The organism is Halomonas sp. MMH1-48 (assembly GCF_022348105.1).
Lineage (GTDB): Bacteria > Pseudomonadota > Gammaproteobacteria > Pseudomonadales > Halomonadaceae > Vreelandella > Vreelandella piezotolerans.
On record NZ_JAKRFL010000002.1, the window covers coordinates 1 to 114,132 of the forward strand.

102 protein-coding genes and 3 tRNA genes (1 of these 105 only partly in view) are annotated in these 114,132 nt (G+C 59.7%); 28 read left to right on the forward strand and 77 right to left on the reverse strand.

All coding sequences use genetic code 11. The features are described 5' to 3' along the window. Positions 1-109: 109 nt before the first annotated feature. From MHM37_RS02105 to guaB, 3 genes are all read right to left on the reverse strand, one after another. Positions 110-1,309 carry a hypothetical protein gene (locus MHM37_RS02105; RefSeq protein ID WP_239295905.1) on the reverse strand — a complete coding sequence of 400 codons (1,200 nt, stop codon included), beginning with the start codon at positions 1,307-1,309 and terminating at the stop codon, positions 110-112. 130 nt (positions 1,310-1,439) lie between these two features. Continuing rightward, entirely contained in the window at positions 1,440-3,017 is a 1,578-nt protein-coding gene (gene guaA, locus MHM37_RS02110; RefSeq protein ID WP_239295904.1) for a glutamine-hydrolyzing GMP synthase, read from the reverse strand. Positions 3,018-3,106: 89 nt separating this feature from the next. Further along, entirely contained in the window at positions 3,107-4,576 is a 1,470-nt protein-coding gene (guaB, locus tag MHM37_RS02115) for an IMP dehydrogenase (protein ID WP_159341276.1), read from the reverse strand. 217 nt (positions 4,577-4,793) lie between these two features. Between guaB and xseA the strand changes: the two genes are divergently transcribed. Further along, positions 4,794-6,149: an exodeoxyribonuclease VII large subunit gene (gene xseA, locus MHM37_RS02120; protein WP_239295903.1), complete on the forward strand. Its 1,356-nt coding sequence runs from the start codon at positions 4,794-4,796 to the stop codon at positions 6,147-6,149. Between the two features lie 32 nt (positions 6,150-6,181). On the opposite strand, the gene MHM37_RS02125 is transcribed toward xseA, so the two are convergent. From MHM37_RS02125 to MHM37_RS17070, 4 genes are all read right to left on the reverse strand, one after another. Further along, positions 6,182-7,207 carry a DUF3618 domain-containing protein gene (locus tag MHM37_RS02125; RefSeq protein ID WP_239295902.1) on the reverse strand — a complete coding sequence of 342 codons (1,026 nt, stop codon included), beginning with the start codon at positions 7,205-7,207 and terminating at the stop codon, positions 6,182-6,184. Then, the gene (locus MHM37_RS02130) at positions 7,204-7,632 is read right to left on the reverse strand and encodes a phage holin family protein (protein ID WP_239295901.1); all 429 of its coding nucleotides are present in this window, start codon (positions 7,630-7,632) and stop codon (positions 7,204-7,206) included. Before MHM37_RS02130 ends, MHM37_RS02125 begins: the two co-directional genes overlap by 4 nt. Before the next feature lie 58 nt (positions 7,633-7,690). Further along, positions 7,691-8,137: a hypothetical protein gene (locus MHM37_RS02135; protein WP_239295900.1), complete on the reverse strand. Its 447-nt coding sequence runs from the start codon at positions 8,135-8,137 to the stop codon at positions 7,691-7,693. A gap of 201 nt (positions 8,138-8,338) precedes the next feature. Next, positions 8,339-8,461, reverse strand: a complete 123-nt coding sequence (locus tag MHM37_RS17070) for a hypothetical protein (RefSeq protein WP_255303816.1) — start codon at positions 8,459-8,461, stop codon at positions 8,339-8,341. A 396-nt stretch (positions 8,462-8,857) separates the two neighbouring features. On the opposite strand from MHM37_RS17070, the gene MHM37_RS02140 reads away from it, so the two are divergent. Next, complete coding sequence (locus MHM37_RS02140; protein ID WP_139525169.1) at positions 8,858-9,712, forward strand: SDR family oxidoreductase; 855 nt, start codon at positions 8,858-8,860, stop codon at positions 9,710-9,712. Between the two features lie 66 nt (positions 9,713-9,778). Here MHM37_RS02140 and argA read toward each other — a convergent pair whose 3' ends face one another. From argA to MHM37_RS02155, 3 genes are all read right to left on the reverse strand, one after another. After that, positions 9,779-11,095: an amino-acid N-acetyltransferase gene (argA, locus tag MHM37_RS02145; RefSeq protein WP_139525168.1), complete on the reverse strand. Its 1,317-nt coding sequence runs from the start codon at positions 11,093-11,095 to the stop codon at positions 9,779-9,781. Positions 11,096-11,254: 159 nt separating this feature from the next. Next, a complete protein-coding gene (locus MHM37_RS02150; RefSeq protein WP_239295899.1) occupies positions 11,255-12,520 on the reverse strand; it encodes an inorganic phosphate transporter in 1,266 nt (421 codons plus the stop codon). Positions 12,521-12,529: 9 nt separating this feature from the next. After that, positions 12,530-13,210: a TIGR00153 family protein gene (locus MHM37_RS02155; RefSeq protein WP_139525166.1), complete on the reverse strand. Its 681-nt coding sequence runs from the start codon at positions 13,208-13,210 to the stop codon at positions 12,530-12,532. A 136-nt stretch (positions 13,211-13,346) separates the two neighbouring features. On the opposite strand from MHM37_RS02155, the gene MHM37_RS02160 reads away from it, so the two are divergent. Both MHM37_RS02160 and MHM37_RS02165 read left to right on the forward strand, forming a co-directional pair. Then, on the forward strand, positions 13,347-14,246 hold the full coding sequence (locus tag MHM37_RS02160) for a CYTH domain-containing protein (RefSeq protein WP_239295898.1): 900 nt from the start codon (positions 13,347-13,349) through the stop codon (positions 14,244-14,246). Between the two features lie 41 nt (positions 14,247-14,287). After that, positions 14,288-15,193, forward strand: a complete 906-nt coding sequence (locus MHM37_RS02165; RefSeq protein ID WP_239295897.1) for an ion transporter — start codon at positions 14,288-14,290, stop codon at positions 15,191-15,193. Between the two features lie 50 nt (positions 15,194-15,243). On the opposite strand, the gene MHM37_RS02170 is transcribed toward MHM37_RS02165, so the two are convergent. Together MHM37_RS02170 and MHM37_RS02175 are read right to left on the reverse strand one after the other, a co-directional pair. After that, positions 15,244-15,873: an L-threonylcarbamoyladenylate synthase gene (locus tag MHM37_RS02170; RefSeq protein WP_219862974.1), complete on the reverse strand. Its 630-nt coding sequence runs from the start codon at positions 15,871-15,873 to the stop codon at positions 15,244-15,246. A gap of 59 nt (positions 15,874-15,932) precedes the next feature. Further along, a complete protein-coding gene (locus MHM37_RS02175) occupies positions 15,933-16,874 on the reverse strand; it encodes a PHP domain-containing protein (protein ID WP_239295896.1) in 942 nt (313 codons plus the stop codon). A 146-nt stretch (positions 16,875-17,020) separates the two neighbouring features. Between MHM37_RS02175 and MHM37_RS02180 the strand changes: the two genes are divergently transcribed. Both MHM37_RS02180 and mnmC read left to right on the forward strand, forming a co-directional pair. Further along, positions 17,021-17,320 (forward strand): YciI family protein, encoded by a 300-nt coding sequence (locus tag MHM37_RS02180; protein WP_139525161.1) that lies wholly within the window; start codon positions 17,021-17,023, stop codon positions 17,318-17,320. A gap of 159 nt (positions 17,321-17,479) precedes the next feature. Further along, positions 17,480-19,513, forward strand: coding sequence for a bifunctional tRNA (5-methylaminomethyl-2-thiouridine)(34)-methyltransferase MnmD/FAD-dependent 5-carboxymethylaminomethyl-2-thiouridine(34) oxidoreductase MnmC (gene mnmC, locus MHM37_RS02185; RefSeq protein WP_239295895.1), 2,034 nt, complete (start codon positions 17,480-17,482; stop codon positions 19,511-19,513). Here mnmC and MHM37_RS02190 read toward each other — a convergent pair. The 13 genes from MHM37_RS02190 to ccmA all read right to left on the reverse strand — a co-directional run bounded on the left by MHM37_RS02190 (position 19,507) and on the right by ccmA (position 34,918). Continuing rightward, positions 19,507-19,779: a YheU family protein gene (locus MHM37_RS02190; RefSeq protein ID WP_139525159.1), complete on the reverse strand. Its 273-nt coding sequence runs from the start codon at positions 19,777-19,779 to the stop codon at positions 19,507-19,509. The genes mnmC and MHM37_RS02190 overlap by 7 nt on opposite strands. Continuing rightward, on the reverse strand, positions 19,776-21,812 hold the full coding sequence (gene ligA / locus MHM37_RS02195; RefSeq protein ID WP_239295894.1) for an NAD-dependent DNA ligase LigA: 2,037 nt from the start codon (positions 21,810-21,812) through the stop codon (positions 19,776-19,778). The genes MHM37_RS02190 and ligA overlap by 4 nt, the downstream gene beginning before the upstream one ends. Positions 21,813-21,900: 88 nt before the next feature. Continuing rightward, a complete protein-coding gene (zipA, locus tag MHM37_RS02200) occupies positions 21,901-23,643 on the reverse strand; it encodes a cell division protein ZipA (RefSeq protein ID WP_239295893.1) in 1,743 nt (580 codons plus the stop codon). A 590-nt stretch (positions 23,644-24,233) separates the two neighbouring features. Next, positions 24,234-27,734 (reverse strand): chromosome segregation protein SMC, encoded by a 3,501-nt coding sequence (smc, locus tag MHM37_RS02205; RefSeq protein ID WP_239295892.1) that lies wholly within the window; start codon positions 27,732-27,734, stop codon positions 24,234-24,236. Positions 27,735-27,767: 33 nt separating this feature from the next. Continuing rightward, a complete protein-coding gene (gene ccmI, locus MHM37_RS02210) occupies positions 27,768-29,009 on the reverse strand; it encodes a c-type cytochrome biogenesis protein CcmI (RefSeq protein ID WP_239295891.1) in 1,242 nt (413 codons plus the stop codon). Continuing rightward, positions 29,006-29,476 carry a cytochrome c-type biogenesis protein gene (locus MHM37_RS02215; RefSeq protein WP_239295890.1) on the reverse strand — a complete coding sequence of 157 codons (471 nt, stop codon included), beginning with the start codon at positions 29,474-29,476 and terminating at the stop codon, positions 29,006-29,008. Before MHM37_RS02215 ends, ccmI begins: the two co-directional genes overlap by 4 nt. Further along, complete coding sequence (locus MHM37_RS02220; RefSeq protein WP_139525153.1) at positions 29,467-29,994, reverse strand: DsbE family thiol:disulfide interchange protein; 528 nt, start codon at positions 29,992-29,994, stop codon at positions 29,467-29,469. The genes MHM37_RS02215 and MHM37_RS02220 overlap by 10 nt, the downstream gene beginning before the upstream one ends. Then, on the reverse strand, positions 29,991-31,997 hold the full coding sequence (locus tag MHM37_RS02225) for a heme lyase CcmF/NrfE family subunit (RefSeq protein WP_239295889.1): 2,007 nt from the start codon (positions 31,995-31,997) through the stop codon (positions 29,991-29,993). The genes MHM37_RS02220 and MHM37_RS02225 overlap by 4 nt, the downstream gene beginning before the upstream one ends. Positions 31,998-32,047: 50 nt before the next feature. Beyond that, positions 32,048-32,557 (reverse strand): cytochrome c maturation protein CcmE, encoded by a 510-nt coding sequence (gene ccmE / locus MHM37_RS02230; protein WP_044629992.1) that lies wholly within the window; start codon positions 32,555-32,557, stop codon positions 32,048-32,050. Then, positions 32,547-32,795 carry a heme exporter protein CcmD gene (ccmD, locus tag MHM37_RS02235; RefSeq protein WP_139525150.1) on the reverse strand — a complete coding sequence of 83 codons (249 nt, stop codon included), beginning with the start codon at positions 32,793-32,795 and terminating at the stop codon, positions 32,547-32,549. The genes ccmE and ccmD overlap by 11 nt, the downstream gene beginning before the upstream one ends. Then, positions 32,795-33,535, reverse strand: coding sequence for a heme ABC transporter permease (locus tag MHM37_RS02240; RefSeq protein ID WP_239295888.1), 741 nt, complete (start codon positions 33,533-33,535; stop codon positions 32,795-32,797). Before MHM37_RS02240 ends, ccmD begins: the two co-directional genes overlap by 1 nt. Before the next feature lie 14 nt (positions 33,536-33,549). Continuing rightward, positions 33,550-34,242: a heme exporter protein CcmB gene (ccmB, locus tag MHM37_RS02245; protein WP_176558205.1), complete on the reverse strand. Its 693-nt coding sequence runs from the start codon at positions 34,240-34,242 to the stop codon at positions 33,550-33,552. Between the two features lie 55 nt (positions 34,243-34,297). After that, a complete protein-coding gene (ccmA, locus tag MHM37_RS02250; protein ID WP_239295887.1) occupies positions 34,298-34,918 on the reverse strand; it encodes a cytochrome c biogenesis heme-transporting ATPase CcmA in 621 nt (206 codons plus the stop codon). A 257-nt stretch (positions 34,919-35,175) separates the two neighbouring features. Between ccmA and MHM37_RS02255 the strand changes: the two genes are divergently transcribed. Together MHM37_RS02255 and MHM37_RS02260 are read left to right on the forward strand one after the other, a co-directional pair. Beyond that, on the forward strand, positions 35,176-35,646 hold the full coding sequence (locus MHM37_RS02255) for a S24 family peptidase (protein ID WP_239295886.1): 471 nt from the start codon (positions 35,176-35,178) through the stop codon (positions 35,644-35,646). 29 nt (positions 35,647-35,675) lie between these two features. Further along, positions 35,676-36,293, forward strand: coding sequence for a YigZ family protein (locus tag MHM37_RS02260; RefSeq protein WP_139525146.1), 618 nt, complete (start codon positions 35,676-35,678; stop codon positions 36,291-36,293). A 68-nt stretch (positions 36,294-36,361) separates the two neighbouring features. Here the strand turns inward: MHM37_RS02260 and MHM37_RS02265 are convergent, their stop codons facing one another. From MHM37_RS02265 to MHM37_RS02275, 3 genes are all read right to left on the reverse strand, one after another. Further along, a complete protein-coding gene (locus MHM37_RS02265) occupies positions 36,362-37,684 on the reverse strand; it encodes a sodium ion-translocating decarboxylase subunit beta (protein ID WP_139525145.1) in 1,323 nt (440 codons plus the stop codon). A 12-nt stretch (positions 37,685-37,696) separates the two neighbouring features. Further along, positions 37,697-39,502 (reverse strand): sodium-extruding oxaloacetate decarboxylase subunit alpha, encoded by a 1,806-nt coding sequence (gene oadA / locus MHM37_RS02270; RefSeq protein ID WP_239295885.1) that lies wholly within the window; start codon positions 39,500-39,502, stop codon positions 37,697-37,699. A 92-nt stretch (positions 39,503-39,594) separates the two neighbouring features. Beyond that, positions 39,595-39,852 carry an OadG family transporter subunit gene (locus MHM37_RS02275; RefSeq protein ID WP_139525143.1) on the reverse strand — a complete coding sequence of 86 codons (258 nt, stop codon included), beginning with the start codon at positions 39,850-39,852 and terminating at the stop codon, positions 39,595-39,597. Between the two features lie 127 nt (positions 39,853-39,979). Here MHM37_RS02275 and MHM37_RS02280 point away from each other — a divergent pair, with 127 nt between their 5' ends. Next, a complete protein-coding gene (locus MHM37_RS02280; protein WP_239295884.1) occupies positions 39,980-40,984 on the forward strand; it encodes a tRNA-dihydrouridine synthase family protein in 1,005 nt (334 codons plus the stop codon). Between the two features lie 189 nt (positions 40,985-41,173). Here the strand turns inward: MHM37_RS02280 and MHM37_RS02285 are convergent. From MHM37_RS02285 to MHM37_RS02325, 9 genes are all read right to left on the reverse strand, one after another. Next, positions 41,174-41,250: transfer RNA gene (locus tag MHM37_RS02285), tRNA-Arg, on the reverse strand. Between the two features lie 68 nt (positions 41,251-41,318). Beyond that, positions 41,319-41,395: transfer RNA gene (locus MHM37_RS02290), tRNA-Arg, on the reverse strand. A gap of 30 nt (positions 41,396-41,425) precedes the next feature. Further along, a tRNA-Ser gene (locus tag MHM37_RS02295) sits at positions 41,426-41,518 on the reverse strand. Positions 41,519-41,642: 124 nt separating this feature from the next. Next, positions 41,643-41,831, reverse strand: coding sequence for a carbon storage regulator CsrA (gene csrA / locus MHM37_RS02300; RefSeq protein WP_039180068.1), 189 nt, complete (start codon positions 41,829-41,831; stop codon positions 41,643-41,645). Positions 41,832-42,023: 192 nt separating this feature from the next. Further along, positions 42,024-43,274: an aspartate kinase gene (locus MHM37_RS02305; RefSeq protein WP_139525142.1), complete on the reverse strand. Its 1,251-nt coding sequence runs from the start codon at positions 43,272-43,274 to the stop codon at positions 42,024-42,026. Positions 43,275-43,380: 106 nt separating this feature from the next. Beyond that, positions 43,381-45,990: an alanine--tRNA ligase gene (gene alaS, locus MHM37_RS02310; RefSeq protein WP_239295883.1), complete on the reverse strand. Its 2,610-nt coding sequence runs from the start codon at positions 45,988-45,990 to the stop codon at positions 43,381-43,383. Positions 45,991-46,138: 148 nt separating this feature from the next. Further along, complete coding sequence (locus MHM37_RS02315; RefSeq protein ID WP_153842154.1) at positions 46,139-46,600, reverse strand: regulatory protein RecX; 462 nt, start codon at positions 46,598-46,600, stop codon at positions 46,139-46,141. 38 nt (positions 46,601-46,638) lie between these two features. Beyond that, complete coding sequence (recA, locus tag MHM37_RS02320) at positions 46,639-47,700, reverse strand: recombinase RecA (RefSeq protein ID WP_139525139.1); 1,062 nt, start codon at positions 47,698-47,700, stop codon at positions 46,639-46,641. A gap of 89 nt (positions 47,701-47,789) precedes the next feature. Continuing rightward, the gene (locus tag MHM37_RS02325; RefSeq protein WP_239295882.1) at positions 47,790-48,314 is read right to left on the reverse strand and encodes a CinA family protein; all 525 of its coding nucleotides are present in this window, start codon (positions 48,312-48,314) and stop codon (positions 47,790-47,792) included. A gap of 121 nt (positions 48,315-48,435) precedes the next feature. Between MHM37_RS02325 and mutS the strand changes: the two genes are divergently transcribed. Next, positions 48,436-51,003 carry a DNA mismatch repair protein MutS gene (gene mutS / locus MHM37_RS02330; RefSeq protein WP_239295881.1) on the forward strand — a complete coding sequence of 856 codons (2,568 nt, stop codon included), beginning with the start codon at positions 48,436-48,438 and terminating at the stop codon, positions 51,001-51,003. A gap of 182 nt (positions 51,004-51,185) precedes the next feature. Then, positions 51,186-51,509 carry a ferredoxin FdxA gene (fdxA, locus tag MHM37_RS02335; RefSeq protein WP_139525136.1) on the forward strand — a complete coding sequence of 108 codons (324 nt, stop codon included), beginning with the start codon at positions 51,186-51,188 and terminating at the stop codon, positions 51,507-51,509. A gap of 498 nt (positions 51,510-52,007) precedes the next feature. Here fdxA and eno read toward each other — a convergent pair whose 3' ends face one another. The 12 genes from eno to pilM all read right to left on the reverse strand — a co-directional run bounded on the left by eno (position 52,008) and on the right by pilM (position 69,080). After that, positions 52,008-53,297 (reverse strand): phosphopyruvate hydratase, encoded by a 1,290-nt coding sequence (eno, locus tag MHM37_RS02340; RefSeq protein ID WP_139525135.1) that lies wholly within the window; start codon positions 53,295-53,297, stop codon positions 52,008-52,010. 68 nt (positions 53,298-53,365) lie between these two features. Further along, positions 53,366-54,229 carry a 3-deoxy-8-phosphooctulonate synthase gene (kdsA, locus tag MHM37_RS02345; protein ID WP_139525134.1) on the reverse strand — a complete coding sequence of 288 codons (864 nt, stop codon included), beginning with the start codon at positions 54,227-54,229 and terminating at the stop codon, positions 53,366-53,368. A 10-nt stretch (positions 54,230-54,239) separates the two neighbouring features. Continuing rightward, positions 54,240-55,895 (reverse strand): CTP synthase, encoded by a 1,656-nt coding sequence (locus tag MHM37_RS02350; protein ID WP_139525133.1) that lies wholly within the window; start codon positions 55,893-55,895, stop codon positions 54,240-54,242. 264 nt (positions 55,896-56,159) lie between these two features. Beyond that, a complete protein-coding gene (locus tag MHM37_RS02355; protein ID WP_139525132.1) occupies positions 56,160-57,578 on the reverse strand; it encodes an FAD-dependent oxidoreductase in 1,419 nt (472 codons plus the stop codon). A 32-nt stretch (positions 57,579-57,610) separates the two neighbouring features. Further along, complete coding sequence (gltB, locus tag MHM37_RS02360) at positions 57,611-62,053, reverse strand: glutamate synthase large subunit (RefSeq protein WP_239295880.1); 4,443 nt, start codon at positions 62,051-62,053, stop codon at positions 57,611-57,613. Positions 62,054-62,508: 455 nt separating this feature from the next. Continuing rightward, complete coding sequence (aroB, locus tag MHM37_RS02365) at positions 62,509-63,612, reverse strand: 3-dehydroquinate synthase (protein WP_239295879.1); 1,104 nt, start codon at positions 63,610-63,612, stop codon at positions 62,509-62,511. Beyond that, a complete protein-coding gene (gene aroK, locus MHM37_RS02370) occupies positions 63,609-64,175 on the reverse strand; it encodes a shikimate kinase AroK (protein ID WP_139525129.1) in 567 nt (188 codons plus the stop codon). The genes aroB and aroK overlap by 4 nt, the downstream gene beginning before the upstream one ends. Beyond that, complete coding sequence (gene pilQ / locus MHM37_RS02375; protein WP_239295878.1) at positions 64,175-66,238, reverse strand: type IV pilus secretin family protein; 2,064 nt, start codon at positions 66,236-66,238, stop codon at positions 64,175-64,177. The genes aroK and pilQ overlap by 1 nt, the downstream gene beginning before the upstream one ends. A 55-nt stretch (positions 66,239-66,293) precedes the next feature. After that, positions 66,294-66,812, reverse strand: coding sequence for a pilus assembly protein PilP (locus MHM37_RS02380; RefSeq protein WP_239295877.1), 519 nt, complete (start codon positions 66,810-66,812; stop codon positions 66,294-66,296). After that, a complete protein-coding gene (locus MHM37_RS02385) occupies positions 66,809-67,456 on the reverse strand; it encodes a type 4a pilus biogenesis protein PilO (RefSeq protein ID WP_239295876.1) in 648 nt (215 codons plus the stop codon). Before MHM37_RS02385 ends, MHM37_RS02380 begins: the two co-directional genes overlap by 4 nt. Further along, positions 67,453-68,022, reverse strand: coding sequence for a PilN domain-containing protein (locus tag MHM37_RS02390; protein ID WP_139525125.1), 570 nt, complete (start codon positions 68,020-68,022; stop codon positions 67,453-67,455). Before MHM37_RS02390 ends, MHM37_RS02385 begins: the two co-directional genes overlap by 4 nt. Next, on the reverse strand, positions 68,019-69,080 hold the full coding sequence (gene pilM / locus MHM37_RS02395; protein ID WP_139525124.1) for a type IV pilus assembly protein PilM: 1,062 nt from the start codon (positions 69,078-69,080) through the stop codon (positions 68,019-68,021). Before pilM ends, MHM37_RS02390 begins: the two co-directional genes overlap by 4 nt. Before the next feature lie 193 nt (positions 69,081-69,273). On the opposite strand from pilM, the gene MHM37_RS02400 reads away from it, so the two are divergent. After that, positions 69,274-71,802 carry a penicillin-binding protein 1A gene (locus MHM37_RS02400; protein ID WP_239295875.1) on the forward strand — a complete coding sequence of 843 codons (2,529 nt, stop codon included), beginning with the start codon at positions 69,274-69,276 and terminating at the stop codon, positions 71,800-71,802. A gap of 81 nt (positions 71,803-71,883) precedes the next feature. Here the strand turns inward: MHM37_RS02400 and MHM37_RS02405 are convergent, their stop codons facing one another. From MHM37_RS02405 to lhgO, 4 genes are all read right to left on the reverse strand, one after another. Then, a complete protein-coding gene (locus tag MHM37_RS02405) occupies positions 71,884-73,896 on the reverse strand; it encodes a TRAP transporter permease (protein ID WP_139525122.1) in 2,013 nt (670 codons plus the stop codon). Between the two features lie 104 nt (positions 73,897-74,000). Further along, positions 74,001-74,495 (reverse strand): DUF1850 domain-containing protein, encoded by a 495-nt coding sequence (locus tag MHM37_RS02410; RefSeq protein WP_139525121.1) that lies wholly within the window; start codon positions 74,493-74,495, stop codon positions 74,001-74,003. Positions 74,496-74,513: 18 nt separating this feature from the next. Next, entirely contained in the window at positions 74,514-75,473 is a 960-nt protein-coding gene (locus tag MHM37_RS02415) for a TAXI family TRAP transporter solute-binding subunit (RefSeq protein ID WP_139525120.1), read from the reverse strand. 155 nt (positions 75,474-75,628) lie between these two features. Next, a complete protein-coding gene (gene lhgO, locus MHM37_RS02420) occupies positions 75,629-76,822 on the reverse strand; it encodes an L-2-hydroxyglutarate oxidase (protein WP_239295874.1) in 1,194 nt (397 codons plus the stop codon). 111 nt (positions 76,823-76,933) lie between these two features. Between lhgO and csiR the strand changes: the two genes are divergently transcribed. The 7 genes from csiR to MHM37_RS02455 all read left to right on the forward strand — a co-directional run bounded on the left by csiR (position 76,934) and on the right by MHM37_RS02455 (position 84,468). After that, positions 76,934-77,623, forward strand: coding sequence for a DNA-binding transcriptional regulator CsiR (gene csiR / locus MHM37_RS02425; protein WP_239295873.1), 690 nt, complete (start codon positions 76,934-76,936; stop codon positions 77,621-77,623). A gap of 84 nt (positions 77,624-77,707) precedes the next feature. Beyond that, positions 77,708-78,886 (forward strand): acyl-CoA dehydrogenase, encoded by a 1,179-nt coding sequence (locus tag MHM37_RS02430; protein WP_239295872.1) that lies wholly within the window; start codon positions 77,708-77,710, stop codon positions 78,884-78,886. Positions 78,887-78,913: 27 nt separating this feature from the next. After that, complete coding sequence (locus MHM37_RS02435) at positions 78,914-80,128, forward strand: CaiB/BaiF CoA-transferase family protein (RefSeq protein WP_139525116.1); 1,215 nt, start codon at positions 78,914-78,916, stop codon at positions 80,126-80,128. 266 nt (positions 80,129-80,394) lie between these two features. After that, positions 80,395-81,189: an EAL domain-containing protein gene (locus MHM37_RS02440; RefSeq protein WP_239295871.1), complete on the forward strand. Its 795-nt coding sequence runs from the start codon at positions 80,395-80,397 to the stop codon at positions 81,187-81,189. Continuing rightward, positions 81,190-82,128: a sensor domain-containing diguanylate cyclase gene (locus tag MHM37_RS02445; protein WP_153842143.1), complete on the forward strand. Its 939-nt coding sequence runs from the start codon at positions 81,190-81,192 to the stop codon at positions 82,126-82,128. 56 nt (positions 82,129-82,184) lie between these two features. Then, positions 82,185-83,459, forward strand: coding sequence for a 4-aminobutyrate--2-oxoglutarate transaminase (gene gabT / locus MHM37_RS02450; protein WP_219862931.1), 1,275 nt, complete (start codon positions 82,185-82,187; stop codon positions 83,457-83,459). Between the two features lie 259 nt (positions 83,460-83,718). Continuing rightward, positions 83,719-84,468: a metal-binding protein ZinT gene (locus MHM37_RS02455; protein ID WP_239295870.1), complete on the forward strand. Its 750-nt coding sequence runs from the start codon at positions 83,719-83,721 to the stop codon at positions 84,466-84,468. Between the two features lie 68 nt (positions 84,469-84,536). On the opposite strand, the gene folE2 is transcribed toward MHM37_RS02455, so the two are convergent. The 6 genes from folE2 to MHM37_RS02485 form a co-directional block, all read right to left on the reverse strand. Beyond that, positions 84,537-85,439, reverse strand: coding sequence for a GTP cyclohydrolase FolE2 (gene folE2 / locus MHM37_RS02460; RefSeq protein WP_239295869.1), 903 nt, complete (start codon positions 85,437-85,439; stop codon positions 84,537-84,539). Next, positions 85,436-86,497: a GTP-binding protein gene (locus MHM37_RS02465; RefSeq protein ID WP_239295868.1), complete on the reverse strand. Its 1,062-nt coding sequence runs from the start codon at positions 86,495-86,497 to the stop codon at positions 85,436-85,438. The genes folE2 and MHM37_RS02465 overlap by 4 nt, the downstream gene beginning before the upstream one ends. 5 nt (positions 86,498-86,502) lie before the next feature. Next, a complete protein-coding gene (dksA, locus tag MHM37_RS02470; protein ID WP_239295867.1) occupies positions 86,503-86,967 on the reverse strand; it encodes an RNA polymerase-binding protein DksA in 465 nt (154 codons plus the stop codon). Positions 86,968-87,080: 113 nt separating this feature from the next. Continuing rightward, complete coding sequence (locus tag MHM37_RS02475; protein WP_343218239.1) at positions 87,081-87,743, reverse strand: DUF1826 domain-containing protein; 663 nt, start codon at positions 87,741-87,743, stop codon at positions 87,081-87,083. 86 nt (positions 87,744-87,829) lie between these two features. Then, positions 87,830-88,666, reverse strand: coding sequence for a metal ABC transporter permease (locus tag MHM37_RS02480; RefSeq protein ID WP_239295866.1), 837 nt, complete (start codon positions 88,664-88,666; stop codon positions 87,830-87,832). After that, the gene (locus MHM37_RS02485) at positions 88,656-89,402 is read right to left on the reverse strand and encodes a metal ABC transporter ATP-binding protein (RefSeq protein ID WP_239295865.1); all 747 of its coding nucleotides are present in this window, start codon (positions 89,400-89,402) and stop codon (positions 88,656-88,658) included. Before MHM37_RS02485 ends, MHM37_RS02480 begins: the two co-directional genes overlap by 11 nt. Before the next feature lie 112 nt (positions 89,403-89,514). Here MHM37_RS02485 and MHM37_RS02490 point away from each other — a divergent pair, with 112 nt between their 5' ends. Beyond that, a complete protein-coding gene (locus tag MHM37_RS02490) occupies positions 89,515-90,552 on the forward strand; it encodes a zinc ABC transporter substrate-binding protein (protein ID WP_239295864.1) in 1,038 nt (345 codons plus the stop codon). Between the two features lie 116 nt (positions 90,553-90,668). Further along, complete coding sequence (locus MHM37_RS02495; RefSeq protein WP_239295863.1) at positions 90,669-91,085, forward strand: hypothetical protein; 417 nt, start codon at positions 90,669-90,671, stop codon at positions 91,083-91,085. Positions 91,086-91,099: 14 nt separating this feature from the next. Here the strand turns inward: MHM37_RS02495 and MHM37_RS02500 are convergent, their stop codons facing one another. The 4 genes from MHM37_RS02500 to MHM37_RS02515 all read right to left on the reverse strand — a co-directional run bounded on the left by MHM37_RS02500 (position 91,100) and on the right by MHM37_RS02515 (position 94,870). Beyond that, positions 91,100-91,348 carry a YkoF family thiamine/hydroxymethylpyrimidine-binding protein gene (locus tag MHM37_RS02500; RefSeq protein ID WP_239295862.1) on the reverse strand — a complete coding sequence of 83 codons (249 nt, stop codon included), beginning with the start codon at positions 91,346-91,348 and terminating at the stop codon, positions 91,100-91,102. A 19-nt stretch (positions 91,349-91,367) separates the two neighbouring features. Beyond that, positions 91,368-92,177, reverse strand: coding sequence for an alpha/beta hydrolase (locus tag MHM37_RS02505; protein ID WP_239295861.1), 810 nt, complete (start codon positions 92,175-92,177; stop codon positions 91,368-91,370). 104 nt (positions 92,178-92,281) lie between these two features. Then, a complete protein-coding gene (dinB, locus tag MHM37_RS02510; RefSeq protein WP_239295860.1) occupies positions 92,282-93,328 on the reverse strand; it encodes a DNA polymerase IV in 1,047 nt (348 codons plus the stop codon). A gap of 63 nt (positions 93,329-93,391) precedes the next feature. Further along, positions 93,392-94,870, reverse strand: coding sequence for a YdiU family protein (locus tag MHM37_RS02515; protein WP_239295859.1), 1,479 nt, complete (start codon positions 94,868-94,870; stop codon positions 93,392-93,394). Between the two features lie 70 nt (positions 94,871-94,940). Here MHM37_RS02515 and MHM37_RS02520 point away from each other — a divergent pair, with 70 nt between their 5' ends. Further along, positions 94,941-95,594, forward strand: coding sequence for a DNA-3-methyladenine glycosylase (locus MHM37_RS02520; RefSeq protein WP_153842130.1), 654 nt, complete (start codon positions 94,941-94,943; stop codon positions 95,592-95,594). On the opposite strand, the gene MHM37_RS02525 is transcribed toward MHM37_RS02520, so the two are convergent. Beyond that, complete coding sequence (locus tag MHM37_RS02525) at positions 95,591-96,445, reverse strand: NAD-dependent protein deacetylase (RefSeq protein ID WP_239295858.1); 855 nt, start codon at positions 96,443-96,445, stop codon at positions 95,591-95,593. The two genes, MHM37_RS02520 and MHM37_RS02525, sit on opposite strands and share 4 nt — an antisense overlap. Before the next feature lie 108 nt (positions 96,446-96,553). On the opposite strand from MHM37_RS02525, the gene MHM37_RS02530 reads away from it, so the two are divergent. Then, complete coding sequence (locus MHM37_RS02530) at positions 96,554-97,726, forward strand: UbiH/UbiF/VisC/COQ6 family ubiquinone biosynthesis hydroxylase (RefSeq protein WP_239295857.1); 1,173 nt, start codon at positions 96,554-96,556, stop codon at positions 97,724-97,726. A gap of 40 nt (positions 97,727-97,766) precedes the next feature. On the opposite strand, the gene MHM37_RS02535 is transcribed toward MHM37_RS02530, so the two are convergent. Both MHM37_RS02535 and MHM37_RS02540 read right to left on the reverse strand, forming a co-directional pair. After that, positions 97,767-98,462 carry an aspartate/glutamate racemase family protein gene (locus tag MHM37_RS02535; RefSeq protein ID WP_239295856.1) on the reverse strand — a complete coding sequence of 232 codons (696 nt, stop codon included), beginning with the start codon at positions 98,460-98,462 and terminating at the stop codon, positions 97,767-97,769. Between the two features lie 80 nt (positions 98,463-98,542). After that, positions 98,543-99,196: a DsbA family oxidoreductase gene (locus tag MHM37_RS02540; RefSeq protein WP_159343704.1), complete on the reverse strand. Its 654-nt coding sequence runs from the start codon at positions 99,194-99,196 to the stop codon at positions 98,543-98,545. Positions 99,197-99,294: 98 nt separating this feature from the next. On the opposite strand from MHM37_RS02540, the gene MHM37_RS02545 reads away from it, so the two are divergent. Continuing rightward, complete coding sequence (locus MHM37_RS02545; protein WP_239295855.1) at positions 99,295-99,711, forward strand: hypothetical protein; 417 nt, start codon at positions 99,295-99,297, stop codon at positions 99,709-99,711. A gap of 41 nt (positions 99,712-99,752) precedes the next feature. Here the strand turns inward: MHM37_RS02545 and MHM37_RS02550 are convergent, their stop codons facing one another. After that, a complete protein-coding gene (locus tag MHM37_RS02550) occupies positions 99,753-100,715 on the reverse strand; it encodes a ribonuclease Z (RefSeq protein ID WP_239295854.1) in 963 nt (320 codons plus the stop codon). Between the two features lie 123 nt (positions 100,716-100,838). Between MHM37_RS02550 and MHM37_RS02555 the strand changes: the two genes are divergently transcribed. Together MHM37_RS02555 and MHM37_RS02560 are read left to right on the forward strand one after the other, a co-directional pair. Continuing rightward, positions 100,839-101,084, forward strand: a complete 246-nt coding sequence (locus tag MHM37_RS02555; RefSeq protein ID WP_239295853.1) for a type II toxin-antitoxin system CcdA family antitoxin — start codon at positions 100,839-100,841, stop codon at positions 101,082-101,084. After that, positions 101,084-101,401: a CcdB family protein gene (locus tag MHM37_RS02560; protein WP_239295852.1), complete on the forward strand. Its 318-nt coding sequence runs from the start codon at positions 101,084-101,086 to the stop codon at positions 101,399-101,401. Before MHM37_RS02555 ends, MHM37_RS02560 begins: the two co-directional genes overlap by 1 nt. 54 nt (positions 101,402-101,455) lie before the next feature. On the opposite strand, the gene MHM37_RS02565 is transcribed toward MHM37_RS02560, so the two are convergent. From MHM37_RS02565 to MHM37_RS02610, 10 genes are all read right to left on the reverse strand, one after another. After that, positions 101,456-101,749 carry a HigA family addiction module antitoxin gene (locus tag MHM37_RS02565; RefSeq protein WP_096922277.1) on the reverse strand — a complete coding sequence of 98 codons (294 nt, stop codon included), beginning with the start codon at positions 101,747-101,749 and terminating at the stop codon, positions 101,456-101,458. Next, entirely contained in the window at positions 101,749-101,862 is a 114-nt protein-coding gene (locus MHM37_RS02570; RefSeq protein ID WP_232710862.1) for a type II toxin-antitoxin system RelE/ParE family toxin, read from the reverse strand. The genes MHM37_RS02565 and MHM37_RS02570 overlap by 1 nt, the downstream gene beginning before the upstream one ends. Positions 101,863-101,970: 108 nt before the next feature. Further along, on the reverse strand, positions 101,971-102,270 hold the full coding sequence (locus MHM37_RS02575; protein ID WP_081136534.1) for a CcdB family protein: 300 nt from the start codon (positions 102,268-102,270) through the stop codon (positions 101,971-101,973). Next, entirely contained in the window at positions 102,270-102,515 is a 246-nt protein-coding gene (locus MHM37_RS02580; RefSeq protein WP_239295851.1) for a type II toxin-antitoxin system CcdA family antitoxin, read from the reverse strand. Before MHM37_RS02580 ends, MHM37_RS02575 begins: the two co-directional genes overlap by 1 nt. 796 nt (positions 102,516-103,311) lie before the next feature. After that, positions 103,312-104,178: a hypothetical protein gene (locus tag MHM37_RS02585; RefSeq protein WP_239295850.1), complete on the reverse strand. Its 867-nt coding sequence runs from the start codon at positions 104,176-104,178 to the stop codon at positions 103,312-103,314. Beyond that, entirely contained in the window at positions 104,175-105,428 is a 1,254-nt protein-coding gene (locus MHM37_RS02590; protein WP_239295909.1) for a hypothetical protein, read from the reverse strand. The genes MHM37_RS02585 and MHM37_RS02590 overlap by 4 nt, the downstream gene beginning before the upstream one ends. A gap of 8 nt (positions 105,429-105,436) precedes the next feature. Continuing rightward, entirely contained in the window at positions 105,437-106,066 is a 630-nt protein-coding gene (locus MHM37_RS02595; RefSeq protein ID WP_081195295.1) for a hypothetical protein, read from the reverse strand. After that, a complete protein-coding gene (locus MHM37_RS02600; RefSeq protein WP_239295849.1) occupies positions 106,063-109,722 on the reverse strand; it encodes an ATP-binding protein in 3,660 nt (1,219 codons plus the stop codon). Before MHM37_RS02600 ends, MHM37_RS02595 begins: the two co-directional genes overlap by 4 nt. Before the next feature lie 104 nt (positions 109,723-109,826). Further along, on the reverse strand, positions 109,827-110,849 hold the full coding sequence (locus MHM37_RS02605) for a histone deacetylase family protein (RefSeq protein ID WP_239295848.1): 1,023 nt from the start codon (positions 110,847-110,849) through the stop codon (positions 109,827-109,829). Further along, a complete protein-coding gene (locus MHM37_RS02610; protein ID WP_062373147.1) occupies positions 110,846-111,538 on the reverse strand; it encodes a GntR family transcriptional regulator in 693 nt (230 codons plus the stop codon). Before MHM37_RS02610 ends, MHM37_RS02605 begins: the two co-directional genes overlap by 4 nt. A 212-nt stretch (positions 111,539-111,750) precedes the next feature. Between MHM37_RS02610 and MHM37_RS02615 the strand changes: the two genes are divergently transcribed. Beyond that, positions 111,751-113,307, forward strand: a complete 1,557-nt coding sequence (locus MHM37_RS02615; protein ID WP_239295847.1) for an ABC transporter substrate-binding protein — start codon at positions 111,751-111,753, stop codon at positions 113,305-113,307. Positions 113,308-113,398: 91 nt separating this feature from the next. Then, a protein-coding gene (locus MHM37_RS02620) for an ABC transporter permease (RefSeq protein ID WP_139525078.1) crosses the window boundary here: on the forward strand, positions 113,399-114,132 show its 5' portion. 244 nt of this gene lie beyond the right edge of the window; only the first 734 of its 978 coding nucleotides appear in the window; it begins with the start codon at positions 113,399-113,401; its stop codon lies beyond the right edge, outside the window.

Sequence of the window (114,132 nt, forward strand, 5' to 3'; positions counted from 1 at the left end):
CGGCGGGAGCAGCTTCTTGAGGATGGCTTCCCGGCGCTCGTCGGAGTACTTCATCGGAACCTCGTCACGCCCCACATCGTTCAGAGTCTAACAGCCGCTGACACTCCAACTAGCTTGACAGTGGGGGCATGGCTAATGCCTGTTTAACAGAAACTTCTGCGGGTGAGCCATGAAAGACAGAAGTAAACTCTTCCAAAGAAGGAAAAATATATTCATATTCTTTTTGCAAGTCTGACAATCTATTTATAGATATAATTTTAGCAGTAGACTCAATATCTTCTAGGACTATTTCAGACCTACCATGCCCAGACGCTCTTAAGAAAGCCTCATTCAGTAAAACAATTATATCTCTTGGTCGATACAACGTTAATTTTAGTGCTATGCGAAAACCCTCACCTCCTTTTAATTCTCTTGCTGCATACTTATTCCAAACCCTTACATTATTCTCTACAGTAGGTTCAAAAGCCACACGCAAACGATTACATACCAAATTAAAAAGGCTGTACTCATCCCAATGCAACCTATGAGTTTGCCCTTCTATATTCCTTGTAAAATCAGGATCCAACTTCGATATTGCACGATAGATATTATCTCTCACAAAGGCAAAAGCTATCACCTTTCCGTTAATTTTATTCTTAATATCAATTACAGCTTGAACAAAACCATCAACAATTGCGACACCTAAATTATCTGGACTGTAACCTTCATCCAATTTATCTGCAAAAATGGCGTAACTTATATTTGACGTTTCAAGAGCCTCCGTCAAAACCTCCTCAATGAGTTCTAGCTCAAGAGCATCTGATAAATCAGCGATTCTTGACTGTGGAGTATCGGAATCCTTTAGAACAGACTTAAGCTTTGAGCGTATTTTGGAAGCAAGCCCCTTTCTTTTTGCACCCCACTCTTTCACATGCTCCCTAATAGGGCCAACATCTAGACTTTTTTGAAGTTTATAATGTGAAGCAATATCCGACACCACTTCCATATAAATAGCATAACGCCAAGCCATTTTTGTACCAGCCTTGACGTGCAAATAGTTATCTCCAAAAAGATTAAATATATCTCTGAGGCCTATAACTTGCTCTTCTTCTGGAGCGATACTAATGACTCTATACCTAGGCTTATTACGCCAGTGCTGAGATAGTTTATGCGCTAAAGCACTTTTGCCCGTACCTCTTCTCCCTACTATTATTGGCCTATCACAAGATTCAATAAGAGATTTATAGTCGGCGGACTCCCAAAAAGCTGTATTAAGCATTTTAATATCTTGCTCAGCTCTTACGTCACCAAGAACATTACCTTTTATCATTGACAGTCCTTAAAATGAGCTTTAAACAATAACGCTTCAATCATTATCTATCAGCTTAGTAAACAAGATAACAAACAAAAAAGCCACCCGAAATTCGGATGGCTTCAAAACTAATTTAAAGCTTACAAAATCACTCCCACTCAATAGTAGCAGGCGGCTTACTGCTCACATCATAGGTCACCCGAGACACCCCTTCCAACTCATTGATAATGCGGTTGGACACCTTCTCCAGCAGCTCGTAGGGCAGGTGCGCCCAACGGGCGGTCATGAAGTCGATGGTTTCGACGGCGCGGAGCGCGATGACCCATTCGTAGCGGCGGCCGTCGCCTACTACGCCAACGGATTTCACCGGCAGGAACACGGCGAAGGCTTGGCTGGTTTTTTCGTACCAACCGGCGGCGCGCAGTTCTTCGATGTAGATGGCATCCGCATCGCGCAGAATGTCGGCGTAGTCTTTCTTCACTTCACCGAGAATCCGCACGCCCAGGCCGGGGCCGGGGAACGGGTGGCGGTAGACCATGTCGTAGGGCAGGCCGAGTTCCAGGCCGAGTTTGCGCACTTCGTCCTTGAACAGTTCGCGCAGCGGCTCCACCAGCTTGAGCTTCATGGTTTCCGGCAGGCCACCCACGTTGTGGTGCGATTTGATCACATGCGCCTTACCGGTTTTGGAGGCGGCGGATTCGATCACGTCGGGGTAGATGGTGCCCTGGGCCAGGAACTCCACGCCTTCAATTTTGCTGGCTTCTTCATCGAACACGTCGATGAAGGTGTTGCCGATGATTTTGCGCTTGGCTTCCGGGTCTTTCTCGCCTTCCAGCTTGCTGAGGAACAGCTCTTCGGCGTCTACACGAATCACCTTCACGCCCATGTGCTTGGCGAAGGTTTCCATCACTTGGTCGCCTTCGTTCTTACGCAGCAGGCCGTTATCGACGAACACGCAGGTCAACTGGTCGCCAATCGCTTTGTGCAGCAGCGCGGCCACAACAGAAGAGTCGACGCCGCCGGAAAGGCCCAGCAGTACGTGGCGGTCGCCCACTTGCTCGCGTACGCGCTGTACTTGGTCTTCGATGATTTGCGCAGGCGTCCAAAGCTTTTCGGCTTTACAGATATCCAGCACGAAGTGCTCAAGAATCCGCTGGCCTTGCAGGGTGTGGGTCACTTCCGGGTGGAACTGTACGCCGTAGAACTGCTTCTCTTCCCAGGCCATGGCGGCAATCGGGCAGCTCGGGGTAGAGGCAGTCACGGTGAAGGTGTCGGGGGCTTTGGCGACTTTGTCACCGTGGCTCATCCATACATCCAGCAGCGCGTTGCCGGTCTCGGCGTCGACGTGGTCTTTGATGTCTTTGAACAGCGCGCTTTCAGCGTCCAGGCGAATCTGGGCGTAGCCAAACTCACGCTGGTTAGAGCCTTCCACCTTGCCGCCCAGCTGCTCGGCCATGGTTTGCATGCCGTAGCAGATACCAAATACCGGCAGGCCCATTTCAAACACGCACTGCGGGGCGCGGGGAGAATCCAGCTCAGTGACGGATTCCGGGCCACCGGCCAGGATGATGCCGTTGGGGTTGTATTCGCGAATCTCTTCTTCGGTGATGTCGAAGGCGCGGATTTCAGAGAATACGCCGATTTCGCGAACCCGGCGGGCGATCAGCTGGGTGTACTGGGAGCCGAAGTCGAGAATCAGGATCTTATGGGCGTGAATGTCACTCATGGCGGAGCCTCTATAACGCGGAACGGGCCGCATTGGCTAAAAAGCAAGCGGCGGGGCAATGCCCGCCGCCGTGTAACTTAATGCGCTGGTTAGCTCACCCGGTAGTTGGGGGCTTCTTTGGTGATCTGCACGTCGTGAACGTGGGACTCGTTAAAGCCAGCGCCGGTGATTTGTACGAATTCCGGCTTGGTGCGCATTTCTTGAATATCGCGGCAGCCGGTGTAACCCATGGAGGCGCGCAGGCCGCCCATCAGCTGGTGGACGATGGCGCCCATCATGCCTTTATAGGGCACGCGACCTTCGATGCCTTCCGGTACCAGTTTTTCGGCACCGGCATCTTTGTCTTGGAAGTAGCGGTCGGCGCTGCCTTGGTTCTGGGACATCGCGCCCATGGACCCCATGCCGCGGTAGGCTTTGTAGGTACGGCCTTGGTAAAGCTCGACTTCACCCGGCGCTTCTTCGGTACCGGCCAGCAGGCCACCCACCATCACCGCACTGGCGCCAGCGGCAATGGCTTTCGCCAGGTCGCCAGAGAAGCGTACGCCGCCATCGGCAATCAGCGGAATGTCGAATTCTTTCAGCGCTTCGGCCACGTTGGAAACGGCGGTGATTTGCGGTACGCCAACGCCTGCCACAATGCGGGTGGTGCAGATGGAGCCGGGGCCGATGCCGACTTTCACCGCATCTGCGCCTGCTTCCGCCAGGGCTTTGGCAGCGGCGGCGGTGGCGATGTTGCCGCCGATCACTTGAATCTGCGGGAAGTGCTCTTTGATCCAGCGAACACGATCGATCACGCCTTGAGAGTGGCCGTGGGCGGTATCGACGATGATCACGTCAACGCCTGCTTCGGCCAGTGCCGCGACACGGTCCGGGGTTTCCGGACCGGTACCGACGGCGGCACCTACCAATAGGCGGCCATCGCTGTCTTTGGCGGCCATCGGGTAAGTGCGGGCTTTTTCGATGTCTTGGAAAGTCACTAGGCCGCGCAGGTGGAAGGCGTCATCGACAATCAGCATTTTCTCGATGCGGTGTTCGCGCATCTTGGCTTTGCTGACTTCGAGTTCGGTGCCTTCCGGTACGGTGACCAGACGCTCACGGGGGGTCATGATGTCGGCCACGCTGTCGCCGTGGTTCGGCTGGAAGCGCATGTCACGCTCGGTCACGATGCCGACTAGTGTTTCGCCTTCCACCACCGGGAAGCCGGAGAAGCCGTATTCGCGGGCCATGGCCAGCAGGTCTTCCAGCTTGGCTTTGGGGCTCACGGTGACCGGGTCTTTGACGATGACGCTTTCGTGCTTCTTCACCTTACGCACTTCAGCAGCCTGTTGCGCCATGGTCATGTTCTTATGGATGATGCCAATGCCGCCTTCCTGCGCCATGGCAATGGCGAGACGCGCTTCGGTCACGGTGTCCATTGCAGCGGAAAGCAGGGGAATGTTCAGGAAGAGATTGCGGGTCAGGCGGGTTTTCAGGCTGACATCCTTGGGCAGAACGTCGGAGAAGCCAGGAACGAGAAGTACGTCATCGAACGTAAGCGCTTCTTGGGCCATACGTAGCATAGCGGCAACACCCATTGAGAAGTGGGAAGATGGGGCGTGGAAAGTTAATCGCCCATTATAACGTTTCGAGGGCCGCTCCAGCAACGCGGAGAGGCGGTTAGGCTTATACCAATTGCTAATGACGGTCAGCGTCAGCCGGGAATATGCGGTGAAGGGAAGCCTTATGAGCCGCGTTTGAGGTATCGTGACATCTACGAGAGAACCACCAAGGTCAACGATGGAACCAACGAGCACGGCACCCGCCCCCCAAGCGCTCTCCGTGAGCCAACTCAACCAGCGCGCCAAGCAAACCCTGGAGCGCGACGTGGGGGACGTGTGGGTAGAGGGCGAGCTTTCCAACGTCTCGCGTCCGGCCTCGGGGCATATCTACTTCACCCTGAAAGACGACCGGGCGCAGATTCGCTGCGCGCTGTTCCGTCAGCGGGCGCGCTTCGTGGCCGCGCCCATGCGCGATGGCGACCAGGTGAAGCTACGCGGACGCGTCTCGCTGTTCGAGCCACGGGGCGACTACCAGCTCATTGCCGAGGCGGTCCAGACCGCTGGCCTCGGCGAGCTGCTGGCGGCCTTCGAGCGTTTGAAAGCGCAGTTGGAAGGCGAAGGCGTGTTCGCCAATGCGCGCCCCCTGCCCTTGCCACCGCGCAAGATTTTGATTTTAAGCTCTGCTACCGGCGCGGCCATTCGCGACGTGCTGGCGGTGCTGGCCGCCCGCTGGCCGCTGGCGGACGTGACGCTAATTCCCGTACCGGTTCAGGGGGCCGATGCCGCCCCGGCGATGATCTCGGCACTCGGCCTGCTCAACCGGCAGGCGCGGTTAGACCCTGAGCAGGATGTGGTGCTGATCACCCGCGGCGGGGGCAGTCTGGAAGATCTCTGGGCGTTCAATAACGAGCACTTGGCGCGGGCGATTTTTCACTCCCGGCTGCCGGTGATGTCGGCGGTGGGCCATGAGGTGGATGTCACCCTGGCGGATTATGCCGCCGATAGGCGCGCGCCCACGCCTTCCGCTGCCGCCGAGCGTCTCGTACCCGACCAACACGCCTTGAAGCGCCAGCTCACCCAGGCAGAGCAGCGCTTACAGCGCGCCATGCAGGCCCGGTTAGAGCGAGATAGCCAGCGGCTAGACACCCTACGCGCTCGCCTTCGTCACCCCGGCGAACAGCTCGCCCGCCAGCGCCAGTACCTCACCGCGCTGCAGCAGCGGTTACACCGCGCCATACAACACACCCTCACCCAGCAAAAGGCGCAAACGGCCCAACTTACTCGCCGCCTTGCCAGCCAAGATATGAAAAGGCTGCACCGCGCCGACAGCGAACGGGTAAGCAGCCTACAGCGCCGCTTGGCCAATGCGATGCAGCGCCTGCTGGAGACGCGTCAAGCACGCCTACATAGCGCCGCCCGAGAACTCAACGCCGTCAGTCCGCTGGCCGTACTCGGGCGCGGCTATGCCATCGCTCAAGATGCCCAAGGCCAAGTCGTCCGTCGCGCCGACGACACCCAGCCTGGCCAGCGCCTCACGCTGCGTCTGGGCGAAGGACGCCTCAGCGTCGACGTAAAACGGCGCTACAAGAAGTAGCGCCGTGAACCAGGGACGAGCCAACGCAGCCGTTACGGCAGCGGTGGCTTACGCGTCTCGGACGTTTGCGTGGCGGTATTCGCCCCCGGTGTAGTGGGGCTGCTAGCAGGATGGGTAGCCGTGTTCGTACCCGCGCCCTGCGTGTTGCCTGACGCCGTGCTCGACCCCGCTAATCCCGGCTCGTTATGCTGGGTGGGGTTATCCTCGTTCTGGTGCCCCTCGTGGCGTTGCTCATGGGCGTGCTGCTTCACGGATTCTGCCGTGTCGTGAATTGCCTGCTGCGCTTTGTCCACTTGCGCCTCGCCCATCTTGGTCGCTTGGTCCATGGCATGATCACGATACTCACCCAGGGTTTCGTTCTCTTTGCGTGTCGTAGCGCTCAGGCTGGCCAGCGCCGCCCCCAGAGCAAACCCTAACGCTCCCACGACCAGTGGGTGCTCTTGAATGAAATCCGAAGAGCGGTCGCTGACATGATGAGCGCGCTCTTTCATGTGATCGATCCGCTGATGCGTGCCCTGCTGGGCGTGGGACATGGAATCGTGCATACGTCCTCCCATTTGGTGAGCTTTGTCGCTGAACTGCTGCGCGGCCCCTTTCGTGCTATGACCAATATGTCGGGCGCGCTCTTTGATGCCGTGGTCTGGTCCGTGTGAATCGCTGCGCGGGTCGTGCTGCCCGGCACTTGCACGCTGAGGCGACATCACTTCATCAGGAGGCGGTGGCGTGGCATGTACGTCAGTGGCATCGACGTGCGCAGAGCCACGCGGATGGGAGCGATGCGGTTGGCGCTGGCTAAGCATCAGCCAACCCAGGCCCGCGCCGGTAAGCAGCGTAGGCACGGGGTTCTGCTTGACGGTCGTGCCCAGGTTGGCAAAGAACTCATTGGCACCGCCGTGGCGCAGGTAATCATACGTGCTGTGCAGCCACTGTTCTGGCGAAAAGCGCTCTTCGATCTGATGCAGCGTGGCATCCAGCCGCTCGCGAGATTGATGAATCTCTTGCTCGATTTGGTCCGGATCGCGCTCTGTTTGGCGATGTGAACGTTCATCCTGGCTCATTTCACCTCCTCCTTGACGTGCTGCTGATGCTGCTTGGCCAGCGTTTTATCGCTGCGCAGGCTCTGCATGGTGCGGTTTGGCATGAGCCCCTGGGCGCGTAGTTTTTTGAGCCCTGCCTTGAGCATCACCACGCCCATCAGCGTGACCACGGCGCCTACCACTACGGCGCCCAGCCAAGGGCGAGTGCCCGGTGGCAGTACCTCGTTCAACAACATCACGAGCGCCGCCAACAGCGTCAACAAGCCAGCGAAGAGCACCGCACCGGCCGTCGCCACGGCGCCTACGCCTGCCATGGCCTGGTGAGTCTTCTCTGACATTTCGGCCTTGGCGAGCGCCGCTTCGCCGCGCACCAGGGCAGAGACTTCGTTGAGTAATGTGGATAGCAGCGTGCCTATCGAACTGCTTTTATGGCTTTCCGATTCCATTCTTGCTCTCCCGCTTCCTGCATGAAAAATGGTATGGGTGTCTGATGAACACAGGGGTTCAAAGCGTTTGGTCGGGCGCCTTGGATTCGGTTGACACATCGGACGACGATGCCTTGGCGGGGGAGCTGCGCAGAAAACGCGTGACTAAAAAGCCTGCAGCAATCGCGCCACCAATGAACATGGCGGGCTCACGGCGGCCATACGCTTCCGCTGAACGACACAGCGTGTGAAGGTCTTTATCGCGTAGCCGCTGGGAAAACCGCTCGGTATGGTCGGCAAGCTTCCTGGCCTGCTCGGAACAGAAGGGTTGCTCTTGGCGGTCGAACTCGTCAGCAGCGCGCTGCAATACCGAGCCGAAGGTGTGAGTGTGCTGCGCGACACTATCGCGCTGTCGGTCGAACGCGCTCTCGGCCTGTTCGCGGGCGGCCTCTTTCAACTCATCGGCGCTTTGCTGGCCTTTCTGCTTGAGCGTTTCGTGATCGTGATGGGGTCCTTGATCGTTCATGGTGACGTTCTCCGTGTCAGTGAAACTTCACCAGAACTATAGCGAGCCTGGGGCCCCTTTCCATGTCCATACCGCCGAATTAACCCAGCGCGACCCGGCCAGCAACAAAGGTTAAGTCAATAATGGTTAAAGCCATCTGGCTGGCTGCCCCCATAAAAAAAGACGCTGTTGAAAGCGCCTTTTTCAGTAACGGGATTGGGCTTATTTCTTATCCGACTCGTCATCGCTATCCGGGTTGACGTGGTGCGTATCGGGCATGGGGTTCGCATCGTCATGATGGTCGTCGCGCTGGTCTTTCTTTTGATCGTCTTTATCCGGAGACATAGTCCCTCCTACTCCTTGGTGGTCGAGCTTGGTGATCGAGAAAGTGGCTGTCTACATATGACTCTGGACAGGCCTCACTCACTATAGCCGCTGACACGTTGATTGCCATGCAGCACGGCAGGTCTCACAAAGCTGATCCAGCACCCAAAAAAACATAAAAAGCCATTTAAAACATAGAATTAAAAAAACCATAGCCGCCATATCCGTGTAGATGAGCAGTTTAAATAGCTTTTATTAATTCTGGCTATACATCGCCGCTGCTGTCGCTGCGTCGTTTGCCCTTCTCTTCGCCGTTGGTCTACGTTGAAAGCTCCCCGTCGACAGCCAGCCACCCAGGAGACGGGCCGCCCTGTCGACAGTTCGAAGCGATTCGTGCACACAAAGGAGTGACCGCACATGAGCGAACAGCAGCAGCCCCCACAGCATCAGGACAAGCAACCCGGCGACGAGTACGCCATGCGTCCGGAGCCGGAGTACATTCGCGAGAGCTATCGCGGCACCGACAAACTGCGCGATAAAGTGGCGATCATCACCGGCGGTGATAGCGGTATTGGCCGCGCCGTGGCCGTGCATTTTGCCCGTGAAGGGGCGGATAGCGTGATCGTGCACCTCAAAGAGACCAAAGATGCCGAAGAAACCAAGCGGCTCGTAGAGGCGGAAGGCCGCCGTTGCCTAGTGCTGAAAGGCGACGTGGCCGAGCCTAGCTTCTGCCGAGAGATCGTCGACCGTACCCAACAAGCGTTTGGCAAGATCAACATCGTGATCAATAATGCCGCCGAGCAGTACGACTGGGACGACATCACCGAGATCCCCGACGACCAACTGATGCGGACCTTTCAAACCAATATCTTCAGCCACTTCTACTTGACCAAAGCGGCGCTGCCCCACTTGAGCGAGGGCGATACGATCATTGCCACCTCGTCGATCAATGCCTTCAAAGGCAACGACACGCTGATTGACTACACCGCCACCAAAGGGGCCATTCAAGGCTTGGTGCGCTCTTTGGCGATGTCGCTGATGGAGCGTGGCATTCGTGTGAACGCCGTGGCCCCCGGTCCCATCTGGACGCCGCTGATACCCGCGAGCTTCGAGGACGATAAAGTGGCGGAATTTGGCAACCAAGTGCCGATGAAGCGCCCGGGCCAACCCAGCGAAATCGGCCCGGCGTACGTCTACTTGGCCAGCGAAGAGTCGTCGTATATGAGCGGCCAAACCATGCACTTGAACGGCGGCGTAATTCTCAATACCTGAGTAGCATTCCGGGGCGGCGTAGCCGCCCCAGCTACTCACCACTCACCTTTTTCCACTCACTCACTTTCATCCCGCCAGATTTTTCACCAGCACCTTGGACTTACGGGCGTGGTTGTAGGCCTCGCGTTTGAGGGGCGGCAGGTCGTCCAGGCTGGCGGCGCGGAAGCCGCGCTCGACGAACCAGTGGGCCGTATGCGTAGTGAGCACGAACATGTCGGAAAGCCCCCGCTGACGGGCGCGTCGTTCAAGGGCTTCGACTAGGCGCTCGCCGCGCTCGCCGCCCCGGTAGTTGCCGTGAACGGCCACACAGGCTAACTCACCCACGGTGGTGTCGGGGAAGACGTGCAGCGCCGCACAGCCGATCACCATACCGTCGCGTTCGATCACCATGTAATCGTCGATCTCGTGCTCCAGCCGCTCGCGGGAACGCGCGACCAGCATGCCACGCCGCTCTAACGGCTCCAGTAACTCGAGCAGACCTGCCACGTCGTTTAGGGTGGCGGGGCGAAGCTGCTCGTAGCGATGCTGGGTGATCATGGTGCCCACGCCGTCGCGGGTGAACAGCTCGCCCAGCAGCGCATCGTGGTTACGCCAGGAAAGTAGGTGGGTGCGCGCCACCCCTTCACGGGCAGCGGTGCAGGCAGCGTTGAGATGGCGTGCCAGCTCGCTGCCGGGCACGGCCTGCTGCAAGCGCGGTTCGGCTTCGAAAGGTGAAAGCTGGCGTAGAAGCGCGCCCTGCTCGTCCTCCAGACCGTCCGACTCGCCCAGCAGAATCAGCTTGTCTGCCTTGAGCGCCACGGCGGCGTGCTGGGCCACTTCAGAGGCGTCCAGATCGAACACTTCTCCAGTGCTGGAGAACCCCAGCGGCGGTAGCAGCACCAGCGAGCCTTTATCCAGCAGCCCTTCGATGGCGCTGGCGCGCACCCGGCGCACTTCGCCGCTATGGTCGAAGTCTACGCCTTCACGCACGCCCAGCGGCTTGGCGGTGACGAGGTTACCGGAAATCACGCTAAGCTCGACACCGTGCAGCGGCGTGCTGGGCAGGCCCAGCGAGAGCCGCGCTTCCAACCAGAGCCGCTGGTGAGCGGCCACCTGCTCCACATGAGCCATCACGGCGCGGTCGGCGACCCAGCGGCCATCGATGCGGGTAGGCTCGACACCGGCGGCCGTCAGCGCCTCGTGCACCTGGGGGCGAATGCCAAACACCACCACCAAGCGCACGCCCAAGGTGTGCAGCAGCGCCAAATCCTGAATGAGCTGCTCCCCTCGGCCAGACGCCATGGCTTCGCCTTCGATCAAGATGACAAAGGTTCGCCCCCGATGGGCATTGATGTACGGGGAGGCGTTACGAAACCAATCTACGAAGGGGAAACGAGTGTCCAAGGGCCGCTCTCCGGCAGCAGGTGAATGAAAGTGACGCTAGTTACTTTAACAGAGCACCAAAAACAGCGGCACCTTCTATTGCAACGATCTGATAAGAAGATCATCTGCAAAGAAGGTGCCGCTGTAGGTCAAACAGTGTCGTCTTGGCGTGCCGAACGTTTAACCAAACATGCCTTTGAACATGAAGAAGAACAGAATGGCCAAGCCCGCGCCAGCCGGCAGCGTGATCAACCAGGACATGGCAATGGTGCCAATCACGCGCAGGTTCAACGCCGCCATCCCGCGCGCCAAGCCGACGCCGAGAATGGCCCCAACCAAGGTGTGGGTCGTCGAAATCGGCAGGCCGGTACCCGAGGCGAGCACGACCGTGGTGGCCGCTGCCAGCGTCGCCGCAAAACCGCGGCTCGGGGTCAGTTCGGTAATGCCGGTACCGACCGTGGCGATCACTTTATGGCCGTAGGTCACCAAACCCACGACGATACCGCCGCCCCCCAACACCAATACCCACCAGGGCACCAGCGCGGACGCTTCGATTTCACCACCGGTTTGCACCACGCTGATGACCGCTGCCAGCGGCCCCACGGCGTTGGCCACGTCGTTAGAGCCGTGGGCAAACGCCATGGCGCAGGCGGTAAAGATCATCAGCACGCCAAACGCGCGCTCAACGTTGGCGTAGCCAAAGTGGTCGTTGGCGCTCTTTTCGAACTTGATACGGCGAAGCATCAGCATGCCGATGCCCATGATGACCAAGCCGATCATGATCGATAGCAGCAGGCTCTGGTTGAAGGTGAGATCGAGCCCCACGTGGGAGAGACCTTTGGTCAAGGTCACCATGGCAACGATGAACCCTACCAAGAACACGTAGCCCGGCACGTAGCGCTTGGCGGCCGTGAACGGGTTATTGTTCTCGAAGATCAGGTGGTGCACCGATTTGAACAGCACGAAGCCGATGGTACCGGCCAGCAGCGGGGAAACGACCCAGCTGGCAGCAATCGTGGTCACCGCGCTCCAATCGACGGTAGACGCCCCCAGACCGGCGACCGCAAAGCCTACGATCGCACCGACGATGGAGTGCGTGGTGGAGACGGGCCAACCTTTCACCGAGGCCACCAGCAGCCACGTACCGGCGGCCAACAGCGCCGCCAACATGCCGTACACCAAAAGTTGCGGGTCTTCTTGCAGCAGTTCGGGGTCGATGATCCCTTTACGGATGGTGTTGGTCACCTCGCCACCCGCCAGCCACGCGCCCAGGAACTCGAAGATCACCGCAATGATGATCGCCTGTTTGATGGTGATCGCTTTCGACCCCACCGAAGTGCCCATGGCGTTGGCCACGTCGTTGGCCCCCACGCCCCAGGCCATGAAGAAGCCGAACAAACAGGCCAGAATGATGAAGATGTCACCGTGCTGAGCAATAATCTGCATGAGTATCCCTTAGCGTGCGGTCAAAATCTGCAGGCGGCTGCCCACGCGCTCTGCGCGGTCAGAGACTTCACCGACCCACTCGATGATCTTGTAGAGAAAGATCACGTCCACCGGCGGCAGTTGGCTCTCCAACTCGAACAGTTGACGACGGATCGCCACCTGCTGGCTGTCGGCCTGATGTTCGAGGGTGTGGAGTTCGCGGATCATGTTCTGCATGACGTCGGAAACATTGCGACCAAAGCCGGACTCCAGCAGGTCTTTCAACTCTTCCAATGCTTGGCGCGCTTGGGCCACACACGCCACACTGGTACGCATGTAGTCACGCATCGGCTCGGCCAACACGTCGGGCACGCGCATTTTACGGCCCAGCATGATGCCGGTAATGTCGCGGACTTTGTTGGCGATCTTGTCCTGCACACTGATCAGATCGAGCAGGTCAGAGCGCGAAACGGGCAGGAACATGGTGTTGGGCAAGTTCAGCCGCAGCTCTGTCTTCAGGGTGTCGGCGTCGTGCTCTAAGCGCGTCACGTTCTCGCGCAGTTCTGCCGCCGTATCCCAATCACCGGTCAACGTGGCCTCGAAGAACGGGAGCAGTTGATCGGCACATTCATTGGCCTTGACGATGTGGGCCAGCAGCGGCTGGAATGGCGAGCGGCCAAACATCGCGGAAAAAGGGTTGGAGGTTACCATATAGCCTTTAGCCTGTTTTCGGGGAGCCTGGAAATGGCGGGCGCCAGTATAAAGAGTGCGCCCGCCGCCGTCATGAAAAGTTCATAATGTCATCAAAAATTAACCAAAATGTCACAATATCGAGGTGGCGATTGTCATGAAAGAGTCAACCAAAACGCCAGCTCCTACGGAAGTGGAGCTCAAGCTGGCCCTGCCCAGCGGTCAGTCGGGTGCGCTGTGCCATCATCCGTTACTGGTCGCGACGCCACCGCAACAGCAGCAGCTCGCCAACACCTACTTCGATACCCCCACAGGCGACTTGGCCGCCGCACGGGTGGCGGTGCGCCTTCGCACCATTGATCAGCAAGTGCTGCAAACCGTCAAAACGGCCGGCCAGGGCGGTGGCGGACTCTCCAGCCGACAGGAGTGGGAGTGGCAAGTTCCCTCCGCCGCTCTCGACCAGGCGGCGCTGGCAGAGCTGCCTCCGTTTCAAGGGGCGCTTGGCGATTGCATCGCAGCGCTGCGCCCGACGCTCAGCACCGATTTCACCCGGAAAAGCTGGCAGTTAGTGTGGCAAGACAGCGACATCGAACTGGTGCTGGACGAAGGAGAGATCGTCTGCGGCAGCGCGCGAGCGCCGATTCGCGAAGTGGAGCTGGAACTGAAAGCCGGTGCCCCGGCAGCGCTCTGGACGCTCGCCGTCGAGTTGGCGAGCCAAATAGCGCTGCGCCCCTCCGATACCAGCAAGGCAGCGCGGGGCAATGCCCTAGGCCACCAGCACTGGCCGCTGCCCGCCGCCAAGCGCCCTGCCGAGTGGCTGCACCGCGCCACCGTCGCGCTGGACGCCTATCATGATAGCGGCGACGCTGCGCATCTAAACGCCGCACGTCAGGCGCTGGATACGTTGGCCCAGCACCCCCAGCTCGATAGTGCAGCGCGCAGCGAGGCAGAAGCACTGCCCAACGCGCTGAATGCCCAAGGCATGCCGTCGACGACCTACGGCGTTGCTGCGTTAAATCTGGCCCGTCGCTTGGCCCACGAAACCGCGCTACGCTAACCACACTGCCCGATTGATGAAGCCGACTTCAGGATGATGCAATGAGCTTTCCCCTTACGCCCGGTGCCGACGGACTTCGCGCCCGGCTGTTTCACATTATTTTCGAATCCGATACGCCGGGGGCCAAGGCGTTCGACATTGCGCTCATCGTCGCCATCCTGCTGAGCGTGACGGTGATCTTGCTGGGCAGTATCGAGATCTATGCCGAACGTTACGGGCAGCTCTTCTTCTACGTAGAGTGGGCCTTTACGCTACTGTTCAGCCTGGAGCTGCTGGTCCGTCTTTACTGTTTGGAGCGCCCGACGGTCTACCTCAAGAGCTTTTATGGCATCGTCGATGTCGTGGCCATCATTCCCACTTGGCTGGTGCTGCTGGTGCCGGGCGCCCATGGGCTGGTGATCGTGCGAATTCTGCGCGTGCTGCGGATTTTTCGCATTTTACGGCTGATGGAATTCGTCGGCGAAGGTCGCCTACTGCTGGATGCGCTCAAACGCAGTCTGCGCCAGATTCTGCTCTTTTTTAGCAGCATTCTCATGGTCGTCACGCTGTTTGCCGCGCTGATGTACACCATCGAATCGCCCGAGGCGGGCTTTACCAGCATTCCCATGTCGATCTACTGGGCCATCGTGAGCATGACCACGGTGGGCTATGGTGACATCGTGCCCGCCACCCCCCTAGGGAAAGCCATCACCGTCATCCTGATGCTGATTGGCTACTCGATCATCGCCGTGCCCACCGGCGTGTTCTCGGCCCAAGTCATTCGTTCGATTCGTGAAGACCGCTACTCGGAAGAGGCCTGTCCTGGCTGCGGCCACGACCGTCATGAAAAGCGCGCCCGCTACTGCCTACGCTGCGGCACTTGGCTGGATGAAGATAGCGAAGACCCACGCAAGAAAGCGCAGAAAAAAGAGGACGACACTGACGATGACACACCAAGCGATTCGTAGCGCTCATGCCAGGAAACGGGGGCGCCATGCGCCCCCGTCGTCCGACACGTTTAGTATCCGTCTTGAAACGGGGTGATGTCGCCACGCCCTTCCCGCACGATTTTTGGCGGCAGTTCGCGCAGGTCGATCACGCTGGTGGGGTCGAGGTGGCAAGCACCGCCGTCGATAATCAAATCCAGATGAGCCCCATAGCGGTCGCGGATCTCCTCGGGGTCGCTCATCGGCAGCGCCTCACCCACAGGAATGAGCGTCACACTCATCAGCGGCTCACCCAGCGCGTCGAGCAGCGCGTGGGTAATCCGGTGGTCGGGCACCCGTACGCCGATGGAGCGGCGCTTGGGATGCAGCAATAGGCGCGGCACCTCGGTGGTGGCATCGAGAATGTAGGTGTAAGGGCCCGGGGTATGGGCCTTTAGCAGTCTAAATACGGCGTTATCCACCTTGGCGTAAGTACCTATTTCGGACAGGTCCGAACACACCAGGGTAAAGTTGTGCTTGTCATCCAGCGAGCGCAGCCATTTGATTTTCTCGATGGCTTTTTTTTCGCCTAGATGGCAACCCAGCGCATAGCCCGAGTCCGTGGGGTACGCCACCACGCCGCCTTTGCGAATGATCTCGGTGGCTTGATCGATCAGCCGCTTTTGCGGGTTTTCCGGATGTATCTGAAAGTACTGGCTCATCGATGACTCCTAGTCGGCAGAGGTGAGAGTGTTCTCTTCAGCGTAGCTGATTCAACCGCTTAACACCCACGGACCAGCATGCCACTGGGGGCATCGCGCAGATGAGCCAAGCGAGGATGCTGCCAAATCGGCGGCGCGGCGGTACGGGGTACCGGGCTCATGCTGCCTGGGGCGGCATGGCTGCCGGGAAAGTGGAAGTCGCTACCCAGTGAGGCGTATAGCTCGCGTTCGACGAGCTGGCGCGCAAGGTCGCGGGTGGTGTCCGGGTTTTGCTGTCCGCTCACTAGCTCCACCCCTTGGCCTCCGGCGTCCATGAAGCTATCCATTAGCAGACCGCGTTTCCGCCGAGTAAGCCCGTAGCGTAGCGGATGAGCCAGCACGGCCACCCCGCCAGACGCCACGACCCAACCCACCACTTCGCTGATCTCCGGCCAGTGGGCTTTGACATCGCCCTTCTTTCCGCTGCCTAGATAACGTTTGAACGCGCCGGCCCAGTCGGCCACCACGCCTTCCGCCACCAGCGCCCGGGCAAAATCGGGCCGCCCGAGCGGCCGATCGCTGCCCGCCTGGGCGCGGGCTTTTTCCAGCGCATTGGGCAGCCCCATCTTTTCTAATCTTGCGGCGATCACGTCGGCACGCTGGATGCGCGCCTCGCGCTGGCGCTCCAACCCCTCGACCATCGGCCCCTGCAAGCCGCCTGGCATCAGCGCGACCACATGGATGCCGATGCCCTGCCAGCGAGTGGATAACTCGCACCCAGGCACTAGGCAGAGCCCCTGCTGCTGGGCGGCGATGCTCGCTTCCGCCACCCCCGCCATAGTGTCGTGGTCGGTCAAGGAGAGGTGGGTGACACCGCGTTCGGCACACAGCGCGACCAGCTCGGTAGGCGAGAGCGCACCATCGGAAGCGGTCGAGTGCATGTGCAAATCCACCGTGTAACGCTGGTCGGCATCGAAGGCGGCGGGCAGTGCCGTCGCAAGAGCATTAGGAAGTAGTGGCATTAGCATGACGCCGTGTGGCGAGTTTGTCAGAATAGGCGTGTACAACACGAACAGGCTCGCCATGGTGCGCGCTAACCGGGGTGCGGTCAATGTATTGACCTTGGCGACAACGTCGCCACGTCCCCTGCCTTCAAGGAGTTATCCCCATGCTTTATGCCATTATCAGCGAAGACGTTGCCAACAGCCTAGAACGCCGCCTGGCGGCTCGCCCTGACCACCTTGCGCGTCTGGAAGCACTGCGCGACGAGGGGCGGCTCATTTTGGCAGGCCCACATCCCGCCATCGATGCCGATAACCCCGGCGATGCAGGCTTTAGCGGCAGCTTGGTCGTGGCGGAATTCGACAGTTTAGAAGAGGCGCAGGCATGGGCAGACGCCGATCCTTACATCATCGCAGGGGTCTATGCCAAGGTAATCGTTAAGCCATTCAAAAAAGTTTTGCCTTGACGCTTTGGGGCGAGTATGAAGGGTCCGTCCGCTTTTTCACAGAGCCTGTGGAAAACTCTGTGAAAACCCGGCGGACGCTTTTCTATAAGCCAGAGATAGCGCCCCGATGGACAAATTGATCATTTTTTAACCAACCATTCATTACCCACGGATGCCCGCGTGACACAACGCCCTGCTCAAGCTCCCACCCTGCCGCCACTGGCGGCATTGAGCGCCCCACAGCTCACTTGGAACGACACATCACCCCACTCGGACGCCTTCGACGACGTCTATTTTTCCCGTGAGGATGGCCGTGCCGAAACCGAGCACGTGTTTTTGGGAGCGAACCGGCTACCCGAGCGCTTTGCGACGTGGCAGGCATCGCGGGCGTTCGTGATCGGCGAAACGGGCTTTGGCACTGGCCTCAATATGCTCTGTGCGTGGGCCTGTTTCGAGCAGCACGCCCCAGCCGACGCACGGCTGCACCTGTTATCCACAGAAAAATTTCCGTTGAGCCGAGAAGCATTGACGCGCGCGCTCAGCGCCTGGCCCTCGTTGGCGAGTTATTCACAGGCGCTATGTGCCCTCTGGCCAGACGCGGTCAGCGGTATTCACCGCTTACATTTAAGCGAGCGTGTCACCCTCGATCTTCACTTTGGCGACACCACCGAACGGCTCAACCTGCTGGACGGCCAAGTGGATGCCTGGTTTCTCGATGGCTTTGCACCGTCGAAAAACCCGGATATGTGGCAACCCGAGTTGTTCGAGGCCATGGCCGCCCGGTCTCGCCCGGGGGCGACGTTTGCCACCTTTACCTGCGCGGGCATCGTCAAGCGCGGCCTGAAAGCGGCGGGCTTTCACTGGCAGAAAGTACCGGGGTTTGGCCGCAAGCGAGAGATGCTGGCTGGTGGCATTGAAACACCCCCAACCGATGCGCGGCGCAGCGCAACGCCCTGGTTCATGCCCCCCACTCACCGCGACGCGCACCATGTGGTGGTGATCGGCGCGGGCCTAGCGGGAAGCAGCGTGGCGGCGGCGTTGGCCAAGCGCGGCAAACGGGTGACAGTCATCGAGCGCGACGCACCAGGCGCAGGCGGCTCCGGCAACCGCCAGGGGGCGCTCTATGTGAAGCTGGCGGTAGATACCAACCTGCAGAGCCGGTTCTATTTAGCGGGGCTTCTGTATAGCCAGCGCCAGTTTGGACAGCTGGCGTCGGCTCATCCACAGGAGCCGCCGCTTTGGCAGCCGTGCGGCGTCGTGCAGCTGGCGCTCAGCGATAAAGAGGCAACGCGCCAACGCCGCTTCATGGCCCATCACCCGCTGCCCGCCTCCGTCGTGTCGGAACACACCGACACCACACTCAGCGAGCTGGCGGGCGTGCCGGTCTCGGCCTCCCAGGGGCTCTACTACCCACAAGCGGGATGGGCACGGCCAAAACGGCTTTGCGAGCAGTGGTTGCAACACCCCCGCATTACCGTGCAGCAGGGCGACGTCACCGGGCTGGCACAGACATCGGGACAGACACCGAGATGGCAGGTCGCGCTGGCCAATGGAGAGAGGCTACAGGCCGACCACGTGGTGATCGCCACGGCGTCGCTGGCCAATCGGTTTACCCAAACCGCCGAATTGCCGCTGCAGCAGGTTCGGGGCCAGGTCAGCGAGCTAACGCTGCCAGAAGGCACCCAGACGCCGGATAAAGTAGTGTGCGCGGGAGGCTATGTGTCGCCGCCCATCGAGAACGTACTGACCTTTGGTGCGAGCTTCGTTCCCAACGACGCGACGAGCCACGTCATCGACGAAGAGCACCAGCGCAATATCGACGAACTGCGCCAGGCGCTACCAGAGTGGGTGGCCGCGCTTGAGGCCTCCGGCGTTTCATTACGCCCAGAGTCGCTGGAAGGCCGGGCTGCGGTGCGGGCGGCCAGCCCCGATAAAACCCCATACGCGGGGCCGGTGCCCAACGCGGCGGCATGGCAGAGGGACTATGCCGTGCTGCGCAAGGATGCCTCGAAAGTGCCGTCCATCCCCGGTGAACACTACCCAGGGCTGTGGATATCCACCGCGCATGGCTCCCGAGGACTGGCCAGCGCGCCGCTATGTGCGGAAGTCATTGCATCGCGCCTTTGCGATGAGCCTCTACCCGTCGAGCAGCCGCTGGTGGACCATCTTCATCCAGGGCGGCGGCTGATCACCGCGCTGGTGCGGGCTCAGTAGTCGCCCTCTTCCTCGTCATCTGCCAGCTCTCGCCCAAACGAGCGCCACTGGGCGAGAGTCATCACCTCGGTCATCTCGAGCTCTAGGTCGTGGGCAATGATCAGCTCGTGACGGTCAAGCTGCTGCTTGAGTTCGGCGACCCAGCCGCTCATGCCTTCGCCGGTATCGGTGGTGTCATACCCTTGGCGGGTGACGAAGGCTTCCAATAGCGCGGTGAGGGTGTCCGGCGGCAGCATGCGCGCCGGGACTTCGATAAAACGGCTCATTCACTCTGCTCCCAGGCGGCCAAGCGCTCGATGAACGTGGCTTCGTCGATCACCTCGACCCCCAGCTGTTCGGCTTTGGCGAGTTTGCTACCCGCTGCCTCGCCCGCCACGAGGCAGGTCGTTTTCTTGGAGACACTGCCCGCCACTTTGGCGCCTAACGCTTGAAGCCGCGCTTTGCCTTCGTCGCGGGTCATGCTGTCCATCGTGCCGGTCAGCACCCAAGTCTGCCCCTCCAGCGGCGTGGGACCTTGCGTCACCTCGGCCTCTTGCCAGGTCACGCCCGCTTCGATCAACGCTTGCAGCGTCTCCAAGTTATGGGGCTGGCGGAAAAAGGTGTGGATATGCGCAGCCACCACGGGGCCCACGTCATTGACGGCCTCCAGCGCCGCCAGATCGGCCTCTTGTAACGCTTGCAGCGTACCGAAGTGGTTGGCCACATTGGCCGCCGTGGCCTCGCCCACCTCACGGATGCCCAGCGCGTAGATGAACCGCGCCAGCGTGGTCTGCTTGGCTTTTTCCAGTGCATTGACCAGGTTGGTGGCGGACTTTTCGCCCATGCGCGGCAGGCTCTTCAACGGATCGACGCCAAGGTGGAACAGATCGGCCGGGGTTTTCACCCACGCCTGATCCACCAGCTGTTCGATCAGCTTCTCCCCCAGGCCGTCGATATCCAGCGCTTTACGGCTGGCGAAGTGTTTTAGCGCCTCTTTACGCTGGGCGGCGCAGTACAGCCCACCGGAGCAACGGGCCACGGCTTCGCCTTCGATACGTTCGATATCCGAACCGCACACAGGGCAGTGATCTGGAAAAACGATCGCCCGGGCGTCCGCCGGACGCTTCTCTTCATCCACGCGCACGACCTGAGGAATGACGTCGCCCGCGCGGCGAATCGCGACCGTGTCGCCAATCATCACGCCCAGGCGACTAATCTCATCGGCATTGTGCAGCGTGGCATTCGAGACCGTCACCCCGGCAACGGTGACCGGCTCCAACCGGGCGACCGGCGTAATGGCGCCGGTGCGTCCCACCTGAAACTCCACGTCGTTTAGGGTCGTGACCTCTTCCTGAGCGGGGAATTTGAACGCCACCGCCCAACGCGGCGCGCGGGCAACGAAGCCCAGCTCCCGCTGATGGCGCAGGTCGTCGACCTTGATCACCACGCCGTCGATGTCGTAGCCCAGCTGATCGCGCTTAGCACCGAGCTGCTCGCAGTAGTCCGCGACGGCGTCGGGGCCTTGCAGCGTGGTGAGCTCTGTACTGGTGCGAAAACCCAAGGTGGATAAACGGGACATCAGCGTACTGTGGGTGGTGTCGCCCAAGTCGGGCTCCAAGCGGGCGGCTTGGTACGCGTGAAACTCCAACGGGCGGGTCGCCGTAATGCGCGGATCGAGCTGGCGCAGGCTACCGGCGGCGGCGTTACGCGGGTTGGCAAACACCTTACTGCCCTCCTCTCTGGCCCGCTCGTTGAGGGCTTCGAACCCGGCATGGCGCATGATCACTTCGCCGCGCACTTCCAGTAACTCAGGCACCTGCTGGCCCATGAGTTTGAGCGGTACCGAGCGCAGCGTGCGCAGGTTGGAGGTGATGCCCTCCCCGGTGCGGCCATCGCCCCGCGTCGCGCCGCTGACCAGTACGCCCTGCTCATACACCAGCGACACCGCCGCACCATCCAACTTAGGTTCGCAGCTAAACGCGATCTCACTGGCTTGGCACTCCAAACGCTCCGCAACGCGCTCGGCAAAGGCCGCGATGTCATCACGGCTAAAGGCGTTATCCAACGACAGCATGGGTATGGCGTGGGCGACTTCGGGGAAGCCCTCTGCCGGGGCGGCACCGACTCGTTGAGTGGGCGAGTCGGGGGAGATCAGCTCGGGGTGCTCGCTCTCTATCTGTTTCAAGCGCTGCAGTTTACGGTCATAGTCCGCATCGGTGAGCGTGGGTTCGTCCAGCACGTAATAACGGTGATTGGCATCATCGAGATCGGCGCGCAGCCGGCTGATCTCTTCCAACAGAGTGGGGTCAGGCTGACTCATTCAGAGATTCCGAAGACAGATAAACGGGTATTCAGTAACAAAAACACCCGCCTTCCAGAAGAAGGCGGGTGTCAGCGCAGTGTGGCGGTTAACGCGCCTGCAGTTGGCGATGCAAACGGTGACGACGTTCGAATTCATGCACCCGCTGACGGGCAAACTCGATGGTTTGTGCCGTCATCACGCTACGGTTTTCGTCTTTCAATTCACCGCCCATATGGCGAACGACGACCATGGCGGTCTCTACCATCGCCTCGAAGGCGGCAGAGCTATCCACCGCGCCGGGTAGCGGCATCAGGAACGTAATACCGGGTGTCACGAACTCGTCCATCTCTTCGATGGGGAACGTGCCGGGCTTGAGCACGTTAACCATGGAGAACTGCAGCTCGCTGTCCGGGCTTTCCGTTTCGAAACGGTGAAATACGCCCATGGTACGGCTATAGCGCAGCCCGCATGCCATGATGAGTTCGAGCAGCTTACCGCCATCGAACCCGTCCGGGTCACGGGAAAGAACGCTGATCACCACCATCTCGTCGGCATTGGCCAACGTCTCTTTGGCGTGCTCGCCGTTCACATCGTGACGTAGCGCTTTTTCCAAGGTCGGATGGGCGCGAACCACGTTATCTTGTGCAGCGTAGGTCGCTTCCAGCTCGTCATCGACGCCTTGGTAATGCTCATCGTAATGTCGTGCGCTGTCCTCATATTCATCCCATACGGGCGCCGACTGTGGGGCCTCCTGTTGGGCGGCTGCTTCATAGGCAGCGGCCTCCCGGGCTTGAGCCTTCTCTTGTGCGATACGTGCTTTTTCCGCTTCAGCAGCCTGCTTGGCTTCACGGCGCTGTTCGGCTTCCAGCGCTTTACGCTCGGCCTTCTGCTTGGCTAATGCTTCGGCGCGTTTGGCTTTCTCGGCCTTTTTGATCGCTCTCTCTTTACGGCGCTCGATGATGCGGCGTTTGAACGAGCGTCCAATACCTTCGAAATCGACCAAGCGGTACTCGTCGATTTCGTCGTCGTCCAGCTCACGGTCGCCAACGGTCTCATCACGCAGTTGCCGACGTTTGGGGGCGTCAGCGGCGTGCTTGGCAAAAACGGCGTCCTCTGGCTCAGCGCGCAGCACCGGTTCAGGAGTCGGTGTCGGCTCATCGTCCGCGGCTTCTTTCGCTGCGGGCGCTTCGGCTGTCTTAGGTATGTCAGGCTGGGTGGCTGGCAGCTCATCGGCCGGTGCCGTTACAGCGGGCTCTTCGGCCGAAGCGCTCATGGCAGGTGCGCTGCTGGAGGCCTTGACGGGGTCAGGCGTTGCGGTTGCCGCAGGCGTTGGCTGAGTCGCCGCAGGCATTGGCTGGGTCGGCTCTGCATCGACAGCCACAGACGGTGCGGGTGCCGTTACCTCTGCGTCGTCTTTGGCAAACACACTCGGCTCGCGACGGAGGTCTGGTTTCACTTCTTGAGTTGCCGCATGCCGTTCGGCAGGCGCGGGGGCAGCAGGCTCGGGACGAGACGTGGTTTTACTAGAGGGTTTACTGAACGAACGACGGAAATCCGACAGCACTTTGGAAGGGCCAGGGTGCTCTTGGCGTTTGAGTTTGGGCTTTTGCCCCAGCCCGCTATAGTCGGCGGGTTTGACGACCCGAGCACCGCCATTGGGCAGTTCCCAATTGATCTCGGCTTCTTTCGCCTCGTCGTCTAACTCTTCCAACTTCGCGGTAGGCAAATCTTTTACCGCTTGGTCTAGCCGGGGCACACGACGCTGACGCTGGAGCCTACGCACGCCGTCAACAACGATCAGCGAAACCAGAGCCAGTCCTAGAATGATTAACCACTCTCTTAATTCCATGTCGAGCATTCCATGGGTCATCTAACCGGTTACTAAGCGCAGTGCTTACACTACGCCAGAATATGGGAACCTTCTTATAAAACGATATTTAGCACCAAGCATAGCGCGGTTACTACGAAAAGAGCCAACTTTTGCTGATTTTCACACGTTTGCGCCGCTATGAGCGTTTTTTAGGCGAATTTTTCGACCTTATCAACCAGCAAAAGTGCCCAGCGCGTTATTTCATCTCTTTAAACAGTGTTTGAACACACCCTGCAAGGGGAAGCCACTACCTGCTTCAATCACTCTATTTAAACGTTATGCTAGTGAATGTTATTCACTATCGCTAGTTTCTTATTAATCCTTTGCGCTTTCGACGGCAGGCTGGGCAGACTTAACGTAACAGTAACGCTTCCATGCGGGCGCCTACTCCCACCTCGAGCCGCCCAGGCTCATTGTCAGCAACCTACTGTTATTAAAAGACTTAATGCTCAACGACCTGATTGACGCTAGGTATTATCACACGCTCACTAGCAGCGCTCGGCACATGACACGAGCAAATAAGGAAACTCTTGGGAAGCCGCGCCCAATATCGTCTCGAACCATGCCCCCTACTCGACCAGTTCTGCCGCTTCATCGATCCCCACGGACACCAGCCGTGAGACACCTGGCTCTTGCATGGTGACCCCCATCAGGCGCTCGGCGGCTTCCATGGCGATCTTGTTATGAGTGATGTAGATGAACTGCACGCTTTCCGACATCTCTTTAACGAGCTTGGCGTAGCGGCCCACGTTGGCGTCATCCAGTGGCGCATCGACTTCGTCCAGCATACAAAACGGGGCTGGATTGAGCTGGAAGATGGCAAACACCAGCGACAGCGCGGTCAGTGCTTTCTCGCCCCCTGACAGCAAGTGAATGGTGCTGTTCTTCTTGCCCGGCGGGCGAGCCATGATGGCCACGCCGGTTTCCAATAAATCGTCACCGGTGAGCGTCAACCACGCCGCCCCACCGCCAAATACGCGAGGAAAGAGGGTTTGCAACCCGTTGTTCACCTGATCGAACGTTTCCCGGAAACGCACGCGGGTTTCTTGGTCGATCCGTTTGATCGCCCGCTCCAGCGTGTCGAGCGCTTCGGAAAGCTCAGCATGCTGGGCTTCGAGGTAATTACGCCGCTCGGCCTGCTGGTCGTACTCCTCGATCGCGGCGAGGTTGATCGCCCCCAGTCGGCGGATCTTTTCCGAGGTGCTCTCCAAGCGCTCTTGCCACGCTGGCTCACTGGCATCGCTGGGCAGCGTAGCGGCGAGCGCGTCGGCATCGTGCCCCAGTTCCGCTAACTGCTCGTCTTGGGTGGCGGCTTTGAGCGCCAGCGCCTGCACCTCCATACGGCGCTGCTGTAGCTGTTCGCGGCTCTGCTCCAAATTGCGCTCGTGCTGCTGGCGGGCTAGTTCGTCGTTGCGCAGCTGTTCGGCCAAGGTTTGAGCCTGCTGGCGCGTCTCGTTGAGCCGCCGCTCCTGCTGTTCGCGCTGGTGCAGCAGCTCTTCGAGCTCTTCGGTTGCCAGCTCATCGGGCTCGACCAGCATTTCGCGAGACTCTTCCAACTCGGCAATACGCAGCGAGAGGCGCTCTTCGGTATCGCTTGAACGGGCTTGCTGAGCGCGCAGGCTTTCACGCTCGGCTTTTAAGCGCTCGCGCTCCAGTGCCAACGCCTGCTGACGCGCCTTGAGCAGGGCATGCTGCTGGTTGAGCTGCTCACGTTGCTCACGCTGACGTTGGCGCTGCTCGGCGCTGGTCTCTCGCGCTTGCGCGGCTTCCTCCAACTGCTCCATGGCCGTGTGCCAACGGGCGCGCTGCTCTTCTAAAGTAAGCGTTAACTCCGCCTCGTCCTCTTGCAGTTGCGATAACTCGTCGTCGAGCTCCGTCGCGCGGCTGGATAAATGCTCCAGGCGCTGGGCAAGCCGCTGCTCCTGCACCGCTAGCTGTTGGCGGGTAGCGGCATGGTCGCGCTCCTGCTCCGCCTGCTGCTCACGGGTCAGTTCCAACGTGTCGATCGTTTCACTAGCGACATCGCACTGCTCATCTAGCAAGACCAGCGCGGCTTCTGCTCGTTCGCGCTCGGTGGACAGCTCCTCGAAGCGACGACGAGTGACCAGTAGCGCATCGACGCCTTCGCCATTGGATTGCTGATGCAGCCAGCCACGCCCGCGCCATACGCCGTCTTGGCTGACCACACTCTCACCGGGGGCAAGCGTAGGCAGCAACGCTTCGGCCGCGTCAGCAGTATCGACGTAGTGAATACTCGCCAACCACTCCGTCAGCGCGCCCGCGCCTTTCACCAAATCGCTGAGGCGATGGCCTGCGCCCGCCGTGGCCGTATAAGGCGGTGCTTGATCGATCAAGCACCACGCCGTCGCCAGCGCTTCGGGCAGCGCGTTTAGCTGATGGGCGGCTACCAGTCGGGCGTTTAACCAAGGGGCAAGCAACCAGGAAATGACCCGTTCCCAGCCTTGGCTAACCGCGATGGCTTCACCCAAGCGGGGCGCATCGGCGAGGCCATGAGCGGCCAGCGTGTCGCTTAGCTGGGGGTCGTGATCGGCTAAGGCGGCATCCATTAGTGCCTGCAGTGAGGCGAGTTCGCCCTGCTGCTGGCTTAATGCAGCGCGCTGCGCATCACGCTCGGCCACGGCGTGCTGATAGGCGCGTTTGGCATCGCTATAGCGCTGCTGCCACTGCTCACGCTCGACTTGAAACGTGTTGGCACGCTGGTCGGCGTCTTCCAAACGTGCTTGGTTATCAGCATGCTCTTGTTGTAGCGCCGTCATATCGGCCAGCTCGTCGCGCTGCTGGCGGCGGCGTTGCCCTTCTACCTGCAGGCGAGCAATACGTTGCTCTAAATCGCGCAGTTGATCTTGGCTACGGTCGGCGTCACGGCTGGCTTCGCGCCAACGGTTTTCGGCGTCGGCCCACTGCTGTTCGGCGGCCTCTAACGCTGGCGTTGCGTCGGCCAGGGTTTGCTCGAGCATCTCGAGCTGCTCTTCCAACGCTTCGTGCTCGGGCAGCAACTCTTCAAAGCGCTCGTCGATCACCGCGAGCCGCTCTTGGTCGCCCTCGCTGACCTGGCGCTGCTCGTCGAGATCCCTGCGGGCGGTGGCAATGTCGTTGGCCAGCTGTGCTTCGCGGCTGCGGCGGTGGGCTTGATCCTGCTCTAAGCGGGCAATGCGCGTGGTGGTTTCATAAAACTGCTGCTGGTGGCGGTCCAGCACGTCGGCCAGCTCATCATGCTGCTCGCGGGCTTGCTCCAGGCGGGTTTCGCACTGACGAACGCCAAACACGTCTTTCTCGACGGCAATTTCCAGCTCGCGCACGCGGCTCTCTTGGTGAGACTGCTCGGCCCGCAGGGTACGGCCGCGCAGCAGCGCCAGCTCGCCTTTCAAGCGATACTCCTGCTGCTTGAGCTCTTGGTAGCGCTTGGCGGCTTCCGCTTGGCGCTTGAGACGTTCGAGCTGCTTGTCCAGCTCTTCGCGAATATCGTCCAGGCGCTCCAGGTTCTCCTGAGTACGTCGCATGCGGTTTTCGGTTTCCCGACGACGCTCTTTGTACTTGGAGATCCCCGCGGCTTCTTCGAGGGTGGCACGCAGGTCGTCCGGTCGCGCTTCGATCAACCGCGAGATCATCCCCTGGCCGATGATGGCGTAGGAGCGCGGACCCAGACCAGTCCCCATGAACAGGTCGGCGATATCCCGGCGACGACACTTCTGGCCGTTGAAGAAGTAGTTGGACTGGCCATCCCGGGTGACTAGGCGCTTGACGGCAATTTCAGCGTACTGGGCGTACAAACCGCCCATACCGCCCTCACGGTTATCGAACTTCAACTCGATGGACGCCTGTCCGACCGGCTTGCGCCCGGTAGAACCATTGAAAATGACGTCGGCCATCGACTCGCCACGCAGGGTTTTGGCAGAGGACTCCCCCATCACCCAGCGTACGGCGTCAATGATATTGGATTTACCACAGCCGTTGGGCCCAACGATGGCCGTCATGTTGCCATCGAAGGGCACGGTGACTGGATCGACAAAGGACTTGAACCCAACGAGACGTATAGAGGTTAAGCGCATTGCGACCCTTAGCAGCGGTAGCTTACGTGGTGGTTATTCAAAAACACGGTTGATAACGACATTGGCGGTATCGTCTTCGCGAATGGGGCCGACGCTAACGCTCTCCACGTCGCCAAACAGATCCCCAGGCTGCGGCGTGGCCTGCCCAGATTCCGAGACACGCACCACCAGGCGCGCTTCACGCACCTGGGAGATTTGCGCTTGCGGCGACATGGCAGCGGCGTCGTCCAGCACAACGGTCATCGGCAGCTCAGAGACCCGAGCGCGGGTCACCGCCAGCGGCGGCAGCTCGCCGTCGATGTCCCGCGCGGTAATGAACACCGTCGCATCGTCGCTGACACGGTCTGCCAGTGCCTCATCCAACGAGACGCTCACCCGTACGCCTTGGCCCTGAGCGGCGGCAGCTGACTCCGGTGCGACGCCCATGCGCTCTTGGGCCACACGGATACCATCACGCAGGGAAGCAGCCGTCTCTGGGTCTGAAATATTGGCAACGGCACGGCGCCAACGGTCGACGGCCGTTTCATAATCACCATTATCGAAGGCGTGAATGCCCAGAAGTCCCAACACGGTGGGCTGACGGGGGTCTAGCTCAAGCGTTTCATCGACCAGCGCCTGTACCTCGGGCGTTAACTCCCGCTCGGCCATGAAGAAGCGGAGCTGCGCCAACTGAGCGAGCAGCGGCGGAATGCGACCTTCGATGGCGATCAAGCGCTCCAGCGCATCGACCGCTTTGTCAGGCTGACCGGTATCCCGGTAGAGTGGAAACAGCGAACTCCACACGTTGGGATTGTGGGGCTGGCGCTCCGCTTCGGCTTCCATCCTCTCCAGGAACATCATCAGCGAGCCTTCCGGATCGTTTCTGACCTCCTGCTGGATAGCGTACAGCGTCAGGTCACCTTCCGCGCCGTTTTGCTGGTACCAAAACGTGCTCGCCCCGACCACGGCCACCATGACCAGCGGCACCACCAGCCGTCCAGCGCTCGCAGCTTTCAGCGGCCGCTTGGCCTGAGTGGCGGTGTCTTCCAGCAGGCTGCGCTCTAGCTCTAGGCGATCTTCATTAAAACGAGCGTCGTCGATGTCGCCACGCTCGCGTGCCGCTTCCAGGGACGCCATGCGCCGCTGGAAAATCGCCACGTTCTGCTCAGCAGACGTATCGTTGGCTTCAAAGTGATCTAGCTGGTCGCGCAGAACGCGGGCACCGCGCATGGGGGCAATCAGCAGCCATAGCGCAGGCAATAACAGTAGTGCAATCGCTATCCAGAGCGGTGTCATGAAGACCTCTCGCGGTTGATCAGAGCATCCAAGCGGGCGCGCTCTTCGGCGCTCAACGCTTTCGCAGACGCATTCCGTCGAGCACGCACCATCAGTACGACCACGAGCGTGCCGAGGACGAACAGACCGATGGGCAGCCCCCACAGCAGGTAGGTGCGGTTTTCCAGGCGCGGGTTGTAGAGGATGTACTCCCCAAAACGCTGCACCATGTGATTGATGATTTCGATATCGGACTGACCATCTTGAAGCAGCTGATAGACCCGCTCGCGCATGTCACCGGAGATCGGCGCATCCGAGTCGTTGATGGCCTGATTTTCACACAGCGGGCAGCGCATCGAAGACGTCAGATCGCGATAGCGCTGCTCCATGACCGGATCATCGAATTCGCGAATCTCGATGCCGGCCGCCACGACACTACTCGACAGTACCAGCAACATCACGGCGAACACCCAACGCATTAACGCCATTTTTCTACCTCCGGCAGGATGCGCTCACGAACGTCTTCAGGTGACACGTAGCCTTTATGGTGGTATCGGATCACGCCTGCGGCATCCACCAAAAACGTCTCAGGCGCGCCATAAACACCGAGGTCGAAACCCAGGCTGCCCTCGGGGTCGAACACGTTGACCTCGAACGGGTCACCGAACTCGCTCAAAAACTCTAGCCCCTTTTCACGGGTGTCCCGGTAGTTGATGCCGACCATACGAATGCCGTGATCGGCGAGCTCTAAAAGCTGGGGCATCTCCTGCTTACATGCAGGGCACCACTCACCCCAGACATTGACCAGCGTGACCTCCCCCATCATCAGCGTTTGATCCACTTGGCGATCAGCATCGCGTAGCGTGGTGGCTTCGAATACGGGAAACTCACGTGCCATCAGCGCAGAGTCACGCTGCGACGGATCGCGCCCCAACCCTTGGTACAGAAACAGCGCGATACCGAGAAAGCCAATCGGCAGGAGTAAAAGCAGCAGGCGTCGTGTCATACCATAGCCTCCTGAGACGACGAACGATCCGTCCGAGCGGGAGCTGTCTGGCGACTCGCGGCACGACGATAGCGTTTATCCACAACGGCTAGAACGCCGCCAAAGGCCATGAGGAGGCCACCCAGCCACAGCCAGCGCACGAACGGTTTGTACTGGACGCGCATGGCGTAGCTGCCATCGCCCAAGTCTTCGCCCATGGCGACATAGAGGTCGCGGAACAAACCAGGGCGCAGCGCAACTTGGGTCATGGGCATGCCGGTGGCGAGGTAAAGGCGCTTCTCGGGGCGCATCACGAAGCTGCGTCCCTCGTCCCCGCGCTGTACCTGAATGATCGAAGTATCGGCCAGGAAGTTGGGGCCACGTCGGTTGGTGAGTTCCGTCATGGTGAACTGATAGCCCGCCACTTCCACGGTGGTGCCCGGCGACATGCGCACGTTGCGTTCGATGTTGTAGTTCGAGACCACGGCAACGCCTAGAATGGTCACCGCGATGCCCACGTGGCCCAGCACCATACCCCAGTAAGAGAGCGAAAGCTTGCGCAGCCCGGCGACGAACGAGCTGGCGTGACGGGTCTTGTCGAAGAGGTCGCGCACCATGGGCAGCACGATCCATAGCGCCGACACGATTCCCAATGACACCCATAAATTCCATTCGCCGCCATAGATCAACGGCAGGATAATGCCTAACACGAGAGCCGCAGCGGCGGCTAACCCCAGCTTACGCCATAGCTCACGGCCACTCATGCTTTTCCAGCGCGCCACTGGACCCAGCCCCATGAAGACACACATCACAACGGTGAGTGGTACGAATAGTGCATTGAAGTAAGGGGGACCTACGCTGATTTTACCCAGCCCCAAAGAGTCCAGAATCAGCGGGTATACGGTGCCCAGCAGCACCGTGACGGTCATGATGACCAGCAGGATGTTGTTGATCAGCAGCAGGGAGTCCCGCGAAAGCCAGTTGAACCCCACTTTATGGCTGACGCGCGGTGCACGCAGTGCAAACACCAGCAGCGATAGCGTGACGGTGATCGCCAGCAGCATCAGGATGAAGAAGCCACGCGAGGGATCGTTGGCAAAGGCGTGAACCGACGTCAGTACCCCCGAGCGCACCAGGAAGGTGCCCATCAGCGATAGCGAGAACGTCGAGATCGCCAATAACACCGTCCAACTCTTGAACGAGCCGCGCTTTTCGGTCACCGCCAGCGAGTGCACCAGCGCCGTGCCGGTAAGCCAAGGCAGCAGCGAGGCGTTCTCTACTGGATCCCAGAACCACCAGCCGCCCCAACCCAGTTCGTAATAGGCCCACCAGCTACCTAGCGCGATCCCGACCGTCAAAAATGCCCAGGCCACGTTGGTCCAGGGCCGTGCCCAGCGGGTCCAGGCAGCGTCCAGGCGCCCGCCCAACAGCGCAGCGATGGCGAAGGCAAACACTACCGAGAAACCTACGTAACCCATATAGAGCATCGGCGGGTGCACGATCAGGCCAAAGTCCTGTAGCAGCGGATTCAAGTCGGCACCATCTTGCGGCATGTTCGGCAGCAAGCGCTCGAAGGGGTTGGAGGTCATCAAAATGAAGAGCAAGAAGCCCACACACACCATGCCCATGATGCCCTGCACCCTGGCCACCATGTCGCGGGGCAAGTCGCCCGAGAAGACCGATGCCGCGAATCCCCAACCCGCCAGCATCAAGCTCCATAGCAGCACCGAGCCTTCATGGTTACCCCACACGGCGCTGAATTTGTAGTACCAGGGCAGCAGAGAGTTGGAGTTGTTAGCGACATTAGCCACGCTGAAATCGTCCAGCATGTAGCTGGCGGTCAAGCAGAGGTAGGCAATGGTCACAAACAGGAATTGGCCGATGGCCATGGGACGACCATAGGCCATCCACAGCGGGCGACGCGTGGCAGCCCCGGCAAGCGGCATCACCGCCTGAACCACCGCCATGAGTAGCGCGATAACCAGGGCAAAGTGGCCGATTTCAGGAATGATCTTAATCAACATGGGTGCTCCGAATTAGCATCAGGCTTTATCGCACAGCGTGCGTGCAGTCGTTAATAGTCGCTTCCTTCTGGGGAGCCTTCCTGCTCTAGGCGCTTGCCCACTTCGGCAGCTTTCGCTTGAAAGTCTGCCGGGGAGTAGCCTGCTTCTTCCAATGCCTGCGCCACTTCGGGCGGCATGTAGTTTTCATCGTGGCGTGCCAACACCTTATCGGCGTAGAGTCGGCCATCGGCCTGCAGTTCGCCAACCACCACCACGCCCTGCCCTTCACGGAATAGGTCCGGCAGAATACCGCTGTAGTAGACCTCTAGATCATCCACGTAGTCAGTCACTACGAACTCAACATCGAGGCTTTCCGGGTCGCGGGACACAGAGCCCTCTTTGACCATGCCCCCCGCGCGAATTTGGCGCTCCATGGGGGCGTCGCCCTGAGCAATTTGTACCGGGCTGAAGAAGAGGTTGATATTGGCGCGCAGCGCATACAGGGTGAGCCCCACCGCAATAGCGGTGAGCGACAGCAGTCCCAAGATGACAAACAGTTTCTGTTTACGTTTAGGCGTCATGGTGAACGTCCTTCTGAGCAGAGGTAACTGGCTCTTGCAAAGACTGCGCATACGACGACTGGCGCTGGGCGTTTTCCCGACGCACCCGGCGCTTGACCGCGTGAAGTAGCTGGCGGCGCTCCTGGCGGGCATGCCACACGATGACCAGCATCAATAGCGCAGTGACTCCCCAGGCAGCCCACACGTAAACCGCGTGACCGCCCATGGCAAAAAATTCGTTCAGCGAGGAAAAGGCCATCAGTTCGTCTCCTCGACAAGCTCGCGCACCCAGCGCTTGTTGGCTTCACGACGCAGAATTTCGCTACGCGTGCGCATCAGCGTGAGCGCAATGAAAAAACTGTAAAAGCCCAACACCATGATGAGCAGCGGCGCCCACATATCCATGGTCATGGCAGCGCGGCCGGTAATCGTAAAGGTGGCGGGCTGGTGCAGCGTGTACCACCAATCCACGGAGTATTTGATGATCGGAATATTGATGACACCGACCATAGCCAGCACCGACGCAGCACGAGAGCCGCTATCGCGGCTGCTAAAGGCGCCACGCAGCGCAATCACGCCCAGATAAAGAAACAGCAGTATCAGCATGGACGTAAGACGTGCGTCCCACATCCACCAGGTTCCCCAGGTCGGTACGCCCCATACTGCGCCCGAAAAAAGGGCCACGAATGTCATCGCGGCGCCCAGCGGCGCCATCACGGTAGCGGCCATATCCGCCACTTTGATTTTCCAGACCATGAACACAAGCCCAGAGACGGCCATGGAGACGAAAATGGACTGGGCTAGAAACGCGGCGGGAACGTGGACATAAATGATGCGAAAGCTATTACCCTGCTGATAATCCGCAGGCGCAAAGACGAGCCCCCAAACGGTGCCGACCAGCAGCAACAGCGTTGCCGCTACCCAAAAAAGCGGTTGCAGTTTGGCGCTAATGGCATAGAACCATTTGGGTGATCTTAGTTTGTTGATAAAGGCCCACATGGTGTTCCCGTCCTCTAACCGTTGATGCTGATGCGCAGCGATGCCGCAATGGCCCAGGGTGCCAGCATCAGTGCTAGCGCCAGCAGTGCCCCTAGAATCGCCAGATGAGCGGCCATTCCATCGCCAAAAATAGCGGCTTGTACGGCACCTGCGCCGAAAATCAGTACTGGAATATAGAGCGGCAGCACCAGCAGCGAGAGCAGCACACCGCCCCGCGCCAGCCCCACCGTCAATGCCGCCCCGATGGCGCCAATCAGACTCAAGCTGGCCGTACCGAGCGCCAACGACAGCGACAGCACGGCGTAGCTTCCTGCGGGAAGCGACAGCATGATGCCCAAGAGTGGCGCCATGAGCGCCAGTGGCAGCCCGGTCAGCAGCCAATGCACCGCCACTTTTGCCAACCCCAGCGCCGCCAGCGGCTGGGGAGCCAGTAGTAATTGCTCGAGGCTGCCATCGTCATAGTCACTGCGAAACAGGCTATCCAGCGAGAGCAGTGCAGCTAGCAGCGCAGCTACCCATAAAAGCCCCGGCGCAATGCTTGCCAGCAGCGCTGGATCCGGTGAAATCCCAATGGGGAATAGGGTAATCACCAGTGCAAAGAACACCAGCGGATTGAGCACCTCGCCACGACGGCGCAGCATCAGGGTGAGGTCGCGCTTGAGCGTGGCCTTGATGGCCACCAGCAGACCGCCCTGGGGGGCATGCATGGCCACCTCGGGGGGGCTCAATGGAGCGTGTGAACGTTGCAACGCTGTCTCCTTCTTACCCCAGCTGAATACGCCTGAGCACGGGTGACTCGGCCAGCGCATGGTGCGTGGTCACCAACACACAGCCGCCAGACTGCGCATGGGCCACCAACTGCGCCTCCAGCGCCGCCACCCCTTGACGATCGATGGCAGTGAAAGGCTCGTCGAGCACCCACAGCGCACGCTGAGTGAGGGTCAAACGCGCCAGCGCCACACGCCGCTGTTGCCCGGCAGACAGCTGACCGGCAGGCACGTCCTCGAAACCGGTAAGCCCAACGGCGGCCAGCGCTGCCTCCCGTGCAGGCTCGCTGCCCACTTCTCCGCTAAGCGCTTGATACCAAGCTAAATTCTCCAGCGGCGAGAGACCCGCCTTCACACCGGGGGCATGACCTAAATAGAGCAAATTGGCGAGAAAATGTTCACGGGCTTGGCGCATGGGCGCGCCATTCCAGAAAAGCTCGCCACGGTAATCGGTTAATTGCCCTGAGAGTATTTTTAGCAGCGTCGTTTTGCCGCTGCCGTTTGGGCCCTCGATGCGCACGATCTCACCCGATTGGATATCGAGATCGAGCCCTTCAAACAGCCAACGGTCGTCGCGTTCACAGGCCAATTGTCGGGCTTGCAGGCACAGGCTCAAAAGACACTCCAGGCGCATTGATTTTGGGTCGAACTCTACACGGAAAGGCCCTTCCTCGCCAGTCGGGCTCTGCGGTCTTGGGTCGCAGCGTGCCCCAAACCAATGCTTGCTTAAGCACCTCATGGAGGCGTCCTGCAAAAGACAGGACTAGCACTGTATGCAAAAACAGGCTTATACTGTAAACACTGTATGAATAGACACCACAGAATAAAACAACAGGTATCGCCTCAATCAAACGCCTCGACAACGGGCGCTGCATGGGAGAACACACTATGACGATCTGCCTACCCTCTAGGGTAACGTCTCAGGTTCCTTCTTACGTACCCTCTCAGACGCTGTCTCAACCGGTAGCGCCATCGACGCCTACCCCACTAGCGTCTCGCAGCGCCTCATCACATGCGCGCCAAGCGTGCACACCCCCTCGCGTCACACGTCGCAACACCTACGCCCTGCGTATTCGCGGCGACCGCATGCGCGACTGCAACCTCTTCGACGGCGATGTCATCATCATTCACCGTCACCAGCATGACGCCCATCAAGAGACCGCCGTTGCGACGATCAACCAGCGCGAAGTGACGCTTAAGCAGCTCTCCATTAGCCGCTTGGGCATCCATTTATGGCCGGAAGATGCAGCCATACCGGACCTATTCCTGCATAATTGTGACATTCAGGTGCTGGGCATGGTAATGGGCGTGGCCCAACACACCACGGAAACCCAGCATCACTAATTGGTCACCCACCCTGCCGGGAGCCCTCGTTGCGTTTTCGAGTCCCTGATTTAGCCCTTGGTATATGGCACACCGCCGACATCGACGTCGAGAAAAGCCAATTTTTGGCTTGGCTGTGCCATGCCCCCACCCCTGACGCTTTCGACACGCTGCTTCAAGCGGCCAAAGCTGCTCACCCAAACGCTAGCCATCACTGTACGGCCTTCATTGCTGGCCCTCCTGGCGAGCAAACCCATATTGGCTTTTCTGATGATGGCGAACCGGGCGGCACCGCCGGACGCCCCATGTTCCAGGCACTTCAGGGCAGCCAGATCGGCGAAATCGGCTGCGTGGTGATTCGCTACTTTGGCGGCACCAAGTTAGGCACTGGCGGGCTGGCCCGCGCCTATGCTCAGGCCGTCAAAGCCGGCTTGGAAACGCTGCCCACCCGGGAAGTCATCGAGCGGGACAGCTATCGGTTGAAGGTCAGCTTCGCCCACGAAGCGCAAGCGCGCGCATGGTGCGACGAGCAGGCGCTGCCCGTGCAGCAGGCAGACTACGATGGCGACGGCGTGCGCCTGACCATCGGCTGGCCGCGGGATGTCGAGTTGGATATCAGCGGCCTAGAAAACCGCCTCAAAACCGCCGTCGAACCGCGGCGGGCATGAAAAAACGCGGCTTACACGAGCCCTGCTCGATAAGCCACGTTTCAGATGGGCAGCGCTCTAACGGTCGCTTAGCCTAGGTACTTGATCATCACACCAGCGGCGACCGCCGAGCCGATCACCCCGGCCACGTTGGGCCCCATGGCGTGCATCAGCAGGAAGTTGTGCGGGTTCGCTTCCAGTCCGACTTTATTCGCCACGCGCGCGGCCATCGGCACGGCCGACACCCCTGCCGCCCCAATCAACGGGTTGATGGGCATTTTGCTAACCACGTTCATTAGCTTGGCCATCAACACCCCGGCAGCAGTCCCAATGCCGAAGGCCACGATTCCCAGCCCCAGAATCCCTAGGGTTTCGAACGCTAGGAAGCTATCGGCCATTAGCTTAGACCCCACCGACAGGCCGAGAATGATCGTCACGATATTGATCAGCGCATTTTGCGCCGTATCGGAAAGACGCTCCACTACGCCACACTCGCGCATCAGGTTACCGAAACAGAACATGCCCAGTAGTGGTGCTGCATCCGGCAGAAACAGCGCCACAGCAATCAACAGCATCAGCGGGAAGACCACTTTTTCGAGCTTAGAGACCGGACGCAGCTGCGTCATGGTGATCTTGCGCTCTTTTTCAGTGGTCAGAAGGCGCATGATCGGCGGTTGGATCAATGGCACCAGGGCCATGTAAGCATACGCCGCGACGGCAATCGCCCCTAGTAACTCAGGTGCCAGCACGCTGGAGACGTAGATCGACGTCGGGCCATCTGCACCGCCGATAATACCAATCGCTGCCGCCTGATTGAGCGAGAAATCCATGATGCCCATGGAGGTCAGCAGCACCGCCCCAAACAGCGTGGCAAAGATACCGAACTGCGCCGCCGCCCCTAAAAACAGCGTACGCGGATTGGCCAGCAGCGGGCCGAAATCGGTCATCGCCCCTACGCCCATGAAGATCAGCAGCGGCGCGATACCAGAGCCAATGGCAACCTTGTAGAAGTTATACAGCATGCCGTCGCTGTAGCCGACGCTCACCGCAATATCTTTCGCGGCGCGCAGTTGATCCGGCGCCGCCGAATCGTGGGCAATCGCCTTGAGGGTGTCCCGCCAGCCCTCGACACCGGCCAAGGGGTCGAGTGTAGCTCCCAACGCGGTAGCCATTTGCTGAAGCACGGCGGGCTTGGCGACTTCGATCGCTTGATCCAGCGCCGAAATCGCAAGGCCCGCCTCGGGAATGTTGGCGAGAATGCCACCAAACCCAATCGGTACGAGCAGCAACGGCTCGAACTTCTTGTGAATCGCCAAGTAGAGCAACCCAAGCCCTACAAGGATCATCACCGCTTGGCCAAGCTCTAGGTTATAAAGCCCAGAGCCTTCCCATAAAGTGATTAGTTTATCCATTCCGAGAGGCCCTTAAAGCTCGATCAGCGCATCGCCAACGGCAACGCTATCGCCTTCATTGACGTTGACTTTCGATACCGTACCGGCGCTGCTGGCACGCACTTCGGTTTCCATCTTCATGGCTTCGAGAATGATCACGACGTCGCCTTCGGCCACTTGATCACCTGGACGCACGTTCACTTTGAAGATGTTACCCGCCAGCGGTGCGTCGATGCTGACACCGCTAGACGCAGGGGTGTCAGCCTCAGGCTGTGCGGCGGGCTGCTCCTCAATATTGCCGATCTCGCCACCCTCTGACACCTCGACCACGTACGCCTTGCCGTTGAGCTTCACGGTATAGGTTTCCGGGCCACCGCCAGCGCTCGGTGCGGCGGCAGGAGCGGCGTCTGCTTTGGCCGGTGTCGACGCTTGAGCGGCTTGGGGCGCAGGCTCGAAAGCGTCTTTGTTGTCGCGGTTCTTGAGGAATTTCAAACCAATCTGCGGGAACAGCGCATAGGTCAGCACGTCATCCACTTCCCGCTCGTCTTCGGCAAGGCGAATGCCCTCGGCGGTGGCTTTCTCTTTCAGCTCGGCGGCAAGCTTGTCCATTTCCGGGGAGAGGTTGTCTGCCGGGCGGCAGGTAATTGGCTCGCCACCCTCCAGCACACGCTTTTGCAATTCGGCATTGAAGGGTGCCGGGGCAGCGCCGTATTCCCCCTTCAGCAGCGCCTGCACCTCTTTGGAGATTGACTTGTAGCGCTCGCCCATCATGACGTTCATGACCGCTTGGGTGCCCACGATTTGTGACGTAGGGGTCACCAGCGGAATGAACCCGAGGTCTTCACGAACGCGGGGGATTTCACTCAGTACGTCATCCAGCTTGTCGCCAGCGCCCTGCTCTTTCAACTGGCTCTCCATGTTGGTGAGCATGCCGCCGGGCACCTGGGCCACCAAAATGCGCGAATCGATACCGCGCAGCGAGCCTTCGAAGGCGGCGTATTTTTTACGCACTTCGCGGAAGTAGCCAGCGATGTCTTCCAGCAGCTCCAGGTCCAAGCCGGTGTCGCGGTCGGTATCTTTCAACATGGCCACCACGGACTCCGTCGGGCTGTGGCCGTAGGTCATCGACATGGAGGAGATGGCGGTATCGACGTTATCGACCCCTGCCTCGACCGCTTTCAAAATGGTCGAGGTCGATAAGCCGGTCGTCGCGTGACAGTGCAGGTGGACGGGAATGGAGAGCTCTTTTTTAAGACGCGTGACCAAGTCATACGCCGTATACGGTGTGAGTAGCCCCGCCATATCCTTGATAGCCAGCGAATCTGCCCCCATTGCGGCAATGGTCTTGGCAAGATCTACCCAGCTATCCAGGGTATGTACCGGGCTCACCGTGTAAGAAATGGTACCCTGCGCGTGGCCGCCCACCTGACGCACTGCCTTAATAGCGCGCTCTAAATTGCGCGGGTCGTTCATGGCATCAAATACGCGGAATACATCGACACCATTGGTCTTGGCGCGCTCAACAAACTTATCGACAACATCGTCAGCGTAGTGGCGGTAGCCCAGTAGGTTTTGGCCGCGCAGCAGCATAGCCTGGGGCGTGTTGGGCATCGCCTCTTTAAGGGCGCGAATACGCTCCCACGGGTCTTCCCCTAAGTAACGGATACACGCATCGAAGGTGGCACCGCCCCAGGTTTCCAGCGACCAGTAGCCGACTTTATCCAACTTTTCGGCAATGGGCAGCATGTCGTCCAAGCGCAAGCGCGTGGCAAACAGGGATTGATGCGCATCGCGCAGCACCACATCGGTGATTCCCAGAGGACGTTTTATTTCATTCATGGTCATGGCTCACAGTTTGGCGTTATGAATTTGTAGTAAATTTAACAAAAAAATTGCATCAGGAGCGAAATGGACACGCTGGCACGTGCTGCTTACTGGCGGCGAGACGAACGATAACGATGCACCGCAGCACTAATCACCGCGACGACTTCGTCGTTTTGGCCGTGTTTGGCGGGTGTTTTTCCACTTTTTCGGTCCGCTGGCGCCGCCACAGGGGCAGGCTGATAACGGTCGATCAGCTTTGACATCAGCGTGACACTTATGACCAAAATAGTAAGAAAAACAAAAACAAAGCCCATACCCAGGCCCATTAGAGCAAGCCCCTCTTGGAGCAACTCCGACCCTTGCATAGCGTGCTCTCCTTATTTTATAGGGTTATTGGCACACCAAACGCCTCCAACGGCGCTTGGCGCAATAAGGGTAATACACTAACCTGCCACATCCAGGATAGAATGCAATCGCGCCATAGTGGAAGTCATGGTTGTTAATTTACTACATAAAGGTAAGATCGGTCTCGCACCGATGGAGGGCGTCATCGATGCGCTCACTCGAGACCTACTCACTCGGCAGGCCGGCTTTGACTGGTCGGTCACCGAGTTCGTCCGCGTCGTCGACACGCGCCTCCCCCCACGCGTGTTTTATAAACACTGCCCCGAATTACAGCAACGCCCCGTCGCCACGCCCAGCGGCGTGCCGGTGCACCTGCAGTTGCTAGGCGCCGACCCGCAGGCTTTGGCGGAGAATGCCCGCCAAGCGCTTGCGTTGGGCGCCATCAGTATCGATCTCAATTTTGGCTGCCCGGCCAAGCTCGTCAACCGCCACGATGGCGGCGCGTCGCTGTTGCGCCAGCCCGAGCGCGTCTACCACGCCGTGAAAGCGGTGGCCGAGGCGTTAGACGGAGAGATACCGGTGACGGCAAAAATTCGCCTGGGGTTTGCCAATAGGCGCTTGGCGGTGGCGTGTGCGCAGGCCACCGAGTCGGGCGGTGCGGCGCGACTGGTCGTCCACGGGCGGACGCGAGACGAGGGATACCGCCCTCCCGCTCACTGGGAGTGGATCGGCAAAGTGCGCCGCCACGTTTCCATCCCCGTAGTGGCCAATGGCGATATCTGGACACTCGAGGATTACTGGAAAGCGCGCACGCTCTCGGGCTGCTGCGATGTCATGCTAGGACGCAGCGCCCTCGCCGACCCCTGGCTGGCCCCTCGCATTCGCCACTGGCAGCAAACCGGCGAACGCTTGGCGGACACCACTTGGACAATGCGCGCCAGCGTGCTGCAAGAGTACGCCGCACTGCAGCGCCAACATCTTCCTGACCGAGTGGTGGTCTCCCTGGTGAAGCAGTGGCTTGCCCAGATGCGTCAGGGCAACGCCGAAGCCAACCAGCATTTTCAGCGCCTGAAGCGCCTGACCGACTTGGACACACTTCTGGGCAGCCTTACCCCTAGCACGAGCGTGCTCAACGCCTGCGAACCCGCCTAAGGCCATCAAGGACCATCGCCAGCTTTCGCTACCCGACACTCTTCCCCTGGCGTTTTACGGGCCAAAAAAAAGCGCCCTTCCGCAAGGATGCGGGGGCGCTTTACACGATCGCAAGACTACCGCGCGAGCCACGATAGTCAGGCTAGAAAACAGAAAACCCGCTCTCCTATGAGAGCGGGTTTTGGAATCTGGCGCGCCCGGGAGGATTCGAACCTCCGACCACCTGATTCGTAGTCAGGTACTCTATCCAGCTGAGCTACGGGCGCTTTTCAGTCATTGTCGAACTCGTCAAACAATGAAAACACTGTAACATCAAATACTTACCTTTGCAACTTGGCGCGCCCGGGAGGATTCGAACCTCCGACCACCTGATTCGTAGTCAGGTACTCTATCCAGCTGAGCTACGGGCGCCTATCCAATTGCGATGTTACTAGATGCGGTTGGCGGAGAGAGAGGGATTCGAACCCTCGATAGGGCTATAAACCCTATACTCCCTTAGCAGGGGAGCGCCTTCAGCCACTCGGCCACCTCTCCTCAACAGCACGGCGCGAATGTTACCGATTATGATGACTGGTGTCCAGTCCTATTCCGATTTTTTTCGCGCCGACCTGATATTACCGCTTAAACGCCCTCTATTGAGCGTGACACAGGCGGCCATTTACTCTGCTTCGCTTTCGCTATTACGTTCACGCTGAATACGCTGGTAGATCTCTTCGCGGTGAACCGCGACATCTTTCGGTGCGTTCACACCAATGCGTACTTGATTACCTTTCACACCTAACACTGTGACGGTGATTTCATCACCGATCATCAGCGTTTCGCCAACGCGGCGGGTTAGGATGAGCATGGCTGATCTCCTTCTCAGACGTTTTATACAACGGGATGTGTCCGCCAGTGGCGTCACCATGCCATTATGCGACATGGTGACCCCTGCCACCAATGGCTTTGGCCCCTATGACACCTTAACCTCCCGTTGAAAGAAAGCTCACCACCACAGGGCAGCAAGTACTTTCAGCGTAGAAGGTTTAGGACACAATTGTTATTCAGATTCGATATCGGATTTATCAAGGCCAAATGCTTTGTGTAAGGCATTGACCGCAAGTTCCATATGTTTTTCGTCAATCACGACAGAAATCTTGATTTCGGACGTGGAAACCATACGGATATTGACGTTTTCATCGGCCAATACGCGGAACATTTTAGAGGCGACACCGGCATGAGAGCGCATACCAACGCCCACCAGAGAAACTTTGGCGATGTTGTCGTCGCCACGCAGTTCGCCGCCACCCAGGTCAGGAATAACGGTCTCTTCTAACAGCTTTTTGGTGGCCTTGTAGTCACCCTTCGCCACGGTAAAGGTGAAGTCGGTGTAGTCCCCCGCTGGCGCCACATTTTGAACGATCATATCGACTTCGATGTTGGCGTCGGCAATCGGACCCAAAATGCGCGATGCTACGCCCGGAACGTCTGGCGTGTTCAGTAGCGTCAGTTTGGCTTCGTTCTTGGTAAACGCGATACCGGAGATTAGCGGTTCTTCCATAGAATCCTCGTCTTGGTCAGAGTCAGCGACAATCAGGGTGCCCGGGCCGTCTTCGAAACTCGACAGTACCCGCAGCGGTACGTTGTACTTACCAGCGAATTCAACAGCACGAATTTGCAGTACTTTAGAGCCCAAACTGGCAAGCTCGAGCATCTCTTCGACGGTGATGCTCTCCAGGCGCTGCGCTTTGGAGCAGACGCGCGGGTCGGTGGTGTAGACACCGTCCACATCGGTATAGATTTGGCACTCATCAGCGCCCAGAGCCGCTGCCAGGGCCACGCCGGTGGTGTCCGAGCCGCCACGACCCAAGGTAGTAATGTTGCCGTCTTCGTCGACGCCTTGGAAACCGGCCACGACCACGACCTTACCTTCGTCCAGATCAGATTTCAGGTCGTCGGTTTCGATGCGCTGGATACGCGCTTTGGTGTAGGCGCTGTCGGTCAAGATCCCTACCTGTGCACCGGTGTGCGAGGTCGCCGGAACGCCAATTTGCTGTAACGCCATGGCCAGCAAGGAGATAGTGACTTGCTCACCGGTGGAGAGCAGCATGTCCATCTCACGCGGTGCGGGCTCTTCGTTCAGCGCATGGGCCATCTCGGTCAGGCGGTTCGTTTCGCCGCTCATCGCGGAAACGACGACCACGACCTGGTGTCCCTGGTCGCGAAAGCCTTTCACTTTTTCCGCCACGGCCTTGATACGGTCGACAGAGCCCACCGAGGTGCCGCCGAACTTCTGTACGTATAGTGCCATATGCCGTTTTTCCTTTACGTTCGGGAATGGAGGGTGAATATTATTGTTGCCAACTTTCCTAACTAGCAAAAAGGCCGGTAGCAAATAATGCCACCGGCCTCTCTATTTAGCGAAGCGTGTTTTCCAACCAAGCCGGGACACTGTTCAACGCGCCCGGTAGCGCCTCTGGCTGACTGCCGCCTGCCTGTGCCATGTCAGGGCGACCGCCCCCTTTACCGCCTACCTGGGAAGCCACATGGTTGACCAGCTCGCCCGCCTTGACCCGATCGGTCAAGTCGCCGGTCACCCCGGCAATCAGACTGACCTTGCCAGCCGCTTTGTCGGCCGTGCCTAGCAGGATGACGCCGGAGCCCAGCTTGTTCTTCAACTGATCCAGCACGCCGCGCAGGTCTTTACCGGAGACCCCTTCTAGTTCGGTGACCAGCAGCTTCACGCCGCCTACATCTTGCACTTGGCTGAGCATGTCACTGCCCGCCGCGCTCGCCAGCTTCGCTTTGAGCTGCTCGAGCTCTTTTTCCAGGCTGCGGTTGCGCTCTATCAGCGATTCGACACGGGCTTCCACCTGTTCAGGCTTGGTTTTCAGACGCTCGCCCAGGCGCTGCACGCGCGCTTCCTGTTCGCGGAAGTAGGCCAAGGCGTTTTCACCGGTGATCGCTTCGATACGGCGAACACCAGAAGCAATGCCCACCTCGCTGACGACGTGGCAGCAGCCAATGTCGCCACTGCGCTTGACGTGGGTACCGCCGCAAAGCTCGATGGAGAAGTCATCGGCACCGATAGTCAATACGCGCACGTTATCAGCGTATTTGGCTTCGAACAGTGCTGCCGCGCCTTTGGCCTTGGCATCGGCGAGGCTCATCTGCTCGATTTTGGTCGGCGCGTTCGCCAAGATTTGCTCGTTGACGATGCGCTCGACCTCAGCAAGCTGCTCCGCGGTCATCGGTTCGAAGTGGCTAAAGTCAAAACGCAGACGCTCTGCGTTGACCAACGAGCCCTTCTGCTGCACGTGATCCCCCAACACCATTCGCAGTGCTTTGTGCAGCAGGTGGGTCGCGGAGTGGTTACGAATGGTCGCGCCACGCAGACTGGCATCGACTTCACCGCGCACGTTGGCGCCGACACTCAGACTCCCTTCGACCATTACCCCCTGGTGAAGGTGGTGGCCACTCTGCTTCTGGGTATCGTTCACCTGAAAACGACCGCCATCGACGTGCAAGTAGCCAGTATCGCCCACCTGTCCGCCGGACTCCCCGTAGAACGGAGTACGATCGAGCACTACGGTGCCTTTTTGACCGGCTTCCAAGGCCGCCAGCGCGTTGCCTTCGCTGTCTACGATGGCGGTCACGGTGGCTTGGTCTTCCAGCCGCTCGTAGCCGGTAAACTGGGTTTCGCCGTCCAGTTCGATAGAGGCCGTGTAATCCGCGCCAAACTGACTGGCGGCACGAGCGCGTTCGCGTTGAGCTTCGAGTTCACGCTGGAAACCGGCTTCATCCAGTGTCACCTCACGCTCTCGGCACACGTCAGCAGTCAAATCGAACGGGAAGCCGTAGGTGTCGTAGAGTTTGAACACGGTTTCGCCGGGCAGCACGTCACCTTGCAGCTCTTCGAGCGCCGCGTTCAGCAAGCCCATACCGTGATCCAGCGTCCGCGCAAACTGCTCTTCCTCTTTCAGCAGTACACGGGCGATCTGCTCGCTGGCATCGCGCAGCTCGGGGTAGGCATCCCCCATTTCGTCATCCAGAGCGCTCACCAACTTATGGAAGAACGGCTCGGACGCGCCCAGCTTGTGGCCATGACGAATCGCCCGACGAATGATCCGGCGCAGTACATAGCCACGACCTTCGTTGGAAGGTAGCACGCCATCGACGATCAAGAAGGCGCAGGAGCGAATGTGGTCGGCGATGACGCGTAGCGAGGGCGTGGTGGTATCGCCATGTCCCGTGGCGTCTGCTGCCGCCTTGAGCAAATTCTGGAACAGATCGATTTCGTAGTTGGAGTGCACGCCCTGCATGACAGCCGCCACACGCTCCAGCCCCATGCCGGTATCGATAGAGGGCTTCGGCAGTGGATTGAGGGTGCCTTGGGCATCACGCTCGAACTGCATGAAGACGAGGTTCCAGATCTCGATGTAGCGGTCGCCATCCTCTTCTGGACTTCCAGGCGGGCCACCCCACACCTCCGGGCCGTGATCGAAGAAAATCTCTGAGCTGGGGCCACAGGGACCGGTGTCGCCCATTTGCCAGAAGTTGTCCTCGTCCAGCTTGGAGAAACGCTCGGGGTCGATACCGATCTCATCTTTCCAGATGCGCTCGGCTTCGTCGTCGCTGATATGTACGGTGACCCATAGTTTCTCTTTGGGTAACCCCAGGGTTTCGGTCAAAAATGTCCAGGCAAAGCGAATGGCGTCACGCTTGAAGTAATCACCAAAGCTGAAGTTGCCTAGCATCTCGAAGAAGGTGTGGTGACGCGCAGTGTAACCTACGTTGTCCAAGTCATTATGTTTGCCGCCGGCACGCACACAGCGCTGAGCAGAGGTGGCACGCACGTAGGGGCGAGGGTCACGACCCAAAAACACATCTTTGAAAGGCACCATGCCCGCATTGGTGAACAGTAGCGTCGGGTCGTTGCCCGGCACCAGCGAGCTAGACGGCACTGCCGTGTGGCCGTGCTCTTCAAAAAACGATAGGAAGGCCTGTCTGATCTCTGCGCTTTTCATAGGGTATCCGTAACAAGAAAGCGTGATGCCCCAGGGCGCTGTCGCCGCCACCCGCTGGGGTCGCAAAGGATCCATTATAACGCAGTTGTCAAACGACTAAAGCCGCAGTTAGTGGCAGAACCTAAAACGAGCGGTTCCAGAGGGCGTATTATAGGCAGGAAAGCGCGTAGCGGATTTGCTCGAAGTCAAAGCCACGTGTCGCCAGAAAACGCTCGCGCTTGGCGCGCTCTTTGGGTGTATCGCCGGGGGAGTCGTAACGTCTTGCTAGGGTCTCTTTGGCCAGCTCGAACCAATCGATGGCTTCTCGCTCCTCGACGGCCTCTAGCGCAGCCGTCAGCGTTTCCTGATCGATACCTCGCTGACGAAGTTCGCCCTTGATGCGGATCACGCCCTGCCCACGGGCAATTCGCGAACGGACGAAGCTCTCGGCAAAGCGCGCATCCGATTGGAGAGACTGTTCGGCCAGCGCATCGAGGCAGGCCTCGATTTCATCCCCGTCGAAGGATTTTTGCTGAAGTTTACGCGCCAGCTCGACGCGCGAGTACTCACGCCGAGCCAGCAGTTGAATAGCCACGTCCCGTGGCGAGGCATCTGCATTAGAGGGGAACATGGCACCCTCCTCTTTTCCACGCCAGCGGGAATGGCCGTTTAGAGCAGATCGTCGTCGCCATCGGCGGCCACATCCGCGGCGGGCGCTTCTTCTTTCTTCGGCTCAGCCTTGGCGAGAAGCTGTTCACGGATTTGAGTCTCGATCTCGTTCATGATCTCGGGATGCTCTTCCAAGTACTGGGCCGCATTGGCTTTGCCTTGACCGATCTTGTTGCCTTTGTAGCTATACCAAGCGCCCGCTTTATCGACCAAGTTGCACTGCACGCCAAGATCGATGACCTCGCCGGCGTGGTAAATACCTTTGCCGTACAGGATTTGGAACTCGGCCTGACGGAACGGCGGCGCCACCTTGTTCTTCACTACTTTCACGCGGGTTTCGTTACCGGTGACTTCGTCTCCCGCCTTCACCGAACCGGTGCGGCGAATATCCAAGCGCACGCTGGAGTAGAACTTCAGTGCGTTACCGCCGGTCGTGGTCTCGGGGCTGCCGAACATCACGCCGATCTTCATACGAATCTGGTTGATGAAGACCACCAAGCAGTTGGCGTTTTTGATGTTACCGGTGATTTTACGCAGCGCCTGGGACATCAAACGCGCCTGCAGGCCGACGTGGGAGTCGCCCATTTCGCCTTCGATCTCGGCACGCGGGGTTAGCGCCGCCACGGAGTCGATGATGATCACATCGACACCGCCGGAGCGCACCAGCATGTCGGTAATCTCCAGCGCTTGCTCACCCGTGTCCGGCTGAGAGACCAGCAGGTCGTCCAGGTTGACGCCCAGTTTCTCGGCGTAGCTAGGGTCGAGCGCGTGCTCGGCATCCACGAAAGCACACACTTTGCCCTGCTTTTGCGCCTGGGCGATGACCGACAGCGTCAGGGTCGTTTTACCCGACGACTCTGGACCAAAGATTTCGACGACGCGACCAAATGGCAAACCACCAATTCCCAGCGCAATATCCAGCCCCAGAGAACCGGTGGAGACAGACGGCATCACGACGCGTGGCGCATCGCCGAGGCGCATGACGGTTCCTTTGCCAAACTGGCGGTCAATTTGGCTGAGTGCGGCATTGAGCGCTTTGGTGCGGTTGTCTTCCTGAGCCATGCAGAGATTCCTCATAACAAGCTGTATAATTAGCCAGTAGTATGCCAAAGATTCGCGGCTAAACAAATCCTCAACGGCTACTTTAACGATTATTTCTTCTGCGCTTGGGCACTCAACCGAGCCACCAGCCCTGCCAGTGCTTCGCGAACCGCCTGCTCACGCACCGCTTGGCGGTCGCCAGGAAAATGGAAACACTCGGCCTCTTGCTGTTCGGCACCGCCCCAAGCGATCCATACGGTGCCGACCGGCTTGTCATCGCTGCCGCCATCGGGCCCGGCGACGCCACTCACCGCCACGGCCATATCGGCACCGCTCTCACGACAAGCACCGGCCACCATGCGCTTCACCACCGGCTCGCTGACCGCGCCGTGGGCATTGAGCGTCGCTTGCTCGACGCCTAGCAGGCGCGTTTTCGCGGCGTTGGAGTAGGTGACGTAACCGGCCGTAAAATAAGCCGAGCTGCCGGCCACCGAGGTAATGGCGCTGGCGATGCCGCCACCGGTGCAGGACTCCGCGGTGGTCACTTCCATGCCCAGTTGAAGACATTGCCGCCCCAGGCGCTGGGCAAGCAGCGATAAATCGAGGTTCTTGAGGCTGGAAACGCTGGGGGCCATGGTGACTCCTTCATGTAGGACCTTAGGGTAGCGTAGAATACTGCGTTTAGCTTTCTCAACGAAATTGCCCAACGAACATGCCGCAAGCCAATCGCTTGCGCCACGCTCAATCAGGACGCCCATGTCACAGGCCAGCCCCGCCCATACGCCAATGATGGCGCAATACCTTAAGATCAAGCGCGAGCACCCCGAGGTACTGCTGTTTTACCGCATGGGGGATTTTTACGAACTATTTTTCGACGACGCAAAACGCGCCGCCGCGCTGCTGGATATTACGCTGACACAACGCGGCCAATCGGGGGGCAAGCCCATCCCCATGGCGGGAGTGCCTTACCACAGCGCCGAGGGGTATTTGGCGCGCTTGGTGGCTGGGGGCGAATCGGTCGCGATTTGCGAGCAAATCGGCGACCCGGCCACCAGCAAAGGGCCCGTAGAGCGCCAGGTCGTGCGTATCGTGACACCCGGCACGCTGCACGACGAAGCCCTGCTCGATGCACGGCGAGATAACGTCCTAGTGGCCGCTGCCCCCGGCAAGGCGGGCTGGGGGTTGGCGTGGCTGGAGCTCTCCAGCGGTCGCTTCAACGTGCTGGAAGTCGAGAGCGAAGCGGAAATGCTCGCCGAGTTGACCCGGCTCTCTCCGGCAGAGCTGCTGGTCCCCGAAAGCCTGACGCTGCCCGATGCGTGGTCGCAAAAGCGCAGCCTACGCCGACAGGGGGAGTGGCTCTTCGATCTGGAGAGCGCCACCCGCAGCCTGTGCGACCAGTTCGAGGTCAGCGATCTGCGTGGCTTTGGCTGCGCGCATCTCTCCACGGCGCTGATCGCGGCCGGTGTCTTGATCGACTATGCCCGCGACACCCAGCGCTCGCGCCTGCCCCACGTGACCGCCATCAGCGTAGAGAACCGCGATGATGCCGTGGTGATCGACGCCGCCAGCCGCCGCAACCTGGAGATCGACATCAATCTGGGGGGCAGCAGTGACAACACCCTGGCCAGCGTGCTCGACACCTGCACGACCGCCATGGGGTCACGGCTTTTAAAACGCTGGCTGAATCGCCCGTTGCGTCAGCGAGAGATCGTCGAAGGCCGCCAAGCCGGCGTTGCCCTGCTCTCCATCGATGCCGCTTATATGAGCTTGCGGGAAACATTAACCGATGTGGGCGATGTGGAACGCATACTCGCCCGTGTCGCTCTTTATAGCGCACGACCGCGAGATCTCGCACGGTTGAGAGATGCGCTCGCCACGCTGCCCACGCTGGAAGCGCTGCTGGCCGACATCGACAGCGGCAGTGCCCTGGATAGCCTCAAGCCACACATTCGCCCCTACCCCGAGCTGGCCGATACGCTAGCACGCGCGCTGGTCGACAACCCGCCCGTGGTGATTCGGGATGGCGGCGTCATCGCCGACGGCTTCGATGCCGAGCTGGACGAGCACCGAGGCATGGCCGAAAACGCGGGCGACTACCTCGTACAACTGGAGCTGCGAGAGCGTGAGCGTACCGGGCTCGCCAACCTCAAAGTCGGGTATAACCGCGTGCACGGCTACTTCATCGAGCTGCCCCGCGCCCAGGCACAGCAGGCGCCCGCCGACTATATCCGTCGTCAAACGCTGAAAAACGCCGAACGCTTCATCATTCCAGAACTCAAGGAGTTCGAGGACAAAGCGCTTTCTGCCAAGTCGCGCGCGCTCACTCGAGAAAAATGGCTTTACGATCAGCTGCTGGCTGACCTCAATGCCCAGTTGCACGAGCTACAAAACACTTCCCGAGCGCTCGCAGAGTTAGACGTGCTGTGCGCCTTCGCCGAGCGCGCCGATGCGCTCAACTGGGTGCGCCCGCAGTTGGTCGACAGCACCGGCATCACGATTACGGCGGGCCGTCACCCCGTCGTAGAGCAGGTCAGCGATAAGCCGTTCGTGCCCAACGACGTACTGCTCACCCCAGAGCAGCACATGCTGATCATTACCGGCCCCAATATGGGCGGTAAATCGACTTACATGCGCCAGACGGCGCTGATTGCACTGCTGGCCCATAGCGGCAGCTTCGTGCCTGCCGATGCCGCTGAGATCGGTCCGGTCGATCGCATCTTTACCCGGATTGGCTCGTCGGATGATCTCGCCGGAGGACGCTCGACCTTCATGGTGGAAATGACCGAAACCGCCAATATCCTGCATAATGCCACCGAGCACAGCCTAGTCCTGATGGATGAGATTGGCCGCGGCACCAGCACCTTCGACGGCCTCTCCTTGGCCTGGGCGAGCGCCGAGCATCTCGCCAACGCCCGGGCGCTCACGCTGTTTGCCACGCACTATTTTGAAATGACGGCACTGCCTGAGCAGGCGGAGGGCGTCGCCAATATTCATTTGACGGCAACGGAACACGGCGATGGCATCGTGTTCATGCACCGTATCGAGGCGGGCCCCGCCAGCCAGAGTTATGGCTTACAGGTCGCCCAACTCGCCGGGGTCCCGGCTCCGGTGATTCGTCGCGCTCGGGAAAAGCTGATGATGCTCGAGCAGCGGGATGTCGACGAGCAGCAGCGGCCCTCAGCGAGCCCTGCGATACCGCAGCAAAACGACCTGTTCGCCAGCGTCCCGCACCCGGTGGTAGAAGCGCTCGGCAAGGCGGATATCGACGACTTGTCGCCTCGCGAAGCGCTGGCCCTGTTGTATCAGTGGCGAGAGCTGCTATAGACAATGGATATAATGAGCGGCAGTAATCGCATCAACAGATGAGCGCGAGCGCTTGCCGCCGGGTATGGGCACCACTAGAATGTCGCCCATACTTTTTTACCTTATAAAAAATCGCTGATTTATAACCATTCACGATTGACCACGACCGGGAGGCTTCTCGGTCTCGCAAGAGGGATAGCAAGATGACGTTTGTCGTTACCGAGAACTGCATCCAATGCAAATACACCGACTGTGTGGAAGTTTGCCCGGTCGACTGCTTCTACGAAGGCCCCAACTTCCTGGTCATTCACCCAGACGAGTGCATTGACTGCGCGCTGTGTGAGCCAGAGTGTCCTGCTGAGGCGATATTCTCTGAGGATGAGCTGCCCGATGGCCAGGAGCCTTTCATCGAGATCAACGCGGAGCTGGCCGAAGTATGGCCCAATATTGCCGAGAAGAAAGACCCTCTGCCCGATGCAGAAGAGTGGGATGGCAAAACGGGTAAGCTGGAAAAACTCGAGCGTTGAGCGCAGAGTGTTAGCACACCACAAAAAAACCAGCGTTTACGCTGGTTTTTTTGTGGTCGGATGGAAGACATTCATGATTGCGTAAATGGCCTGCACAAAAAAAGGCGGCCCGTAGGCCGCCCGCTCCAAGCACTTCCTCTGACCACTCCCTGTGTCAACCTCCTTAGGTGACGTCCTTGCCAGAGCTCACATCACTGTGTCACCCGGCGCACCTACTTACATCCCGTTGCATCCTGCCTGAAGCATCCTTGCCTCCCCTTGTCCTGTGTGCATTGTGGCAGAACAGGCTAACTTCACAAGCCAGCAGAAAATACAAAGGGCGAGCCTCCCCGGCTCGCCCTTCAGACAACAAAATCTTAAATATCAACGGCTTAAATTAAGATTAGTGAAAAAATTCGCTTTTTCCTACACGGTTCCGAGCGAATGTCGTCGGCATTTGTAAGAGATCTCTTACAAATTTTTGAGAGATCTCTTACACGCGAACGCTATATTTTTGACCTATTGGCCTTTGATGGCTTTCAAACCGGGGTAGCTCACATCACCCAGCTCGGCTTCGATCACCAGCAGGCGGTTGTACTTCGCGACACGGTCAGAGCGACACAGCGAGCCGGTCTTGATTTGTCCCGCACAGGTGCCTACGGCCAGATCGGCAATGGTGGTGTCTTCGGTTTCACCACTACGGTGGGAGATGACCGCCGTAAAGCCCGCATCTTGGGCCATTTTGATCGCGTCGAGAGTTTCGGAGAGCGAGCCAATCTGATTGAACTTGATCAGAATCGAGTTACCGATCTGCTCGTCAATGCCACGCTTGAGGATGTTGGTATTGGTGACGAACAGGTCGTCCCCCACCAGCTGCACCTTGTCGCCCAGCTTGTCGGTCAAGGCTTTCCAACCGGCCCAGTCGGACTCGTCCATGCCGTCTTCGATAGACACGATGGGGTAGTCGGCACACAGGCCCGCCAGGTAGTCCGCAAAACCTTCGGCGTCGTAGCGCTTGCCTTCGCCAGAGAGGTCGTACTGGCCGTCTTTATAGAATTCGGAGGAAGCACAGTCCAAGGCCAAGGTGACATCGCTCCCCAACGTGTAACCCGCATCGGCAACGGCTTGCTTGATGACCGCCAGCGCGTCGGCGTTGGATGCCAGGTTTGGCGCAAAACCGCCTTCATCACCCACCGAGGTAGACAGCCCTTTGGCAGAGAGCACTTTCTTGAGGGCGTGGAAGATCTCTGCGCCCATACGCAGACCTTCACGGAAGTTCGTAGCGCCAACCGGCTGCACCATGAACTCCTGAATGTCCACGTTGTTGTCCGCGTGCTCGCCGCCGTTCAGAATGTTCATCATCGGGACCGGCATGCTGTACTGGCCGGGCTGGCCGTAAAGCTCGGCGATATGGGCATACAGTGGCACGCCTTTAGCATTGGCCGCCGCCTTGGCTGCCGCGAGCGACACCGCCAGAATCGCATTGGCTCCCAGAGTCGCCTTGTTATCCGTGCCATCCAACTCCAGCATGGCATTGTCCAAACCGCGCTGGTCCCGCGCATCCATGCCCAACAACGCATCACGAATCTTGCCATTCACGGCCTCGACGGCTTTTAAAACGCCTTTACCGAGGTAGCGCGCCTTGTCGCCATCACGCAGTTCGAGTGCTTCGCGGGAGCCCGTGGAGGCACCGCTGGGGGCACAGGCAACGCCGACGGCACCGCTTTCCAAACGTACGGTGGCTTGAACGGTCGGGTTACCGCGCGAATCGAGCACTTCCAGCGCACTGATTTCAACAATTTTGGTCATGACAGTGTCCTTTGGTTGTCGGTCTAATCGATGAGAGGTCCAATGTATACCACGGATATCCGCCGCGATTAACGGATGGTCAAGGGGTCGAAGCCTTTGACCAGTGCGTCCAGCTGTGACAGTTGGGTCAGAAACGGCTCGAGCTGGTCCAGTGGCAGTGCGCAGGGGCCATCGCACTTGGCGTTATCGGGGTCTGGATGAGCTTCCAAAAACAGCCCGGCCAAGCCCACTGCCACACCCGCGCGAGCAAGCTCGGCAACCTGGGCACGGCGGCCATCGGCGCTGTCCGCCCGGCCACCTGGACGCTGCAGAGCATGGGTGACATCGAAGAACACCGGGTAACCGGTCTGCTTCATGTCGCCAAAGCCCAGCATGTCCACGACGAGGTTGTTGTAGCCAAAACTGGTGCCGCGTTCACATAGCATCAGGCGGTCGTTGCCCGCTTCCTGAAACTTGGTGAGGATATGGCGCATTTCGTGCGGGGCCAGAAACTGCGGCTTTTTGATGTTGATCGCCGCACCGGTTTTCGCCATTGCCACGACGAGATCGGTTTGGCGCGCCAAAAAGGCCGGCAGTTGGATGATGTCGGCGACTTCCGCCGCAGGCGCTGCCTGCCACGGCTCGTGCACGTCGGTGATGATGGGCACGTCATGGCGGGCCTTGATATCAGCCAGGATTTGCAGGCCTTTTTCTAGCCCAGGCCCGCGGTAAGAGTGGATCGAACTGCGGTTCGCTTTATCAAAACTGGCCTTGAACACATACGGCATGCCCAGCTTTTGCGTCACATTCACATAAGCCTGTGCGACTTCATCGGCCAGCTCCGCCGACTCCAGTACGTTCATACCGCCCAGCAGCATGAGTGGCAAAGAATTGCCGGCGGTTAAGCCGGCAACGTGGATGTGATGCTCTGGGAATGGAGACTGAGAAGACATGCTTCCCCCTTTATTCCTGAGGTGCGGCGTGGGCACGGGTCCGTGCCGTTTTGTGCTCTAACGCGGCATTGACGAAGCCAGAGAAGAGCGGGTGACCATCACGAGGGGTGGACGTGAACTCTGGATGGAACTGACACGCCACGTACCAGGGGTGATCGGCCAGCTCGACCATCTCCACCAGCGACTGATCGACGCTCTTGCCGGAAATCACCAGGCCTGCCGTTTCCAGCTCATCGATGAACTGGTTATTGACCTCGAAGCGGTGACGATGACGCTCGACGATCTCGTCAGCCCCATAGGCTTCGCGGGCTTTGCTGCCTGATTTCAAATGGCAAACCTGGCCACCCAAGCGCATGGTGCCGCCAAGATCCGAGGCCGCATCGCGGAGCTCGATCTTGCCTTCGGCGTTGATCCACTCAGTGATCAAGCCCACCACCGGGTGCTTGGTGTCGTGGGTAAACTCGGTGGAGTTGGCGTCTTTCCAACCAGCTACGTTACGCGCGAACTCGATCACCGCTACCTGCATACCCAGACAAATACCCAGGTAAGGGATGTTGTTTTCACGGGCAAACTGGGCGGTCAGGATCTTGCCTTCCACGCCGCGCTCGCCAAAACCGCCGGGCACCAGAATGGCGTCTTTGCCTGCCAGGCGCTCGGTGCCGTGACGCTCGATGTCTTCGGAGTCGATATAGTCGACGTTGACCTTGATTCGACCCTGAATACCTGCGTGGATCAGCGCTTCATTCAGCGACTTGTAGGCATCCAGCAGCTCCATGTACTTGCCGACCATGGCGATGCTGACGGACTTCAGCGGGTTGAGCTTGGCATCGAGTACCTTGACCCACTCCGACAGGTCCGCAGGTGCTGCTTCCAGGCGCAGCTTGTCGCAGACGATATCGTCGAGGCCGTGCTCGTGCAGCATCAGCGGAATGCGGTAGATGGTGTCGGCATCTTGCAGCGGCACCACCGCGCGCTCTTCCACGTTGGTGAACAAGGCAATCTTGCGACGCTCGCTCTCTTCGAGCTCCACTTCGCTGCGGCAAATCAAAATATCGGGCTGGATACCGATAGAGCGCAGCTCTTTGACACTGTGCTGTGTCGGCTTGGTCTTGGTTTCGCCAGCGGTCTTGATGTACGGCACCAGAGTCAGGTGCATGTAAATGGCGCGGCTGGCGCCAAGCTCGCTGCGAATCTGACGAATGGACTCCAGGAAGGGGAGTGACTCGATATCGCCGACCGTACCGCCGATCTCCACCAGCGCCACGTCGAAGCCTTCGCCACCGGCGTAGACGCGCTGCTTGATTTCATCAGTGATGTGCGGAATGACCTGCACGGTGCCGCCCAGATAATCGCCACGACGCTCTTTGCGCAGCACGTGTTCGTACACACGGCCCGTAGTGAAGTTGTTGCCCTGGGTCATTTTGGTACGAATGAAGCGTTCGTAGTGACCTAAGTCCAAGTCCGTCTCGGCGCCATCCTCGGTGACGAATACCTCGCCGTGCTGGAAAGGACTCATGGTGCCCGGGTCCACGTTGATGTACGGGTCGAGCTTGAGCATGGTGACCTTAAGGCCGCGGGCCTCTAGAATCGCCGCCAGCGAGGCAGACGCGATGCCCTTGCCAAGAGAGGACACAACGCCGCCGGTCACGAAGATATATCGTGTCATGGAAAACCTGTCGAAACGTGATCAAAAGGCGTAACAGAAAGCCACACCAGGATGGGACGACAGAATAGCAGAGTACGCCTTAAGGCTCAATTTGAACTGCCGAGGCCACCTAATGAAGGATGAGAACTGACGACGCCGGGATCAGGCCAACGCGAAGGTATTTCGCCATGGATGGCGAAAATAGCGCCCAAGGATGGGTTAACAGCGCCCTCGCGTTGGCCTGAGGCGGGTAATGTCGCGGGGCTGGAGAACCCCGCGTAAAAATCAAACCCCTAGGTAATCCAGGATGCCCTCAGCCGCCTGACGCCCTTCATAAATAGCAGTGACCACGAGATCGGAGCCGCGCACCATGTCGCCACCGGCAAAGATTTTTTCGTTGCTGGTTTGGAAGGCGTACTGGCCGTGCTCGGGCGCTTTGACCAGGTCCCAATCGTTGACGTCGATCTTGGCACTTTCGAACCACGGCGCCGGGCTTGCCTGGAAACCAAAGGCGACCACCACGGCGTCAGCGGCAATGATCTCTTCAGACCCCGGTACGACTTCCGGGCGACGACGGCCGTTTTCGTCCGGCTCGCCCAGGCGCGTACGAACCACCTTCACGCCTTCGACCTTATCTTCACCAACTACCGCAACCGGCTGGCGGTTGAACAGAAACTCGACGCCCTCTTCCCGCGCGTTGGCCACTTCGCGGCGCGAACCCGGCATGTTCTCTTCATCGCGGCGATAGGCACAGGTCACGCTGGCCGCACGCTGACGAATCGAGGTGCGGTTACAGTCCATCGCGGTATCACCACCGCCCAGCACCACCACGCGCTTGCCTTCCATCGAGATGAAGTCGTTCGGGTCCTTCTCGAAACCCAAGCGGCGGTTGACGTTGGCAATCAGAAAGTCCAACGCCTTATAGACGCCGGGCAGGTCTTCACCGGGGAAGCCACCCTGCATGTACTTGTACGTCCCCATGCCCAGGAACACCGCATCGTACTCCTGCAGCAGCGTCTCGAACTCGACATCGGTGCCGATTTCGGTATTCAGACGGAACTCGACGCCCATCTCCTCGAAGACCGCGCGGCGGCGCTCCATGACGTTCTTTTCCAGCTTGAACTCAGGAATACCGAAGGTCAGCAGACCGCCAATTTCGGGGTACTTATCGAATACCACCGGCTTGACGCCGTTGCGCGCCAGAATGTCGGCACAGCCCAAGCCCGCAGGGCCTGCACCGACAATCGCGACTTTCTTATCGGTCCACACCACCTTGGACATGTCCGGGCGCCAGCCCATGGCAAAGGCGGTATCGGTGATGTACTTCTCCACCGAACCAATCGTCACCGCACCAAAGCCGTCATTCAAGGTGCAATCACCCTCGCACAGACGATCCTGGGGGCATACGCGGCCACACACTTCCGGCAGCGAGTTGGTTTTGTGGGATAGCTCGGCAGCCTCGATGATGTTGCCTTCCACCACCAGCTGCAGCCAGTTGGGAATGTAGTTGTGTACCGGGCACTTCCACTCGCAGTAAGGGTTGCCGCAGTGCAAGCAGCGGTGCGCTTGGCTCGCCGCATCGGTGGGCTTGAACGGCTCGTAAATTTCTGCGAACTCTTTGGCCCGGGTGTGCGCCGGTTTTTTCTGTGGGTCTTTACGACCCACGTCGACAAACTGAAAATCGTTATTCAAACGGTTGGCCATGATCTCTCTCCTCGAAGCGTAGGCGCTGACGGTTATTGCGGCTGACGCCGAGACTGATCCAGCAGACTACCCAGACTGGCCGCTTTTGGCTTCACTAGCCAGAAGTGGCGCGCGTAGTCGCTAAAGTCTTCCAGAATCGCCGCACCGCGTGCGGAACCCGTCGCGGCCACGTAGGCCTCGATCATTTCCCGCAGGTGGCGACGGTAGGCTTCCATCGCTTCGGTGTTGACCCGGTGAATTTCGACCAGCTCGTGGTTGTACTTGTCCACGAAGGTCCGGTCTTCATCGAGCACGTAGGCAAAGCCACCGGTCATGCCCGCCCCAAAGTTAACGCCGGTTTCACCCAGCACGCAGACCAAACCACCGGTCATGTACTCACAGCAGTGGTCACCCGCGCCTTCGATCACGGCCGTGGCGCCGGAGTTACGTACCGCAAAGCGCTCGCCAGCGGTACCGGCGGCAAACAGCGTGCCACCCGTAGCCCCATAGAGGCAGGTGTTGCCGATAATGGCCGTTTTGTGGCTCTCGAACTGGCTGACCTTGGGCGGCACGATGACGATGCTGCCGCCGTTCATGCCTTTACCGACGTAGTCGTTGGCATCACCTTCCAGGAAGAGGTTCAGACCACGGGCGTTCCACACGCCGAAGCTTTGGCCCGCCACACCGATAAAGCGCGCCGTCACCGGTGCAGCTTCGAGCCCCTCTTCACCGTAACGCTTGGCAATGGCACCGGAGGTGAGCGCCCCGACGCTGCGGTCGCAGTTGGTGATGGTGAAGTCGAAGGTGCCACCTGACTGAGACTCGATGGCTTCTTTCAGCGCCGCCAGCACTTCCTGGTTCTTGGCACCCGGGTCGTGGGGCACGTTGCGGCTCACTTCACAGAACTGAGGCGCATCCGCAGGCACGAAGTCGTTCGCCAACAGCGGCATTAAATCCAGCTTGCGCTGTGATGCCGTGTTGCCCTCCAACACTTCCAGCAGGTCCGTGCGGCCAATCAGGTCGGTGAGCTTGCGAACGCCCAGCATGGCCATCAGCTCGCGTACTTCTTCGGCAATAAAGCGGAAGTAGTTCTTCACCATATCCACGGTGCCGCGGAAGTGCTCGCCGCGCAGGAAGTCGTCCTGGGTCGCTACACCGGTGGCACAATTGTTCAGGTGGCAAATACGCAGGTATTTACAGCCCAGCGCCACCATCGGCGCGGTACCAAAACCGAAGCTCTCGGCCCCCAGAATCGCCGCTTTGACGACGTCAAGACCGGTTTTCAGGCCACCATCGGTTTGTAGGCGGATTTTGTCCCGCAGGCCGTTGATGCGAAGCGCCTGATGCACCTCCGGCAGGCCCAGCTCCCAAGGAGAACCGGCGTGCTTGATGGAGGTGAGCGGGCTAGCCGCGGTGCCGCCGTCGTAGCCAGACACGGTGATCAAGTCCGCATAGGCTTTGGCGACGCCGGTGGCAATGGTGCCGATCCCTGGCTCGGAGACGAGTTTCACCGAGACCTGCGCGTCTGGGTTGACCTGCTTGAGGTCAAAGATCAGCTGCGCCAAGTCTTCGATGGAGTAAATATCGTGGTGTGGCGGCGGCGAAATCAACGTGACGCCGGGCACCGAGTAGCGCAAGCGGGCAATCAGCTGATTGACCTTGCCGCCCGGCAGCTGGCCGCCTTCACCGGGCTTCGCGCCCTGAGCCACCTTGATCTGCAGCACGTCGGCATTGACCAGGTAAGCTGGCGTAACACCGAAACGACCTGAGGCGATCTGTTTGATCTTCGAGCTGCGAATGGTGCCGTAACGGGCCGGGTCTTCGCCGCCCTCACCGGAGTTGGAGCGACCACCCGCCTCGTTCATGGCCTGTGCCAGCGCTTCGTGCGCCTCAGGCGACAGCGCGCCTAGCGACATGCCGGCGCTATCAAAGCGCGGAATCAGCGCTTCAATGGGCTCGACTTCTTCCAGCGGCACCGGAGACTCAGCAGGCTTAAGCGTCAGCAGGTCACGAATGGTGGCCACCGGACGCTCGTTGACCAGCTGGGCAAACTTTTTCCACTTGGCGTAGCTGCCCTCTTGCACAGCGGCTTGTAGCGACTTCACCACATCCGGGTTGTAGGCGTGATACTCATGGCCGTGCACGTATTTGAGCATACCGCCTTGGGAGATACCTTTGCGGGGAATCCACGCCTCTTTGGCTAGTAGCTCTTGCTGAAGCTGGAGCTCGGCGAAGCCGGTGCCTTGAATACGCGACGCCATGCCCACGAAGCAGGTCTCCATGACCTCGTTCGACAGACCGACGGCCTCGAACAGCATGGAGCCACGATAGGAGGCCAGCGTCGAAATGCCCATCTTCGAAAGGATCTTGAAGAGCCCCTTCTGCAGGCCTTTACGGTAATTCTCGCGGGCGTCTGCCGGGTTGCCAGTCAGCTCCCCGGTGCGGTGCATATCCGCCATGACCTGATACGCCAGCCATGGGTAGACCGCTGTCGCGCCCACCCCGAACAGCACCGCCATCTGGTGCGCATCGCGGGCATAGCCAGTCTCGACCACGATGTTGGCATTGGGGCGTAGCGCCAGGCGGCCCAGGTGGGAATGCACCGCACCCACGGCCAGCGCTGCCTGAATGGGCAGCTGGCCTTTGGGCAGCTCCGCATCGCTCAGCACCAGAATCACTTTACCCGCTTTTACCTGCGCTTCGGCTTCTTGGCACAGCGCGGTAATCGCCTGCTGCAGGCTGGTCTGCTCTGGATCGTACCCGAGCGGCAGCATATGGCTAGCAAAGGCCGGATCGTCCTGGCTCACCAGGGCGGTGAATTTACGCGGCGAGAGCACCGGCGTGGTCAAAATCAAGCGATGGGCGTGTTCCGGTGTGGCCTTGAAGACGTTCAGCTCCGCGCCACAGCAGGTTTCCAACGACATCACGATCGCTTCGCGCAGCGGGTCGATCGGCGGGTTGGTGACCTGGGCAAACTTCTGCCGGAAGTAGTCGGTGAGCAGGCGCGGGCGGCTCGACAGTACCGCCATCGGCGTATCGTCGCCCATGGAGCCCACCGCCTCCTGGCCGCTCTCCGCTAGCGGGCGCAGTACCTGGTCGCGCTCTTCGAACGTTACCTGGAACATCTTCTGCTGCACGTTCAGCGCATCCGTGTCCATCGTTTGGAAGCGCGCCAGTTCGGTCAGCGCCGACTCCAGGTAGTTCGCTTCCTGTTTCAGCCAGCGCTTGTAGGGGTATGCGGACTTCAGGCGATCATCGATGTCCTGAGTGTGCAGCACTTCGCCCGTTTGGGTATCGACGGCCAGCATCTGGCCGGGGCCGACGCGGCCTTTTGCCACCACGTCTTCCGGCTTGTAGCCGTAGGTGCCGATTTCGGAGGCCAAGGTGATGTAGCCGTTCTTGGTAATCACCCAGCGCGCGGGGCGCAGGCCGTTACGGTCCAGCATACAGACCGCTTGGCGACCGTCGGTCATGACCACGCCTGCAGGGCCGTCCCACGGCTCCATGTGCATGGAGTTGTACTCGTAGAACGCGCGCAGCTCGGCGTCCATGGTCTCGACGTTTTGCCAGGCGGGCGGCACCATCATGCGCACGGCGCGGTGTAGCTCCATACCGCCGGTCAGCAGCACTTCCAGCATGTTATCCATACTGGAGGAGTCGGAGCCGGTGGTGTTGACGATTTCGTCTAGTTTAGCGATATCCGGCAGACGCTCGTTGACGAAGTTTGCCTTACGCGAGTTCGCCCAGCCGCGGTTGGCTTCGATGGTGTTGATCTCGCCGTTGTGCGCCAGCAGGCGGAACGGCTGTGCCAACGGCCAGCGCGGTGCGGTGTTGGTCGAAAAGCGCTGGTGGAAGACGCAGATGGCGGTTTCCAGGCGTGGGTCGTTCAGGTCTTTATAGAAGGCCGGCAGATCTTCCGGCATGACCAGGCCTTTATAGGAGACCACTTCGGTGGAGAGCGACGCCACGTAAAAGTCTTCGTCGCTGCGCAGCGCCTGCTCGGCGTAGCGGCGACCCATGAAAAGATCGACATCGAAATTGTCGCTGCTGCCGGGGGCAACGAACAGCTGCTCGATACGCGGCAGGCAGTCCAGCGCCATGGGGCCACAGACACTCGAGTCCGTGGGCACTACGCGCCAGCCCAGCACGTCCAAACCGCGTGCGCTTAACTCAGCCACCAGCGTCTCTTTAGCTTTGGCGGCACGCGCATCGTCGTTGGGTAAAAATACCGACCCCACCGCGAAGCGCTCGCCCAGCTCTACATCGAGCGACTCTTTAGCAGCAGCACGCATGAACTGTGCGGGCATCTTTAGCAGCAGGCCACAACCGTCGCCGGTTTTACCATCTGCCGCGATGCCACCGCGGTGGGTCATGCAAGTCAGTGATTCGATAGCCGTTTTCAGCAAGTCGTGGCTGGCCTGCCCTTCCATGTGGGCAATAAGGCCAAAGCCGCAGTTATCGCGAAACTCGCCTGGCTGGTGAAGACCTCTATTCATGGGCGTGCCTCTAGTCAGCGTATTTTGTAAGCAGCGTTTTTATGGTATTATTACGGGTTTTTCTTTTTTTATGGCTCTTGTTACCCGCCCAAAATAGGGTGTTTTCCGCATTCGCTGCTGCAAGAAAATGGTCGCTCAGCATAGCGATTTGCCACCGCGTAGCGCAATCGCTCGACACTCGCCAATCGTCAAAAACCCTCGCCAAATCCCGTAGTTGCACTACCGTTCAATAAAAAAACAGTTATACTTCAACGGCTTGCAGGCTAAAGAAACGGTATTTTAACGACCAATATAGAACACTAGACTTTAGTCTAATTTTAACCAAAAACCCCATGCCGATGGCGCATAAGGCATACGGATATCACTAGTCAGCAGCCATTTCGGCGCTTTCTAGGCAAACAAAACCCGCCTGTTTCGAGGCGGGTTTTGAGCGGGTGCGCTTACGATTGATTCCCCTAGCCGCGCGGATAACCATCAAGTAGCTGTCTCAGCGTCTCGATAGGCGTGGCATCGCTAACGCAGGCATCGCCCAAGTCGTTCAGTAGCACCAGACGCAGACGCGCGTCCACGTTCTTTTTATCCAGCCGCATTCGTGTCAAGAAGTCATCCGACGACATGCCCATTGGCGCAACAAGCGGAAGGCCCGCGCTTTCGATCACCGCTTTCGTGCGCTCTAAGGCATCAGCGCTGATCCACCCCAACTGGTGGGAGAGCGTGGCGGCCATCGCCATGCCGGCCCCTACGGCTTCGCCGTGCAGCCAGTTGCCGTAACCTTGATGCGCCTCGATGGCATGGCCAAAGGTGTGTCCTAGGTTCAACAGCGCACGTGCGCCCTGCTCGGTTTCGTCTTCCGCTACGATATCGGCTTTGATCTGGCAGCTTTTGGCAATTGCATCTGCCACCACCTCGGGTTCGACGCGGCGCAGCGCCGCCATGTTCTGTTCCAGCCAAGCAAGGAAGGCGGCATCGCGAATGAAGCCGTACTTCACCACCTCCGCCAGCCCTGCAGAGAGCTCCCGCGCAGGCAGCGAGGTCAGCGTGGCGATATCCACTACCACGGCTCTGGGCTGCCAGAATGCGCCAATCATGTTCTTGCCCAGCGGATGGTTGACCCCGGTTTTACCGCCTACCGAGGAGTCCACCTGAGAAAGTAGTGTGGTGGGCACTTGAATGAACGCCACGCCGCGCTGATAGGACGCGGCCGCGTACCCCACCATGTCGCCAATCACACCACCTCCCAAGGCAATCAGGGTACAGCGGCGATTGAAGCCTGCCTCGAGCAGCGCATCCCAAATGTGCCCAACTTGTTCGATGGTTTTGTACTGCTCCCCATCCGGTAGCACCACGGTACGCACGTCGAGCCGCTCGGGCAGCGACGCCTGCAGCGTCTGCAAATAGTGCCGGGCCACCGTCTCGTTGGTGACGATCATCACTTGGCTGCCCGCCAGATAAGGCACGAAGCTGTCTGCGCGTTGCAGCAGCCCTACGCCAATATGGATGGGGTAACTACGCTCGCCCAGATCGACGGTGAGCGTGCGTTGGGGGGCGTATTCGGTCATGGAGAAACCTTCTTCTGTGGGGCGCTGACAGCGTCCAACGGATCGATCAGGCGGTGTACGCGGCGCAATATCTCATTGACCACCGCACGCGGGCTGCGGCGGTCCGTCCGCACGGTAATGTCAGAGGTCGCACGATAAAGCGGATCGCGGGCGGCGAACATGTCGTTGAGCACCTGCTCGCGGTTCGCGCACTGCAACAGTGGACGATTGCGGTCTTTCGCGGTGCGCTTCAGCTGCTGTTCGACGGTGGTCATCAGGTAGATGACGGTGCCACGCTCGCGGAGCACCCGACGGTTCTCTTCTCGCAGTACCGCGCCACCACCGGTGGCAACGACCACCTCCGCTAGCTGGGTAAGCTCGTCGATCATCTGAATTTCACGCTGACGAAAACCTGGCTCGCCCTCGACGTCAAAGATCCAGGGAATATCGGCACCACAACGATCCTGTATGGCGTGGTCGCTATCGTAAAATGGGCGCGATAGCTCCCCTGCCAACAGGCGACCTATCGTGCTCTTGCCAGCCCCCATGGGGCCTATTAAAAAAAGATTGGGTAAATCCTGCATCAGCGAACCGCCAAACCATCGTCAAGTAGTCGTGGAGTAATAAAGACCAGTAACTCTACCTTTTCATTGCTCTCTTCGGTATAGCGAAAGAGTCGACCCAGCACGGGCAGGTCGCCTAATAGCGGCGTTTTCGCCATCTGGCTGAGCTGCTCTGTGGTCAAAATACCGCCCAATACCACCGTCTGACCATTATCCACCAGCACTTGGGTTTCAATTTGGTTGGTATCGATGGGCGGCTCGCCGCCAAACTCACTCTCTCGAAAGCTATCGTTCTTGATCACCAGATCCATGATGATGCGATTGTCTGGGGTGATTTGCGGCGTCACCTCCAGCGATAGCTCTGCCTCTTTAAATTCGGTGTCTGGGTTACCCTGCGCATCGACGCTCTGAAATGCTCGCTCTTCGCCCTGGCGAATGGTAGCCGTGCGCTGATTGGCCGTGATCACGCGAGGCTGTGAGATCGTCTGACTCTTCCCTTCACTCTCGAGCGCGCGCAGTTCCAGGTCGAGAAGAATATCCCCCGACAAATAGCCAAAGCTGAAGCCGGTGTTGGCTGCCGCCGTGGACCCCAAATCAACCGCCAACCCCCCCTGGGCACGATTGATACCGTTCGGGTTGATATCCCGGCGTGAGAAGGTGCCGTCATCGTTTTCTAAAAAGCCGCGAGTGCTGGAAACGCCCCAGTTCACGCCCAGCTCACGAGAGGCGGTATCCCGCGCAATGACGATACGTGCTTCGATTTGCACCTGTCGAACCGCCACATCGAGACGGTCGAGAGTCCGCAAGATGTCACGTACCTGAACAGCGGTATCCTGAATCAGTAGTGTGTTGGTACGCTGATCGACGCTCACCCGACCACGCTCGGTCAGCAGACCGAAACCTTCTGCTCCGCGCAGCAGCTGTGCCAGGTCCTCGGCACGGGCGTATTTCACCTCGATGAACTCGGTCACCAGCGGCGCCAGTGTTTGCTGCTGGTTGCGCGCTTCGATTTCCTGACGTTCGATGTCTGCCAACTCACCCGCAGGTGCCACGACGATCACGTTCCCCTGCTCACGGCTTGAGAGCCCCTGGCTTTGCAAAATCAGTGCCAGCGCTTGGTCCCAGGGCACATCGTTGAGATTGAGTGTCACACGCCCCGTCACACTGTCGCTCGCCACCAGGTTCAAGCCGGTAAATTCGGCCAGCGTGGCCAGCACTGCGCGCACTTCGATATCTTGGAAATTGAGGCTCAAGCGATCACCGGTAAAACTCTCGCCCTGACGCTCACGCTCTTGCTGGCTGGCCTGGCTCACCGGCTGCACTTCGACGGTGAGCGTGCGTCCGCTTTGCGATGAGACCATGGCGTAGGGGCCGTTGGTTTGCAGCTCCAGCAGTGTATCGCGCTGCCCGGAACGGGGCGTAATACGGGTAATCGGCGTGGCAAAATCGGTTACGTCATAGATTTGGTTGAGCGCATCGGGAATGTCTACATCGCGGAGTTCAGCCACGACCACGCCGCCACTGCCTTCGCGCACCTGTGTCACCACACCTTCCCGGTCGAAGGTGACCAGCAAACGGCCAGCCCCATCGTCCCCTCGGCGAAAATCGATATTGGTGACGCGTGGGCCTTCAGACGTTTCCAAGCCACTATCGACCGATGGCGGCGCTGCGCTGCTCAAGGCCACGCGCTCGGACGTTGGGACGTCCCCAGCACTCTTCAAGGTAATTCGTAGCTGATCGCCTTCCACGCGGGAGGTGTACTCGAGCGGTTGGCGTAGGTCGACCACCAGACGCGTTCGGCCATTTCCTTCCAATGCAGTAATCTTCTCGACGCCTGCGCGATCGACGTTGATCCGCCGCTGGGGCAAGCCACTTTGGGTATCGGCCAGGTCCAGCGCTAAGCGGGGCGGCGCGTCCAACCGATAGCCACGCAGTTCGGCCACACCGCCGCTGAATTGCAAGAGCAGCTCGACCTCACCGCTGTCGGTTTGGCGCACGTCCAAGTCGGTTAGCACAGACCCAAAGGCAAAAGTCGGCAACAGAGCTAACAGTGATAGCGTAATTCGACGAAGCGTGACGGCCATAGATATCATCCGGTAACGAGTCAATGTAGTGTACTGCCGAGTAGCGTGGGGCTAGCTACTCCTGTAGCGTGAGCGTTGCCTCGCGCTCTTGCCAACCTAACTGCTGATGTAACGTACGTTCGGTGATGCGCACTTCTTGCGGACTGATCGTGGTCACCTGCCCGAAATCGGTGCCTAGGTAGTTGCCTTCGCGCACGCTAGTGACGCTACCGTCTGGCGCGCTGATCAGTGCCACCTGTTGCCCGCCCATCCGCAGCGTGCCCACCAAACGTAGGCTTTGCAGCGGGAACTGCTCTAACGGCTCGGTCTTTCGCTGCTGGTCGGGGGCCAGGGCGCTTGCAAAGACGGCCGCCGCCTCGGTCGCTCGCACGCTCTCAGGAGCGAGGAACGGACTGCGGGCATTACTATAGCGGTACTCTATCGGCTGGTAGTCGGGAATCGTTGGAATGGCGACCGGCGGCTGTCCCGCTGGAGCGCGCCGAATCTCGTCCAACACCGACGCTAGCTGGCCAAGGTTGGCGTCACTACAACCCGCGAGAAGCGCCATTAAGCCAAAAGTGAGTAAACGCTTCATGGTGCGGGCGCCTCCCCGTCTGCTGCGTCTATATAGCTATAGGTGCGAGCGACCAATGACATACGCAGCGACTCACCGCTCTGCTCGGCCGGTGAGAGCGCGATATCGTGCTGGGTCACGATACGTGCCAACTGACTAATGTCGGCCACGAAGTGCGCCAGCTCGTGATAGCCGCCGCGCACCTGAATATCCAGCGGGTGCTCCACGTAGTGCGTATTTCGCACGGTGGGGCGCAGGCGAATCGTTTCGATACTCAAGTCATTATCCAGCGCTGCCTCGCTAATGCTATCCAATAACGAGGGAATTTCGGCACTGGTGGGCAGCATGGAGCGCATAGTGGTCATCTGCTCTTCGAGCGCGATGAGTTGGTCCCGCACTTCGGGCAAAAAGGCCGCTTCAGAGACTTTGCTACGATACTCGTTCAGAAGACGCGCCTCTTGGCGCTGCGCCGCTTCCAGTTCGATGCGCTTTTCGCTCACCAACCACCAGCTCAGTCCGCCCAAGGCTACGCAAAACGCTAGCGCGCCACACAGCACCTTGAGTAGCACGGGCCACTCGCCCGCTTCTTTGACATCCAGCGACTGCCAATCCAGCGTTTTCAATCGCTGCCACTCATCCCGCCAGCGCTCGCGCCCCCCTATCATGGCGACTCCTCCCCGTCACCACTCTCTCTCAGCGACGACTGCACCACTTCGAACTGGAACAAGCGACTATTGCCATCTTGCCCGCTGGTCACCTCCGACAGTAGCGGCACTCCTAGCCCAGGCATACTGGCAATCTGACGCAGCTGATCGGATACCTGACGTTCGCTGCCCGCCATGGCCGATACGCTTACCTGCTCGCCGTTACGGGTCAGCCGCTGATACACCACGCCGTCTACCGCGCTTGCAGCGATATCGTTGAACAGTTGCACGGTACTCACCCGCTCGGCCTGCAGCGTGTTGAACAGCGCCAACTGCTCGCCTAGTCGCTCGGCGGTTTGTTGATAGCGCTGCACATCGGCAATTTCGTTATTCAGGCGCTCGATGTGCTGGGTGATATAGGCGTTACGCTGCTGCTGAGCGGCGAGCTTCTGCTGGTAAAGCTGAGCGACCCCCAGGCCCAGCGCAACCCCGGCGATCAGCATCAGCACGACGACCCCGTAAAAACGGCGGGTGCGTTTCTCCCGACGCGCCTCCCGCCAGGGAAGCAGGTTGATATTAATGCTCATAGTCCAACCCTCATCGCCAAACCGCCCGCGGTGAGCATGGCTGGAGCATCGTTCGTCAAACCTTCCATATTGAGGCGCTTATTGACACGCATACGCTGAAACGGATTGGCGATGGTCACCGACATACCGCTATCGTCGGCGATGCGCTCGGCCAAGCCGGGAATGACGCTCGAGCCGCCGGCCAGTACGATGTGCTGCACTTCGTGCTGGCGCCCGGCGGTATAATAGAGCTGCAGGGAGCGCCCCACCTGTTGTACGACGGTTTCCAGGAACGGATTGAGCACTTTCTCGTGGTAATCCTCAGGCAGGCCGCCGCGCTTTTTGGCAAAGCCCGCCTCTTCGTTACTCAAAGAGTAATGGTCGCGAATCGCGTCGGTGAGCTGGCGACCGCCAAACACCGTGTCCCGGCTATAAACGATGTGACCTCCACGCACGACGTGAAAGGCATTCATGTTCGCACCAATATCCACTAGCCCTACGCAGGCGTTGGGGTCGCTGTCGACGTTGAGCTGACGACGCAGCTCGGCCAGCGAGCGCTCCATGGCGAAGGTTTCCACATCCACCGCCGCAGGCTCCAATCCGGCACGCTCCAAGGTTTCGGTGAGCTGTGACACATCCTGCTGGCGGCAAGCCACCAAAATGACCTGCTGCTGCTCGTCATCGAAGGGCGCAGGGCCCAGGCAGTGGAAGTCGAACGCCACTTCATTGAACGGAAACGGAATATGCCGGTCTGACTCGGCGATTATGCGCTCTTCGATCTCGTCTTCGCTCAGCGAGACGGGAAACTGAAGCGTTTTGGTAATGGCAGCGCTGGCCGGAACGGCCACGGCAGCTTTACGCGTTGAGGGTTTGGCGTGTTCGACGGCGCGACTCAGCATGTTGGCCACATCGTTCATATCTCGAATACGGCGTTCGACCACCGCACCTTCGCGAAGCGGGCGCACGGCGTAGCTCTCGACTTGGTAATTATCGTTGCACCGTTTGAGTTCGAGTAGCTTGACGGTCGCCGAGGTAATATCGACACCAATCAACCCTTTACTGGGTGTTAGTAAACGCATGTTGAGTTCGGCTCCGCCTGCCTATCGTGCGAGTTTCGAGGTTACATGATTTTTAGTTAAGGCACACGCCAATGCCTCTACGCCATATCAACACTGGTGGCCGCTGCCTCCCCTTCCTATAATGGCAGCCACTTGCGCGCCATGGCGTTAATACTGCCCTGGCTACTCCTCTTTTTACGGGTGCCCACTGTTCATGACGTTTTTACGGACTCTTGTGCTGTCACTATTTTCACTGGTCGTTGCGCTCTCGGGTGCGGTCATACTGGCGGTGATCGGTGCGGCGATCTATTTTTCGCCGGGCCTGCCCGACGTGCGTCAGCTGCAGGATTTCGAACTGCACACGCCACTACGGATTTTTACCAACGACGGCAAGCTGATCGGCGAATTCGGTGAAGAGCGCCGCGTGGCGATCGACTTCGATGACATTCCCCAAGACATGATCAACGCGCTGATTGCTGCCGAAGACGCCAGTTACTTCGATCATGCAGGCGTCGACCCGCGCGGCTTGGCGCGCGCGGCGGTCGAGCTGGTTCAGAGTGGCGGCACCATTCAATCGGGGGGTTCCACCATCACCATGCAGGTCGCACGTAACTACATGCTGACCCTCGACCAGACGTTCACACGGAAAATTCGCGAGATTCTGCTGGCCTTACAGATGGAGCAGATTCTCGACAAAGAGGAGATCTTCGAACTTTACGTCAATAAGATCTTTCTAGGTAACCGTGCTTATGGCATTGCCGCTGCCGCCGAGACCTATTACGACAAGCCACTCGCCGAGCTGAGCCTGGCGGAAACCGCCATGATTGCCGGACTGCCCAAAGCCCCCTCGGCGTTCAACCCACTGGCCAACTCCGAGCGTTCGCTGATTCGTCGCAACTGGATCCTATTCCGCATGCGTGAGCTTGGGTATATCGATAACGATACCTATCAAAGTGCCGTTCAGGCCCCAGTCACCGCACGCCGCCACTACACCCAAACCGAGGTGGATGCCGCCTACGTGGCAGAGATGGCACGCCAATACGCCATCGAGCGCTTTGGTGATACCGCCTATACCGGTGGCTACCGCATTTACACCACCATCGATAGCGAACTGCAGCCGTTTGCCCGTCAGGCGCTGGCCAATGGCCTGATCGCTTACGACTTACGCCATGGCTGGCGGGGTGCCGAGCAAGAGGACATTGCCCCCAGCTTGGTCGAAGCCCAAGAGCAGACCACTACCCAGGGTTTGGAAGAGGAGCTGTCAGAGTCGCCGGAGATCCGCCAAACCGCTCGTCAGGCTGCCCAGCGTAGCCAAACCGAAGTCGAAGGCGTGGATGGCGATGTGAGCAACTGGCTTCAGGTACTGGAGCGTACGCCCAACTATGGCCTGCTGCAGCCTGCCATCGTGGTCGAGAGCAGTGGCCGTGAGATGCAGGTGCTGACTCGTGGCGGTGAGCTGCAAACGATTCCATGGAGTGGTCTTAGCTGGGCGCGCCCCTATTTGAGCCCGCGTAGCCGAGGGGCCGAACCGACCAATGCGGCACAGATTGCCGAACGGGGCGACCTCATCCGCGTCATCGAGACCGATGACGGCACGCTGCGCCTTTCCCAACGTCCAGACGCCGAAGGCTCGCTGGTGGCGCAAGACCCACGCACCGGTGCGATTCTGGCGCTGCAGGGCGGCTTCGACTTCAACGCTAGTAAGTTCAACCGCGCCGTGCAAGCCCAGCGTCAGTCCGGCTCAATCTTCAAGCCGTTCATTTATCTCGCCGCCTTGCAAGATGGCGAAATGAACGCGGCGAGCGTGGTCAACGACGCGCCGGTGGTATTGGATGATGGCAGCGATTCACTATGGCGCCCGGTCAACTCAAGCCGCGACTTCCAAGGTCCGATGCGCCTGCGCCCGGCACTGGCACGTTCGCGCAATCTCGTCACCATTCGCGTGCTGCAAACCATGGGGCTCGACCACACGATCCAATATCTGGAAGGGTTCGGCTTCTCGCCGGAGCGTCTGCCCCGCGGCCTGTCACTGGCCCTGGGTAGCGCCAGTCTCACGCCCATGGAGATGACCAACGCCTACGCGGTGATCGCCAACGGCGGCTTCCAAGTCTCGCCTTGGTTCATCGAGCGGGTGACCCGCGATGACGATAACGAAGTGATCGATGAAGCTACGCCGCAGGTTGCCTGCGTGAGTTGCGCCGAGGGCCAGGAAACCGTCGAGATCGATGGCAAGACCTACCCGATCGCCCCTCGTGTGGCCGACGCAGCAGCGGTATATATTCTGCGAGACATGCTGCGCGACGTCATTACCTCCGGTACGGGCCGAGGTGCACTGAGCCTAAACCGTGAGGATATCGTCGGTAAAACCGGCACGACCAACAGCCAGCGAGACGCCTGGTTTGCCGGTTTCAATAGCAATCTCGTCACCACGGTGTGGGTCGGTAAAGACAGCAACGACACCATTGCCGAGTATGGCGCGAATGCCGCTCTACCCATCTGGATCGACTTCATGGGCGATGCGCTCGAAGGAACCCCCTCTGCACTGCCAGAGCGTCCCGACACCATCGTCACCGCACGGGTGGACCCGGAGACGGGCCGTCGTTTACACGATGACCAACCGGGCGGCATGACCGAGCTGTTCCACAGAGACCATCTACCGGATTTCCAGCCTCGGCGCATTAGCCAAGAGCTTGAGGAAGCCAGTGGCTCGCAGGGGGCTGGCACGGCAGAGTCGATCTTCTAAATACGAACCGACGCTAAAACGTAAAAGCCCGGGAACGAATGTTCCCGGGCTTTTTTGGTGCTGCTTTTCTCCTAGGCAAAATCAACCGGCCACCGGCGTTGGCTCCCGTTTGCTCGCCTGCCAGTTAGCGGCGATGGCTACGACCATGACCGTGACGCCGGCCACCTCCGTCCACAAGCTTGGGTAGAACACACCGACAATGGCGCCACCAATGGCCAAACGAGGCAGCCAAGACATACGCGTGAACAGGTAGCCTTCTAGCGAGGCCGCGAACGCACATAGCGCCAGTAGCGCGATGACTGCATTCCATACCACCACGAGCACCGGCCCGCCAATGATGATCTCCGGATTGAAGACCATGAACAGCGGAATCAGGTAGAGCCCCTTGGCAAACTTCCACGCTTGGAAGCCCGTCTCCATGGGTTTACTGCCGGCAATGGCCGCCCCCGCAAACCCCGCCAGGGCAATCGGTGGCGTGACGTTGGAGTCCTGGGAGTACCAAAAAACCACCAAGTGAGCGATCAACAGCGGCACACCGAACTCGGCGGTCAGCGCTGGCCCCACCAGCACGATCAGAACGATGTAGCTGGCAGTGACCGGTAACCCCATCCCCAAAATTAGGCTCGCCAACAGCACCAACAGCAGTGCCAGCACCAGGTTGCCACCGGAGAACGCCAGCATCATAGAGGAGAACTTCAGACCCAGGCCGGTCAAACCGACCACGCCGACGATGATACCGGCGACAGCGCAAGCCATGGAGACCGCCACGGCATTGCGCGCGCCCAACTCTAATCCCTGGACCAGCTTCACGAGCCCTGCCCACACGACCGATTTCGTGCGCTCGACCGTGACAGGCTGCCCCTGTTTGGGTGCCACGAAGAAGTACCATAATGCATAGCGCAAGACGGCCACCGCCACCATGGTGACGACCGCGTAATACCCCACGCGCATGGGCGACATGCTCATGGCCAGCAGCCATACCAGCACCGCCAGCGGCAGGAGGAAGTGCCAGCCATCTTTCATGACTTGGCGCATTTGGGGCAGCTCGCTCTTGGCCATGCCCTGCATGCCTTGTTTCAAGGCAATGATGTGGACGAACAGATAGACCGTCGCAAAGTACATGATCGCCGGCAGAATGCTGATTTTGACGATCTCTAAATAAGGCGTATTGGTATATTCGGCAATCAAGAAGGCACCCGCGCCCATCAGCGGCGGCATGATTTGCCCGCCGGTGGAGGCGGCCGCTTCGATGCCCCCCGCCTGCTTCGGCTGGTAGCCTAGTTTCTTCATCAGCGGAATGGTGAACGCGCCGGTGGTGACCACGTTGGCAATGGCGCTGCCCGAAATCGATCCCATACCCGCCGAGGCCAGAACGGCCGCTTTGGCCGGACCGCCGCGCTGGCGTCCAGTGGCAGCGTAAGCCATATCGATGAAAAACTTACCGGCACCCGTACTTTCCAAAAAAGCACCGAAGAGGACGAAAATGAAGATATAGGTAGCGGCAACTCCCAGCGGCAGGCCAAAAATGCCCTCTTGGCCCAGGTAAAGCTGCCCGGCCACGCGGTCGAGGCTGTAACCACGGTGCTCCATGATGCCGGGCATCCACTCGCCAAGCCAGGGAAGCTCCCCACGGGGGCCGGCAAACGCATAAACGATAGCGAGCAAGCCAATCACCGTCATACCAAAACCCACCGCGCGGCGGCTGGCCTCGAGTACGGTGACCGTGGCAATACAGGCAACCAAAATATCGGTCTGGTTCCAGAACCCGGCGCGACTGAAGATGGCATCCAAGTTGAACACCAAGTAGCCACCCGTGATCAGCGCACCGGCAAAGAAGACCAGGTCGATTCCCCAGCCCACGATGCCGCGCTTACGATTTGGCCCAAAGGCCGGAAACATCAAAAAGGCCAATAGCATGATCAGCGCTAGGTGAATGCTGCGCTGATAAAATAGGCCCAGCGGCTGAATACCCGCCGAGTAGAGTTGGAATAACGACAGTCCCACCGCCACGATGGTGATACACCATAAAACGAAGCGGGGTTGAATCGCATTGCCGCCCGGCATCACAGTCGGCGGTGGCGTGGATTCGTTCATGAAGTCCTCGGAAGCATAAGCTAACTTTGGGGGTTAACACCCACTTAATTTTTATGAAAAGCGACATCGATCGGCGCACTTATGAGGTGTTTGGCTAACGACACTCAACGCGATGACAAGGCTATCGTGACGCGTTGGCCAGCCGCTCGCTCACTCAGGCTCACGGTGGGATGCTCGCCATCTGGCCACATGACGCGGTGATTGACGGCCGTCGAGCCGACCCGTAGTACGTAGCGATTGTTCGCCACTGGCTCGTCGATGGCATTGATCCAGTAACCGCCCTGGCCGTCCGACACCTGCTCGCCGCGCCCGAAAATGTGCCCAAGCCCAGCGGCAAAATCCGGTTGGTGGCTGCGCTCGAGCTGCATCGTGCCACCCGCGTTGCGGTAACAGTCCAACACCGTAAAGTGCTCGACAGAGTGCTGCCACTGGATGCACCAGCGGCTGCCCTGCGGCGCGGCTGCATCTACGAGCGTGTCGCCCTGCTCGGTCACGACCCGCAGATGCCAAGACGCAGTCGCCGAAGCGGGGGAGGCCCCCGCTTCGGCGAACAAACCACTCATCAGTAAGAGCGCCATCAGTCGTCGTTGCCACTGCATGGCACGGCTCCTAATGGGTTACGGACGCAGACGGTCCGGGATCTCAGCGCCAACTTCTTCGAAGTAGCGAAGCGCGCCCGGATGCAGCGGTACCGGCGTAGAGTTCATAGTGAACTCGATGGTGGTGTCATTGGCAGCCGGGTGGACAGCAATCAGCTCATCGGTGTTTTCGAACAGCAGCTGAGTCAACTGGTAGGCCAGCTCTTCGTCCATATCGGCGTTGACGACCAGCACGTTAGGGATACCGATGGTCTGTACCGCCTCGTCCATACCGTCGTACATGCCCGCCGCCAGCTCGTAAGGTGCAAAGACCGCTTCCTCTTCCTGAGCGTTGGCGATCTCTTCATCCGACAGGCTAATCAGGCGAATGTCGCGGGTCGCGGCGAGGTTGAGAATGGAGCTGGTGGGCGGCCCAACGCTCCAGAAACCGGCATCGATATCGCCATCACGAATGGCGTCAGCGGTTTCGTTGAAGTTAAGACGTTGGGGCGTGAAGTCTTCATAGCTCACGCCGTTGGCTTCTAGCAGAGCACGGGCGTTCAGCTCGGTGCCGCTACCCGGTGCGCCTACAGAGACACGCTTACCGGCCAGGTCGGCAATGCTCTGAATGTCAGACTCTGCCAGAGTGACGAGCTGCACGGCATTGGGATACACCGACGCCAGCGCGCGGGTGTTCTCGATCTGGCGGCCTTCGAAATCGCCGGTGCCGGTATAAGCTTGGTAGACCGTATCGGCCAACGCCAGCGCCATATCGGCGTCGCCACGCATGATCAAGCCCATGTTCTCGACCGAGGCGCCGGTCACTTCAGCCGTCGCTTGAGCACCTTCGATATGGTTGTTGATCATTTCGGCAAAGCCACCGCCGATGGGGTAGTAAACGCCGCCAGTACCGCCCGTGGCAATCGAGAGCTGCTGCGCGCTGGCAGGCAGCGCCACGGCGAGCATGGAGGCGGCGACGGTATATTTTAGAGTTCGCATGAGCGTTTCCTCCGTCCTACTTGGACTTATAGGTATGGTTGACGTAAAGGAGGTGTGAAGCCCCAGCCCCAGGCTGGTGTTGCCAGCCTTTGGAGCGGTGGACAGAAGTTAGCACGGCTGGCGCGTAAGATGCTAATCCAGCGCCATGCGGCTTTTTATTTCAACAGCGCTTTGACGTGCTCGACGATATGCGCCCCGATAGGTAGCGCCGACGTGGCTGCCGGCGACGGTGCATTGCCAATGTTCACCGTGCGCTTGGTGTTCACGAACAAAAAGTCGTCCACCAGCTTGCCATCATTAGAGACCGCCTGGGCGCGCACCCCCGCGGGATAAGGCGTAAGATCGTCGAGCGTCAGGCTGGGACAGTACTTACGCACCAGCTCGAGATAGCCACGCTTGTAGAGCGAGTTCTTCATTTCGATGAGCCCCGGCTTCAAGTGTTTACCTAACACCTTCAAGATACCAGGGTGGGTGAACATCTGGCCCATGTCACTCAGCGACATGTCCTGTTTGCGGTAGCCCTCGCGTTTTAATGCCAACACGGCATTCGGCCCCACGGTGACCGTGCCATCGATCATCCGCGTCAGGTGAACGCCCAAAAACGGCATGGCAGGATCGGGAATAGGGTAAATCAGATGGTTGACGATTTGGTTGTGGCGCTCGGGTAGTCGATAGTACTCACCGCGGAAGGGGCAAATCGTAAAGCCAGGGTCTTTGCCCAGCATGCGGATGACGCGATCGGCCATCAGTCCCGAGCAAGAGACGAGGTAACGACCGCTGAAAGCGCCCTTTTGGGTCGTCACCACTACCTCGTTGGTACGCTCTTCCAACCCGGTCACGCAGTGGTCAAAGCGGATCTCACCGCCAAGGCGGGTAAACTCCGCCGCCATGGCACGGGTCACCTCGGCGTAGTTCACAATGCCACTCGAAGGCACGTAAATCCCCGCCACGCCGGTGATATTGGGCTCACGCTCTTTGAGTGCCTCGGCCTCTAGCCATTCACGCTCCAGTCCGTTGGCGGCGGTGCGCTCCCACAGCGCCTCCATGCGCTGTTTTTCGAGTGCATTGGTGGCTACCAACAGTTTGCCGCAGATGTCGTAAGGTACGTTGTGCTGGTCGCAGAACGCCCGAGTAGCGCGATTGCCTTCCAAGCAGAACGTCGCTTTCAGGCTGCCCGGCGTGTAGTAGACCCCCGCATGAATCACACCGCTATTGTGACCGGTTTGATGCTGGGCCGCTCCCGACTCTTTCTCGATCACCAAAAGGCGCTTATCTGGGTACGCCTGTTGCAGCTGCATGGCGGTGGAAAATCCCAAAATACCACCGCCTACAATGATGAAATCCCACATGAATGTCGTTACCTGTGCCAAATTTTCAAAATTTATTGATAATAGCCGCTATTCAGCGTTGACCGCCACGCCCCTACATTGGTCTAAGCCACATTGGTTCAAGGAGTTCCCATGGAGCATGAAGCCCCGCGTCAAAACCTCGCGATGAGCGCCTACCAATCGCTCAAGCATGACATCACTCGCGGCCGCTACGCGCCTGAAGAGAAGCTCTTGATGAGCCGCTTGAAAGCGTATTACGGGGTGAGCACCGGGCCGCTGCGCGAAGCCCTTTCACAGCTGGTGGCCGACCGTTTGGTGGTCGCCATCAGTCAACGCGGCTACCGAGTGGCCGCCATGTCGCTGGCCGAGCTGAACGATATCTACGATGCCCGCGCCCAGTTGGAAGGGCTGATTTTGCGCTTGGCGATCGAGCGCGGCGATGACGATTGGGAAGCCAACGTACTGGCGACCGCCCACCGGCTAGCCAAAGTGACCGAGGTCAGCTCCCCCGACGAGCTGCTGGATGGTTGGGATTTGCGCCACAAAGCGTTTCACACCGCCATCGCCAGCGGCTGTAACTCGCCGCACCTGCTGCAAATGCGCGACACCCTCTTCGATCAGGTGGAGCGCTACCGCCATTTATGGCTGAAAGAGACCGTCATGTCGCCTCAAGCCCTTGAAATCAAACGCCAAGAACACGCCACGCTGGTGGACGTCATTCTCGCCCGCAATGCCGAACAGGCCGCTAACCTGATGCGCGACCACCTAATGACGCCAGTCCCCATCATTACCCGGGTACTCCAAGCCCGTGGCATCGATTAAAATCTTCGTTTTAAAAAAATGTAGAAATTTTTAAATAACGGCGATACATTGGGCTCAACACGATCATCTTTCGGAGTTCACGCCATGACACGCTTCAACTGGGACGACCCGCTTCTACTGGAAAGCCAGCTCACCGACGAAGAGCGCCAGATCCGCGATGCCGCCCATGACTACTGCCAGGAAAACCTGCAGCCTCGGGTACTCAGCGCCTTCCGTGAAGAGCGTTTCGACCGCGAGATCATGAACGAGATGGGCGAGCTGGGTCTGCTAGGTGCCACGGTGTCTCCGGAGTACGGCGGTGCGGGCGTCAACCATGTGGCTTATGGCCTAATCGCCCGCGAAGTAGAGCGTGTCGATTCCGGCTACCGCTCGGCCATGAGCGTCCAGTCGTCGCTGGTGATGTACCCCATCGAAGCCTACGGCTCCGAAGAGCAGAAGCATAAGTACCTGCCTAAGCTTGCCAGCGGCGAGATGGTCGGCTGCTTTGGCCTGACCGAACCCGACCATGGCTCCGACCCAGGCTCCATGATTACCCGTGCGGAAAAGGTCGATGGCGGTTACCGCCTGACCGGCGCGAAAATGTGGATCACCAACAGTCCGATTGCCGACATTGCCGTGGTATGGGCGAAATCTGCCGCCCACGACAACCAGATCAAAGGGTTCATCGTCGAGCGTGGCACTGAAGGCTTCTCCACCCCGAAAATCGAAGGCAAGGTCTCTCTGCGCGCCTCCATCACCGGCGAGATCGTGTTGGACAACGCTTTCGTGCCCGAAGAGAACCTGCTGCCTAACGTAAGCGGCCTGAAAGGCCCCTTCGGCTGTTTGAACAAAGCCCGCTACGGCATCGCTTGGGGCGTGATGGGCACCGCCGAGTTCTGCTGGCACGCTGCCCGTCAGTACACCCTCGACCGTAAACAGTTTGGCCGCCCGCTGGCCGCCAACCAGCTGATCCAGAAGAAGCTGGCCGACATGCAGACCGAAATCACCCTGGGCTTACAAGCCGCTCTGCAGGTGGGCCGCCTGATGGACAGCGGTAACTGGGCGCCGGAAATGATCTCGCTGATCAAGCGCAACAACTGCGGTAAAGCCCTGGATATCGCTCGCGTGGCCCGCGACATGCACGGTGGAAACGGTGTCTCCGACGAGTACGGCGTGATTCGTCACATGGTGAACCTGGAGTCCGTGAATACCTATGAAGGTACTCATGATGTGCACGCCCTGATTCTGGGCCGCGCGCAAACCGGCATCCAGTCGTTCTTCTAAATTCGTAGCTACTCAGCGAGGCACCCGATGAGCACAGCCGCCAAGCCCCTAGCAGGCATTAAAGTACTCGATATCTCTCGGGTACTAGCAGGCCCTTGGTGTGGGCAGATGCTGGCCGACATGGGTGCCGAGGTGATCAAGATCGAGCGCCCTCAAAGCGGCGATGATACCCGCCACTGGGGGCCGCCCTGGCTCTCCGGCAGCACGGAATCGGCCTATTACCTGTGCGCCAATCGCGGTAAGCGTTCGGTGACGGTGGATATGGCCAAGCCCGAAGGCCAAGCGCTGATCAAGCAGCTCGCCGCGCAGTCGGACGTGCTGCTCGAGAACTTCAAGGTGGGCGGGCTGAAAAAGTATGGCCTGGACTACGCGAGCCTGAAAGCACTCAATCCCGGCTTGGTCTACTGCTCCATCACCGGCTTTGGCCAGGAAAGCCCTTACGCCCACCGGGCGGGCTACGACTTCATGATCCAAGCCATGGGCGGCCTCATGAGCCTGACCGGTAAACCGGACAGTGAATCCGGGGGCGGCCCGGTCAAGGTGGGGGTCGCCATCACCGATATTTTTACCGGCCTGTACGCCGCCAATGCGGTGCTGGCGGCCCTCTACCAACGCCGCGATAGTGGCAAAGGCTGCCATATCGATCTGGCACTCATGGATGTGCAGGTGGGCGTGTTGGCCAATCAGGCGTTGAACTACCTGACGTCTGGCCAGGTGCCCCAACGTCTGGGTAATGCACACCCCAACATCGTGCCCTATCAAGCCTTTGCCACGGCCGATGGTCATATGATCGTGGCAGTCGGTAATGACGAGCAGTTCAGACGCTTCTGCCAGGTGATCGACCAGCCGCAGCTCGCTCAAGACGAGCGCTTCGCCACCAACGGCAGCCGAGTTCAGCATCGCGACACCTTGATACCGCTTCTGGAATTGGCACTTGGCGCACAACCTACCGATACTTGGCTTTCGGCCTTCGAGGCCGTGGGCGTGCCCTGCGGGCCGATCAATACCCTGGATCGCGTGTTCGACGACCCCCATGTCAAAGCACGCGGATTGAAACAAACGTTGCCCCATTCCCAGGCAGGTGAGGTCAACCTCGTAGCCAATCCGATCCGCATCAACGGCGAATCGATCAGTGCCACGACAGCGCCGCCCACGCTTGGCGAGCACACGGACAGCGTGCTGGATGCCATCGGCATCAGCGATGAGCAGCGCCTAGCGCTTCGCCAAGCGGGCATAATCTAATCAGACGCTATTGGCGGCAAACGAGCCTACCGCCCCGCTTCTCAAAACGCCCTTCGGGGCGTTTTTTATTGGGAGGAAAGCGTTCACCTCATCGCCCACTTCGCTATACAAAACCTATACAGACATGACATAAGCCGCTAGACTGGCGATATCTTCTCTGTTGATACCTGTCTAACAAAGCACGGACATACTCGGGCTTTTGACAATCAAGGTGAGCGGTATTGCCGCCACGTTAGCGAGCGCAAGCGAACATGTCAGGAGACGTTATGGGTAACTGCGCGCGGGTAAATGGCACGTGTAAACGCTGCGAGGGAGCGCTCCCTTTTGATTTCACGATGGCGTTTCAACCCATCGTGGACGTTGCCCTGGCACGCGTGACGACCCACGAAGCCTTGGTTCGAGGCATCAATGGCGAGTCGGCTTGGAGTGTCATTTCCCAAGTCACCGATGACCTACTCTACCGCTTTGATCAATCCTGCCGAGTCAAAGCCATCGAGCTTGCCAGTGAACTAAGTATGGAAACGGATCTTTCCATCAACTTTCTTCCCAATGCCGTATACGAACCGGAAGCATGTATTCAGGCAACGCTAGAAGTCTCGCAGCGAGTCGGCTGGCCAACCGACAAGCTCATTTTCGAGATCACCGAAACCGAGCGTGTGCGCGACCGGCAACACCTCTGCAACATCATCGACGCCTATCGCTCCATGGGCTTCAAAACCGCTCTCGATGACTTCGGTAACGGCTATGCCAACCTGGACCTGCTCACCGACCTCGCCCCGGACAAGCTGAAAATCGATCGCGAACTGGTGATACAGTGCGACCACGACCCTCGTCGTCAGGCGCTGCTGAATGCCATTATTGTGCTCGCCTCCGAACTCGACATGACGCTGATTGCCGAAGGTGTCGAGACCCGCGCTGAAGCCTTATGGCTTGCCCAGGCGGGGATTACACGTCAGCAGGGCTTCTTCTATGCCAAACCGGCGATCGGCAAGCTGGGCACCGAATTGACCACGCTGCTCGAGGCGCTGCGGTCAGAGTCCCAGCGACGCACGGAGAGCTGAATGACCAGCATGAGCACGGACCATCTCTACCAACTGGTGAACCGTTCCAAACGGAATACGGAGAACGTCATCAAAACGGCGCCTCTCGGTATCTGCATTACCGATCCTCACGGGTATTTCGAGATGGTCAATCCGGCCTACTGTCAATTTTACGGCTATCGAGAAGAGGAGCTGATTGGCCAGCACTTCACGCTCGTGGTGCCTGAGGCGTACCGCGCCCAAATGCGTCAACTCCACGATGAGTTCATCCACGGCGAGGAGACCCATGAACTGCGTCAGGAGTGGGAAGTGCGCTGCAAGAATGGCGAAGCCCGCACCATCATCGCCGAAGCTGCCCGTATCGAGGGCGACGATGGTCAATCGCGCAAAGTCACCTTCATCGTCGATATCACCCAGCGCAAGCAGCTCGAGGAGCGCTTGAAACAGGCCAACGAACGTTTGGAGTATTTGGCCCACCATGACGAGCTCACTGGGCTGCTCAACCGTCGCCAAGGCCTCGCCAAACTCGAAGAGGCGATCGAGCGCTCTCGCCGTTACGGCAACCCGCTCAGCATCGTGCTGTTCGATCTCGACGATTTCAAGAACATCAATGACACCTACGGCCACAGTACCGGCGACAGCGTTCTACAAGCGCTGACGCAGGTCGTCAATCAACAGCTGCGAGAGACCGACTTCCAAATACGTCTTGGCGGCGAAGAGTTCTTGATCATCATGCCAGAAGTCGATGCCGATTCGGCCCGTATCGCCATGGAGCGCATTCGCCAAGAAGTCGCGCGAACGCCCTACACCGAACATGCGCTAACCGTCACGCTATCGGCGGGCATCGCATGCTACATTGAAGCCTCGAGTACTCGAATGCTTGATCGCGCCGATAAAGCGATGTATCAGGCCAAACAAGCCGGGCGCAACCGGGTTGTCATCGCACCGTCACCTGTGTGATCAACGCTATTGCGCACTATGCTAAAGCAACACCCTATCCTAAAAGGAGCTGAGTCATGAGCAATGCCGAGCTTAACGAACTAAAGCAGAAATACGTCGCGGCGGGCGCTGCAAGCCCCGCTACCGCCTTTGCGGATCGCGCCGAAAACGCTGAGATCTGGGACGCCGACGGCAACCGCTTCATCGACTTCGCAGGCGGCATTGGCGTGTTGAACGTGGGGCATCGGCATCCAAAAGTCGTGGCCGCCGTCAAAGCCCAATTAGATAAGGTGATGCATACCTGCCAAACGGTCATGCCTTATGAAGGCTACGTCAAAGTGGCCGAGAAGCTGAGCCACATCGTTCCTGTGCGTGGCCACGCCAAAGTGATGCTGGCCAACTCTGGTGCCGAAGCGCTGGAAAACGCAGTAAAAATTGCCCGCGCCGCCACCGGCCGCTCTAATGTCATCTGTTTCGACGGCGGCTATCATGGCCGGACCTTCTACACCATGGCCATGAACGGTAAGGTCGCGCCCTACCAAACCGATTTCGGCCCGATGCCCGGCACCGTCTTCCGCGCCCCCTACCCGGTGCCTTATCACGGTGTCAGTGAAGACGAAGCGATTCGCGGCCTGAAAATGGCGCTGAAAACCGACGCCAACCCGAAAGACACCGCCGCGATCATTCTGGAGCCGGTGCTGGGTGAAGGTGGTTTCTATCCGGCCCCGAAGAGCTTCTTGGAAAAGATCCGCGAAATTTGCGATGAGCACGGTATGCTGATGATCATCGATGAAGTGCAGTCGGGCTTTGGTCGTACCGGCAAGATGTTCGCCATCGAGCACAGCGGCGTCGAGCCGGACATGATGACCATGGCCAAGAGCATGGCCGACGGCATGCCGATCTCTGCCGTGGTCGGTACCGATAAAATCATGGATGCCTCAGGCCCGAACTCCCTGGGCGGCACCTATACCGGTAGCCCCACTGCGTGTGCAGCGGCGCTGGCCGTCATGCAAGTCTTCGAAGAAGAGAACATTCTCGAGAAGAGCCAAGCGGTGGGTGAAAAGCTGGCTCAGCGCTTCGGTGGCTGGCAGAGCAAATTCGACTGCATCGACAACGTGCGCAACATGGGTGCCATGGCCGCGTTCGAACTCGTCAACAACAAAACCGACCGCACGCCAAACCCAGACCTGGCCGCTGCGCTGTGCAAGAAAGCCCGCGAAGAGGGGCTGATCCTGCTCTCCTGCGGTATGTACGGCAACACCATTCGCTTCTTGATGCCCGTCACCATTGAAGATGACGTGTTGAATGAAGGCCTGGATATCATCGAGTCCTGCCTGGAATCACTGATCTAAGCGTTCGATACGAGCCACAGCGCCGCCTCTAAGGGCGGCGCTGTCGTTTGTGCACGGCGTATCTCGTCAGATGAACAGGGGAACCGGCCTACTGACCCACGCGAACACCCTCTCCTTCTTATGTACACGTCGCTGCAGCTTTAGCATCACAGAAAACACGCGATACTGTCGGACATGTTGATGTCAATCACGACTCCTCTATTGAACGCCTCTTGCAATACGTTATAACATATCAAAACAACACAACGGAGATTCGATCATGCCAACACTTGCTAACAAGAAGTCCTGCGCGATGGCGCTAAGCATTGCGATCCTAGCCAGCGCCCCGCATGCCTTTGCTAATCACGATCACGACCATCACCACGATGATGGTGAAGCCCATGCGCATGACCATGACCATGACCATGACCATGACCATGACCATGACCACAATCATAGCCACGATCACGACCAGGGCCATGCGCATGACAACGATATTTACGCGGGCTATTTCGACGATGCGCAAATTGCCGATCGCGCGCTTTCCGACTGGGAAGGCGACTGGCAATCCGTATATCCCTATTTACTTGACGGCACTCTAGACCCCGTCTTCGCGCATAAAGCCGAACAAGGCGATAAAACTGCCGAAGAGTACAAAGCCTACTACGACACCGGTTATGCCACCGATGTCGAGCGGATCGTGATCGATGGCAGCAGCGTCACCTTCTTTGCCAACGGCGAGTCGATGACCGGCGACTACCAGTACGATGGCTACGAGATCTTGAATTACGAGGCCGGTAACCGAGGCGTTCGCTTCATCTTCGAACTAGCAGACGACGCCAGCGAAGATGCGCTCCCCCACTATATTCAGTTCAGCGACCACAGCATCTATCCGACGGATGCAGGCCACTACCACTTGTATTGGGGAGATGATCGTGAAGCGCTGCTGGAGGAGTTGACCCACTGGCCGACCTACTATCCTTCGTCGCTCAGTGGCGAAGAGATCGTCGACGAAATGTTGGCTCACTGACGGTTTAGCCCGACACTCGCCATCCCCGAGCGCTGGCCACTACGCCAGCGCTCTCTTCATCTATCCTTTCACTCCCACCATTCACTATAGGCACCCGCGTCATGGGCATGCAGACTCTCGGCATGCACCACTTTTAGCCGGAACCCCGACACACCTGGCGCTTGGCGCAGCGTGGTGTCCAGCCGCCGTGCGGCATCCTCGCAGAACATCAGGTTCTGCCCGTTGGCCAAGGCAAACGCCTGCTCGTCGATGCGCTTGACGGCGGTTTGCAGTGCCGTACCTAAGGCTCGCTCTACCCGGTCGATCATGTTCTCCATGAACGTTTCTATCGAGATGGCAGCGTCGTCCGTCGTGGCAAGGCGAAGCGTGAGGTGAGCCACGCTACGCTGGCTATGGGGCGTCGCCAAGATGCCCTCTTCACTGCCCAGCCACGCCAATACCGCCGACTTGCTCAGCGATATGTCCTCAAAGTCCTCTTCGAAGGCTTGCTGAATCAACTGCCGCGCCAAAGCAGCCGAGCATGGGCATGTCGAAGAGTAGCCCACCTCGAGATCGAGCGCCGATTGAAACCCATCGGGGGACAACTCGCAGCGCAACGTGAAGGGGTAGTACTTCCACCCCGAGAGCGGACTAATCAGCGCGGCGCGCTCGAGCGGTAACTCCCCTGCGATGCTGAGGTAGGCGTGCTGGGACAGCCCCTCCTGGCTGGCTAAAAAACGCTCGAGCACGCTCTGCACCAACCCTAGGGAGAGCGGCGTCTGCTCCAGGGGTGCCAACCCCAGATAAAGCCGCGACATATGAATGCCCCGGGCCTCTTTCGCGTCGAGGCTGACCGTGGCATCGAGCTTGGCAGCAACGCGCTGGGTGCCGAGCAGTACCGGCATCGCGATGCCCTCCATCCCCACACGGGTCAACGTGCCCTGCGAATTAGGGGCTTGCTTGGCGACATCGGGCATGGTGGAAACGATCATGGAGTAACCTCTTGAGCGGCGGTAAAAAAGCGGTAGAGTCCTGCGACGGTATCGGGCGACACGTTCTGGGTAATGAAAACGAAGCGGGAGACACGATCACCCACACTGGCCTTGGGCAGCGGCGCCGGCGGGTGAAAAATATGCTGCACGCCGTGCAGTGCCAGCGGGGCTTCTCTGTCGGTCAGGTGTACCACGGCTTTCATGCGCAGCATCTTTTCGCCCATCAGGGACATCAACAAGTTCAGCCACTCTTCCAAGGCGTCCGGCTCGATCGGCTCGTTCACACTAAAGCAGAAGGAGTGGATGCCATCGCCATGCTGGACCGCGTTGGCCTGCGAGTTGGCAAAAGCCCCCTTGTACTGCTCCACCGGATGTAACTCGTAACGGCTGGCGCTAAGCCATTGAGCCACTTGGAACGCTTGGCTTTCTTCCGAGTAAAGCCCCGCGCCCACCAGTAGATCGGCCGACAGTTCGCCGTTGACCACCTGCCACTGCTCGGCGGCAGGGTTGAGTTTGGCCAAGCGATTCGCTAGGCGGGAAACCTGCTCGTCGCTCGCGAAGTCGGTCTTGGTGATCAGCAGCTTTTCCGCCACGGCGGCTTGCTGCTGCGCCTCCTGGTGGGCATCCAACGTAGCAACCCCATTGACCGCATCCACGCAGCACACCACGCTATCCAGCCTGAATCGGTGTGCTAACCAGTGATCCGTCATCAACAGTTGGAGCAGAGATGTTGGCTCGGCCAGCCCAGTGGTTTCGATCACCACGCGGGCGGGCAGTGGCTTGCCTTGCGCCTCCAAGCCATCGCACGCTTGCTGCAAGGTGCGGCTGAGATCCCCCCGTAGCGTGCAGCACAAACAGCCGCTGCTCATCTCGATCACCGCCTGCTCATCGCTGTGGGTAATGAGCTGGTGGTCGAGCCCGATAGCACCGAACTCGTTGATCACCACCAGGGTGTTGTGCATGGAGCTTTGGTGTACCCAGCGGTTGAGCAGCGTGGTTTTACCGCTGCCCAGAAAGCCCGTGAGTAGGTTGAGGGGCGTTAACGATGGTTCCTGCATATGCCCTACCCCCACCTTGCTTTGCGGTAATGGTGCTCGTGCTGCTCCTGGCGCTCTTTCGCTTCGATACAGAGCTTGGCGGTGGGCCGAAACATCAGCCTGGCCAAGCCGATGGGCTCTCCGGTTTCGTCGCAGTAGCCGTAGTCGCCGCTTTCGATACGTTTCAACGCGGCGGCGATACTATTGAGCAGACGGCTCTCGCGATCGGCTTGCCGCAACGCCAAACTCAGCTCCTCCTCGAACGCCGCTTGATCGGCTTCGTCGCTGTCACGCTCATGAGAAGCAATGACGCGCCGGATCTCCTGTAGATGCGCTTCTATTTCGTCGCGCTCCTCCAGCAACCGCTGACGGAAAAAGGCGAGCTGTTCGTCGTTCATATAGTCGCTGTCGGGCATCGCCAGGAGCTTATCTGCCCAGGCTTTATCAGCCTTTCTCGGGCGCGTGTCGGCGGGGTTGCCTTGATCTGGCATAGCGTCATCCCATCCAAAATAGTACGTTATAAAGTCACACTAAATAGTCAGCGATCATGGGTGCCCCTCGGCGCTCATGCGCTGCCGAGTCGTTTGTAAAGAGACTCCTAGCGCTAGGCGGGATCGATACTCATCAACAGGCGCTTACTACCGCTCTCCAGTGCCGGGCTTCGATGCACCAGCCCCCGCTCTTCGCTGCCGATCCAGCCGCTGCCCTTGATCAAACCGATATCGCCGGGCGAGAGGCGCCGGACTGCCGCACTGTCGGTGGCAATCTCGGGTTTATCGGGGTGCGGCGCCCCCAGCCCTTTACGATTGATGGCGTCCTCCGGCAACCACTCGCTACCTGGGCCCACATAGGTCGTGACGAGCCGCACCGGCAGGTTGTCGCAGTGAAAGCGGGGGCACATGGCACCATCAAACAAGCGCAGGCGAAGACCGACGGTACGCGTTTCGAATAGGAAGGCCATCGCTTCAGCAATGGTGGCGATGTCGTCCACCAGCGGCTTGGCTGCTTCGGGTGCGGGAAGCTGACGCAGCAGGTCCGCCACCATGGCATCGTCGGGCTGCCCCAACCAGCTATATTGCCAGGCGCGCTCCGTTCGGCACTGAGCTTGGGCACTCAAGGCGATCTCAGCGGGCATGGGGCGTTCGAAAATCGCGATATTCACGGCCTCTTCGAAAATACGCGGTAACACGCTAATGTCCTGACCAATGGCCGCGTGCGCAGGCCATGCGTCAGCGGGGGATACATAAGAAACGGGCGACGACATCATGTGAACTCCGATAGTGTGAGAAATCGATGGAGACGGCCACACGCTCGCACCGGGGCAGACGGCCGACCGCTGCCAGCACGGCGGCGTTAACGCATGGGAAAGCGCTCTGGCTCGAGCGCAAAGCGCTGGCGAACGAACCGCCAGCCCTGTGAGATCAGCGTTGACAGCATGAACAGCAGGGCGGCGAGCGAGACGATGGTAGGGCCGGTCGGCGTATCGAGGAGATAGGCGCTTTTCAGCCCTCCCGCCACCGACAGCATGGCCACCCCCATGGCAAGCAGCGCCATGGTCTCGGGCGTGCGACAAAACGGACGTGCCGTGGCGGCGGGTATGATCAGCAGAGCGGCGATCAGCAGAACACCGACGACCTTCAACGCCACGGCAACGACCAGGGCCAACGCCAGAGTGAGCACTAACTGTTCACGACGCGGCTGAAGTCCGCAGGCGTAGGCCAGCTCTTCGCTGAGCGTGGCGGCCAGTAAAAAGGGCCACCGCCAGCACAGCAGCAGCAACACCAACGCCACGCCGCCGCCGATCACCCACAAATCCTGTTTACCGACGGCCAGAATATCGCCGAACAGATACGCGTGAAGGTCGATACGCACTCCGCTGAGAAACGACACGGCGACCAGCCCAATCGCCAGCGCCGAGTGGGCCATCACGCCGAGCAACGTATCCATGGCGTAGCCACGGCCGCTCAGCAGGGAAACACTGGTGGCCATTAACAGTGCCACCGCCAGTACGCCGAGGAAAATCGAGATATTCATCAACAGCGCTAGCGCCACGCCCAGAATGGCCGCGTGGGCCGTTGCATCGCCGAAGTACGCCATACGCCGCCACACCACGAAACAGCCCAGCGGAGCGGCGGCCATCGCCACGAGGATGCCCGCCAACATGGCGCGCCACATGAAGTCATCCAGCATGGGCGGTCTCCTGGGGTTGGTGACGATAGAGCGTCAGCGTTTGTGCGGCCTGGTCACCGAACAACGAGCGATAATCCTGGGTCGAGGCCACGTGCTCGGGCTTGCCCTGGCAACAGACGCAGCGATTCAGACAAAGCACATGATCCGAGGTCTGCATCACCACGTGCAGGTCGTGGCTGACCATTAAAACGGCGCAGCCGTACGTGCGGCGAACGCTATCGATATGGCGATAAAACGCCGCCGTGCCCTGGTGGTCGAGGCCTTGCGTTGCCTCATCGAGAATCAAAATGTCGGGCTTGACCAGCAGCGCTCGCGCCAGTAGTACGCGCTGAAACTGTCCCCCTGACAGCTCGCTCATATTGGCCTGCCGCAGTGTCTCGGCACCGGCGTCTTCAAGGGCGCTATCGACCTCTTGACGTGAGTGGCGGCGCGGCAAGTTGATGAAGCGCTGGACCGTCATCGGTAGCGTAGGGTCCAGATGGAGCCGTTGGGGCACGTAGCCAATGCGCTGATTCGGAGCGATGGTAACGCTGCCCGAGGTGGGCTTCACCGCGCCCACCAGGGTTTTCACCAGCGTCGACTTTCCCGAGCCGTTGGGGCCAATCAACGTGAGTACCTGTTCACGAAACAAGTCGAGATGAATATTCTCGAGTATCTGCTGCCCACCGAAGCGAACGTTCAACTGACGAACGCTGAGTACCGCTTCACGATGGAGGGAAGATGCAAGTGACATCATTGACATCCGCTCTTGACGCATTTGTTATGTTATAACATAAATATAAAGACTAGCGATACTTGGATGTCCTTTCTTGTCTCGTTCACTCACCCTCGTCTCATCAGGAGCCCTCATGCCACACCGCTTTACGTACTTCGCGCTGCCATTACTAACGGCCTTTCCCTTAGCAGCCTCGGCGGAAGTGCCCCGCGTCGCGGTCGATATTCCCCCCGTTTACTCACTGGTATCGATCGTGATGGGCGACGTTGGCTCGCCCGAGCTGTTCATTCAGCCCGGCGCCTCTCCCCACGGCTATTCGCTGCGTCCCTCGGAAGCCAGCGCGCTGGACAGTGCGGATCTGGTGATATGGGTCAGCGGTGCGCTCACCCCTTGGCTGGAAGGGCCGGTGGACAATCTAGCGGGCGACGCTCGCCACCTAGAACTGATGGACGTTCCCGGCATCCACACGCTGGAATATCGCGAGGGGGCGACGTTTTCTCTAGACGGTGAGCCTGCACACGGCCATGACCATGATCACGAACACGGGCATGATCACGAGCACGAGCATGACTACGAGCACGGGCATGACCACGAACACGAGCATGACCACGGGCATGATCACCATGGCCATGATCATAGCCATACCGGCATGAACCCGCACGCTTGGCTCGCCCCTGGGAATGCGCGCCAATGGCTGGCGGCCATCGCCGAGCAGCTAAGCGAACTCGACCCGGACAACGCGGCGACCTACCGCGATAACGCCGAGCAGGGTCAAGAAGCACTGATCGCGCTCGAACAGCGCCTCCAGGAACGCTTGGCTAACAGCACGGACACCCGCTTCATCGTATTCCACGATGCGTACCAGTACTTCGAAGAAGCCTTTAACGTTCATGCTGCGGGGGCCATTTCCATCGGCGATGCATCCGCTCCCAGCCCGGCACGCATAAAGGCGTTACAGACGATCGTCAACGAAGAGAATATTCAGTGTGTCTTCAGCGAACCGCAGTTCAACCCGCAGATGGTCAACAACGTGTTTGGGGATACGTCGGCGTACTTGGGAGTAATGGATCCACTCGGCGTGGGCTTGACGCTGGATGCGGGACTGTACTCTGCATTACTGGAACAGCTAGCCGGTGAAATAACCAACTGCACGAGCGCTAAAAGTGAGTAATACTCGTCATTTGCCTAAGTGATCAAACGTAACGCTGCGTGCGAAGTGCTGAGCGCAGCGTTACGTGAGCCTCGGTAAGGAGCGATGACTCGACTACTCAACGACGGAGCGATGACATGAAGCGCGTCGCAGGCGCTGCAGTTGGCATGGCCTTGCTCATCGCACTCACGCTGTGCGTGGGCCTTTATCGCACCCTTCATGCGCCCGCGAGCGTGTCCGTGTTCAGCCCGATGGGCGATTACCTGATCGAAACGGTGAGAGTCTCAGGACTACTCGCCCCCTTGGGAGGCGTCGCTTACCTGCGTGTCATCGAGCGGGCAGCGCCCGCGAACGTTTACCGCACGCCCCTTTTCGACACTCAGCATATCGACTTTTCGACGACATCAGAGGATAGCCGCTATTTAGAGGCCATCGTTTGGGTGCGCTTCGATAAACAGATCCAGCGTTTCTTCATCGATATGCCGCAATGGCGCGACGATTGGCGAAACCGCTTCATCAGCAATACGCCCTTCGAAGCAGGCGGAAACGGCTAGGCCAACGGCATCATTTACCGTGGCCGCCGGTCGCCTTCCAGGAAGTTGGCGGTAAACACGGCTTTGCCGTGGGTCTCGAACGACCACTTCATCACGTCACTCAGCGCCACCATCACCTCATCGAACTCGCCAAATACCTGAGTGCTGATTCGGTTGGGGTGAACCTCCAGTCCGGTAGCCTCCAATCGTTGGACCACCTCTTTGACGACTGGCTTGAAATCATCGGCCAGCGGGTAGTAGCTCAGCTGTACGGAAAGGTACATATCGCCTCCTCGATCGGTTCTATGGCGCAGTTCGAAACTGCTGCCACGCGGCCAGTATGGCCGTACGCGTCTCTTCTGGATGCTCCATGGGGAACATGTGAGTCCCCGGCACCGTGCTGACCGGCAGCCCGCGACGAGCGATACGCTTGAGCCGCCCCGGCGTCATCAAGTGCGACTGCTGCCCCGCCACCAGTTGAATGGGCACACCCACGCGCTGCGGTAATTTGGAGAGGTGATCCGGCAAGTGGCGGAAAATCTCCAGCTCGATGTTGGGGTCGAAGGTCAGCTCGGCGCTGCCGTCGTCCAGTAGTCGCGTGCCTGCTTCAATGTAGTCGTTGAGTGCCTCGGGGGTAAAGCGACGGAAGAGACCACGGCGACGCAGCGAGGTCGCCATCGCCTCGCGGCTGGGCCACACGCTGCGACGCCCTTTGGTTTTACCCGCCGGTGTGATGCGATCCATCAATCCAAAGCGCTTGGCCGCTTTCATCGCCCAGGCATCCGGCCCCAGCATCAGCGGCGGGTCGAGCATGATCACACCGCGAAAACGCTCCGGCTGCTTGTCGGCAGCCATGGCCATCAGCGTGCCGCCCAACGAGTGCCCCACGCCCAGCAGTGGCGCGTCGGTCTCGGGCAGGTAACTGAGCAATTCATCCACCAAGTTGCTCCAGTTATGGTTCACTGGATAATCCGGGTGGTGGCCCAGGCGGTCCAGCGGGTGGACATCGAACGATTCTGCCAGTGGGTCTAACAGGCTGCGGTAGCTCAAGCCGGGAAAGCCGTTGGCATGGGCAAACACTAAGCGGGGGCGTTGGGTGGCATCGGCAGGCATGGCAGGCTCGCGGGTCGGCTAACGGGAAGGGGCGCTATCTATCATACGTCTGTTTTAACGCGGGCACCGAACCTCGTCAATCCATCCAAGGATTAACCGGCTAATTAAAACAGCGAGAGCTGCTGGGCAGCGGTTTCTTCCGCCAAGCGGTAGCCGACGCCCAGCAGGCGCACGGGGCGTGCGCCCCTCGCCCAGCCCACGTTGAGCAGTGTCTCAAACTGCTCCAGGTTAGGTGCGGGGTCGGCGTGTTCGACAGTGGTTTGGGTGAAGTCGTTGAACTTTACTTTCACCATCACCCCGCGCACGGCGGGGGCCGGGTCTAGGCGAGCGTAACGGCGCTCTAAATCGCTGATCAGCTCGGGGAGCTGCTGGCGGCAGGCGTCTAGGGTGGGTAAATCCTGGGAGTAGGTTTGCTCGGTGCTGATCGACTTGCGCTCGCGGTGGGTTTTGACCGGGCGCTCATCGCGCCCGTGGCTAAGTTCGTGTAGCCGATGACCAAAGCGGCCAAAGCGTTCCACCAGCTCGGTCAACGGCCGGGCGCGCAGATCCGCGCCGGTCTGAATGCCCAGCTCGGCGAGTTTTTCAGCGGTCCGCGGCCCCACGCCGTGGATCTTTTTCACCGGCAGCTGCTGCACGAAGGCGTCGATATCGTCAGGCGTGATGACAAAGAGACCATCGGGCTTGCGCCAGTCGCTGGCGATCTTGGCGAGAAACTTGTTGGGTGCCACGCCCGCCGAAACGGTAATACCCACTTCTTGCCTCACCCGCTGGCGAATGGCTTCGGCCATGCGGGTAGCGCTGCCGTGGTACAGCGTGACCTCCGAGACATCCAGAAAGGCTTCATCCAGCGACAGCGGCTCGATCAGCTCGGTCACATCGCGGTAGATGGCAAACACCTGGCGGGCAACATCTTTGTACTTCGCCATATCGCCCCGAATCACCGTGAGATGGGGGCAACGTTTGAGCGCCTGGGCCATGGGCATGGCGGAGTGAATACCGAACTTACGCGCCGGGTAGTTGCAGGTGGCAACCACCCCGCGCTGCTCCACACTGCCGCCAATGGCAATGGGGATATCGGTCAACGCGGGGTTATCGCGCATCTCGACCGCCGCATAGAAGCAGTCACAGTCGCAGTGGATGATTTTGCGCACAGGCCGACCTTGCCTCCGCCCTTACCTGTAAAAAAGCACAGTTTATCACAGGGGGCGAAGCATTCACGTACCACAAAAGGTGCGCAGCACCTGCTCGCTTTCCGTGGCCGGGGCGGCCAAGCGGCGCGCTTCTTCGGATTCATCGAAGGGCTGTGTGACCGCCGCGAGCAGGGTGTGAAAAGGCTCGAAATCGCCTTCTACCGCCGCATCGATCACCTCTTGGATTCGGTGGTTGCGGGGAATCACCACCGGGTTGGCGCGACGCATGACCTCCAGGCGCTCACTCTGCTGGCTGGCTTGCTGGGCGTTTTCCCAGTCGGCCAGCCAAGCGGTCAGGCCAGCGGGCTGCGTGGTCAGCGCCAGCAGCGCCTCTTTTTGGGAGTGGGCTGACGTGTCCGCGCTCAAGACTTGAGCATAGTGCGTCAACGCGTCGAACGTCGCGGTCATGTCCATGCGGCCTTGATGCATCTGGATCTCTAGCGCTTCCATCAGCGCCACGGCGCGATCGCTTTCCGGGGCAAGGCCCAGCTTGTCGGCATGCAGGCGGCGCTGCTCGGCGCCAAAACGTGCGGTAAAGCCGCGTAGCACCTCGGTGGCTTGCTCTACCGCAGCATCGCCCTCAACGCGCATCAGCGGAAGCAGGGTTTCGGCAAAACGAGCCAGGTTCCATTGGGCAATGCCAGGCTGATTGTCGAAGGCGTAGCGCCCGCCCTGGTCAATGGAGCTATACACCTTCTGCGGGTCGAACTGCTCCATAAACGCGCAGGGGCCGTAATCGATGGTTTCACCGGCAATGCTGCAGTTGTCGGTATTCATCACGCCGTGAATAAAGCCCAAGCTCATCCAACGCGCCACTAGCGCCGCTTGGCGGGCGGTCACCGCCTCCAACAGCGCCAGGTACGGATCGTCAGCATTGGCCGCCTCTGGGTAGTGGCGGGCAATCACATGGTCGGCCAGCGCTTTTAGCGCGTCTTCATCGCGGCGAACGGCGGCAAACTGGAACGTGCCCACGCGAATATGGCTGCTGGCCACGCGGGTCAGCACGGCTCCCGGCTCGGCCATTTGGCGCACCACGCGTTCGCCGGTTGAAACGGCAGCCAAGGCGCGAGTGGTAGGTACGCCCACGGCGGCCATGAACTCGCTCACCAGGTATTCGCGTAGCACCGGGCCAAGGGGCGCACGGCCGTCGCCACCGCGAGAAAACGGCGTGCGCCCGCTGCCTTTTAGCTGCACATCACGGCGCTCACCCTGCTGGTTCACCACTTCGCCCAACAACAGCGCGCGGCCATCGCCTAGCTGAGGCACGAAGTTACCGAACTGGTGCCCGGCGTAGCCCAACGCTCTAGGCTCGGCACCCGGCGGTAGCTGGTTACCGCTGAACCACTGGGCCAGCGTGGCGTCGTCGGGCCGCGTTTGCATGCCTAGCTGCGCGCCCAAGGCATCGTTGAAGGCGATCAGGCTGGGCTGGGCAACGGGCGTGGGCTGGCACGCCACCCACAGGGGTTCCGGCAAGGTGGCGAACTGATGTTCGAAAGACAGCACGGGCAACTCCGCTTTTCAATGAATGGCCTAAAGAATACCCTAGCAGCTTACTCAAGTAATGGGCGATAGCATGCCGCAAAGAGACGCGTTAACCCCTGTTAAGTCATCGATAACGCAAGAGGCGCTCACGCCCCTGCCCCTGGGTTTCTACAACCGCGATACGTTGGAAGTGGCCCGAGACCTGCTGGGCTGTTGGCTGGTGCGCCAGCTGGATGGCGAGCTGATGGCCGCGCGCATCGTGGAAACCGAGGCCTACCGCGGCTCGGAAGATTCCGCCTGCCACGCCCACCGGCGTAGAACCCCGCGCACCGAGGCGATGTTTGGCCCGCCCGGTCACGCCTACGTCTATTTGGTGTACGGCATGCACTGGCTGCTGAACGTGGTCACCCAGCCAGAAGGCAACCCCTGCGCGGTATTGATTCGCGCGGTGGAACCGGTGATTGGCGAGCCAGCCATGCGCGCATGGCGCAGCGTTGCGGGGCGCAACCTGTGTAACGGCCCCGGCAAACTCACCCGCGCGCTGCGTATCGACAACGCCCTCTACGGCCACGATATGACGCAGAACAGCGATCAAGCGAACGGGCTATGGATTACGTCTGGCGACCCGCCCAGCGCGATTGCCAGCGGCCCAAGAGTCGGCATCGATTACGCCCAACCCGCCGACCGCGACGCTCCTTGGCGGCTTTGGAGCGAAGGTAACCCGTGGGTCTCCAAAGCGCGTTAAGCGCCCTTCAGGCACGCAACCGCCTGCTCCAGCACCGGCGTTAGCGGCGCGCGCCACTGGTGAGTCAAAAACTCATCGGCGCGAGTCACGCCCAGCGAGAGCGATGCCACGGGCAGGCCCATGGCATGGGCATCCCGGCAGAAGCGGTAGCCGGAATAGACCATCAACGATGTCCCCACCGCCAGCACCGCATCGGCTTGCTGCAGCGCCGCCTGTGCTGCCAGCCGACGCGCCGGGGGCACCACATCGCCGTAATAGACCACCTGCGGTTTGAGGATGCCCTGGCAGCGCGGGCAATCCAGCACCTTGAAGGTGGAGAAATCGGTTTCCAGATCCGCATCGCCATCCGGCGCGTGGTGGGCGTCCAGCGCGGCAAAGGCGGGGTTCATAAGCGCCATTTCGCTGTGCATGGCGTGGCGCATCATTTGATAGCCGCAGGCCATACAGGCCACCACGTCCGCTCTGCCGTGAAGATCGATCACCTTTTTCGACCCCGCCCGCTGGTGCAGGCGGTCCACGTTTTGCGTGACCAGCAGCGCCACATGGCCCATGGCCTCAAGCTCTGCAAGCGCTCGGTGCGCCCCGCTCACCTGGGCTTCGCGCATGGCTTTGAAGCCCACCAGCGCCCGCGCCCAGTAACGCTGGCGTACGGCGAAGGAGCTCATGAAATCACCGTGCTGCACCGGCGGCGGTCGCTTCCACTGGCCATCGGCATCGCGGTAATCGGGAATCCCGCTGTCGGTACTCACCCCCGCCCCGGTAATCACCCAGAGTTTGGGGTGGCGTTTGATGAACGCGGCCAGCGCTTCTCCGGCCACCTGGCTACTCTCGCGTTTTTCTGAACTTTCCACGGCCTGCGTCAATGGATCACCCTAGGCAACACTGCGACAAGTCAACGATACTGTATGACAATATAAGCACATGCAATGTGCCCTCGATAGCGGAGTAAGGAGCCTCTCATGCAGTGGGATCACGAGATTATTATTGTCGGTGGCGGCATGGTGGGCGCGGCCCTGGCGGCACGGTTAGGCCAAGCGGGCATTTCCGTGGGGCTCGTCGAGCGCGGTAGCGCCCCCAAACCCGCCAGCGGCGACTACGACCTGCGTATTTCATCGCTCAACGCCCGCTCGCTCGCGTTCGTGAAAGCCAGCGGCACGATACTGCCCGGCGAGCGCTGCTGCCCGTTCCGGCATATTGATGTGGCCAATCAGGATGGCACCGGCCACTCCGTGTTCTCCGCCGAAGAGAGCGGCATGAACGACTTCGGTATCTTTATCGAAAACCGCGCCCTGCAATACGCCCTGTGGCAACGCTTGGAAGAGCTGCCCAGCGTGACCTGCTATACCCAGTGCGCACCGCTGAGCACCATGGCGGCCACCACCGCCCGCATGCTAGAGCTGGATAACGGCAAAACCCTAAGCGCCCGGCTGATCGTGGGGGCCGATGGTGCCCGCTCGACCCTGCGCGAGCTGGCAGGCATTGGCGTGACCAGCTACGACTACCACCAGCGGGCGATGATCATTAACGTCGAGACCGAGCTGCCACAGCAGGATGTTAGCTGGCAGTGCTTTACCCCCAAAGGGCCGATTGCCATGCTGCCGCTGCCCGGCCAGCGCGCCTCGCTGGTGTGGTACGACAGCGACGAAGCCACCAAAGCCCGCGAACAGCTCTCCGACAATGCACTCCAGCACGCCATCGAAACCACCTTCCCCCAACGCCTGGGCAAGCTCACCCGCATCGTGGCGCGGGCCAGTTTCCCGATCAAGCGCCAGCACGCCAAGCGCTACATCGGCAAACGCCTCGCGCTGATTGGCGACGCCGCCCACGTGGTGCACCCGCTGGCGGGGCAAGGATTGAACATCGGCCTGCACGACGCCGACACCCTGGCCGAGCTGATCATCAAAGGCCGCGACCCCGGCGACCACATCAGCCTGCACCGCTTCGAGTGCCAGCGCCGCCTCGCCAACCAAGCGATGATTGCCGCCACCGACAGCTTCCACCACCTGTTCACCGGCGCCAAACCGCTGCGCCAACTGGGCGACCTCAGCCTGCACTTGGCCGAGCGAGTGCCATTTGCTAAACGTATGATGATGCAGCAAGCCAATGGGTTGAATCCGTTTAAAATCGGCTAATGCCGACTGTCACAAAAGGGGCGAGGACGTCAGTGACTGACTAACCACGCCCTAACGCCCGCTGAACCGCCTGCTCCGCATGGATCTCAGTGGTATCGAACAGCGGCACGCTCGTATCCGCTTGCTGAATCAACAGACCAATCTCAGTACAGCCTAAAATCACGCCCTGCGCGCCGCGCTCAGCCAGCGAAGCGACGATCTCCAAATAGTCAGCTTTGGCATCTGCTTTTACCACGCCCAGGCACAGCTCTTGGTAAATCACCGAGTGCACGCGCTCGCGCTGTGGCTCGGTGGGCACCACCACCTCGATGCCATGGCGCTGAAGGCGCTCGATATAAAACGCCTGCTCCATGGTGAACCGCGTGCCGAGCAGCCCCACGCAGGTAATGCCCTGCTGTTGCAGCACCTGGGCCGTGGCATCGGCGATATGCAGCAGCGGAATGGAGACCGCCGCTTCCAGCGGCTCGGCCACCTTGTGCATGGTGTTGGTACACAGCACCATGAAATCGGCCCCTGCCGCCTCGACCGCTTTGCTCGCCGCCGCCAGTATCTCAGCGGTGGCCTGCCAGTTGCCCTGGTGCTGTAGCGCCTCTATCTCGGCAAAATCGACGCTGTACAGCACCACCTTGGCCGAATGCAGCCCGCCCAACGCCGTGCGCACATGCTGGTTGATGAGGCGATAGTAGGTCTGCGTGGATTCCCAGCTCATACCGCCGATTAAGCCGATGGTTTTCATAGAGTCGCGTTCACAGGTTGGGGCTTGGAAAAGGATAAGCTGAGAGTGCTACCCCGCCTTCAGGCGGGGCTTCTCACACATTAGCTGTTAGCGTTCTCTTCGGCCACCTGACGCAGCGCATCGACCAACACATCGGCGGGCTGGGCACCCGAGATCAGGTAGCGGCCATCGAGAATAAAGCCCGGCACCGCGCTCACCCCTGCGTCCATAAAGCGCTGTTCTGCCTCCCGCACTTCCTCCGTGTACTGGTCAGAGCGGGCAATGGCTTCAGCAGTGTCGCCGTCCAGCCCAACCTCAATGGCCTTCTCACGAAGCACCGCTGGGTCAGCGGGGTTTTTCGCTTCACCGAAGTAGGCCTCAAATAGAGCCAGCTGAAGTGCCGTTTCTTGGTGTTGCGTTCCGGCCCACGCCAGCACGCGGTGGGCAGCGAAGGTATTGTTCGCCCGACGTTCCAGGGCACCCCGGAAATTCAGTCCAAGCTCTTCAGCGGCGGCCATAATCTCGCGCTGGGACTGCTCCATGGTGGCCGCGTCTTTGCCATACTTGCGGCACAAGTGCTCCAGAATCGGCTCGCCTTCAGGCGGCATATCGCGGTTCAGCTCAAAAGGCTGCCAGACCAGCTCAACGTCGATCTCGCCCTTGAGTGTCTCTAGCGCCTGCTCCAAACGCCGATAACCAATGGCACACCACGGGCAGGCCACGTCGGAGACTAGGTCGATTCTTACCTTTTGCATCATGGAACTCCTCTTCGACATATTCCAACATTCGATCCAACTGACAGCATGGTACGTATATATAGTGAGTAACGGCAGTACCGATTACGGAGGCCACCATGGAAAAAGCCGCGTTAGCACTCATCGCCGTGTTGCTACTAAGCGGGTGCAGCAGCAACACCGCTTCATCTAGCGCGCCTGCTCCGGATACGGCAACCGAGCAACACCCGCCCCACCATCAGCTAACCGATCAATGGATTGGCCGATGGACCGGCGTAGAAGGATTATTTCTGGACATCCGCAAGGACTTACCTGCAGGCCCCGGCCACTATCTACTTGAAATGCAGTATGGCCTGGATGCTGATCAACGCGGCACCTTCGAAGGCCAAGCAACCGCCGAGGGTATTCGCTTCAACCGCGCGGACGGCCAACACTTGCTCCGAGCTGGCGATGGCGAAGCCACCGGCATGAAATGGCTATTGGAAAAGGAATACTGCCTGGTAGTTAAAACAGGTGAAGGCTACTGCCGCGACTGATCTACCCGGTGGGCTATCAAGACGTGGCACGGTGACATCGGCTATTCGTACGGCAGTTCAGTCAACTGGCCCGCCTTATCCAAACTGTATTCGCTAAAATCCCGCGCCAAGTAGAGCGCGCCTGAATAGACGCTTTGCGCCTCTTTGCGGATATCCTCAATGGAGGGCGAGGTATGGGAGATAAGCGGATAACGAGGGCTGAAATGGGTGAGCACTAGGTTGGGCAGCGTGACCCGCTCGGCAAATACCGCCACCTGCTTGCCGTAGCTATGCCCTACCTCACCGGCTTTCTCGGCCATCGCTTCGGTGTAGGTGGCCTCGTGAACCAGCACCTGTGCCCCAGCGCACGCCTGCGCCAACAGCTCGGGTTGGTCGTTGTCTCCGGCAATCACCACCTTTCTGGGGGCGTGTTTGAACAGCAGGTAATCCTGGCTGCGCAGTTGCTTGCCTTCGAATGTTATATCCACGCCCTGCTTCAACTGCCCCCACAATGGCCCTCTGGGAATGCCTTGCCGATCTAATGTATCCACGTCCAGAGCCGCCTCCACGTTGCGCTCGGTGAACGCATAGGCGTAGCACGGCACGCGATGGGAGAGCGCACTAGTTGCCACCGCCATGTTCTCGAATTCGACGCTGGGCAGGTCATCGGAGCAGATGAACTCTAGCGCGAAAGGCAAGCAGAGCTGCGTCACCTCGCACGTCGCCTCCAACCAAGTTTGAATACCCTTTGGTGCCACAAGGGTCAGCGGCGCGGTACGCCCGCCCATGGCCGCGCTCGCCAATATGCCCGGCAGCCCGTAGCAGTGGTCGCCGTGCACATGGGTAATCAAAATGGCCTTCAGCGAATGAAACGACAGCTTCGTATGCAATACCTGATGCTGGGTGCCCTCACCACAATCGATCAGGTACCAGCCCTTGCCCTTGCTCTCGCTCAGGGCGATCCCGGAAACGTTGCGTTGTTTGGTGGGCACACCGGCGGAAGTGCCGAGGAAGAGTAGGTTCATATCTGATTGGCGAGTCAACAATGAGCTTGAAGGGGTGGCGTTCGAAGCAACGAGACGTGCTTGAATGCGCATTGCCATGCGCATAAGATCAGACGATACATCAAGAGCCACCAGGAGACGACGATGGCCGAACTCTACGATGCAGCCGCACCAAAAAAAGCAGCGAATCTCTCCATCAATAGCGACTTGCTGCGCAGGACACGTGAATTTAACATTAACCTGTCTGCCACCCTGGAGCGAGCGCTGAAAGAAGAGCTTGCCAAATGCGAAGCGCAGCGATGGGTCGAAGAAAATCGAGCTGCGATAAAAAGTTATAACGATTCTGTCGAACGACACGGATGCTTTGGCGACGAATTCAGGGAGTTTTAATGGCACAGTTCGACGTATACGCCAATCCAAGCAAAACCAGCAAAGCGCACTACCCGCACCTTGTAGATGTTCAAAGCAGTTTGCTAAGCGAACTGGCCACTCGCATCGTCATCCCGCTGGGCAACCGTTCCGCCTTCGGCAACGACACCCTGCAAGAACTCACTCCTGAAATCAGCTTTGGCGATCAGGTGCTATTGCTGCTAACGCCACAGATTTCGTCGGTGCCTGAAAAACATCTACAGAATCCCATCGGCTCTCTCTCGCATGTTAGAGACCAAATTGTCGGGGCTCTGGACCTGGCGATCACTGGCTTTTAACACTGGCAGGATGCGGCAACCTCATGGAGGCAAAGCCGCCATGTCAAACGTTTATCAAGCGGCGTTAAATTCCAGTGGATGGAGGCCATCCAGATTAACCGTACTCCGCGCCACCCAGAGATCATGCATATCCTGCATCGCCAACCAGCTCTCAGGGCTACGTCCCAGCACTTTGGAAAGGCGCAGCGACATTTCCGGGCTAATGCCACTCTCTCCTTTGAGCAGTCGGGACAACGTGGACGGTGAAACGCCCAGACTCGAAGCAAGCTGACGAGAGCTAATGCCAAAGGGTTCCAGATACACTTCCCGAATAAATTCACCAGGATGCGGCGGATTATGCATCGTCATTAGTGATAATCCTCATAATCAAGAATGTAGGCGTTGCCGTCCTGAAATTCGAACGTCATACGCCAATTTCCGTTCACCCAAATCGACCATCGCCCTTTGTCTTTCTCTTTCAATGAGTGAAGCCTAAAGCCAGGGATGTCAATGATTCGCCCAGACTCTGACTTGAAGGTCTACCTGTACCGCGAAGCCGTGGACATACTGAAAATGATCACTTTCTTGCATCAAAAGCCCAAAAACAGCATGTCCAACGCGGCGGAGATTTCGTCCTGCTGCTCAGCAAGGTTACCAACACGAGAACGCAATTCGCCCTTGGGCACAGCAGCCATGTATTGAGTGGCCATGACGAAATCCTGACCTTCAATGCTAAAGACAGGATTCAACCGCTGGGCTGGGGACGGCGCAGAAGATTGGGGCAACAGAGGCACGACAACCCGAGTGTTCAAGCCGCTGAGAAGATCTGACTGAACGTCCAGCAGATAGCCGCCCCCACCCTCATTGTCGAAGATGTCGAAGCGGGCCATCAGAATTGACGGTGCCGCGCGAGAGGCAAACCGTTAGCTTCAACGTATGCGTTCGAGCTTGCCAGAGCTTTGGCATTCCCTGTCAGCCACTTCTCCTGTTTATGCCGTTTCACAGCCTCCGCGATCCCCGCCTCTGCGGACCGTGAGACATTGATACCCAGAGCTTTTGCCTCTTTGAGAAGGGCACTATCTAGCGACAGGTTGGTTGGCTTTCGGAGGGATTTCGTCACTTTAGGAGCAGGCATGGCTCAGTCCTCTTGGAGAACAATGCACCTACAATATGCGCATACCACTTGCACATCAAGCCTGCGCGAAGGTAAGACTTTTCGCGCTATAGACCACATGATGCGGCGGCGACATAACGCCCCGGCTTTAGGGCGGACTTGTAGCCGCGCAGCGGCGGAAAGGCCGTCCCAGCCCCGAAGGGGCGATAACAGCCGATTGTTATGTAATAGGGCGGGGTGCCAGCCGAACTGAATACACCCCTAAGATTTACAGCCTCGCCAGCGCCGCCGCTGCCACCATGGTTAGCAGGAACGCAACTGAAGGTGAAAATGACACGGACAAAACCGTGAACAAAGCACCGAAGGCACCTAAACGAAGATGCAAACTTGCTGAACCCGCTAAAGTGCGTCTCGCCATAGGCTCAACTCCTTTAACGACGCTCCAGTCTCATGTTGAGCCGGGAATGGAGCAGTTCAGACTTTGCTGCCTATTTAAGTTTAAAGTCCAGTCGACTCCGGTGGCAGCAACCCGACTGGTCGGTTGCCGGAACTTGACACTTTCAAGGTCCGATCATTCTTTACATAACAGTGCTTATACGGAACGCTACATAACCCCAATAAACCTGCCCGCTCATTCATTGAGGTTATGTAGCCTGCTCCATTGACTCTATCCCACTAATTCGCCAGAAAGCAAAGGGAAAATAGGCGGCATATCCAAAATTCGCATGCTGGCGCGTTTTGCTTTCCCCCCTGCGTACCGCAAGCAAAGCACTGCACGGCTGATTCTCCCAGCCAAACCCAGGCAAGAGGCAAGCCGCTAACCAATCCCCACCGCCACCAACTCCCCCTCAAACCACTGCTGTTTGAGGCCGCGCTGTTTTTCCAGCAGCGTGAGGTAAGGCCTTAGCGGATGTTGAGGCGGTAGGCTGACGTGGAGTTGGCGCAGCCGCCGTTGGTAGGGGAGCTGCCCGGTGGGCTGGTGCAGGGGGGTGGCGTGTTGGGTGAGCCACGCCATGTCGGGGAGCAGCAGGTGCGTGGCGCCGCTGTCCAGCGCGAGGGCAACGCCCTTGGCGTCGAAGTCGCCTGCGTAGAGATGCGGCCTGCGGGTTTTGCGCCATACCTCGGCCAGGTGGGCGAAGCCGCCGCCGTAGTGGCTGTCGCCTCGGTAGGCGATGAGCGGCTGGGCGTAGCCGCTGAGAGCGCTGATGTTCGGGTTGAAAGCGTAGAAGCTGTCGAGGTTTTCCACCTGCACCAGCGCGCCGAAGGCCCCCAACGTAAGGTGGCGAACGTCCACGTCGCGACTGCAGCGCGACTCGCTTGCAAGCCCTGGGGTGGGCTGGGGCGGCAGGTTGAGCAGTACGCGCCAGGCGCGGGGGCCTTCGCGGGTGGCCTTGTCTTCTTCCACGCCCTCTTTGGCTTGGGCGGCGCTGCTCAGGCCGCTGAGCGAGCGGCCCAGCGGGGCGAGGTGGGCGCTGGCCAGAACGCTATCGATCTGCGCTAGCAGCTCGGCATCGAAGCGCAGGGCCTGGCTGGAAAGCCGCATGCCGAGGTCAATATCCTGCTGGCGGCACCAGGCCACCACGTCTTCCACCCACTGGCGGCGGGGCTTCTCCACCGTGGGCTGGCGGTTGAGTTCCCGGGCCACGCCGTTGAGCCCTGCCCGTGCGCGGCTGGGCAGGTTCATACCGCCACCGCCAGGGCCACATCGTGAATCAACCTCAGGTCGTTATAGGCGCTGGCCTTGCTCTCTTCCTGATGAAGGCGGAAGGCCTGCTGCTCGCGGCGCGGCAGGCCCTGGTATTCGGCGATCACCTGAAACAGCCAGATTTCATCTGCCCACTCCAGGCCGCTCTCTTGCAGGTACGCCAGCGCGCTGATCGGTTCGGCAGGCGGCTGGTCGAGCACCGCGAGATAGAAGCATTCGACGTCCAGCTTGAGCGCCTGCTGGCGGGCGGCGGCGAGGCTCTCTTCGGCGAGCTGCACGGCGTTGGCCACGGCGACGTTTTGCGCGGCGTGGCGTGGGGCGGGCAGCTCGTGCAGCAGGTCGGCCAAAACGCGGGTATCCAGGGCGCGGTCTAGCGCCGGGGCGGCGGCGGGGTTGAGCGGCGCGGCGCGGTTGAACAGCACCGGCACTTCGCTGCGCTGGGCGTAGTTGCCGGGCACGAAGCCTGGGTGTTCGCGCAGGAAGGCGGCCATGCCGGTCATCAGGCGGCTGCGGGCCTGCTGCTTGCGGAAGCGGGCCATGAGTTCGATCAACCGCCGCTGCACTTCCCGCAGGCTGGTGTAGTGGTGGCTCAGGCGGTTCTGGAGCTGGCTGATGAGCAGCTTGCGCAGGCTGCCGTCGCTGCCCACCAGGGCGATCAGCTCGTCGAAGTCGATCAGCGCGAGGCCGTCGAGCAGGCGCACGATCTGCTTCTGGGCGCGGTCGTTCTCGCGGATCTTGTCGTTGAGCTGGCTGACGAAACCGAAGTCGCTGTTGAGCCGCTGCCACAGGCTATCGATGGCATCGGCAAAGCGGCCGTTGAGGTCGTCCACCTCTTGGCGCAGGCGCAGGAGCTGCTGCTCTTGGCGCCAGTGTTCGCCCTTGCTGCGGGCTTCCCGGTAGCTGTCGACCTGAGTGCGAATCAGCTCCAGGGTTTCGGCCACGTCGGCATTGACGTGGCGGCGGGTTTCGTCGGCGAGCATTTCGGCGATCAGGTCGCGCACCTTGGGCGAGAGTTTGACGCCGCTCTGCTCGTCGGGCCGCCACAGCACCCGGGCGGCCAGCAGCTTGCGCAGCGCGCCGTCGCTCAGGCCTTCCAGCGGTACGTCGTCGCGGGTGTAGGCCAGCATCAGCCGTTCGGCGTGCTTGCCCAGCAGCGCCAGGCGTTCCGCGCCGGTCTTGAGCAGGCGGCTCTCCAGCTCGCTCACGCCACTGCCCACCCCATTGCCCATACTTCTACTCACAGCAGGGCCTCCTGCGTGCCCGTGTCCTCGTCGGCGTCGATGGGCAGGTTCTCTTCGTCGCGGATGAAGCGCACCACGTCCACCAGGTAGTCCATCTTGCCGGTCACCACGAATACCTGGCGCTCGCTGTGGGGCTGCATCAGGTAACCGTGCTCTTTCAGCCGTTTGAAGATCTGCTTCACCTGGGCATCCAGCTGGTCGCTCTGGGAGCCAAAGAAGCTGTCTGTGGCCAGCCGCTCCAGGCGTTCGCGCAGGCTCTGGTTGTCTTCGCACTTGGCGCTGAACTCGGCGGGTTTGAGCACATCGCCAGGGGCGGCCAGGGCGTCGCGGCCCAGCGCTTCCTGCACCAGTTGCAGCCACTCCAGCATGGGCAGCAGACTGTTGAGGGTGTCGGCCAGCTGGCGGGAGAGCTGCTCCCGGGCGGTGTCGTTGAGCTGCCGCCAGGCCAGGAAGTAGACGCTAGCATCCTCGTTGCTGGCCAGCCGTCGATTGAGCGGGCGCAGGTAGGCGTCGATGGCCTCGCGGGTCTCTTCGTTGGCCAGGTGGCGGTAGGCGTTCTCTTCACTGATGGCGCAAATGAAGTCGCCAGCCAGCAGGCGCTCGAGCAGGGGGCCGTGTTCGATCATGCGCTCACCTCCTGTTGGCGCTGCTTGATTTTCTGCGCCAGCGCGCTGAGGCGCGGCTCGATACGCTTGAGCTGGCGCTGTTGCTGGGCGTCCCGTTCGATGAGGTAGCGGTTGGCGAACAGCAGCAGCACGTCGGATTCCGGATTGGGGAAGGCCCCGACGATATGGATGCGGTTGCTGTCGCAGGCATCGAACAGTTTTTCGACGTTGTGGTAGGCCAGGGTGCCGATCTCATCGATGGGCCAGTGGATGGCGATGTGCGCATCGCCCCGCAGGAGGCGGGTAAACGCCAGCAGGAACTTGCACAAAATCAGATACGCCATGCCATGGCTGGAGGACTCCAGCAACTGGCGGTCGTTCTTGATCACCAGATCGGTGCCGCCTTCGTTCAGGTGTAGCTCCAGGCGCAGCAGGCTTTCGAAGCTGTACTGCTGGTCGCTACGCAGCAAATCGATCACGTCGGCCAGGGCGTTGAGGTAGTCGTCGCTGGGCAGCGTCTGGCCCGACTCCCGCCACGCCTTGTAGCGCTGGGCGAACAGCTTGAGCGGCTCCCAGAAGCCTAGCTCGTCGATGGTGGACTGAATGCGCACTTCCGCTTTGCTGATGCCTTCCAGGCGCAGATCGTCGGCCACCTCTTCCGAGAGGCGGCGGCTCTGGGCGCTGATGCGCCGGTTCAAATCGCGGAAGACGATGAAGAACTTGTCCAGGTCGTCGCTGAGGTTGCGCCCTTCCTGAATCAACTGCTGCTGTTGATCCTCCAGCAGTTTGAGCATGCCGCGTAAAAGCGGCAGCAGTAGCCGTGGGCTGTCGCTGGGCAGCTTGTCGCGTTCGCTCTGCAGGGCATCGGCAAAGCCGCTGCTGGCGTCCTTGATCAGTTGGCTTTCCACCTCCAGGCAGCCACGCCGCAGCTGCTCTAGCTGCTGGTGGCGGCTGGTCAGCGCTTGGCGGGTACGTTCGATGCGTTCGTCCACATCGCCCACGCTAGCTTCCGCTGGCGCACCTTCGACCACCAGCTCCAGGCCGTCCAACTGATTGAGCAGCGGCGTGAGGGTGTCCAGGGTGCCCCGGGCGCTATCGCGCTGGGCCTTCAGGCCGTTCACTGCCTGCTGGTGGGCCTCTCTGGCAGCGTGGAAGGCGTTTTTCAGATGCGCTTTATCGCGTTTGAGCTGCTGGTCGCGCTGGGCCAGTTCGGCCTCTTCCGCTACCAGCTGCGGTTTGTGCTGGCCCCACTCGATGCGCATGAAGCGCTGGTACTCGGCCAGTTCTTCCTGGCGGGCGGCGGTTTTACGAATGCGCTCGTTCTGCGCTTCCAGGCGAGTTCGGGTGGCCTTGAGCTGGGCGGGGTCGACGCCCTGCTCGGCCAGTTCCTGGCTGAAGGCTTCTTCCAGCTCGGCGCGCTGGCGCTGGTGTTCGGCGTTGGCATCGCTGAGCTGCTGTTTATAGGTGCGTAACTGGGCATCCAGGCCATCGAGCTGGCTCTGGGCGTCGGCCTTGAGTTCCAGCAGCTGGCCCTGGTGTGTCTCGGCCAGCTCGGCCAGGGCGTCGCGCTTCTCGTCGCGCAGCTCGGTTTGGGCCTGCTCCTGGCGGGCCAGGGCGGCTTCGATGTGGGCGCGGCGGGCTTTCTGGCTCTCCGCGTGGCGGGCCTGCTGCTGGCGGCGCGCTTCCAGGGCGTATTCCACCTCCTGCTCGGCGCGCTGGTGGGCCAGGCGGGCGGTGTCCTGAGCGTCATCGGCCTGCTGTACCCGCTCGTTGTGCTGCTTGAGGGCCTTTTCAGCGGCGGTGCAGGCGCTCTGGGCGCGGGCCTTGGCGCTCTCGGCCTCTTCGATGGCGGCCAGCAGGCTGGCTTCGTCCTGAGCATAGTCGGGCAGCGCAATGGCGGAAAGATCCAGTGTCAGGCCGAACAGGTCGTCGCTGGCACTTTCCGCTAGCTGTGGGGCGAGGTCGCGGCGCTCCAGCAGTTCCGGGGCGATCACCTTGCCAAGCTGCTGTTCCCAGCCGGGGCGGTGGTAGCGCAAAAAGTGGCGCAGGCTGCCCTGCTCGGGGGTCTGCTGCTGGTAAAGGGTGTAGCAGTGCTGCTCGGCGCGCTCCCGCTGCTGGCGGCACTGCACGAGATGCTGTTCGGCGGTGTCGCGCTCGCGCTTGTGGGCGTCCAGCTCTCGGCGCAGCGCTTCCAGGGTGACCCCCGCCGTACTGCGGGCCTGCTGGGCGTCGTCCAGCCGCGCCTGGGCCAGCTCGGCCTCCTGGGCTTCTTCGCGGGTTTGGCTGGGCATGGCCAGCTGGGCCTTCAGCTCGGCCAACTGCTCGACGCCTAGCTCCAGCTGGGCCTGATACTCGCTCTCCAGCCGCTGGCGGGCCTGCTGGTAGCGCTCGTTGTGCTGCTGTTCGGTTTGCCACTGCTGCTCGCGGCGCTCGGCTTTCTCCTCCACCAGCGCGTCGATCAGTTCCTGGTTCTCTTGAGTCTGGCGGGCGAGGTTTTCAGAGAGTTCGCGCAGTCGGCCATCCAGGCGCGCCTGGCTTTCCTTAACTGCGTCCTGCATCACTTGCAGGTGTTGCTGCAGCTGGTCGAGCTGTTCGCGCCACTGGGGCAGCGCGTTGATGTCCCGCTCCAGGCCGGGCATGTCGGCATCGGCGTACTGCTCGAAGCGGGTTTGCAGATCGTTGAGGCGACGCTGAGTATGCTGCAGGTCGCTTGCCACTTCGCTGTGCTGGTCGTTGAGCGTATCCCGCCGTTCGCCGTAGGCCTGCTCTTCGGCCTGAAACTCCCGCTGGTGGCGGTTGAGCTCACCTTCCAGGTCGGCGACCTGCCGCTGGGCCTGTTCGCGGTCGGCGGCCAGCTGGGGTTTGAGTTGCCACAGGGTGGTGTCGAGCTCGGCCAGCTCGCGGTCGATGCCGGAGAGTTTGACCAACGCGGCCTGCAGCGGCTCCAGGCGCATGGATTGGCGCATCTGGTGAATCCACTCGCGGGCCTTGGCACTGCGAATGCGGGTAACCGGCAGCTCGACGCCGTCCTCTTCGAAAATCGCCGCCAGCATGGTCTTGAGGGTGTCCATCTTGCCCTCTTTGGCGTGCACCGCCGAGACCAGCTTTTCGATATGGCGAATGCGCCGCTCGGGGTTGACCAGGCTGAACTGGGCGGCGATCTGGCGCAGCTTCAGGCCATCGCGGCTGTTGCCGTGGAGCTGGGTAAAGTCGTTCTGAATCACCGAGCGGAACTCGGAGGTGGCCCCCAGCTTGGGCGACATCGGCGTGCCGCTGCGGCGCAGCCCGCTGGCCCACTGGGTGTAGTCCAGCGCCAACGGGCCCTGCTCGGTGTCGACCAGGTAGTCTTCCGGGCGGTAAGGCGCGCCGACGAAGCGATACTCCACGCCGCCTTCCTGCTTGCGGGTCAGCACCGCCTGGCACACGTTACCCGCTTCGCGGCGGTATTCGTATACCAGGTAGCTGTTGCGATGGGGCAGATAGAACGCATCGAATTTCATGCGGGTTTTCGGCACCACCTTGTTGGGCAGCTCGCCGTAAAACACCGGCACCAGCCGCTGGAGCGTGGTTTTACCCGACGCGTTGGTGCCGCAAATATTGGTGTGGCCGTCCACACTGAGTTCGACCACGCCGTTCAGGTGGCCGTGAATCATCACGATGCGTAGCAGATGCGCCATGCCGTGTCCTTGATCGTTTAACGTCCGAAAACGCTATCTTGCCAGACACCTCCAGCGCTTGTCTTACTCTTCTCTAACGTGCGGGGGTCATCTCCAGGTCGCTATCAACGGCGTGCTCGCAACCCCTCAAAAAAGCTCACCGCGTTGGCTTCCAGCCCTTCCAGGTAGTAGCCGCCTTCCTGCACGACCAGGGTGGGTACGTTCAGGCTGGCGATCCTTTGGCCAAGTTCTGCAAACCCGGCGGTAGAGACGGCCACTTTGGCTTGAGGGTCGCGCTCATAGATATCGAACCCCAGCGCCAGCACCAGCGCGTCGGGCTCGAACAGGCGAATGGCCTGGCAAGCTTCCGCCAAGCGGTCGAAAAACACCGCTTCTTTTGAGCCGTGCGGCATGGGCAGATTGAGGTTGTAGCCCAGCCCTGCTCCTTCCCCGCGCTCCTCTTCGAAACCGGAGACCGCCGGGTAGAAGTTGGTGGTATCGCCATGGATGGAGATATAGAGCACATCGTCGCGCTGGTAGAAGATCTCCTGTATGCCCTGACCGTGGTGCATGTCCGGGTCGAGCACGACGATGCGCGGAAACCGCGAGGTAAGGTGTTGCGCCGCAATGGCGGCATTGTTGAGAAAGCAGAAACCACCCGCAGAGTCGATGCCCGCGTGGTGGCCCGGTGGGCGTGATAATGCATAGACAAACCGATCTCCAGCCAGCAACGCCTCGGCACCCGCCACGGCACTTTGCGCCGACCAGAACGCCGACTGCCAAGTGTGCTGCCCCACTGGCGCGCTGCCATCAGCCAAGTAGCGCGCCGCTTCGGCCAGGATGCCGCGCAGGGCGTTAGGCGAACGCACGAAGATATTGGAGATCACCTCCTCCCCCCAATCTTCGCCCACCGCCTGCCAGCGCCGATGGGCGCTTTCCAGAAAACGCAGATAGGGCAGCGAGTGCACGGCCCTGATCGGCCCCACGCCGTGATCCGCAGGGCTCCGAATATCAAAGCCCAGCCGCTTGGCAGCGGCCAGCAAATGCATGGCGCGTTCGGGCACTTCTTGAGGCGTGCGCATTTTGCCCCGGGAGAAGTAGGTCTGCGGATGATGAAGCGCCTGATCCGCGTGAAAGTACGTCTTCATGGTAAGGGGGCTCCGCTGTCGCTCACCCCTTTCACCACGAAATCGCGGGCGACGCCGATGTGGTAATCGATGGCATCGCGGCACGTGGCCGCCTGGCCACTGGCTAGGGCATCCAGCAGCTTGAAATGACTGGTGGCGATGGTGTCGGGGGCTTCGTGGGTCTTGGTGATGAGCGTGATACAGAGCCGCAGCTCGTGGGTCAGGTTATCGAAAGCGCGCAGCAGCCGCTCGTTGCCTGCGTAGTGCAACATGAGGCGGTGAAACTGCAGGTCTTCCTCGATACGGCGCGTCCCGTCGTTACTGGCGGCCGCCTCGCACAACACCTCTACTTGTTGCTTCAATGCGCGCTCAGCCTCGCCGCTGTAACGCTCGGCCAAACGCTGGATGGCGTGTCGCTCCAAGCACAGCCTCAGATCGAAGACGTCTTCCAGTTCAACGGCATTCAACGCCCGGACGAAAAACCCTCGCCGTGGTTTCGAGATCAGCAGGCCGCGACTCTCCAGCAAACGTGCTGCTTCACGAACAGGTGCACGACTCACGCCCAGGTCCTTGGAAAGCTGGACTTCTGACAGGCGCTCGCCGGGTAAAAAGTGCTGCTGAATAATCGCTTGCGTTAAGTAATCGGCCACCTGCTCGACAAGGTTATGCTGCTGAATGTAGGTATTGGGTGCTGCTAGCGGAGGGGCCATAAAGTGCACTCTCGATCATTCATATACTGCTCAGTATGACAAAAAAGGGCTCTTTGTCGACGGCCGATTGACGACTGTCGACAGTTTAACCAAGCGCTGCTATGGTCAAAGAGGACCTCCAACAAACATCACAATCGGTCTCAACCGTCACGCCTCGCTCGCCTAACGACGACGTAAACACATTACGTGCTAATAACCGAGGAGCAGGAAACATGAAGACACCACTGGCTTTGGCCATTACCGCTGCAGCGCTTGCCCTTTCCACCGCCGCCACGGCACAAGAGCCCCAATCGGGCGGCACCATCGATACGATCATTCAGCCTGAACCGCCGGGCTTGGTGTTGGGCATGATTCAAAACGCCCCTACCCGCACCGTCGCGGGCAATATCTATGAGGGGCTACTGCGTTACACCACGGATTTAGAACCCATGCCGCAGTTGGCCGAGTCGTGGGAGGTCAGTGACGATGGGCGCACCTACACGTTTCATCTTCGGGAAGACGTGACCTGGCACGACGGTGAACCCTTCACCGCCGATGACGTAGTGTTCTCCGCCGATGTTTTCCACCGTGAGTTGAATCCCAGCGCGCGGGCCGTGTTACAGCATGTGGAAAGCATCGAGGCCACCGACGACCACACGGTGGTATTCACACTGACGGAGCCATTTGGGCCTTTCCTGATCTCGTTCGAGGCGGGCACATTCACCATGGTGCCCGAGCACCTCTACGCGGGCACCGACTTCCGTAATAACGAGCATAACGACCACCCGATTGGCACGGGCCCGTTCAAGTTTGCCAACTGGGAGCGCGGCACCGTCATCGAGCTGGTCAAAAATGACGACTACTATGAAGAGGGGCTGCCCTATCTGGATGGCGTCAACTGGCACGTGATTCCCGATGGCGGCTCCCGCGCGGTGGCGTTCGAAAACGGTACCATCGATGTCTTGCCCAGCGGCACCGTGGAAAACTTCGATATTCCGCGCCTTTCGGCCATGGATAACGTCTGTATGACCGAAGAGGGCCACGAGTACTTCAGCCCCTTCGCCATGCTATGGATGAATAACCGCGAAGGCCCGACCGCCGACAAACGCTTCCGCCAAGCGGTCATGTACGCCATGGATCGCGAGTTTGCCAAGGACGTGCTGTGGAACGGCCTGGGCAACGTACCGCTCTCGGCGTTTGGCTCTAACGCGCGTTTCCAACACGACGACCTGGAGCCCTACGATCACAACCCTGAGCGTGCCCGCGAGCTGCTCGACGAAATGGGCTACGACGGGGAGGAGATCACCATCCTACCGCTGCCCTACGGCGAGACCTGGACCCGTTGGGCCGAAGCCGTGCAACAAAATCTGCGTGAAGTGGGTATCAACGTCAGCACCCAAGCCACCGACGTGGGCGGCTGGAACCAACGCCTGGGCGATTGGGAGTACGACCTGGCCTTTACCTACCTCTATCAGTATGGCGATCCGGCACTGGGGATTTCACGCACTTACCTGTCCGACAACATCGCCAAGGGCTCGCCCTGGAATAACGTCGAAGGCTATGAAAACGAGCGCGTAGACGAACTTTTCAACGCGGCCGCCACCGCCTTCCCCGATGAAGAGCGTGAAGCGCTGTACCACGAAGTACAGGAAATTTTGCATGAGGATGTCCCGGTCGGCTGGCTGATGGAACTGGGTTTCCCGACGCTGTACCGCTGTGATGTGAAAAACCTCGTCACCTCGGGCGTGGGAGTTAACGACGGCTTTAAAGATGCTTGGTTAGATCGCTAGGCCAGGCCACCCAGGTAGCGCGAGCTGCCTGGTTTTTTTTTAGCTATCGCTCGTTAGCTATGTCTCGAAGGTATCCTTCAGGAAACGACTTATGGTTTATGCGCGCCTCGTTCTGATGCGGCTGTTCAAAGCCGTGATTGTGCTGTTTCTCATCGTTATTTTTAACTTTTTACTGATTCAAATGGCCCCCGGGGACCCGGCCGCCATTCTGGCGGGCGAAGCCGGTGCCGCCGACCAGGAGTTTCTCGACCAGTTACGCGAGCGCTTCGGGCTCGACCAGCCGATGTACGTGCAGCTTTGGCGCTATGTGTCAGGTATCGCCATGCTCGATTTCGGCTACTCCTATCGGCTGGGCGTGCCGGTGTTCGATCTGATCATGGATCGCTTACCTGCCACCTTGCTGCTGACCGGCACCGCCTTCGTACTCTCGCTGGTGTTGGGCATCGTGGCCGGCTCCATGGCGGCCGCCCGTGTCAAGAAACCGTCCGGCTCGCTGATCATGGCGTTAGCGCTGGTGTTCTACGCCACGCCGCTGTTTTGGGTGGCGCTGATGTCGGTGGTGGTGTTCTCGGTTTACCTGGGCTGGCTGCCCGCCTACGGGCTGTATACCGTGGGCGCGGGCCACACAGGGTTTGCGCTGGTGCTCGATGTGGCTAAGCACTTGGTGCTCCCCGCCACTACGCTGGCGCTATTTTTTATGGCGATTTATACCCGCATGACGCGCACCTCCATGCTGGATGCCGCTCAGCAGGATTATGTCAAAACGGCGCGGGCCAAAGGGCTCAAGCCGGGGGTCATTCAGCGCCGCCACGTGCTGCGCAACGC

Excerpts from the sequence above, each read along its gene's own strand:
- MHM37_RS02105 (WP_239295905.1), bottom strand. The coding sequence starts at position 1,309 with ATGATAAAAGGTAATGTTCTTGGTGACGTAAGAGCTGAGCAAGATATT.
- guaA (WP_239295904.1), bottom strand. The coding sequence starts at position 3,017 with ATGAGTGACATTCACGCCCATAAGATCCTGATTCTCGACTTCGGCTCC.
- guaB (WP_159341276.1), bottom strand. The coding sequence starts at position 4,576 with ATGCTACGTATGGCCCAAGAAGCGCTTACGTTCGATGACGTACTTCTC.
- xseA (WP_239295903.1), top strand. The coding sequence starts at position 4,794 with ATGGAACCAACGAGCACGGCACCCGCCCCCCAAGCGCTCTCCGTGAGC.
- MHM37_RS02125 (WP_239295902.1), bottom strand. The coding sequence starts at position 7,207 with ATGAGCCAGGATGAACGTTCACATCGCCAAACAGAGCGCGATCCGGAC.
- MHM37_RS02130 (WP_239295901.1), bottom strand. The coding sequence starts at position 7,632 with ATGGAATCGGAAAGCCATAAAAGCAGTTCGATAGGCACGCTGCTATCC.
- MHM37_RS02135 (WP_239295900.1), bottom strand. The coding sequence starts at position 8,137 with ATGAACGATCAAGGACCCCATCACGATCACGAAACGCTCAAGCAGAAA.
- MHM37_RS17070 (WP_255303816.1), bottom strand. The coding sequence starts at position 8,461 with ATGTCTCCGGATAAAGACGATCAAAAGAAAGACCAGCGCGACGACCAT.
- MHM37_RS02140 (WP_139525169.1), top strand. The coding sequence starts at position 8,858 with ATGAGCGAACAGCAGCAGCCCCCACAGCATCAGGACAAGCAACCCGGC.
- MHM37_RS02150 (WP_239295899.1), bottom strand. The coding sequence starts at position 12,520 with ATGCAGATTATTGCTCAGCACGGTGACATCTTCATCATTCTGGCCTGT.
- MHM37_RS02155 (WP_139525166.1), bottom strand. The coding sequence starts at position 13,210 with ATGGTAACCTCCAACCCTTTTTCCGCGATGTTTGGCCGCTCGCCATTC.
- MHM37_RS02160 (WP_239295898.1), top strand. The coding sequence starts at position 13,347 with ATGAAAGAGTCAACCAAAACGCCAGCTCCTACGGAAGTGGAGCTCAAG.
- MHM37_RS02165 (WP_239295897.1), top strand. The coding sequence starts at position 14,288 with ATGAGCTTTCCCCTTACGCCCGGTGCCGACGGACTTCGCGCCCGGCTG.
- MHM37_RS02170 (WP_219862974.1), bottom strand. The coding sequence starts at position 15,873 with ATGAGCCAGTACTTTCAGATACATCCGGAAAACCCGCAAAAGCGGCTG.
- MHM37_RS02175 (WP_239295896.1), bottom strand. The coding sequence starts at position 16,874 with ATGCCACTACTTCCTAATGCTCTTGCGACGGCACTGCCCGCCGCCTTC.
- MHM37_RS02180 (WP_139525161.1), top strand. The coding sequence starts at position 17,021 with ATGCTTTATGCCATTATCAGCGAAGACGTTGCCAACAGCCTAGAACGC.
- MHM37_RS02190 (WP_139525159.1), bottom strand. The coding sequence starts at position 19,779 with ATGAGCCGTTTTATCGAAGTCCCGGCGCGCATGCTGCCGCCGGACACC.
- ligA (WP_239295894.1), bottom strand. The coding sequence starts at position 21,812 with ATGAGTCAGCCTGACCCCACTCTGTTGGAAGAGATCAGCCGGCTGCGC.
- zipA (WP_239295893.1), bottom strand. The coding sequence starts at position 23,643 with ATGGAATTAAGAGAGTGGTTAATCATTCTAGGACTGGCTCTGGTTTCG.
- smc (WP_239295892.1), bottom strand. The coding sequence starts at position 27,734 with ATGCGCTTAACCTCTATACGTCTCGTTGGGTTCAAGTCCTTTGTCGAT.
- ccmI (WP_239295891.1), bottom strand. The coding sequence starts at position 29,009 with ATGACACCGCTCTGGATAGCGATTGCACTACTGTTATTGCCTGCGCTA.
- MHM37_RS02215 (WP_239295890.1), bottom strand. The coding sequence starts at position 29,476 with ATGGCGTTAATGCGTTGGGTGTTCGCCGTGATGTTGCTGGTACTGTCG.
- MHM37_RS02220 (WP_139525153.1), bottom strand. The coding sequence starts at position 29,994 with ATGACACGACGCCTGCTGCTTTTACTCCTGCCGATTGGCTTTCTCGGT.
- MHM37_RS02225 (WP_239295889.1), bottom strand. The coding sequence starts at position 31,997 with ATGTTGATTAAGATCATTCCTGAAATCGGCCACTTTGCCCTGGTTATC.
- ccmE (WP_044629992.1), bottom strand. The coding sequence starts at position 32,557 with ATGACGCCTAAACGTAAACAGAAACTGTTTGTCATCTTGGGACTGCTG.
- ccmD (WP_139525150.1), bottom strand. The coding sequence starts at position 32,795 with ATGGCCTTTTCCTCGCTGAACGAATTTTTTGCCATGGGCGGTCACGCG.
- MHM37_RS02240 (WP_239295888.1), bottom strand. The coding sequence starts at position 33,535 with ATGTGGGCCTTTATCAACAAACTAAGATCACCCAAATGGTTCTATGCC.
- ccmB (WP_176558205.1), bottom strand. The coding sequence starts at position 34,242 with ATGCATGCCCCCCAGGGCGGTCTGCTGGTGGCCATCAAGGCCACGCTC.
- MHM37_RS02255 (WP_239295886.1), top strand. The coding sequence starts at position 35,176 with ATGGGAGAACACACTATGACGATCTGCCTACCCTCTAGGGTAACGTCT.
- MHM37_RS02265 (WP_139525145.1), bottom strand. The coding sequence starts at position 37,684 with ATGGATAAACTAATCACTTTATGGGAAGGCTCTGGGCTTTATAACCTA.
- oadA (WP_239295885.1), bottom strand. The coding sequence starts at position 39,502 with ATGAATGAAATAAAACGTCCTCTGGGAATCACCGATGTGGTGCTGCGC.
- MHM37_RS02275 (WP_139525143.1), bottom strand. The coding sequence starts at position 39,852 with ATGCAAGGGTCGGAGTTGCTCCAAGAGGGGCTTGCTCTAATGGGCCTG.
- MHM37_RS02280 (WP_239295884.1), top strand. The coding sequence starts at position 39,980 with ATGGTTGTTAATTTACTACATAAAGGTAAGATCGGTCTCGCACCGATG.
- csrA (WP_039180068.1), bottom strand. The coding sequence starts at position 41,831 with ATGCTCATCCTAACCCGCCGCGTTGGCGAAACGCTGATGATCGGTGAT.
- MHM37_RS02305 (WP_139525142.1), bottom strand. The coding sequence starts at position 43,274 with ATGGCACTATACGTACAGAAGTTCGGCGGCACCTCGGTGGGCTCTGTC.
- alaS (WP_239295883.1), bottom strand. The coding sequence starts at position 45,990 with ATGAAAAGCGCAGAGATCAGACAGGCCTTCCTATCGTTTTTTGAAGAG.
- MHM37_RS02315 (WP_153842154.1), bottom strand. The coding sequence starts at position 46,600 with ATGTTCCCCTCTAATGCAGATGCCTCGCCACGGGACGTGGCTATTCAA.
- recA (WP_139525139.1), bottom strand. The coding sequence starts at position 47,700 with ATGGCTCAGGAAGACAACCGCACCAAAGCGCTCAATGCCGCACTCAGC.
- MHM37_RS02325 (WP_239295882.1), bottom strand. The coding sequence starts at position 48,314 with ATGGCCCCCAGCGTTTCCAGCCTCAAGAACCTCGATTTATCGCTGCTT.
- mutS (WP_239295881.1), top strand. The coding sequence starts at position 48,436 with ATGTCACAGGCCAGCCCCGCCCATACGCCAATGATGGCGCAATACCTT.
- fdxA (WP_139525136.1), top strand. The coding sequence starts at position 51,186 with ATGACGTTTGTCGTTACCGAGAACTGCATCCAATGCAAATACACCGAC.
- eno (WP_139525135.1), bottom strand. The coding sequence starts at position 53,297 with ATGACCAAAATTGTTGAAATCAGTGCGCTGGAAGTGCTCGATTCGCGC.
- kdsA (WP_139525134.1), bottom strand. The coding sequence starts at position 54,229 with ATGTCTTCTCAGTCTCCATTCCCAGAGCATCACATCCACGTTGCCGGC.
- MHM37_RS02350 (WP_139525133.1), bottom strand. The coding sequence starts at position 55,895 with ATGACACGATATATCTTCGTGACCGGCGGCGTTGTGTCCTCTCTTGGC.
- MHM37_RS02355 (WP_139525132.1), bottom strand. The coding sequence starts at position 57,578 with ATGGCCAACCGTTTGAATAACGATTTTCAGTTTGTCGACGTGGGTCGT.
- gltB (WP_239295880.1), bottom strand. The coding sequence starts at position 62,053 with ATGAATAGAGGTCTTCACCAGCCAGGCGAGTTTCGCGATAACTGCGGC.
- aroB (WP_239295879.1), bottom strand. The coding sequence starts at position 63,612 with ATGACCGAATACGCCCCCCAACGCACGCTCACCGTCGATCTGGGCGAG.
- aroK (WP_139525129.1), bottom strand. The coding sequence starts at position 64,175 with ATGCAGGATTTACCCAATCTTTTTTTAATAGGCCCCATGGGGGCTGGC.
- pilQ (WP_239295878.1), bottom strand. The coding sequence starts at position 66,238 with ATGGCCGTCACGCTTCGTCGAATTACGCTATCACTGTTAGCTCTGTTG.
- MHM37_RS02380 (WP_239295877.1), bottom strand. The coding sequence starts at position 66,812 with ATGAAGCGTTTACTCACTTTTGGCTTAATGGCGCTTCTCGCGGGTTGT.
- MHM37_RS02385 (WP_239295876.1), bottom strand. The coding sequence starts at position 67,456 with ATGATAGGGGGGCGCGAGCGCTGGCGGGATGAGTGGCAGCGATTGAAA.
- MHM37_RS02390 (WP_139525125.1), bottom strand. The coding sequence starts at position 68,022 with ATGAGCATTAATATCAACCTGCTTCCCTGGCGGGAGGCGCGTCGGGAG.
- pilM (WP_139525124.1), bottom strand. The coding sequence starts at position 69,080 with ATGCGTTTACTAACACCCAGTAAAGGGTTGATTGGTGTCGATATTACC.
- MHM37_RS02400 (WP_239295875.1), top strand. The coding sequence starts at position 69,274 with ATGACGTTTTTACGGACTCTTGTGCTGTCACTATTTTCACTGGTCGTT.
- MHM37_RS02405 (WP_139525122.1), bottom strand. The coding sequence starts at position 73,896 with ATGAACGAATCCACGCCACCGCCGACTGTGATGCCGGGCGGCAATGCG.
- MHM37_RS02410 (WP_139525121.1), bottom strand. The coding sequence starts at position 74,495 with ATGCAGTGGCAACGACGACTGATGGCGCTCTTACTGATGAGTGGTTTG.
- MHM37_RS02415 (WP_139525120.1), bottom strand. The coding sequence starts at position 75,473 with ATGCGAACTCTAAAATATACCGTCGCCGCCTCCATGCTCGCCGTGGCG.
- lhgO (WP_239295874.1), bottom strand. The coding sequence starts at position 76,822 with ATGTGGGATTTCATCATTGTAGGCGGTGGTATTTTGGGATTTTCCACC.
- csiR (WP_239295873.1), top strand. The coding sequence starts at position 76,934 with ATGGAGCATGAAGCCCCGCGTCAAAACCTCGCGATGAGCGCCTACCAA.
- MHM37_RS02430 (WP_239295872.1), top strand. The coding sequence starts at position 77,708 with ATGACACGCTTCAACTGGGACGACCCGCTTCTACTGGAAAGCCAGCTC.
- MHM37_RS02435 (WP_139525116.1), top strand. The coding sequence starts at position 78,914 with ATGAGCACAGCCGCCAAGCCCCTAGCAGGCATTAAAGTACTCGATATC.
- MHM37_RS02440 (WP_239295871.1), top strand. The coding sequence starts at position 80,395 with ATGGGTAACTGCGCGCGGGTAAATGGCACGTGTAAACGCTGCGAGGGA.
- MHM37_RS02445 (WP_153842143.1), top strand. The coding sequence starts at position 81,190 with ATGACCAGCATGAGCACGGACCATCTCTACCAACTGGTGAACCGTTCC.
- gabT (WP_219862931.1), top strand. The coding sequence starts at position 82,185 with ATGAGCAATGCCGAGCTTAACGAACTAAAGCAGAAATACGTCGCGGCG.
- MHM37_RS02455 (WP_239295870.1), top strand. The coding sequence starts at position 83,719 with ATGCCAACACTTGCTAACAAGAAGTCCTGCGCGATGGCGCTAAGCATT.
- folE2 (WP_239295869.1), bottom strand. The coding sequence starts at position 85,439 with ATGATCGTTTCCACCATGCCCGATGTCGCCAAGCAAGCCCCTAATTCG.
- MHM37_RS02465 (WP_239295868.1), bottom strand. The coding sequence starts at position 86,497 with ATGCAGGAACCATCGTTAACGCCCCTCAACCTACTCACGGGCTTTCTG.
- dksA (WP_239295867.1), bottom strand. The coding sequence starts at position 86,967 with ATGCCAGATCAAGGCAACCCCGCCGACACGCGCCCGAGAAAGGCTGAT.
- MHM37_RS02475 (WP_343218239.1), bottom strand. The coding sequence starts at position 87,743 with ATGATGTCGTCGCCCGTTTCTTATGTATCCCCCGCTGACGCATGGCCT.
- MHM37_RS02480 (WP_239295866.1), bottom strand. The coding sequence starts at position 88,666 with ATGCTGGATGACTTCATGTGGCGCGCCATGTTGGCGGGCATCCTCGTG.
- MHM37_RS02485 (WP_239295865.1), bottom strand. The coding sequence starts at position 89,402 with ATGATGTCACTTGCATCTTCCCTCCATCGTGAAGCGGTACTCAGCGTT.
- MHM37_RS02490 (WP_239295864.1), top strand. The coding sequence starts at position 89,515 with ATGCCACACCGCTTTACGTACTTCGCGCTGCCATTACTAACGGCCTTT.
- MHM37_RS02495 (WP_239295863.1), top strand. The coding sequence starts at position 90,669 with ATGAAGCGCGTCGCAGGCGCTGCAGTTGGCATGGCCTTGCTCATCGCA.
- MHM37_RS02500 (WP_239295862.1), bottom strand. The coding sequence starts at position 91,348 with ATGTACCTTTCCGTACAGCTGAGCTACTACCCGCTGGCCGATGATTTC.
- MHM37_RS02505 (WP_239295861.1), bottom strand. The coding sequence starts at position 92,177 with ATGCCTGCCGATGCCACCCAACGCCCCCGCTTAGTGTTTGCCCATGCC.
- MHM37_RS02520 (WP_153842130.1), top strand. The coding sequence starts at position 94,941 with ATGCCGCAAAGAGACGCGTTAACCCCTGTTAAGTCATCGATAACGCAA.
- MHM37_RS02530 (WP_239295857.1), top strand. The coding sequence starts at position 96,554 with ATGCAGTGGGATCACGAGATTATTATTGTCGGTGGCGGCATGGTGGGC.
- MHM37_RS02535 (WP_239295856.1), bottom strand. The coding sequence starts at position 98,462 with ATGAAAACCATCGGCTTAATCGGCGGTATGAGCTGGGAATCCACGCAG.
- MHM37_RS02540 (WP_159343704.1), bottom strand. The coding sequence starts at position 99,196 with ATGCAAAAGGTAAGAATCGACCTAGTCTCCGACGTGGCCTGCCCGTGG.
- MHM37_RS02545 (WP_239295855.1), top strand. The coding sequence starts at position 99,295 with ATGGAAAAAGCCGCGTTAGCACTCATCGCCGTGTTGCTACTAAGCGGG.
- MHM37_RS02550 (WP_239295854.1), bottom strand. The coding sequence starts at position 100,715 with ATGAACCTACTCTTCCTCGGCACTTCCGCCGGTGTGCCCACCAAACAA.
- MHM37_RS02555 (WP_239295853.1), top strand. The coding sequence starts at position 100,839 with ATGGCCGAACTCTACGATGCAGCCGCACCAAAAAAAGCAGCGAATCTC.
- MHM37_RS02560 (WP_239295852.1), top strand. The coding sequence starts at position 101,084 with ATGGCACAGTTCGACGTATACGCCAATCCAAGCAAAACCAGCAAAGCG.
- MHM37_RS02565 (WP_096922277.1), bottom strand. The coding sequence starts at position 101,749 with ATGACGATGCATAATCCGCCGCATCCTGGTGAATTTATTCGGGAAGTG.
- MHM37_RS02575 (WP_081136534.1), bottom strand. The coding sequence starts at position 102,270 with ATGGCCCGCTTCGACATCTTCGACAATGAGGGTGGGGGCGGCTATCTG.
- MHM37_RS02580 (WP_239295851.1), bottom strand. The coding sequence starts at position 102,515 with ATGCCTGCTCCTAAAGTGACGAAATCCCTCCGAAAGCCAACCAACCTG.
- MHM37_RS02585 (WP_239295850.1), bottom strand. The coding sequence starts at position 104,178 with ATGAACCTGCCCAGCCGCGCACGGGCAGGGCTCAACGGCGTGGCCCGG.
- MHM37_RS02590 (WP_239295909.1), bottom strand. The coding sequence starts at position 105,428 with ATGGGCAATGGGGTGGGCAGTGGCGTGAGCGAGCTGGAGAGCCGCCTG.
- MHM37_RS02595 (WP_081195295.1), bottom strand. The coding sequence starts at position 106,066 with ATGATCGAACACGGCCCCCTGCTCGAGCGCCTGCTGGCTGGCGACTTC.
- MHM37_RS02600 (WP_239295849.1), bottom strand. The coding sequence starts at position 109,722 with ATGGCGCATCTGCTACGCATCGTGATGATTCACGGCCACCTGAACGGC.
- MHM37_RS02605 (WP_239295848.1), bottom strand. The coding sequence starts at position 110,849 with ATGAAGACGTACTTTCACGCGGATCAGGCGCTTCATCATCCGCAGACC.
- MHM37_RS02610 (WP_062373147.1), bottom strand. The coding sequence starts at position 111,538 with ATGGCCCCTCCGCTAGCAGCACCCAATACCTACATTCAGCAGCATAAC.
- MHM37_RS02615 (WP_239295847.1), top strand. The coding sequence starts at position 111,751 with ATGAAGACACCACTGGCTTTGGCCATTACCGCTGCAGCGCTTGCCCTT.